General features: G+C 34.4%; 94 protein-coding genes, 2 pseudogenes and 1 riboswitch (2 of these 97 cut by a window edge). Of the genes and pseudogenes, 5 read left to right on the top strand and 91 right to left on the bottom strand.

Translation table 11 applies throughout. From position 1 onward, the window contains the following. From BMY18_RS01995 to BMY18_RS01965, 8 genes are all read right to left on the bottom strand, one after another. Positions 1-612, bottom strand: the 5' portion of a protein-coding gene (locus BMY18_RS01995) for a stage V sporulation protein AA (protein ID WP_092450045.1). Its footprint begins 24 nt before the window's first position; 612 of the gene's 636 nt are visible here — the first part of the coding sequence; it begins with the start codon at positions 610-612; its stop codon lies beyond the left edge, outside the window. An 87-nt stretch (positions 613-699) separates the two neighbouring features. Beyond that, on the bottom strand, positions 700-1413 hold the full coding sequence (gene sigF / locus BMY18_RS01990; RefSeq protein ID WP_092450043.1) for an RNA polymerase sporulation sigma factor SigF: 714 nt from the start codon (positions 1411-1413) through the stop codon (positions 700-702). A 15-nt stretch (positions 1414-1428) separates the two neighbouring features. Beyond that, the gene (gene spoIIAB / locus BMY18_RS01985) at positions 1429-1860 is read right to left on the bottom strand and encodes an anti-sigma F factor (protein WP_092450041.1); all 432 of its coding nucleotides are present in this window, start codon (positions 1858-1860) and stop codon (positions 1429-1431) included. Continuing rightward, on the bottom strand, positions 1860-2207 hold the full coding sequence (locus BMY18_RS01980; RefSeq protein WP_092450039.1) for an STAS domain-containing protein: 348 nt from the start codon (positions 2205-2207) through the stop codon (positions 1860-1862). Before BMY18_RS01980 ends, spoIIAB begins: the two co-directional genes overlap by 1 nt. 122 nt (positions 2208-2329) lie before the next feature. Further along, positions 2330-3721: a tetratricopeptide repeat protein gene (locus BMY18_RS01975; RefSeq protein ID WP_092450037.1), complete on the bottom strand. Its 1392-nt coding sequence runs from the start codon at positions 3719-3721 to the stop codon at positions 2330-2332. A 32-nt stretch (positions 3722-3753) separates the two neighbouring features. Then, complete coding sequence (locus tag BMY18_RS20910) at positions 3754-3906, bottom strand: hypothetical protein (protein ID WP_170841235.1); 153 nt, start codon at positions 3904-3906, stop codon at positions 3754-3756. 97 nt (positions 3907-4003) lie between these two features. Further along, the gene (locus BMY18_RS01970; protein WP_092450035.1) at positions 4004-5311 is read right to left on the bottom strand and encodes a bifunctional folylpolyglutamate synthase/dihydrofolate synthase; all 1308 of its coding nucleotides are present in this window, start codon (positions 5309-5311) and stop codon (positions 4004-4006) included. A gap of 230 nt (positions 5312-5541) precedes the next feature. Further along, positions 5542-7152 (bottom strand): coiled-coil domain-containing protein, encoded by a 1611-nt coding sequence (locus BMY18_RS01965; protein ID WP_092450033.1) that lies wholly within the window; start codon positions 7150-7152, stop codon positions 5542-5544. Positions 7153-7332: 180 nt separating this feature from the next. On the opposite strand from BMY18_RS01965, the gene BMY18_RS01960 reads away from it, so the two are divergent. From BMY18_RS01960 to BMY18_RS01950, 3 genes are all read left to right on the top strand, one after another. Further along, positions 7333-8901, top strand: coding sequence for an LCP family protein (locus BMY18_RS01960; protein WP_092450031.1), 1569 nt, complete (start codon positions 7333-7335; stop codon positions 8899-8901). Positions 8902-9048: 147 nt separating this feature from the next. Continuing rightward, the gene (locus tag BMY18_RS01955; RefSeq protein ID WP_092450029.1) at positions 9049-10650 is read left to right on the top strand and encodes an LCP family protein; all 1602 of its coding nucleotides are present in this window, start codon (positions 9049-9051) and stop codon (positions 10648-10650) included. A 115-nt stretch (positions 10651-10765) separates the two neighbouring features. After that, entirely contained in the window at positions 10766-11254 is a 489-nt protein-coding gene (locus BMY18_RS01950; protein ID WP_092450027.1) for an HD domain-containing protein, read from the top strand. Positions 11255-11384: 130 nt separating this feature from the next. Here the strand turns inward: BMY18_RS01950 and BMY18_RS01945 are convergent, their stop codons facing one another. From BMY18_RS01945 to BMY18_RS01915, 7 genes and pseudogenes are all read right to left on the bottom strand, one after another. Next, positions 11385-13373 carry a methyl-accepting chemotaxis protein gene (locus BMY18_RS01945; RefSeq protein ID WP_092450025.1) on the bottom strand — a complete coding sequence of 663 codons (1989 nt, stop codon included), beginning with the start codon at positions 13371-13373 and terminating at the stop codon, positions 11385-11387. Between the two features lie 234 nt (positions 13374-13607). Then, positions 13608-15350: a sensor domain-containing protein gene (locus BMY18_RS01940; protein WP_092450023.1), complete on the bottom strand. Its 1743-nt coding sequence runs from the start codon at positions 15348-15350 to the stop codon at positions 13608-13610. Positions 15351-15589: 239 nt separating this feature from the next. After that, positions 15590-15676, bottom strand: a riboswitch (cyclic di-GMP riboswitch). Positions 15677-15858: 182 nt separating this feature from the next. Continuing rightward, entirely contained in the window at positions 15859-17175 is a 1317-nt protein-coding gene (locus BMY18_RS01935; protein WP_092450021.1) for an FAD-dependent oxidoreductase, read from the bottom strand. A 167-nt stretch (positions 17176-17342) separates the two neighbouring features. Then, positions 17343-18179 carry an ABC transporter permease gene (locus BMY18_RS01930; protein WP_092450019.1) on the bottom strand — a complete coding sequence of 279 codons (837 nt, stop codon included), beginning with the start codon at positions 18177-18179 and terminating at the stop codon, positions 17343-17345. Between the two features lies 1 nt (position 18180). Next, positions 18181-19101: an ABC transporter ATP-binding protein gene (locus tag BMY18_RS01925; protein WP_092450017.1), complete on the bottom strand. Its 921-nt coding sequence runs from the start codon at positions 19099-19101 to the stop codon at positions 18181-18183. A gap of 403 nt (positions 19102-19504) precedes the next feature. After that, a pseudogene (locus BMY18_RS01920) lies at positions 19505-20660 on the bottom strand (GntP family permease). Positions 20661-20764: 104 nt separating this feature from the next. Next, positions 20765-21910, bottom strand: a complete 1146-nt coding sequence (locus tag BMY18_RS01915) for a glycerate kinase family protein (RefSeq protein WP_092450015.1) — start codon at positions 21908-21910, stop codon at positions 20765-20767. 295 nt (positions 21911-22205) lie between these two features. Between BMY18_RS01915 and BMY18_RS01910 the strand changes: the two genes are divergently transcribed. Beyond that, complete coding sequence (locus tag BMY18_RS01910) at positions 22206-23285, top strand: CdaR family transcriptional regulator (RefSeq protein ID WP_092450013.1); 1080 nt, start codon at positions 22206-22208, stop codon at positions 23283-23285. A 21-nt stretch (positions 23286-23306) separates the two neighbouring features. Here the strand turns inward: BMY18_RS01910 and BMY18_RS01905 are convergent, their stop codons facing one another. From BMY18_RS01905 to BMY18_RS01735, 37 genes are all read right to left on the bottom strand, one after another. Continuing rightward, complete coding sequence (locus tag BMY18_RS01905; protein WP_092450011.1) at positions 23307-23888, bottom strand: DUF6143 family protein; 582 nt, start codon at positions 23886-23888, stop codon at positions 23307-23309. A 29-nt stretch (positions 23889-23917) separates the two neighbouring features. Further along, positions 23918-24364 (bottom strand): staygreen family protein, encoded by a 447-nt coding sequence (locus BMY18_RS01900; RefSeq protein WP_092450009.1) that lies wholly within the window; start codon positions 24362-24364, stop codon positions 23918-23920. Positions 24365-24732: 368 nt separating this feature from the next. Then, positions 24733-25290, bottom strand: a complete 558-nt coding sequence (locus BMY18_RS01895) for an NADPH-dependent FMN reductase (protein ID WP_092450007.1) — start codon at positions 25288-25290, stop codon at positions 24733-24735. 155 nt (positions 25291-25445) lie between these two features. Beyond that, the gene (locus BMY18_RS01890; RefSeq protein WP_092450005.1) at positions 25446-26840 is read right to left on the bottom strand and encodes a dockerin type I domain-containing protein; all 1395 of its coding nucleotides are present in this window, start codon (positions 26838-26840) and stop codon (positions 25446-25448) included. Between the two features lie 59 nt (positions 26841-26899). Then, positions 26900-29356 (bottom strand): dockerin type I domain-containing protein, encoded by a 2457-nt coding sequence (locus BMY18_RS01885; protein ID WP_092450003.1) that lies wholly within the window; start codon positions 29354-29356, stop codon positions 26900-26902. A gap of 89 nt (positions 29357-29445) precedes the next feature. Next, positions 29446-31311, bottom strand: coding sequence for an Ig-like domain-containing protein (locus BMY18_RS01880; protein ID WP_170841253.1), 1866 nt, complete (start codon positions 31309-31311; stop codon positions 29446-29448). Continuing rightward, the gene (locus BMY18_RS01875) at positions 31301-32188 is read right to left on the bottom strand and encodes a hypothetical protein (protein ID WP_092449999.1); all 888 of its coding nucleotides are present in this window, start codon (positions 32186-32188) and stop codon (positions 31301-31303) included. Before BMY18_RS01875 ends, BMY18_RS01880 begins: the two co-directional genes overlap by 11 nt. A gap of 64 nt (positions 32189-32252) precedes the next feature. Then, complete coding sequence (locus BMY18_RS01870; protein ID WP_092449997.1) at positions 32253-35531, bottom strand: beta strand repeat-containing protein; 3279 nt, start codon at positions 35529-35531, stop codon at positions 32253-32255. Positions 35532-35788: 257 nt separating this feature from the next. Continuing rightward, positions 35789-37030 (bottom strand): GH25 family lysozyme, encoded by a 1242-nt coding sequence (locus BMY18_RS01865; RefSeq protein ID WP_092449996.1) that lies wholly within the window; start codon positions 37028-37030, stop codon positions 35789-35791. A gap of 259 nt (positions 37031-37289) precedes the next feature. Continuing rightward, positions 37290-39425, bottom strand: a complete 2136-nt coding sequence (locus tag BMY18_RS01860) for a PTS sugar transporter subunit IIABC (protein ID WP_092449994.1) — start codon at positions 39423-39425, stop codon at positions 37290-37292. A gap of 240 nt (positions 39426-39665) precedes the next feature. Beyond that, positions 39666-40517 (bottom strand): BglG family transcription antiterminator LicT, encoded by an 852-nt coding sequence (licT, locus tag BMY18_RS01855; RefSeq protein WP_092449993.1) that lies wholly within the window; start codon positions 40515-40517, stop codon positions 39666-39668. A gap of 356 nt (positions 40518-40873) precedes the next feature. Further along, complete coding sequence (locus BMY18_RS01850) at positions 40874-41227, bottom strand: TIGR04076 family protein (protein ID WP_092449991.1); 354 nt, start codon at positions 41225-41227, stop codon at positions 40874-40876. 90 nt (positions 41228-41317) lie between these two features. Beyond that, the gene (locus BMY18_RS01840) at positions 41318-42226 is read right to left on the bottom strand and encodes a helix-turn-helix transcriptional regulator (protein ID WP_092449989.1); all 909 of its coding nucleotides are present in this window, start codon (positions 42224-42226) and stop codon (positions 41318-41320) included. A gap of 430 nt (positions 42227-42656) precedes the next feature. Then, positions 42657-42992, bottom strand: coding sequence for a hypothetical protein (locus BMY18_RS01835; RefSeq protein ID WP_139197201.1), 336 nt, complete (start codon positions 42990-42992; stop codon positions 42657-42659). Positions 42993-43042: 50 nt separating this feature from the next. Beyond that, positions 43043-44911: a polysaccharide biosynthesis protein gene (locus BMY18_RS01830; RefSeq protein WP_092449985.1), complete on the bottom strand. Its 1869-nt coding sequence runs from the start codon at positions 44909-44911 to the stop codon at positions 43043-43045. A gap of 988 nt (positions 44912-45899) precedes the next feature. After that, entirely contained in the window at positions 45900-47492 is a 1593-nt protein-coding gene (locus BMY18_RS01825) for a hypothetical protein (RefSeq protein WP_092449983.1), read from the bottom strand. 27 nt (positions 47493-47519) lie between these two features. Next, positions 47520-48032 (bottom strand): RNA polymerase sigma factor, encoded by a 513-nt coding sequence (locus tag BMY18_RS01820; RefSeq protein ID WP_092449981.1) that lies wholly within the window; start codon positions 48030-48032, stop codon positions 47520-47522. Between the two features lie 335 nt (positions 48033-48367). Continuing rightward, positions 48368-48559, bottom strand: a complete 192-nt coding sequence (locus tag BMY18_RS01815; RefSeq protein ID WP_092449978.1) for a hypothetical protein — start codon at positions 48557-48559, stop codon at positions 48368-48370. A gap of 108 nt (positions 48560-48667) precedes the next feature. Continuing rightward, complete coding sequence (locus BMY18_RS01810) at positions 48668-49240, bottom strand: helix-turn-helix domain-containing protein (protein ID WP_092449977.1); 573 nt, start codon at positions 49238-49240, stop codon at positions 48668-48670. Between the two features lie 364 nt (positions 49241-49604). Then, a complete protein-coding gene (locus tag BMY18_RS01805) occupies positions 49605-50924 on the bottom strand; it encodes an MFS transporter (protein WP_092449975.1) in 1320 nt (439 codons plus the stop codon). A 46-nt stretch (positions 50925-50970) separates the two neighbouring features. Next, a complete protein-coding gene (locus BMY18_RS01800; protein ID WP_092449973.1) occupies positions 50971-51369 on the bottom strand; it encodes a PIN domain-containing protein in 399 nt (132 codons plus the stop codon). Positions 51370-51464: 95 nt separating this feature from the next. Then, complete coding sequence (locus tag BMY18_RS01795) at positions 51465-51749, bottom strand: hypothetical protein (protein WP_139197200.1); 285 nt, start codon at positions 51747-51749, stop codon at positions 51465-51467. Positions 51750-52194: 445 nt separating this feature from the next. Further along, positions 52195-52704: a GNAT family N-acetyltransferase gene (locus BMY18_RS01790; protein WP_092449969.1), complete on the bottom strand. Its 510-nt coding sequence runs from the start codon at positions 52702-52704 to the stop codon at positions 52195-52197. Between the two features lie 88 nt (positions 52705-52792). Beyond that, positions 52793-52960, bottom strand: a complete 168-nt coding sequence (locus BMY18_RS20905; protein WP_170841252.1) for a hypothetical protein — start codon at positions 52958-52960, stop codon at positions 52793-52795. Positions 52961-52999: 39 nt separating this feature from the next. After that, a complete protein-coding gene (locus BMY18_RS01785; protein WP_092449967.1) occupies positions 53000-54685 on the bottom strand; it encodes a recombinase family protein in 1686 nt (561 codons plus the stop codon). A 139-nt stretch (positions 54686-54824) separates the two neighbouring features. Next, entirely contained in the window at positions 54825-54968 is a 144-nt protein-coding gene (locus tag BMY18_RS20900; RefSeq protein WP_170841251.1) for a hypothetical protein, read from the bottom strand. Positions 54969-54973: 5 nt separating this feature from the next. Then, positions 54974-55471, bottom strand: coding sequence for a type II toxin-antitoxin system PemK/MazF family toxin (locus tag BMY18_RS01780; RefSeq protein WP_092449965.1), 498 nt, complete (start codon positions 55469-55471; stop codon positions 54974-54976). A 74-nt stretch (positions 55472-55545) separates the two neighbouring features. Beyond that, positions 55546-55926, bottom strand: a complete 381-nt coding sequence (locus BMY18_RS01775; RefSeq protein ID WP_092449963.1) for a hypothetical protein — start codon at positions 55924-55926, stop codon at positions 55546-55548. Continuing rightward, on the bottom strand, positions 55919-56071 hold the full coding sequence (locus BMY18_RS20895) for a hypothetical protein (RefSeq protein WP_170841250.1): 153 nt from the start codon (positions 56069-56071) through the stop codon (positions 55919-55921). Before BMY18_RS20895 ends, BMY18_RS01775 begins: the two co-directional genes overlap by 8 nt. Next, on the bottom strand, positions 56061-56450 hold the full coding sequence (locus BMY18_RS01770) for a recombinase family protein (protein WP_092449960.1): 390 nt from the start codon (positions 56448-56450) through the stop codon (positions 56061-56063). Before BMY18_RS01770 ends, BMY18_RS20895 begins: the two co-directional genes overlap by 11 nt. A gap of 613 nt (positions 56451-57063) precedes the next feature. Further along, the gene (locus tag BMY18_RS01765; RefSeq protein ID WP_092449958.1) at positions 57064-57420 is read right to left on the bottom strand and encodes a helix-turn-helix domain-containing protein; all 357 of its coding nucleotides are present in this window, start codon (positions 57418-57420) and stop codon (positions 57064-57066) included. Positions 57421-57541: 121 nt separating this feature from the next. Further along, complete coding sequence (locus BMY18_RS01760) at positions 57542-57955, bottom strand: sigma factor-like helix-turn-helix DNA-binding protein (protein WP_092449956.1); 414 nt, start codon at positions 57953-57955, stop codon at positions 57542-57544. 461 nt (positions 57956-58416) lie between these two features. Next, positions 58417-58773, bottom strand: coding sequence for a VOC family protein (locus tag BMY18_RS01755; protein ID WP_092449954.1), 357 nt, complete (start codon positions 58771-58773; stop codon positions 58417-58419). An 81-nt stretch (positions 58774-58854) separates the two neighbouring features. Beyond that, complete coding sequence (locus BMY18_RS01750) at positions 58855-60243, bottom strand: MATE family efflux transporter (protein WP_092449952.1); 1389 nt, start codon at positions 60241-60243, stop codon at positions 58855-58857. Positions 60244-60288: 45 nt separating this feature from the next. Further along, the gene (locus BMY18_RS01745; protein WP_092449950.1) at positions 60289-61464 is read right to left on the bottom strand and encodes a cation diffusion facilitator family transporter; all 1176 of its coding nucleotides are present in this window, start codon (positions 61462-61464) and stop codon (positions 60289-60291) included. Next, on the bottom strand, positions 61424-61837 hold the full coding sequence (locus BMY18_RS01740) for a metal-dependent transcriptional regulator (protein WP_139197198.1): 414 nt from the start codon (positions 61835-61837) through the stop codon (positions 61424-61426). Before BMY18_RS01740 ends, BMY18_RS01745 begins: the two co-directional genes overlap by 41 nt. A gap of 172 nt (positions 61838-62009) precedes the next feature. Next, the gene (locus tag BMY18_RS01735; RefSeq protein ID WP_092449946.1) at positions 62010-62651 is read right to left on the bottom strand and encodes a TetR/AcrR family transcriptional regulator; all 642 of its coding nucleotides are present in this window, start codon (positions 62649-62651) and stop codon (positions 62010-62012) included. Positions 62652-62871: 220 nt separating this feature from the next. Between BMY18_RS01735 and BMY18_RS01730 the strand changes: the two genes are divergently transcribed. Next, the gene (locus BMY18_RS01730) at positions 62872-63195 is read left to right on the top strand and encodes a helix-turn-helix domain-containing protein (RefSeq protein ID WP_092449944.1); all 324 of its coding nucleotides are present in this window, start codon (positions 62872-62874) and stop codon (positions 63193-63195) included. Positions 63196-63308: 113 nt separating this feature from the next. Here the strand turns inward: BMY18_RS01730 and BMY18_RS01725 are convergent, their stop codons facing one another. The 39 genes and pseudogenes from BMY18_RS01725 to BMY18_RS01540 form a co-directional block, all read right to left on the bottom strand. Continuing rightward, positions 63309-64262, bottom strand: a complete 954-nt coding sequence (locus BMY18_RS01725; protein WP_330385911.1) for an MFS transporter — start codon at positions 64260-64262, stop codon at positions 63309-63311. Positions 64263-64339: 77 nt separating this feature from the next. Continuing rightward, complete coding sequence (locus BMY18_RS20890; protein WP_170841248.1) at positions 64340-64510, bottom strand: hypothetical protein; 171 nt, start codon at positions 64508-64510, stop codon at positions 64340-64342. 50 nt (positions 64511-64560) lie between these two features. Next, positions 64561-65865, bottom strand: a complete 1305-nt coding sequence (locus BMY18_RS01720) for an SEC-C metal-binding domain-containing protein (protein WP_242940935.1) — start codon at positions 65863-65865, stop codon at positions 64561-64563. Between the two features lie 117 nt (positions 65866-65982). After that, a pseudogene (locus BMY18_RS21680) lies at positions 65983-66243 on the bottom strand (cell filamentation protein Fic); the annotation flags it as partial. A gap of 325 nt (positions 66244-66568) precedes the next feature. After that, positions 66569-66763: a hypothetical protein gene (locus BMY18_RS01710; protein WP_092449937.1), complete on the bottom strand. Its 195-nt coding sequence runs from the start codon at positions 66761-66763 to the stop codon at positions 66569-66571. 77 nt (positions 66764-66840) lie between these two features. Beyond that, positions 66841-69135: a DEAD/DEAH box helicase family protein gene (locus tag BMY18_RS01705; protein ID WP_092449935.1), complete on the bottom strand. Its 2295-nt coding sequence runs from the start codon at positions 69133-69135 to the stop codon at positions 66841-66843. A 3-nt stretch (positions 69136-69138) separates the two neighbouring features. Continuing rightward, positions 69139-71121 (bottom strand): site-specific DNA-methyltransferase, encoded by a 1983-nt coding sequence (locus BMY18_RS01700; RefSeq protein WP_092449933.1) that lies wholly within the window; start codon positions 71119-71121, stop codon positions 69139-69141. A gap of 62 nt (positions 71122-71183) precedes the next feature. Further along, positions 71184-71444: a hypothetical protein gene (locus BMY18_RS01695; RefSeq protein WP_092449931.1), complete on the bottom strand. Its 261-nt coding sequence runs from the start codon at positions 71442-71444 to the stop codon at positions 71184-71186. A gap of 304 nt (positions 71445-71748) precedes the next feature. Next, the gene (locus tag BMY18_RS01690) at positions 71749-72393 is read right to left on the bottom strand and encodes a DUF5710 domain-containing protein (RefSeq protein WP_092449929.1); all 645 of its coding nucleotides are present in this window, start codon (positions 72391-72393) and stop codon (positions 71749-71751) included. A gap of 261 nt (positions 72394-72654) precedes the next feature. After that, positions 72655-76329 (bottom strand): DEAD/DEAH box helicase, encoded by a 3675-nt coding sequence (locus BMY18_RS01685; RefSeq protein ID WP_092449927.1) that lies wholly within the window; start codon positions 76327-76329, stop codon positions 72655-72657. A gap of 236 nt (positions 76330-76565) precedes the next feature. Then, positions 76566-78296 (bottom strand): ATP-dependent helicase, encoded by a 1731-nt coding sequence (locus tag BMY18_RS01680; RefSeq protein WP_092449926.1) that lies wholly within the window; start codon positions 78294-78296, stop codon positions 76566-76568. A 9-nt stretch (positions 78297-78305) separates the two neighbouring features. Next, a complete protein-coding gene (locus BMY18_RS01675; protein WP_170841247.1) occupies positions 78306-80324 on the bottom strand; it encodes an ATP-dependent nuclease in 2019 nt (672 codons plus the stop codon). A gap of 49 nt (positions 80325-80373) precedes the next feature. Further along, entirely contained in the window at positions 80374-80568 is a 195-nt protein-coding gene (locus tag BMY18_RS01670; protein WP_092449922.1) for a hypothetical protein, read from the bottom strand. A 422-nt stretch (positions 80569-80990) separates the two neighbouring features. Next, entirely contained in the window at positions 80991-81881 is an 891-nt protein-coding gene (locus BMY18_RS01665; RefSeq protein WP_092449919.1) for a DUF6674 family protein, read from the bottom strand. A gap of 61 nt (positions 81882-81942) precedes the next feature. Next, positions 81943-82647 carry a SpoVG family protein gene (locus BMY18_RS01660; RefSeq protein WP_092449918.1) on the bottom strand — a complete coding sequence of 235 codons (705 nt, stop codon included), beginning with the start codon at positions 82645-82647 and terminating at the stop codon, positions 81943-81945. A gap of 151 nt (positions 82648-82798) precedes the next feature. Continuing rightward, a complete protein-coding gene (locus BMY18_RS21850) occupies positions 82799-90175 on the bottom strand; it encodes a helicase-related protein (RefSeq protein ID WP_092449916.1) in 7377 nt (2458 codons plus the stop codon). Between the two features lie 33 nt (positions 90176-90208). Then, on the bottom strand, positions 90209-90580 hold the full coding sequence (locus BMY18_RS01650; protein WP_092449914.1) for a hypothetical protein: 372 nt from the start codon (positions 90578-90580) through the stop codon (positions 90209-90211). A gap of 34 nt (positions 90581-90614) precedes the next feature. Continuing rightward, positions 90615-91526 (bottom strand): hypothetical protein, encoded by a 912-nt coding sequence (locus BMY18_RS01645; RefSeq protein ID WP_092449912.1) that lies wholly within the window; start codon positions 91524-91526, stop codon positions 90615-90617. Between the two features lie 98 nt (positions 91527-91624). Next, complete coding sequence (locus BMY18_RS01640) at positions 91625-93541, bottom strand: C40 family peptidase (protein ID WP_330385909.1); 1917 nt, start codon at positions 93539-93541, stop codon at positions 91625-91627. A gap of 146 nt (positions 93542-93687) precedes the next feature. Next, entirely contained in the window at positions 93688-94341 is a 654-nt protein-coding gene (locus BMY18_RS01635) for a DNA alkylation repair protein (RefSeq protein WP_092449910.1), read from the bottom strand. Positions 94342-94431: 90 nt separating this feature from the next. After that, entirely contained in the window at positions 94432-96807 is a 2376-nt protein-coding gene (locus tag BMY18_RS01630) for a VirB4-like conjugal transfer ATPase, CD1110 family (RefSeq protein WP_092449908.1), read from the bottom strand. A 113-nt stretch (positions 96808-96920) separates the two neighbouring features. Then, the gene (locus BMY18_RS01625; protein WP_092449906.1) at positions 96921-97415 is read right to left on the bottom strand and encodes a PrgI family protein; all 495 of its coding nucleotides are present in this window, start codon (positions 97413-97415) and stop codon (positions 96921-96923) included. A gap of 14 nt (positions 97416-97429) precedes the next feature. Then, positions 97430-97825 carry a DUF4313 domain-containing protein gene (locus BMY18_RS01620; RefSeq protein ID WP_092449904.1) on the bottom strand — a complete coding sequence of 132 codons (396 nt, stop codon included), beginning with the start codon at positions 97823-97825 and terminating at the stop codon, positions 97430-97432. 12 nt (positions 97826-97837) lie between these two features. Beyond that, the gene (locus BMY18_RS01615) at positions 97838-98680 is read right to left on the bottom strand and encodes a hypothetical protein (RefSeq protein WP_031420590.1); all 843 of its coding nucleotides are present in this window, start codon (positions 98678-98680) and stop codon (positions 97838-97840) included. A gap of 51 nt (positions 98681-98731) precedes the next feature. Next, positions 98732-99094 (bottom strand): major capsid protein, encoded by a 363-nt coding sequence (locus BMY18_RS01610; protein WP_092449902.1) that lies wholly within the window; start codon positions 99092-99094, stop codon positions 98732-98734. 301 nt (positions 99095-99395) lie between these two features. Continuing rightward, on the bottom strand, positions 99396-100655 hold the full coding sequence (locus tag BMY18_RS01605; RefSeq protein WP_092449900.1) for a hypothetical protein: 1260 nt from the start codon (positions 100653-100655) through the stop codon (positions 99396-99398). Positions 100656-100750: 95 nt separating this feature from the next. Further along, a complete protein-coding gene (locus tag BMY18_RS01600) occupies positions 100751-102952 on the bottom strand; it encodes a VirD4-like conjugal transfer protein, CD1115 family (RefSeq protein ID WP_092449898.1) in 2202 nt (733 codons plus the stop codon). Positions 102953-102957: 5 nt separating this feature from the next. Continuing rightward, positions 102958-104067: a PcfB family protein gene (locus BMY18_RS01595; protein ID WP_092449896.1), complete on the bottom strand. Its 1110-nt coding sequence runs from the start codon at positions 104065-104067 to the stop codon at positions 102958-102960. 12 nt (positions 104068-104079) lie between these two features. Next, complete coding sequence (locus tag BMY18_RS01590; protein WP_092449894.1) at positions 104080-104472, bottom strand: hypothetical protein; 393 nt, start codon at positions 104470-104472, stop codon at positions 104080-104082. 15 nt (positions 104473-104487) lie between these two features. After that, the gene (locus BMY18_RS01585; RefSeq protein WP_092449892.1) at positions 104488-105666 is read right to left on the bottom strand and encodes a hypothetical protein; all 1179 of its coding nucleotides are present in this window, start codon (positions 105664-105666) and stop codon (positions 104488-104490) included. 24 nt (positions 105667-105690) lie between these two features. Continuing rightward, the gene (locus BMY18_RS01580; RefSeq protein ID WP_092449890.1) at positions 105691-107145 is read right to left on the bottom strand and encodes a relaxase/mobilization nuclease domain-containing protein; all 1455 of its coding nucleotides are present in this window, start codon (positions 107143-107145) and stop codon (positions 105691-105693) included. Further along, positions 107135-107464 (bottom strand): MobC family plasmid mobilization relaxosome protein, encoded by a 330-nt coding sequence (locus tag BMY18_RS01575; RefSeq protein ID WP_031420577.1) that lies wholly within the window; start codon positions 107462-107464, stop codon positions 107135-107137. The genes BMY18_RS01580 and BMY18_RS01575 overlap by 11 nt, the downstream gene beginning before the upstream one ends. Next, positions 107464-107991, bottom strand: coding sequence for a hypothetical protein (locus BMY18_RS01570; RefSeq protein WP_092449888.1), 528 nt, complete (start codon positions 107989-107991; stop codon positions 107464-107466). Before BMY18_RS01570 ends, BMY18_RS01575 begins: the two co-directional genes overlap by 1 nt. 372 nt (positions 107992-108363) lie before the next feature. Further along, on the bottom strand, positions 108364-109326 hold the full coding sequence (locus BMY18_RS01565) for a DUF3991 and TOPRIM domain-containing protein (protein ID WP_092449886.1): 963 nt from the start codon (positions 109324-109326) through the stop codon (positions 108364-108366). Between the two features lie 4 nt (positions 109327-109330). Beyond that, complete coding sequence (locus BMY18_RS01560; RefSeq protein WP_092449884.1) at positions 109331-109873, bottom strand: JAB domain-containing protein; 543 nt, start codon at positions 109871-109873, stop codon at positions 109331-109333. Positions 109874-109982: 109 nt separating this feature from the next. Further along, complete coding sequence (locus BMY18_RS01555) at positions 109983-110987, bottom strand: DUF5688 family protein (RefSeq protein WP_092449882.1); 1005 nt, start codon at positions 110985-110987, stop codon at positions 109983-109985. Positions 110988-111300: 313 nt separating this feature from the next. Then, positions 111301-112776, bottom strand: a complete 1476-nt coding sequence (locus tag BMY18_RS01550; RefSeq protein WP_092449880.1) for a hypothetical protein — start codon at positions 112774-112776, stop codon at positions 111301-111303. Between the two features lie 35 nt (positions 112777-112811). Continuing rightward, complete coding sequence (locus tag BMY18_RS01545; protein ID WP_092449878.1) at positions 112812-113849, bottom strand: nucleoid-associated protein; 1038 nt, start codon at positions 113847-113849, stop codon at positions 112812-112814. A 280-nt stretch (positions 113850-114129) separates the two neighbouring features. Next, on the bottom strand, positions 114130-115343 hold the 3' portion of the coding sequence (locus BMY18_RS01540) for an InlB B-repeat-containing protein (protein ID WP_242940933.1). The gene runs 856 nt beyond the window's last position; 1214 of the gene's 2070 nt are visible here — the last part of the coding sequence; its start codon lies off the right edge, out of view; its stop codon occupies positions 114130-114132.

Genomic DNA, 115343 nt, shown 5'->3' with positions numbered 1-115343 from the left:
TCTACTGCTCCTGTTTATTAACGAATCATCTATGTCGGATTCCAACGTATGCATTTCAACCTCAAGCGGTGTTGGATCATTTGTAATCTTTTTACTACCAAAATGATTGTAAAATACAATGATGCCAAGCGTAAGTCCGATAGAATACATAATTTCTATAATCATCAGACCTTTACCTGTATCTCCTAGAAATATAATATATGCTTTTTCAAACACCTCACTAACAGCGACATCATTGTTGTACGCCATAATTGCATACGCACTCCCACACATCGTAATAAAGCAAATTACAACTATCTTAATTATATTTAGAATACTATTTAGTTTGTGATTTTGCTTGTCCTTATTTTCGTAATCAATTATGAAATCAGGTTCCCCAATGTTTTGAACATCAACATTGGGATATTCTTGATTGATAAGTTCTATTATCATCATTACAGAAAACGAGTATCTTCTACGTTTGTCATCTTTAATATTCATCAATTTTATGGTTTTTACCTTGCTTGTAATTGCTTTATCAGTACACCATATTGTCGAAACGTCGCCTAGGCACACATGCTTTTTACTAACTTCATTGTTTTTCTCAAGCTTAAGGTAAAGAGTTGTGCTCATAATAATGTCTTCCTCTCATATATTTTATTTTCTTTGCATTTAAGTTATTATTTACAATGGAAATAAAAATATTCATGAAATAAATAATTATAGAGATTCTCTCATTCTAGCCAATATTTTTTTCTCTAATCTTGATACTTGCACTTGAGATATTCCAAGTTCTTTCGCGATATCTGTTTGTGTTTTTTCATCAAAATAACGCATTTCAATTATCTTTTGTTCTTTTGGTGTGAGTGATTTAATTAAATCACTCAAAACCATTTTATTGATTAGTATCTCATGCGCATTTTTATCCTCCTCTATTTTATCTATAAGAAGAATCGAATTACCGTCTCCTTGGTAAATTGTTTTATACAGCGATTCTATTTCTGAGCCAGCTTCTAATGCCATAACTATTTCTTCACTTATGACTCCAATTTCTTTGGAAATCTCTTCAATAGTAGGTTCGTGTCCATCCATTTTTGTTATCTGTTCTTTAGCTCGCTGCACTTTTACAACTGTTTCTTTAAGAGTTCTGCTTACCTTAATCATTCCATCATCACGCAAAAATCTCTTAATTTCTCCTGTAATCATCGGCACTGCATATGTCGAAAATCTAACATCAAAGCTCGTATCAAACTTGTCTACAGCCTTTATCAATCCGATGCTACCTATCTGAAACAAATCTTCTATCTCATATCCTCTACCTGAAAATCTTCTGACAATACTCCAGATTAGCCCCATATTTTCGGTAATCAGTATATCTCTTGCTTGCTTATCTCCTTTGTGCGCACTTTCAATAAGTTCTTTAGTATGATCCATATAACCACACCCTTCTCACTTATTTATCACACCTATCCTTTTTTTCATTATTATTGTAGTCCCATATCCTTTTTTTGAATTTACTTCTAATTCATCCATAAACGCTTCCATAAATGAAAAACCCATGCCCGAACGTTCAAGTTCTGGTTTTGATGTATATAATGGTTCCATAGCTTTATTAATATTTTCTATTCCAACACCATCATCATGAACCAATACCGTAACCCAGTCCTCTTCTATAGCACATTCTATTGTAATTGTCCCTTCTTTCCCCTCATAACCATGTACTACGCAATTCGTAACTGCTTCAGATACAGCTGTTTTAATATCCGCTATTTCTTCGATAGTAGGATCTAATCTTGTACAAAATGCAGCTACTGCTACCCTTGCAAAACTTTCATTTTCTGACTTACTGTCAAATTCAAGATGCATTTTATTTTTCACCATTATACCTTTGCCCCCTGCATTTTTTTTGCTGCCTGTGCTACATCAGGATATTCTTTTACAATTTTATGTAAACCTGATATTTGTAGTATTCTTTCTATACTTGGGTTAACCCCAACTACTGCGATTCTTCCATTACCTCGTATCTTTTTGAAACGCCCCATTATTAGTCCGATCCCTGCGCTATCCATAAAGCTTATTTTACTAAAATCAAATATAATATTTTTTACCCCCCGTTCATCTATTATCTTGTCAATAACTTCTCTTATTTCATCCGCCAAATGGTGATCTAAATCAGCATTCAAACTAATAATCATTCTATCTTCGGTAATCATATAGATGTAATCCATTCCTTTACAACCTCCATTCTTTTTAAGATTGTGTCCATGCTGGGCACATTAAGAAAACCCAATAGACGTGATTATCATCTACTGGGTTTATCTTTCGTATGTTGCTGTATTTACAGTTTATCTTAATGTTTTGATATATATGTGGTAGCTTCCGCTGCATATCTGTGTGTCGGAAAGTTAGTCAATATATATTGATAGTATTTTTTTGCGTTATCTACTTGTTCTAGTTTTTCATAAGATTTTGCAGCGTAATATGCAGCATCTACTTTAGTACTATCAAGTTTGTATGATCTTGCGAAATAATCTGCTGCTTCTGTGAAGTTATTCTTATAATAACTGGTAGTCCCTAAAGTATATAAATCATTAGCGACTGTCGGCATTGCTACAGCAATAGTATTGTATAAGGCCTTCGCGTTTTCTGATGGAAGTGTACTCACATCAATATTCACCAATGATTCTGCGGCTCTTATTTTATCATTTGCTATATATAAATTGGCAGAATCGATAAGAGCTATTAAAAGCTTATTATTTCCATCTGTTCCAGATATATCTTGAACCTTTTTTGTTAAAATGTCTCTTTCGGCTTGAACATCCTGTAATTGTTTTGTAATTGTATTCAGTTCAACATTACCGGACGATAGTTTCTCACTGTATTCTACTATACTTTTATTATAATCATTTGTAAGGCCTTTGTATCTTGATGGCATAATCAGGAACCAAACCAAAGCTGCTCCTACAAGTACTCCTACCAATATATTAATTACCGTAATCGCGCCATTGCTTGGCTCTTTATACGTAGTGGGCGGTAAATATACATCATTGCCTCTTAACGGGATGGAATTTAAATCTTTAACTTTTCTCCTTGGCAAAAAGCTTTCAGAAACATCTTTTGTGCTAATATCTTCAGCCATGCCGATTTCTCTGAGATACCTTTGAGCAACTGTATTGTTTTTATCAATTTTTAAGATATTATTTAAGCACTTCTTTGCTTTACTATATTCCTTTTCTTTTATATGCAACAAAGCTAATAACTGTTGAGCCTTAATAAACTTTGGATTTAGCGCTACAACTTTTTTTAATTGGATGACAGCCATATCATAATTGCCACCTTTTGCATATTTTAGAGATTGATTATACTTCTTTATCGTTTGTATTACGGATTCAAATTTTCCTTGATTAGACTGAATATTTGTAATATATGAACTTGCGATATTTTTTTCTTGCTTAAAGTTCTTGCTCAAAACCCATTCGCTAAGAGCCTCGACAATATCACCCATTTCGCAATATATAAGACCCAACAAATTACGAGCTTTAATATTATTCTTATTAATTGTAAGACTTGTTCTTAAACTTTCAATTGCACCTGATAAGTCTCTTAGCTGCGCTTTTGCAAGTCCTAAATTGTAATAGGCATTAGAAGCCTTTACAACGGTTTTATATAATGTAACATCAGCTCCGCATTTCAGGCACATATTTTCGTCTGTTAATTGGCTACCACATTTATAACACTTCATAGCTGTTCCCCTTTTCCAAATGATATCAGTAACTATTTATCTGATAACTTATTTATAATTTTGTTAATTATATCAGTAACATCCGGAAAATCATTATTATAAATAGCATCCTCAGCTTCTTCTACTTCTAAACTTGGTTGAAACTTCTTGATTTCATCATCAAAATTAATCATGCTTATCTCCATTCCTGCGCATTTTCTAATGGCTCGCTCTGCGAGACAATGCGCATATTAAAGTTTGTGCCACAGACACAAATCCTGTCTACTTTAGTAGACCTTTGAATCAATTTGATTTGTTATATATTTGTACTATTCGCTTGATTTCTCCAACCAAGTAAAGTGACCCTACACACACAAGAATTCCTTTGCCCTTAATAGCTCGTCCATATTCAAAGCCTTCTTTCACGGTTTTAAAGACTGCTATTTGTTGACTTGTATACTTTCCAAAGCACTTCACGATTTCCATATTATCTGATTTTCTTGTTCCCTCTAGTTGGGCAACAACTAAATGATCAAATATTTTACTTTCACAAAGCGTCTTTATCATCTCATTATAATGCTTGTCTTTTACAACAGAAAATAACAATGTGCATGTTCTTTCACTCTTAATTGAATGTAGCGAATCAATAAATGCATTAATTCCATCTGGGTTATGAGCACCATCTAAATATATGTCGCTCAAGATTTCTTCCATACGACCTTCCCAAAAAGTATTCATAACACCTTTTTGCAAAGATTTACTATGAAAAATACCCATATTATTGTTTTCAATCACCTTAATTGCAGTCAAAGCAATCACACAATTCATCACTTGATACATTGCTGGTGACTTAATAGTAAAGATATCACTTTTATAATACCTATTATGAACTAAAAAATCAATATGTTTTGCATTGTTTTTAATAATTTCCCATTGCGAACACGAAACTTGTATACACTCAGAAGTCATTTCCCTTGCAATTTCCTCAATTACTTCTGCCGATTCGCTATTTTGATTCATATATAATACTGGCACATTCTTTTTGATTATACCAGCTTTTTCGTACGCGATCTGAGCGATCGTATCTCCTAGCACTTCTGTATGATCCAAACTAAGTGACGTAATAATTGATATGATTGGTTGAGCGACTGCATTTGTTGAATCTAGCCTCCCACCAAGTCCTGTTTCCAAAACGACATATTCTACATGCTCTTTTTCAAAAACATACATTGCCATTGCAAATAAATAATCGAAATACATTATCTTGCAAAGTCCCTGTTCAACTAATGATTGTTCAATATCATATATAACCTGAAATGCTTCAACAAACATTTCATCTGATATCATTTCATTATTGATTTGGATTCTTTCGTTTATTGTAACAAGATGCGGCGATATAAACAACCCCACTTTGTATCCGCTTTCATATATTATATTAGACAGATACGCACATACGGAACCTTTCCCATTCGTTCCCGCCACATGAATCACTTTCATCTTCTTCTCAGGATGCCCCAATCTATCCAGCAAATACGCCCCTCGAACCACTCCAGTTTCACTTCCATATTTCGGTATCGCATTTATATAATCCAACACTTCATTATACTTCATATTTTTACCCTATATTTTTCTTTTTTTCATTTTTGTTTATTTGTTTGTTTGTTTGTTCTTTCTTTCTTTCTTTCTTTCTTTCTTTTTCCGCCCTCGCATTTAGTGTCAAATGGATTTCACAAGGTAACCGTGAATGAGAATTTGTAATTATTCATTTTCCGCAGACCGGCTGAAAGTAGCGAAGCTACTTTCAGGAAAGGCAAGGAAAATAAATAATTACAAATTCTCATTCACTCAACCCCCACCCCAACCCATTTCACCACCAAATCCCCCTCACTCGTGTATCGAATCTGAGCATTTTTCAAATCTGAAACCATGCATATTGTACATTTAAGAACTTCCTCTATTGGGGCCTCTTCAGTGGATTCACCTACCACTTCAGACACAATTGTTTTTATGCTAAATGCATCCAAATCATCACTATCATGCATTTCCTTTAGGTATTCCTCTATTTTTAGGATCTCTGCCTTAGTAAAATCAATAACTACCTGTTCAAATACTTGAGTATCAAATCTGAATTTATAAAAATATGCATTCCAAAGCAATTCTAATTTTATGCTATTTTGAATGATAAGCATATTGGCCTTTTCATTCGCAATAGAATATTCACTATTGTATTGTTCAATTTCAAATTTTGCTTGGGATAACTTATTTTTTAGATCACTAATTTGCATCGTATGTTTTTTTAAATACGATTCTGCATAATCATACTCTCTTTTTGCAGATATTACATCGCCATAATATTTTTTGATTTCTTCTTTGGGCTTATCTATGTTATTATCATACTCATTTTTTTTCGATTCTAATTGTTCAAACTTTTCTTTTGACTCATTAAACACCTTATATTCTTCTAAATGTTTCTCTTCAAGCTTCACAAGTTGGGATGCCAACTTTTCTATTTCTAAATTGGTTTTGTTGATTTTATTGTCCAACTCTTTCCTATTTAAAATGAGCATAAAGAATTCTGTTTCTTCATCATTGCGTTCTGCTATCATATTTGCTGGTATATAATTGGGCAGTGCGTCGCGATTCAAAGTGAATTTTTTGCCATATCCATTCACCGATACCCATACCAGTTGTGCAAGTATTGCTCTTGACACCCTATTAATTCCTAACACCGTATCATAGACTGAAGAAATCACTATTTTTAATATATCAAATGCATCTAAACCAATGCATTCAACCACAGCTGTAATATTTTTTATACCTGTTTCTGTTCTTATAAGTCTTCCTATTCCTCTTCCGCTAAGTTCCTTCAAAATAATTTTCTTGCTCATATTTCGTATTAATTCTATTGGCGCCTTATTTAAATACCGTTGTATATTATTGTCTGTTATCTTGGCCTGTTCTGGTGATTCCTTTAACAAATCCTTGTGTAACCTATTTAAAAATTGCTCATAATATTTATCGCTTATACTCTGGGCCAATGTAGCTGGTGACATATACGGATTTAATGAATATACTTTTGCTGCTTCCCTTATCACCAAAATCGAGATTAAGTCCTCACTAGATGACTCATTTACAGAATTCTGATTTAGATCATTACATTTTTCAATTAATATATTTTTAAACATTTCATCAAGTTCCATGCGTGAAGAAATATTTAGAGTTTTTATCTGATTTAGTACAATATCTTCTACGCCTTTTGCCTGATAGTTAATCTTATTCGGACTGCCGTCAGTCTTTCCCGTAAACATATTAGCAAAATCAACAAGTTTTCCTACCGCTTTAAAACTAGTTTCTTTTACCGCATTGCCTATCGTTACAGATTGAAACAAAGCAATCTGCAGACTAATATCATTATCTGATAACTTTTTTAATCCACTAAATATATTTGGCATTGCTTGTCCTTCCAATAATACTAGTTTTTTGTATTACTAGTTTACTATAAAAAATGGCTATTAACAAGGTTTAGTTCCTAAAAATCGCTTAATCAAAATATTATATAAATTTAATAATTGTATTCTATTCTATTTGTAGTATACTATACAGTATTATGTTTAAGAAAGGTTAGAGAATTTATGTCTAATACAAAGTTGCTGTCCACTCGCTCTTCCAAGCTTAACCAAAAGAATATAAAAAAGAAAAAACGGCTTCGTAATAGAAAAATCGGGTTTTCTCTAATCGCAATTCAAATTATTATTACTATTATATTTATGCTGCTATTGTTTCATTTCAATATAGTTCCAGACAAATATATGATTATGATTATTGTGGTGCTTATACTTATCACTGCATATAATGTAATTTCACAATTTACAAAGGCTCATATGATAGGCAAACTTTTATCGGTTATTCTATCGATTGCTTTATTAACTAGTTCCTTTTATATTGCAAAAACCACAAATATGTTAGACTCAATAACAAACACGAACCCAGATAATATTACGGTTTCAGTTATTGTTCTTTCTACAGACCCAGCACAAAACATTACAGATGCCAAAGATTATAAGTTTGGTTGCCATTCAATCATAGATAAGGTAAATACAGATAAGGCGATTACTCAGATTAATGAAAAAGTTGGTTCTACCATCAATACTTCAACTTATTCTGAATGGAAAACACTTGTTAATGCATTAAATAGCAAAGAAGTTAAGGCGATAATATTAAATGAAGCATATCGCTCTGCATTGCAAGAGCTATACCCCGATTTTTCTTCGACTACTAGAATTATAGATACGATTACAATTCAAAACCAGAATGCTCCAAAAGCTGCTGATAAAAATGTCAGTACAGAACCGTTTTCAATATATATTGCTGGTAACGATGAATATGGTAATAAGATTTCTTCCATTGGTCGTAATGATGTTAATATAATTGCAACATTTAATCCTAAAACAAAGCAAGCATTGCTTGTAACAACACCTAGAGACTATTATATTACTTTGGATAATCTAGCCGGCAACACCGGGTTGGACAAACTTACTCATGCAGGTAATTTTGGTATTGAAGGTTCTATTGCTGCATTACAAAATCTATACAACACAGACATTGACTATTATGTTAAAGTTAACTTTACTGGCGCTGTCGGTATTGTTGATGCTCTTGGAGGGATTACAGTTGACTCTGAACTAGCATTTACTACATGTTCTGATACCGCACCTATACCATATAAATTTGTAGTTGGTGCAAATGAATGCAATGGTGAAAAAGCACTCGCTTTTTGTCGAGAACGACAAGTATTGGCAAACGGTGATAATCAGCGTGGGCGTAATCAAATGATTGCTATTAAGGCTATTTTTGCAAAGGCTACTTCTCCTGCTATTATTACTAATTATTCTGCAGTTTTGGATTCTGTTTCCAATATGTTTGCTACGAATATCCCAACGAATGCAATCGCAGCCATGGTTAAGGATACATTAAGCGATTCTACTACTTGGAACATCCAGACCTATAATGTTACTGGTACTGGTGCAACGAAGCAATGTCAATTATTTGGATTTTATGCGGATGTTATGATTCCTGATTACAGTACTGTTAACAATGCAATTGAACTTATGAGTAAAATTAAACAAGGCGAAGCCTTTGATGTGGATCAATATGTGAATAGCCAAAAAGAGGCTGCATCTTCAGCTACAAAGGCGAAATAATATATAACATTGAGAAAAGGTGCGAAGCATGTTATGGAATATTCCATAACGTGCTTTTTTCCCATTTATTTACAAAATTTGTCTTTGTTTTATTTTAATTTTATTGTATAATGTTATTTATCATTCGCATATCAGATAGGAGCAAACATGAAAAATTTATTTTCAAAGATTAGAGATAATATAAAGCTAATTTTTACGCGTTCTTCTTCACTTAGCCCAAAAGAGTTAAAGCGAAAAAAGAAAATTCGAACTCGTGGAATTGGCTACATACTAGTATCACTTCAAGCCATAATAACAATTGTGTTTTTATGTCTGTTGTTTAAATTAAATATCATTCCTGATAAATACATAGTTATTGTAATTATAAGTCTCTTCTTAATTACAATATACAATATCGTTTCTCAGCTTACCAAGGCTCATATCATTGGTAAAACACTTGCTGTTTTTCTAAGCATACTATTATTTACCGGATCCCTATATATTCACCAAACAGATAGCATGATAAGTTCAATATCTGGTACTAATATTCAAACTGATTACTTTTCAATTATTGTTCTAAACACTGATTCTGCTAATTCTTTAAGCAATGCAAAAGATTATACTTTTGGATACAATGCTTTAATTGATTCTGCGAACAGTGAAAAGGTAGTCAAAAAGATCAATGACGAACTTAATACGAATCTTAAAACACAGACTTGTGATGACTGGGAGTCACTTGGGAAAGCTCTATATGATCAAAATGTACAAGCTATTATTTTAAATGAATCTTTCAGATCTGAGATAGAACAAAGATTTAGTGATTTTAATGAAAAGACAAAGATTCTTGAAACCATCAAATTTGAAACCAAAATAACAAAACCTGCAAAAAATGTTGTGACTGAACCATTTACGATCTATATTGGAGGTAATGATTCACGTAACGGTCTTGATTCAGAGTCAACGAAAAACGATGTTAATATTATCGCCACTTTTAACCCTGAAACCAAACAAGTTCTTCTTGTAACTACGCCTCGCGATTATTATTTCAAAATATATTCCTTAGCGGAAGATGGAATAAAGACGGACAAGCTTACTCATGCCGGGAACTTTGGAACAGATGCTGTAATAACGACACTCGATAATCTTTATGGAATAAATATTGATTATTATGCTAGAATTAACTTCTCGGGTACTGTGAAAATAGTTGATGCTTTAGGCCATATCAATATTAACTCTGAGGTAGACTTTTATACAACTTATGAGACATCTATTAATAAGTACCACTTTGTAGTTGGAGTAAATGGTGATTGTGATGGTGAAAAAGTTCTCGCTTTCTGTAGAGAGCGTATGGCATTTGCAGCGCTTGGTGATAACCAACGTGGCCGCGATCAAATGTTTGCACTCCAAGGTCTTATTGCAAAAGCCTCATCCCCTGCAATTCTTACATCTTATGCGGAATTAATGGATTCTTTATCTGGTATGTTTTCTACAAATATGCCTCAAGGAAACATATCATCAATTATCAAAGATATGCTAAATGATCCAACACCATGGAATGTGCAAACATATAATACAACTGGTATTACTGATGATAAGTATTATCCTTCAGGCTTTTATCCACAAACACTTCCAGCCATGTCTGTCATTTTACCAGACAACACTTCAATCAATAAAGCTATTAAACTTATGAGTAAAGTTAGAAATGGGGATGTTTTTGATGTTAATGCGTTCCTTGAAAGCGCCACTGAAAGTGCTACCACTGCTCAGTAAGATTTTATTATGATAAATTCCAAACTAAAATATATGGCAAAGAAATTTGTATGAGAAGGAAATCAAACTTGATATTAAGTCTTGCAAAAGCAAGCCATCGAAAATGAGGGAATCTATGAAATCACAAATCATATTACAACAGAAGATGATGGAATATTACTCTGGTGATCCCAAACGAATCCAACATTTTATAAAGGTTCATAGCTTTGCAAAAATGATTGGTGAGTTGGAAGGATTGAATGCTAGCACACAAAACATTCTGGAGATTGCCGCCATCGTTCATGACATCGGCATCAAAATTTCGGAAGAAAAATATGGTAACTGCAATGGCAAACTGCAAGAGCAGGAGGGCCCTGCAATTGCAAAGCAAATGCTAACAGAACTAAACTATGACGATAATATAATCGAGCGTGTCTGTTATCTGGTTGGCTACCACCACACTTATAATAATATCAATGGGATAGACTATCAGATTTTGGTGGAGGCAGATTTTCTTGTTAATATGTACGAGGATGGATTGACTAAAGAAGCCATTTTATCAGCATATAACAAAATCTTTCGCACAAAATCTGGATCTCAGCTTTGCAAAATTATATTTCTTTAACGAAGTACGTATGTACGATAAAAAAAGAACGTATCGCATTGTAACTTATAATAAAGTTATTTTGCGATGCGTTCTTTCTATTTACTGGATTTACTTTGATTGGAACTATATATATAGTCCAATAATTAGTTTAGATGCTAAACTTCTTAATTACCATTTGTAGATTTTGCGCTAGTGTTGCTAATCCTTCACTAGAATTTGCAATTTCTTCAACTGATGCAGTTTGCTCTTCCATTGATGCAGTTACTTGTTCGGTAGCCGCAGAATTCTCTTCTGCAATAGCAGAAAGGCTTTGTAATGTATCCAGTATATCCATTTTCATTTCGTTCATCTCTTCACCAGATATATTTAATTGTCTAACTGCTTCCTCTGTTTCAATTATTGCTTCCTTAATTTCGAGATAATTATTTTTATTATTTGTTACGCTTTCCGTTTGCTCTTTAATTATCACAGACATTTTTTCAATCGTATTAACCGCCTGTTGTGAATTCATCTGCAACTCCTTGACCATCTCGTCAATATCTCTAGTAGAAATTGCTGACTGCTCGGCAAGTTTTCTAATTTCTTCTGCAACTACTGAAAATCCTCTTCCTGCCTCACCAGCTCGTGCAGCTTCAATCGCAGCATTTAATGATAGCAAATTAGTTTGATCTGCAATTGAAGATATAACATTACTTGCTTCCCCTATTTTATTAGAACTTTCATTGGTTTTTAATATTACATCGTGAATCTCCATTGACGCTTTGTTACTTTCCTCTGTTTTTTCATATAAGAAATCTATCTCCTTCAAACCAACTTTAAGATCTTCAACTACTTTTCCTGTTGCTGCATTTAAAATTCTTAGATGATTTTGGTCTTTTCCAATCACTTCCCCTAGCTTTCCTGCCTTTTCAGAACCAATCTCAGTTTGTTTTGCCTGATCTGAGGCGCCTTTCGCAATTTCCTCAATAGCGGTAGACACTTCATCTGCTGCATTCGCTGATTGCTGAGAGGTTGCTGTCAATTCTTCTGAAGAGGCCGCTAACTGCTCTGAAGAATCACTGATTTCTACTACAATTCCTCTTATGCTCTCGGTAATACTTTGAAGTGCTCGTGATAAGATTCCAATTTCATCTTTTTTATCTAAATACTTTTGTTCAACATTAACTGATATATCTAAATTTGCAATTTTTTCTGAGTGATGAACAGTCTTAATAATTGGTTTTGTTATAGAATTACCAATCAAATAAATAACTATAATACTTAATAATAAAGTAATTGCAATAACAATCATTAACGTATTTTGCAGTGTTGGTATTGCAGCTAATACTTCATTTTGATTAGCTGTAATTACAAATATCCAGTCAGTACCTTCGATTGGAGCATATCCTGCATATAAATTATTACCATCGAACTTATATGTACTTACACCATTCTTTGCAATAATGACTTTTTCAATTAAATCAGATACGGATAATAAACTTGAGTCTTTCTTAGCTGCTTCAATTGGTGAATATTGATTCACTACTTTATCCCTATCTGGATGAGCGATTACGGTGCCTGCACCATTTATAATATAACCATATCCTTCATTACCATATCCAGTATCATCTACAATTTCACTTAAAGCATTTCCATCTCTACGACCAATTAACGCTCCAACTATGATGCCTGATTTATATATAGGCGCCGCTACCATTATTACTGGTTGTTTTGTCACCTGACTGATTAACACATCAGATACAGCCGGTTCTCCGCTTAAAGCTTTTTTAATATAATCTCTATCTGCTAAGTTACTTGTAGTACCATCAGAATAATTAGCAGTACCATTCATTTGTACAATTGCAATATCTAAAAAGTCTGTTTCTTTAACTAACTCTTTCAATATAGGCTGCTGAGATATCCAGTCCATCTTCTGAATATTTTCATTAAGCGCTAACATTTCCAGTGTCCGTTTTTGAATTTCTAATCTGCTAGCTGTTAATTTCGAATCCTCTTGTACTAGTGAAGTTAGAGATTTTTCCGCTTCTTTCGTAATCGAATTACTTGAACTTATTATGGAAATCACCCCTAAAACCACTGATGATAATAATATCAATAACGAAAAATTGATAATTAATTTTGTTTTTATACTTTTCATTTGTATCCTCCATATGTTTTTATTTTGATTATTAGTCTATAAAAAAAGAGAGTCAAAGATGAACCGAATGCAATCTTTGAATCTCTAAAATTTTAAATCGATTATATTGTAAATTTATTGAGTTGCTAGCCATTCTGTTGCTGTGGCCACTTCATTCATTGCTATATTTACTTCCACTACGCTACTAGAAATAACAGTAGCTAACATGAACATAAACATTATTAATTTTCGTAATTACATATTATCTTTATCAAGTAATAATAATTGCTGAACCTCTTCAATTGTAATAGGCTTACTCATCAAATATCCTTGTCCAGTCTCACATTTATATTTTTTTAAATATTCTAATTGCTCTTTTGTTTCTATACCTTCTGCCACAACTTCATAATCAAGATCTAATGCTAAGTAAAGTAATGCCTTAATAATCACGGAAGCCTTGCCTCGCTCTTCTATGCTACTAACAAAATTTCTATCTAATTTCACTATATCAATTGGCAGGTCCTTTAAATGGATAAGAGATGAGTAACCCGTTCCAAAGTCATCTAAAGCTATTTTCATACCTAATCGCCTTAGCCTTTTTAGTCTTTCCACTGCAAATCCCATATCAGAAATGATAGCCGTTTCAGTGATTTCTATAACTATATGCGAATAGTCAATGTCGTAATTTGAAAATATATGCTCTAACTCTGTGAAATTCAATTCACTTGACAATGATTTGCTAGATAAATTAATAGAAATATATAGATCTTTTTTACCTTCTTTTTCAAATATCAATTTACGTTTTAAGGCGGTTTCAATAATCCACCTTTCCAGCTCATATATTTGACCTGTTTCTTCGGCCATTGGAATGAATTTCATCGGTGGAATCAATCCTTTTTGGGGATGATTCCATCGAACCAATGCTTCAAATCCTGATATTTTACCGGAAGTCAGCTCATACTGGGGCTGATAGTAAAGTACTAATTCATTATTTTTTATTGCATATTGTAGTTGATTTGATAATTTAATATTTTCGTTATTTTCCTTCAGAATCTGTTCCATATAAAAGACAGCTCTACCTTTTCCCTGCTTTTTTGCTTTGTTCATTGCAATATTAGCATTTCTAAAAATAGCATTACTATCTGCTCCATCTTTAGGAAACATCGCAATTCCTTTACTGGCTGATATGAAAAATTCATTATGGTTAACTTCCCATGATGGACCTATATATTCATCTAGCGACTTTAATCTATTTTCAATTACATCCTTGTCAATCATATCATAAAATAAAATAGCAAATTCGTCACCGCTAAGTCTTGCTACTTTATCGGGAGCTTTTATGAATTCAGATAGCATAGAAGCGACATATTGCAGAAAGTGATCACCACTTGCGTAGTTCAATGTATCATTTATTTGACTAAAATTATCTATGTTAATATGCACCAAAGTAAATTGTGATTTAACCTCAATTAATTGCTTTACTTCCTTAACAAAAAATGACCGATTTTGAAGACCTGTCAAGTCATCGTAATATGCTATTCTACTAAGTTTTTCTTCTAATAACTTTCTATTTGTGATATCTATTCCAATAGATAAAACCTCTGACTGATTATTGGAATAGTTCATCAAACTATGATTCCACATAATGTCAATCTTTTTGTTTTGTTTTGATATGAATTCAATATCATGATTTGTGATCCGTAGCCCCTTACTGATCTGAATAAAATCATTAACAATCTTAAACCTGTCATCTTTGTTTACAAGTAATAGCTCCCACCTTTTATTGATTATTTCTTCCTCAGAATAGCCAAATACCTTTTGGCCAAATGGATTGATTCTTGTTATTCGCCCCTGCGAATTCCATGTTGCTATAATAACATTTGCATCTGCAAAAAAATTTTCATCATTATTTAGCGCATAATTAAAAACTTGTTCAATTGCTGATTTTTTGCCATATGTTATATCTGAATTTTGAGATATCTGTCTATTTTCTAGCATACTCTCAACCTAAGATTTATCTTGACATTCATAAAAATACTTGTCTCCTTGTCATATAATTTTCCCTTTACTTATATGTAACTTCTTCACTTGATTAGATATATATGTCCTACTTGTTTAATAATATGTTGTAAAAATTATATCTGTAAAATATGTATTCTAATTAAAAAGAACTATGGTAATTGGATCACCACAGCTCAAATAATATTCTATATTTTAATAATATAGTTCTATCTTACTTTGGTAGCTTGACTATCTTAGCGTATTCACACCTTAGACTCATAGCTTTGCGTCGTTATTTTTCAACAAGTTTGCCTTTATCAATTCTTATAATAATACAATAATTATACTTCAAAAGCAATAGTAAAAGCATACAAAAATTTCCATTTTTTTACAAATTATATATTTAAATTGCAATATTATGTCGAAATTTGAAGTCCACTCATCTACATCATTACTCGAATAAATCCAACTAAATTCCATTTTTAAATCAGCATAGCCTAACGTTTCATGACTTTTTTAAGCTCTTACATGATCCCGTCGAAGGATTATCAATTAGTTTACCATTCTCCTCAAATCTTGAACCATGGCAAGGGCAATCCCAAGAAAATTCTGTACCATTCCATTTCAAAGCGCAGCCCATATGTGGGCAACGTTTTGTTGAAACTGTTAGCAAATTCGTAACCGCCTCGAATCCATTCACTAAAAGTTGTAACTTTAGCATGCTTCTGTGTGGTGAAAATACCTCCTGAAATTCATTTGTTTTACCAACCACCATATCAGATAATATCATTGCTGAAACCATAGATGATGAGATCCCCCATTTATTAAAACCTGATGCAACAAATAAGTTTGCTGTGGATTTTGAGTAATGACCTATATAAGGTATTCCATCAAGCGACATACAATCTTGCGTCGCCCAATTATATTTTTCAACTGAATTCGGATAATATTTTTGCACAAACTGTCTTAATTCTGTATAGTTTCCTCCCGATTTACCGGTTCTATGATCCCCGCCACCAACAATTAATAGATTTTCATAATTTCTAAATGACATACCATTCTTAGCTTCATCAACGAACATACCATTTACATTTTGCGCATTTTCAAGGGCTATTGCATATGATCGATGCTGATACATCTTAAGAAAATAACTACCATGTGTATTGATAAATGGAAAATGTGTCGTAACTATAAAATTCTTTGCTGTTATCACTGCATCATTTGTAAATGCTATATGATCATCTAAACCAATATCTTTTATAAAGGAATTTTCATAAATATTAAGGTCTTTTGATATTTCATAAATAAATTTCAGTGGATTAAATTGTGCTTGATTTTGAAATTCAATTGCTCCTTTTATATCAAAAGGCAAATTTGTTTTATCTACGTAATCACAGTTAAATCCAAGAGAATTAACTGCACGAACTTCTTTTTCGATTTTTTTTATATCTGTTAATGTATAGGTATAAGCACATTTATCTTCAAAATTACATTCAATATTCTTACATACCTCTCTGTACTTTGAGATGGCCAATTGATTTGCATCCAAATACATTTTTGCTTTTTCGTGGCCTGCACTTCGTATTAACTTATCATATATCAATCCATGCTGAGATGTTATTTTTGCTGTTGTATTTTTTGTGATACCGGATCCAATTGTATCACCCTCAACTAAAATATAATCAATGCCTTGTTGTTTAAGAAAGAATGCACATAGAATTCCACATATTCCGCCTCCAATTATCAAAACATCGGTATTAATTTGACCTTTTAATTTTTTAAAAGTAGGTGGTTTGACACTATCCGTCCATATTGATTTCAATTTTTTAACCTCCTCCAAATCCTTCTCATATGTAGTATTGTCATTTGTATCAATAATATGATTCAAATTAAGAATGTTTTTAAGGAAATAAAAAAGTGCAGACGATTAGTCATGCACTTTCACAGGATTTGATATTTAAAAATATATTCATAGCATTGTATGTGGATCTAACCCCATAATGCACTAGCATCACTGGAGCTTCTATTAACTCGAGAAAAATCTGTTTTTACAAATGAATTGGTAGATAATATTAAAAATATAAAGCCGATTGTTACTATGATTGCAAATGACATGATTGGCGTTACAACAAAGCCATTGATATCAATTGCCAGCCCTTCTTTCACCAGTTCGGCAGTCGATAAATTCGTTTTTTCCAAAACAATCATTCGAAAAAATGCCGTTGCATAAGTCATTGGATTCAAATATGCAACATATTTTAGTGTATCTGGTAACATCGATATGGGTATATACGCACCTGATACAAATGTTAAAGGCATAGTTACTGCGGTTTTAACTATTTGAAAAGTTTGACCACTACGTACAATCGTTGCTAAAAATAACCCAACTCCAGAAAAAGCAAGTCCAACAAAAATCATTGCGAAAAGGATATAAATCGGTGTTGTCCATGTCGTAAATTTAATGCCAATAAACAATCCAATTATTAAAATTAAAATTCCTTGTACTGTAGCTACAGTAGCTGCTGATAATAGTTGTCCCATTGCAACGGCTATTCGTTTGGCAGGTGACACTAAAACTTCCTTCATAAATCCACTTACCATATCATCTACCGTTGACGATGCTAGATTAAGTGAACTTTCAAAAACCGTCGTTATAATTACTCCAGAAAGCATATATGCAATTGGATTTGCAATAAAGTCATTTTTAAAAATTGCACCAAATACATAAACGAAGAAAAATGGGAATATCAGTGAAAAAATCAAACCTGTTCTATTTCTTATAAAGGCTTTCAATCCCCTTTTCCATAATGCAAATACTGTATTCATATTAGCTCTCCTCCCTAATCTTTTTCCCTGTGATTTCTAGAAAAACGTCATTAAATGTACCTTTTTTAATTTCTATATCCGTGATCACTTCTTTTTGCAGACTTAGAACTTGTAATAATGGATTAATATTTTCAGCATCAACCTTATAATAGCCATCCTTTTTTATATATTTCAGTTCATACTGTGTTAATAACCGTTCAAGTTCGGGTCCATTTTCAGTCGTGATATATGCTTTATCTTTTGTATACTCTTTCTTTAAAGCATATGGTGTATCATGAGCGACTATTACGCCCCCATCCATTATTGCAATCTTATTGCATATTTCTGCTTCTTCCATATAATGAGTGGTAAGAAAAATCGTTATATTTCTTTCTTTTTGAAGTTTCACAATATACTCCCAAATATGAGCGCGTGTTTGTGGATCGAGTCCTGTTGTTGGCTCATCAAGAAACAATACCTTGGGATAGTGGATTAACCCACGAGCGATTTCTACACGGCGTTTCATTCCACCTGACAACGCACCAACCAATTTCTTTCTTTCACCTAATAAGTCCACTAGATTGAGAACAAACTGTATCCGTTCTTCCACTTCTTTTTGAGGAATGTTATAAAAAACGCAGTGCATTTTAAGGTTCTCATCTATCGTCATTTTTGTATCAAGTGTTGAATCCTGAAATACAACGCCAATCGTTGATCTAACTTCGCTTTTTTGTGTAGAAACATCTTTTCCATCTATTATTAATGTACCCGATGTTTTTTCAAATATTGTACACAAGGTATTTATCGTTGTACTCTTTCCTGCTCCATTTGGTCCTAAAAAAGCAAAAAGAGTCCCCTCTTCCACGTTAAAGGAAATATCATTTACAGCAGTAAAATCACCATACTTTTTAGTAAAATTTTTAACTTCTATTATCGAATTCATCTTATCACCCTTTTCATTTATACTTATCTTTTCTTGTTTTATACACTTCTAGTTCTCTTTAAGATCTCTTCTAGTTCTCTACTAGTTCTCTTCAATTTCTCTTCTAGTTCTCTTCTAGTTCTCTTCTAGTTCTCTTCTAGTTCTCTTCTAGTTCTCTTCAATTTCTCTTGTACACCAATTATATGATAATACCACATTCTTTAATCGTTTTTCAAGTATCTCTTTGGGAGCAACCATATCTGTATCAATATAGTAACTATTTTATGACATAAAATCATCCTAAAACATATAAAATACCAGCGGTAATATCATATTATGATACAACCTCTGGCATTGTTGGATTACGATTTTATTGTTATACGCTTTCTACCATTTACAATTTCATCTATCAAGTTTGTGCATTTTACAAACCTACTAAATATAGAATAACAGCTGCTGCAGTACTTGACAATCCAATACAAGCTTCATATGGGATTAACTTTAAACGCTCTTTGATACTTATATTTGCAGCACCACCTGTTGCATGGAAAAATGAACCATGTGGCAGTGAGTCTATTACGGTAGACCCTGTGTGAATCATTGCACCAGCAGAAAGAGCAGGTATACCTGCATTTACTAATGTAGCGGAAAATGTCTGAGAAGCAATTGTAGAGCCTGCAGTAGTTGAAGCTGTCGCACCTGCCATTAGAATACCTGCGATTGGTGCCAGTACGAAGGCCGGCATGTTGAAGGCTTCAAGAAGATTGATTACATCAATTTGCATAGATGAAGCTTTAATGATACCAGCTATGGTTCCTGTACCAATTAAAAGAACCGATACTCCGATCACTTTACTCAATCCAAACTCAGCATATTCTCGAAAGTTCACTATCTGTCCAGTTGCAAGTGCACATACAAGTCCGCCGATAGGCAGGGCAATCAGTGGGTCCACTGCTATATTACAAATTGGACGTAATGCTAATAAAATTACAACAATAACGGGACCGCTGATAGCGGCGATAAATGAAGGAAGTTTTTTTTCATTTTGCTGTTCCAAATCTGCTGCAGTGATTTCAGAGCCTTTCCTTTTTGAGAGTAAATAAGCTAATATAACAGTAACAATGACCGCTACAATAGCAGGAATAATATTTTTCATCATCATAGATGTAAGATCAACCTTAAATGCTTCTGATACAGCAATTGTATTAGGGTTTGGTGAAATTATATTCCCGGCTTTACCTCCACCAATCATAGCTAGCAAGACGGCAGCTTTATTATATTTAGCCTTTTTACCAATGGCTAGTCCAATTGGTGCCACTGTAATTACTGCAATATCTAAATACACCTACGGCGCATATAATCATTGTTGCAAGTGCAATGGAAGCAAGTGCTCGTTTTTCTCCGAGCTTGGTTACGATTACTTCTGCAATTTTTTGTGCAGCGCCGGTTTTAATTAGGGTACCAGCCAAAATTCCAGATGTTATAATTCTGAGAACTGATGACATCATACTTTGTGAACCAGATACCATTGTTGCAACGGTAGTAACTAAACCGCCTCCTCCAATGAGACCTCCAATCAATGCTCCTAGTATTAAGCTATATGCAGGTTGTACTTTTTTATAATAAGGAAAATCGCTACCACGAGTCCTATCACCGCTCCTAATGTTGTAAATTGATATGTCATTTAAATATCCTCCTTCATATGTATTAACCTAAATACCTGTTCTGCGGTATCACTAAGATTTGATTTCGCATTTTCCGGTCTCATTGCTTCTTCTAACGTTACTATCGATCGTAGAATTGGAAAGAATGCATCAATTCCTTGCTGATTACATTCGATTGCTTCTTTTGTTACACTTCCTGCAAATGCAATTACCGCTTTATTGTACCGTTTTGCTAGTCTAGCGACGCCGACAGGTGCCTTTCCCATTGCTGTTTGCCCATCTAAACGCCCCTCTCCTGTAATAACTATATCTGCATCTTTGATGTAATCCTCTAACTTAGTTTCTTCTAATACTAACTTGATACCTGATTCCAGTACTGCATTTGTAAATGTGAGAAAAGCAAATCCCATACCTCCAGCGGCGCCCGTTCCTGCCTGTTTTGGATTAGCATTAGGGAATTTTTCTCTCGACAATGCTGCATACCAAGACAACCATTTATCCATTTGCATAATCATAGATGGAGTTGCACCTTTTTGAGGTCCAAATACCGCGCTACAACCATGATCTCCACAAATAGTATTCGTAACATCGCACGCAACATGAAACTCGCAATCTTTTAATTCTGGCATCACATGTTCATCCGATATGGATTCTAACTCAGAAAGACCTATTGCGCCAAATGAGACCTGTTTCCCCGTGGAATCAAGAAATTCATATCCAAGTGCCTGAAGCATACCAATACCACCATCATTTGTTGCACTGCCACCAATTCCTACGATAAATCTTTTACATTTTTTTGAAATAGCGTCCTTTATAACTTCACCTACACCATAAGTAGTTGTATATAATGGATTTCTCTTTTGTTCAGGCACTAGCGTAATACCCGCAGCTCCTGACATTTCAATGATTGCCGTCTTAGAATGTTCAATAATTCCATAGTTGCATTTTACGGGCGCTCCTAGTGGCCCTGTGACCATAACAGTATGTAATGTGCCATTCATTCCACTAACCAATGCTTCTACGGTTCCTTCTCCACCATCTGCTAAAGGACGTACTGTAATGTTGGATGTTGGATCAGCCTTTTTAATTCCTTCTGCTATGGCATATCCAGCCTCCATGGATGTAAGACTTCCTTTTAGTGAATCAATTGCTATTACTATATTCAAGTTAATACCTCCTATTTTTTCGATTATATATATTGAGTGTTGATTTCATGCTTTTCGCCATTTCTGCACATCTTTCTGCGCACATCAAGCTTGTGCCACTGATACAAAGCTTGTGTCTGAATGATGATTTCGTTCATACTTTTATTATACATTAGTCATCTAGATTTAATATGTTACACATGACATTAAAGTTTTAATATCTCCTTAATTATATGTTACTCATAACATATATCTATAGACTTTTTGAAAAATATATAATAAAATAAAGGTAATAGTTCAAACGAATGGAGCAAAAATGATAACGAAGATTAATAAAAAATTAACACAACAAATTGTAAATACGGTTAAGGATGTGTGTGGACAAGACATTAATTTTATTGCAGAAACCGGAACTATATTTGCAAGTACAAACGAAAATAGAATTGGGGATTTCCATGAAATCGGATTCCAGGTTGCCAAATCGGGGGATACAATAGAAGTTGCCAAGGATAATAGCTTTGAAGGTACGCAGAAAGGAGTGAATCTTCCTATTTTTCATAATGGCTCACTTATTGCTGTCATAGGCATCAGCGGAGAACCAGAAGAAGTTCGCAAATATGCATATTTGGCGATTCGAATCACCAAACTACTCATACGAGAACAGGAAATGGAAGCGTTCAATCGTTCTCAACAAGAAAAGATGAATTATATTGTACGTTCCCTTGTAAAAGGAGAAATTACAAATAGAGATTATCTTTCAGAATGTTTGAAAGAGTTGAAAATTAATGAAGCAGATGATATGCGTGTAATCATAGTCCAGATGAATACACGATACAATGTAATGAATATCTCTTTGATCGAGCAGAAGCTGTTTCAGATGTTTCAGACCATCCATGTAAAGTTATACTCCTATAACTATCCAAATGAATATATTGCTATTATTAGCCAAACGGCCGTATCTACATCTATTCAAATATTAGACAAGTTTGCAAATGAAAATAATAACATTCTAGCAATAGGACTTGGAAGCAGACATGGCTTATACCATTTGGAGCAATCATATGAAGGAGGACAGATTGCATTAAAAAGCTTAGAGGGGACAACGAATAGTTTTTCTGATTTTGATCAACTTGATATTGAGATTGTGTTAGGCAGCCTGGATCAGAACACACGTCAAAAATATTTAAATAAAACGGTATCATCACTAGCTGAAGAAGATAAGGAACTACTCAAAGTATATTATGAGGAAAACATGTCTCTAAGCAAGACATGTTTTCGACTTTTTTTACACAAGAATACATTGCAATATAAACTTGACCGAATTGCAAGAATATCAGGCTATAATCCTAGGAAGTTCAAAGATGCAGTAGTCTTATATATTGCACTCATTCTATAATTATGACCTTTCATGTTGGTATTAACTAATACATGGATTCGTAATTTCTTCTTCCCACCATCCAAATGCTATTCTTCCTGATGCTCTCAGTTCTGGTTTTTCTTGATTTGACAAAAATATCATAAATGAACCACCTGGTGGAAAGATGAATTTTCCATTTTCCGTTTCAACTAAAGTTGTTCCTGGTTGACCTATTCTTATAAATGCTTCAACACCACCATAAGGATCTTCTGTTACATCGGATGCTGATTGTAATTTTATTTTAGGCACCGGAAGCGGATTTATTACAAAATTTGACGTCGTAACTGAATCTGAATCCACTGGTATTCCTGGAGCCACTGCATTAAACCAAAACTCAGCACGATATGGCGATTCCGAAATATCAGACACAGTCCATACGTTCACATGTAAATTCACCCTGGAATTTTTCGGGTTATATAGTCTTCCCCATGCACCCGTGCCTTGACCAAATGTCAAATTATCAGCATACCCAACGAAGTATTTTCCCTGCAACGATTTATAAAGTTCTATAGGAACATCTACCGTTTTCAATAAATTACATTCATCTTTCGATTTAGAATTACAGTTTGTAATTTCAATCATAGCTGCACCACCTTTATGTCATAATTCCATTACTTATAGTCTTCTGGCGTACCCCATTTCTCTACTTTATTATAATATGCATAAGATGAATCAAAATGCACCCAGATAGGAGCGTTATCTAATTCCGGATGTGCAAAAAAGAATTCATTATCTCCATATCTTATTGCCTCTAATGCAAGTGGTAATTCTCGACGAAAAACCGCATCTCTTATTGCTGACGTCATTGGGCCAAACCTTCCATCCACATACACATATGCATACAAAATAACTTCATCATTAAACATTTTCCATTCAGCAAGTACTTCGTCTCTCATTTTGGTCGTTTTGTCATAATCATATTCGAGACCAATCGTCAGAAATAACTCTGCCGTTATATCAGAATGAGTTAATGTATATTTTCGCCCTATAATCGGTTCTGTTGGCGTTACACCTGTTGTAAATTCTACATGTAGCTTATCAGGATTGAGTCTTTCCATTACAATACCTCTGTACTAGATTATAAATGAATAACTTTCAAATAACATCTAGCGTAAAGTTACTAAATCTATACAGTATATGCTTAAAATTGGTATTTGTTTCTAATAATTATTGGTATATGTTTCTAATAGTAATTTATCCAAGATAATATTTATTTTGATATTGATATTACTATTGATATTTATATTGTTATTTATTTTGATATTGATATTGCTATTTATATTGATAAAAGCAATACAAAAAAGAATGCAAGATATCCATATTATCATTAGATATCTTACATTCTATTTTTTTATTGATGAATCAATCATACATCTCTAAAGTACTTTAAAACATTTAAAATTATTGCTTATATATGAAATATAATCTATAAATTTTTCTCTACCCATATTGCATACGAATCCAAGAATTTTTTTAAAAATTCAAGTGTTCTTACGTCCGTCATTACTCCATTATCATCTAGTAACGCTGCAACATCTCCTATATATGCTTCTGGCTGCTGCATTGTTGGTACATTAAGGAATACTAATGACTGTCTAAGATGATGGTTGGCTCCAAATGCACTTAATCTTCCTGGTGAAACGCTTACCACTGCACCTGGTTTTTTATCCCATACACTTTTCCCATATGGTCTTGACCCAATATCTAAGGCATTTTTTAATAGCGCTGGAACAGATCTGTTATATTCCGGTGTAATAAAAAGGATTGCATCATACTTTTTCACAGTGTCACGAAACTTCGTCCAAGAACTTGGGACATTCCCTTCGTCATCAAAATCCTGATTATACATTTCAAGGTTCTCAAGATTCACTTCTTCTAACTGTAATGATGGTGTCGCCAATTCTTCCAACGCCTTGGCGATTTTTCTTGAAAATGATTCTTTACGAAGACTTCCTACCAAAACGCCTACTTTTTTCACTTGCATATTATGTTCCTCCTTATTATGGGTAACCCAGATTTTATTTTTTCTAATATTATAACTATAATATCATGTTTTACTATTATGAAAATCACCTTGCTTTATACATTTACATTAACTTGGCAAAGGCCACCATCTTCATTCAAGATATGGTCTTTACTTTAACCAATAATCTCAACACCTAAAATGTGACGTTGTATTGCGAGTATATCAAAAACATCCACCGTGCTGTTTCCTGATACATCCGCTGCTGTTAATGCTTTTTCGTTAAGTGCTAATGTACCAAGAATATGTCTCTGAATTGCTAAAATATCATATATGTCTATCACGTTATTAAGCGTGGCATCACCTTTTATAATAGGAGCTGCTACCGTTATTTCAAATACTGTAGATAGGCTTCCATAAGCAACAGAAATCACTTGCTTACCAACTTTTGTAGCATCATATCCACTTATTCTGCAATCCAAATCACTGACATTAAAAATGCTTCCATCCTCAGCGTTCAAATTCAAACTCAATCCAGTCAAAACAAGTTCTTCACCTTGGTTATATAAAGACTTTAAAGGCAGAGAATCAACTTCAAGTGCCACCAAATAGATGTGCTTAATTAGGTTGTTCAAGTCATCTTTATCAGTACTTTCAAAATATGATTCACAATCTGAACCTTCTGCAAAATAAATATTAATTTCCTTATTTGGTCCAAAACCATATTTATCGGAAAGATAAAATACATTTATTCCTAATGATACCCCAGTTGGAAGAATTACATTTTTCAAACTCCAATCTGAACTATAATCTTTGCTAAATGTCCAGGTAGGGATAGACATTACTGATGTTGGAACAACATAACACTCTGCACTATTTTTTTCTGGATATGATAATAATTCAGTCATATCTTTCGAATATAATACCCCATCAACTGAAGTATAATATTTGTTATTATCAGATACATATATGTTTTCTAATATGCCATTACCTAAACAATCTCCCGAAAACGGACCAGTTTGGACATTAGCTCCAATATACAACGTTTTCATGCTTTGCACTTTGAATAAATGCACATATACAGAAACACTTACTACGCTATCTGATATCTCGATTTTGCCATCTTTAGCTTGATACATACTTGGCACTTCCAATAATTCAGTTTTATCCTTATTATATAAGAACCCATTTTCACAGCTAAACATCGTATTATTTTCATCAACATATATATATTCTAGTTGGTAAAACACGGATAAGCTCTTAGAAAAATCTATTAGTGTTGACGGAAGCGTTATACGCTTAACTGAAGGCTTTGAGCTAGTAAACATAATACTTACGACTGTATAACCATCTATTTCTTCTGGTATTACTAGACTTTCATCCGCTCCAAAATAATCAACTATTTTAATAGTTCCATCACCATTAATTTGATACTTATATATATCATTTTGCCCATATGTAGCTGCTTCAGCAGTTATTCGAGGGGTAACTTCAATGCTTGCTACTAACACACAACAAATTGTTATAATAACAAATATTGTTTTCTTCAACTTTTTAATTTCTTCTTTCAAAGTTTCTCCTCTAAACGACTTTATAATTTATCGTATTCAACTATTTTCTTATTTATTACTTACTTAATAATCTCAACGCCTAAAATATGACGTTGTATTGCGAGTATATCAAAAACATCTACTTTACTATTCCCTGTTACATCAGCAACTATCATCGATTTTTCGGCAAGCTCTGACGTCCCAAGTATATATCTTTGAATACTTAAAATGTCAAAAATATCTATTGCATTATCAAATGTAACATCACCTGATTTTGGGACTAAAATTTTAACTGTTTTTTGAACACTGGCATTCCCAGAATCCGTAACACCATATGTAATGCTGTATGTACCACTTTTCGTTATATCTAAATTGTTTGATAGAATAGTAATTTTGTCTGTCATACTGCCATCTTCATTATCGTATGCTGTAATGCCATCAAGCAAATCATACTCCTGATTCTTTGTATAAATAATATTCTCAGCCGTAATCACAGGTGCCATATTTAGATTTCCTGATTCATCAATCAAATATTTATTAATGCTGTATGTTTTTAAAATTGTATTTCCAAAAACTGTTGTTAGTTGAACCGTAATGCTGTCTGCATCACCAATATATAAATCATTGATATAGAACTTACCTTCCGCATTAGTCTCAACCGGCTTTCCATTGACATAAACATTGACAACTGGCACTGTTACACCTTTCATATTTAGGTATCCATTTGCCGAATAAATATTCCCAGCTATAATCAGAGGCAGTTCAGTTACAGGATAGGTCAAACATACTATAGAATTTATATAATTTGATCCTGATAGCAAAGCTGTTCCATTATAAAACGTTCCAAAATAACCAAAGCTCATTGACCCACAATATATTCCATCAGCTGTAATACTCACTGCTCTTAGGCCACCCAAAACATAGATATTTCCTGTTACGGTAACATTGTTAAATGTTACAACAGCATTTGGACCAATATACACATCACCTTTTATTACTGATGAACTTACCGTCTGATTGCTTAAGTACCATGTGACTTTATCCAAGGATCCAATTTCACTATAAGCATCTATCACTGTAAAATTCAGTTTTCCTAATAACGAAGTATATTCTTGCTTGTTTCCACAAACATCTGAAATGCAGATGCTTTGAATATTCCATTTTCCCAGTAATTGAGAATCTTCGACTGTTATTATGCCTTCATAAATGTTATCTTCTTTTAAATTCATATTACATGTATATACTTGTCCATCTGGATTAAGATAATTTGCCTTAACAGATTCAATCCCACTCAAATCATCAGTCGCTTTGAGTTGAAAAACAAAGCTACCATTTAAATTAATCTGATTGGAAATCATGGTAATTGAATTAGTTTCAATGATCGGCGCTACAGTGTCTTCAATTGTATTTATGACTTCAAAATCACCTAAACTTAAATCAATAGAATTCTCAACTGTATTCTCACCAGTATATGCTTCACTTGATATGATTTTTGCTGTACTGATAAGATTATCATTTAAAGTAATACTTTTTAGAATCCATTTTCCACTTTGCGTATATTCGGTAACAGGGATTTCCGAGTAATATTGGTCATTTGCTGCATCATATGAACATGGATATGTTTTTTCTTCCTTTGTTTTTGGTGTAATATATGTTACGGAACCATCTTTGATGCCTGATGCATCACTGGCTTTGAAATACAACCTTTCTGTTTCACCAATAGTTGCCTGCTGTAGTGCAACTGCTAAACTAGTTTGAAAAATTATAGGTGCATCCAATTCACTATAGATGGTGAAATTAGCATCAGGATATGCTGATGCTAATGGGAATGCATATGCTTTATTTCCGCTCATGTCCTCAAAATTATAATAGTTTATATAATAACCACCATTTACATAACTGTCAGTTATCGTCAACGTTCCGCTGTATGTTCCATCTCCATTATCGGTCAGATGTATATAATTATAATCATATGCTTGACGTCCCACGCTTATAGTCATTGTCCTAAGCATACTTGCATCACTTATCTCTACAGTTACCTTTATTGCATCTCCTGCAGTAACTTCGGTTTTATCTATACGGATATTCCCTACTACCGGTGCTGCTGTATCATCACTACATCCACTTACCATGAAATTAGTATTAGGATATAATGATGCTGATGGGAATGCATATGCTTTATTTCCGCTCATGTCTTCAAAATTATAATAGTTTATATAATAACCACCATTTACATAACTGTCAGTTATCGTCAACGTTCCACTATATGTTCCATCTCCATTATCGGTCAGATGTATATAATTATAATCATATGCTTGACGTCCCACGCTTATAGTCATTGTCCTAAGCATACTTGCATCACTTATCTCTACAGTTACCTTTATTGCATCTCCTGCAGTAACTTCGGTTTTATCTATACGGATATTCCCTACTACCGGCCCATCTGTATCATCACTTGTTGCATATACATTTAAATTTAAATTCATACTAATACTGATTATTAATAATAATGTGATTATTTTTTTTAACTTTTTCATTTTACCCCCCCCTTTGTAAATAAGTAGTTTAACAATAAATTATTTCCTATTCAATAGGAACTAAGGAAATTATTTTTAGGACTCATCTTCTACTTAATAACCTCAACGCCTAAAATATGACGTTGTATTGCGAGTATATCAAAAATATCTACCTTAATATCTCTTGTTACATCAGCTGCTGTTAACGCTTTTCCTGTAAGCACAGATGTCCCAAGAATACTCCTCTGAATTTCCAATATATCAAATATGTCTACCGCATTATCAAGTGTTACATCTCCTAGTTTAACATCCCCAACAGTGATATTACAGGTTGCTGAAAGTGTCCCACAAGTGGCCGTAATTGTAGCTGTCCCATTCGTCAAGGCACTTACAACGCCATTATCACTTACAGTTGCAACTGTTGCATTATTGCTGCTCCATATGATTGTTTTATCTTCCGTTGTGTCTGTTGGATTATATGTAACATTCAATTGCAAAGTATTCCCGCCAATTAATGTATAGCTAGTCCTATCTAATGAAATGCTAGTTAATGGACCTATACTTACATGTTCAAACGCGTAAGTAGATGTAACCGATGAATATTTATATAAATTCAACTTAAGCTTATTTCTCTTGATTGTAAATTCTCCAATGCTATAACCATTATATGTGCCAGTCTGTGTGCTCATAATCTGGGAAGCGGCAGGATAGACATTAGCATCGGATTTAACAAGTTTATTATTTGTTGCCCAATACATGATAGAACCGTCCATATGGAAATATCTTATAGAATCTGAAATTATTGTATCCTGTAAAACACCTTTATCAATCAACGCCTTATATATGTGAGTACCCGTACCATAATACCAATAACCATTGTAGTAATTCATACTTACATCGACATTTTTAAAACAATAATTATCAAAGCCACCACTAGAAGCAGCGATTGGAATTGTAGAAGCCCACCCATAATGTGAACCGCTTGTGGTATTTTTAATTTCATCATCACTTAAGAGGAAAAAATCATGTCTCACATATCCTTCACAGAGGCTATCTTCATATTGCTTTGAACTACTAAAAACCGGGTCATCCCACGTAGCATCAATATGATACCAATTACCGTTTAAAGAAACCAAGTTCCATGCATGATTCATGCTTGTACTCGTTACAACATAAGAAGAAATTCCAATTTTTTGCATTAACGCGCTATAAGCTAATGCATAACCATTACAAACAGCTGAGCCCTTCATGAATACACCTTTTGCAGAATAAGAATCTGGTGGAATCGTTCCTGCCAAATAATTTGCATAATCATAATCACATTCTCTGACTAACCAATCATGTAAAGCAAGTATTTTTTCCATATCACTCATTGAACTTGTAACAGATTCCATTGCGTAATTGACACCATCATTATACAACTTCACATCGGCATCTATGGCTACTTTATTAGGAATTGTAGATCCTGAAATTACATATTCATTTTTATAAGATAACTCGATACTTATAAGTGTTCCCGAATTATTGCGCCAGATACTATATCCACCACTAACATAAAAGAATTGCGGATTCTCGTTAAAAGTTGCGCTCATAGCCGAACGTAAAGAAGCCAAGTTGTCCGCATTGTATGGAATATCTAGCCCGGAGATATCAACTGTAGTTGAATAGCTTTCAATTGCATTAATAATTAATCCTTTTAAATCGCTTTCCCACGTTGCACTTGCTAAAAATCTCCCATTATTTGCGGGAAAATATACATTTTCCATTGCACCGTCACTTACCAACTGCAACTGTGCATAATCAGTAGACAATTCAATTCCCGTGTCAGTGGAAATACCAGTGTCAGCGCCAATTCCAGTGTCAATCCCAATTCCAGTGTCAATCCCAGTGCCAGCAAATGATGGCAAAATCTGAATTCCAATACAGCTTAAAACAATGCAAAACGAAATAAAAGTTTTAATCACCTTATTTTTCATTCTTTTTCCTCCTTTTATTAAAAACATAATAAGTTATCAATCCGATGATCGCACTACTGATTATAATAACAGCTGCAACACTCCCAGCATTTATAAAATTTCCTGCTTGTGCTATATTTTCATTACTATCTATATTTGTGGCAGAAACATCTGTATCAATCGCATTTGAGACTTCGGCTTCACTTGATTTATTAACAGTAGTACCCGTTTGATTCACAGCATCAGTTTGATTGATTGCCCCACTACCATTCTCACTATTATTGCTACTACTTACTGTATTACTGATTACATTATTTATTATGTTATCTGAATAACTCTCGATTCCTTTAGAATCAGATAGACTTTTTTCAACAACATGAATATTTGACTTCGTGATTTCAGAAGGAATCGTATATATTTGAGCAGATCTTCCGTCTACGCACTTAAAAACATCAGGACCTATCTCAAAATTACTACCATTCAATAAATTATCATTTATCTTCACTTTAAATTGATAAAGATTTTTTGTATTTCTACTCAATATTTTAGTCAAATCACTGAATTGTAATTGTATCTGCTTTTTATCACTTACATAATTCAAACTATAAATCTGTTCATTACCTTTTGCATCAGACAAGTCTTTTAATGAATTCTCAACATATGTATAATAATCTGAATTTAAATTGATAAAAAGTTGCAGTGTAGTAATATCTTTAATATTTGGTGAAGCATAGTTATCCAAATATACTACAACGTCTATGCTTTCTCCAGGATATACATTGGTACTTGATGTTTTACATACCAACTTTAGACTATCTTCAGCTTTTATAGTTTGAGGCAATAGCATAAGTACAAGCATCATACAAATAATGGCAATCAATGTCTTATTAATTTTCATAATTTACTCCTAATAATAAAAAAATAGTGAGCAGTTTAAACTGCTCACCACCTTTATAATAAATTTATTCTTCTTCAGCTACTTTTCTCTTTCTTCTTACCGTTAAAAGAGTTCCACTAGCGCATATCATAACTATCATAATAATATATACATTCGTGGTATCTCCAGTTTTAACACCTGCATTAGTAGCATCGACAGATCCTGTTACAACTTGATCTGTAACTACTGGCTCTGTAACTACTGGTTCTGTAACCTTTACGATAGCATATGTGCTAAAGTGTGTTGTTGTAAAGCTTACTGAACTTGGTGTAAATACTGCGTTCATATCTTCAATTGTTCCATCATCATTGATGAAGAATACCTTGATTTTTTCATTTGATGCTAAAGAACTCATCATTGTCTTGATTGCATCAGATAGACTTACTGTAATTTCTACACTGCCATTAAGTGCAATCTTTTTTGTAATATCATCTTTTTTAACACATGATAAATCAAATGTATTTAATAATTCAATTGTATTTGTAATCTTACTGTTGATTTTTTCTGTAATAGAACTTAATATTTCATTATTTGTAATTCCAGCAATAATTATTTTTGCTTCATAGCTTACTGAGCCTATTGGTGCTATAACTGAAACCTTTTTATCAGTACTCTCAGTTGTGCTTGCTGGATAAAGTAATGCTAACATTGAAGTTTCAATTGCTTTAATCTTTGATTCATTAACTTCTGCCTTTTCTACACTGCTTAATGCGTCATAAGCTGTTCTTAACGCGGTCACAGCTGTTGCATCAGCAACTGTCAATGTCTTTCCTTGAATTGTCGTTATACTGCTGTTAACAGCATTAAGAGCATCTCTTGAAAGTACCTTTACATTAAATGTAGCAGTCATTGTCAAATATTTTACTGTAATTGTCTGAGTGCCAACTTTGCTGTTATCAAATCCTGTAATTCCAGCAACTGGAACTGTTACAAATTCGTTTGTATCATTATCATATACTGCACTAACCTTCATTCCTGTAGTATCAAGACTCTGAGCTGTTAAATAAGTTGTAGTTGTAGGTGCTGTAACTACAATCCCAGTCAATGTCTTAGCTTTAACAGTAACATTTAAAGAAGTTGTTTTTCCACCATAAGTCAATGTTATTGTCTGAGTGCCAACTTTGTTGCTATCAAAACCTGTTACTGTTGCCTGTGTCATATCAACAGTACTAGCATCTGCATTATCATAAGCAAGATTTAAAATTCCACCAGCTAATGATAGTGTTTTACCTTCCAAAACTGTAGTAACTGTTGGATTAGCATTCACGCTGATAGAAGTAAGGCTCTTTGCATTAACTACTATAGCAAATGTAGCAGTTTTTGTTATGCTTCCTTCAATATAAGTTACTGTTACTGTCTGACTTCCAACTGATGCCATATCATAGCCTGTACAATATGATGAAGTCAAATTAATAGTAGCAGAAGTGTTATTATCATAATTGATAGTAATTACACCGCCTGCAGTTGAAAAAGCATTCTTCTCAACATATGCGGTTTTTGTTGGTGCTGTTACAGATATACCGCTTAATTGCTTTGAAGAAACTGTATATTTGTATGTTGTTGTTAAACTACTATTCGTAATTGTAACTGTCTGTTCAACACCATAGTTTGACATTATAGGAGTTGCAGGAGAAATCATTGCGCTAGTAACATCAATTGCAGCACTTGTTGTTCCATTATTATAAGTAACTTTTATCTGTGCTCCACTTAAAGAGAAAGCATCTCCCTCTTTATAATTTGTTTTTGGATATGCAAACATTGCGATAGCAGTTGCTACCTTAGCATTAACTGTAATATTAAATGTATTTGTTACATCTGCAACCGTTACTGTAACTGCCTGTGTACCAACAGCATCTGTATATTTTATCATTGCTGCTGTCACTGGAAGAATTGCTGTTGTGCCATTATCATACACCAAATTAGCTGTTACTCCAGATAAGCCTAATGCCATTCCTTCAGTAACTGACAAACCGGATGTTCCGGCAAGTGTAAAACTTGTTACAACCTTATCATTAACTGTTATTGCATAAGTTGTTGTTTTTCCTGAATATGTTACAGTCACATCTTTGGTACCTGTTGTAGCCATATCTGGTGAAGTTATCATACCAGCTGTCATATCAACTACTTCTGTAGTGCCATTATCATAAGTTACTGTGATCTTGCCCCCAGTAGCACTTACGGTATTGCCCTGTGAATAAACTGTTTTAGTTGGATTTGATGTTACCTTAATTGAAGCTACAGCCTTCTTAGTTACACTAACATTAAAGCTTGTAGTCTTTCCTTCATAGGTAACAGTTACACTCTGCGTTGGTGTTGTGGAAGAATATGATGTTAAATCATAACCAGTACACATTGCTGCAGTCAAATTAACTGTTGAAGTTGAATCATTATTGTAAATAAGATTTATAACGCCGCCTGTTGGATCAATAGCTGTTACTGTTCCCTCAAGATACGATGTCTTTGTTGGTGAAGAAGCAATTGAAATGCTCTTTAAACCAAGACTTATTGAAAATGTTGTTTCAGTTGCTGTATTTCCTACAGCGTCTTTTGCATTCTTAATTGAGTATGAACCATTAGCTGATGCTGTATAAGGATTAGCTGAAGATACATCAGCAACTTTCGTTCCATCCTTATAAACCTCTCCGGTTCCTTTATTAAGGTTTACAGTAACGTTGTTATTATAAGTAGCATTTGTATGAACTGCATCACTACTTGTTAACGCAACAACTGGTGCAGCTGCTAAAATATTTAGATTAGCTGGAACTGAAGTTAAAGGTAATGGATTTGATGCACTTTCTCCAGTATATACAACAGTAGCTCCCGCAGTTGTAAGTTCCATCATAGCATCTGCTGTAATTGTACTCTTAACTTTTAACTGAAATGAATATAAATTTGTTGTTGATTGATTCAAATGATATCTCGCATCAGAAAATGAAAGCTCTACATTATTGTTAATAAAAGCTTCATTATGAACTCCTGATGTTGAATACATCATTGTAAATGATTCTATATTGTTTAATGTTGTATCTGCTGCTGCTCTAACAAATTCGAAATAATTTTGATCGATATTCATTGACAACTTAAACGCATCAATTGTCTTTGCATAATTTGCATAATTTTGCAATGCCACTGTAACGGTGATAGTATCACCCGGTTTTGCTGTTGTTGATGACAATGATGTCACCACTTGTACTTCTGCAGGTGCAGCATTTACAGTCTTATGTGAAACATAAATACCACTAAATACTAATGCAACTGATAGAAGAATTGAAATTAGCTTCTTTTTTCTTAATAATCTGTTCATATATTATTTTTTCCTCCTTATTATTACGCAAAGAATGTGCGTGTACCCTATAACTATTCTTTTTTACACAAAATTAATATGATATATAATGGTTAGTTACCATATATAAGCTTATTTTTTGTGATTTTGCGCTAAACTATCTTATAAGCCTTAACTTATCCTAATTAATTATACGCTAGAAGGATATTATTGTAAATAGAATTTAGTCTTATTTTAAGTGGTTTTAATAGTAATAGTTTGCATTTTCAGCTTTATTATTAGTTAGGTATCAACACATCCATATCCACTCTTCCACCAATTCCAGACACTGTACCATTACTTGTGTATTGCCACATATTCCAGTTACCAAATGGAGATTCTTTTATATCCCAAAATGCAACCCATAATTTATCAGCATTAAGTGTTGGAATATCCAAATTTTCAGCAAAGAAATTAAAGAATGAATATACTCCGGGTGAATAACCATTTTCTTTTAGAGTACTCATAACAATATTACAAAACTCGTTGAGCAAGCTTCTATTTGCTACTATATCAAAACCATGCTTTTCATAATAATCCGTAGCTTCAATATCATAATACACCCCCATTGTTGGGTTTCTTCCAATTAACATTCTAATCAGATGCGCTGCTTCGCTTTTTGCTTCATCTGTCGTCAATGCATAGGAGTATAAATAAACGCCATATGGAATTCCTAGTCTTTCACATTCTTTCATATTGTAAAGCGCCGTACTATCATCTTGTCCTGGTTCTACAGTGCCTGCAATATCATCACCATATCCAATTCTAATGATTGCATAATCTATCCCATCCGCTTTTACTGCTGCCCAGTCAATTGTTCCTTGGTGTGACGATACATCAATGCCTGATTTCGATTGCAATACGCCTTCATTAGAAAAATAATATTTTCTGCCATTGATACTATTCCAACCAGTTTCCTTTACTCCGCTATTGTAATAGTACTTACTATCATTCGTTTCAAACCAACCAGTATACTTTTCAATCAATGTGATTGTTTCATTACATACCGTACATTTTATTACATAATTACCGTCTGCATCTATCTGTGCAACTCCCGGAATATGTCCAGTTGCTTTTGCTGTTACTGCATTATATGTATCTCCACATAAACATGTATACTTAGTAATTTCGTCGTCTGTACATGTACGTTTCTGAATTACTGTCGCCGTATATGAGTGAATAAAATGTGTCGTTTCTCCAAGAATATATCGTTGTACACTTAGAACATCAAAAATATCTACAACATTATTAGAGGTAACATCTGCCGCAACAAAATCATCCCCCGTAAGCACAAGCGTTCCCGAAATATGTCGCTGGATTTGAAGTATATCGAAAATATCAATATTTTTATCATTGGTAACATCTCCCAGCACACGTGAACCATCTTTAAAATTTGCAGCATTTGCATTCAAAGGGACACACAATAATGCAACAATTACGATTACTAAGATATTAATCTTTTTGAAAATATTTTTTTTCATAACCCTCCTGTTCTTACTTTTATTTTTACTCAATCATTCTAACAAAATGTTCCATTTACTATTGTAATAGCTTATCAGAAAAATACAATAGAAATATCAATATTATTTATATTTTTTATTCGCACTATATTTTAACAAAAGGTCATACAGTCGTCCACCTAATGGACGACTGTATGACCTCTTTTAAAAGCTGTAAGTATAACAGCCGAGCGGCAACTATATTGAAATGGTAATCCTGTCGATAATTACTATGACAAATCTACTGCACACTGAGTATTTCTTCTCCTGCTTTTATGGAATCTTTTTTCAGAAGTTTAATTGTTGTAAAATCACTCGTATTCGTAATCGTAACAGGCGTCACCACACGATACCCTAAATCGGTTATTGCCTTAATATCAAAATAACCAATTACATCGCCCTTCTTTAGGACATCACCTTCACGTACTTTAATATCATAGCCTTTTCCGTTTAACTGAACGGTATCTATGCCAATATGAATCAGTATTTCTATATTACCACAACTTAATCCTATGGCATGTTTTGTATCAAAAATTGTTTCCACCTTACAATCACATGGTGCCACAACTTTGCCTTCCGTCGGATCGATTACAAAGCCTTTCCCTAACATTTCTTCGGAAAAAACACCATCTTTGATTTCAGATAGTTCCATTACATTACCACTTAATGGAGCATAGATAATTGTTTCCTGTCCCATTACGATTTCCTGTTTTTCAATCGTTTCCTTATCTGTACTCATTTTTCTTTTAGGTTCAGTAACAACTTTCTCGATAGTAGCATCCTCTGTCTCCAAATAATCTTCCAGATTTGATTTAATAATGGTCACTTTCGGTCCATAAATCACCTGGACACCCGTCCCTTTATGAATAACTCCTGCTGCTCCTGTTGATTTTAAAATGTCCTCTTTTACTTTATTACCGTCAATCACCGTTATTCTTAATCTGGTTGCACAGCAATCAACATCACTGATATTTGCCTTTCCGCCAAGGCCCTGCGTAATGGCTGCTGATAGTTCCTCCGCTTCATTGCCTTTGTTATCTATCGTTGCATTTTTCTTCTTATTATAATCAGCTCGAGTATATAGCTTGGTTTCCTCGCTGTCTTCCTCTCTACCCGGAGTCTTCAAGTTTAATTTTTTAATTAAATAACTAAAGAGGAAATAATATACTGCAAAATAAACAATTCCTACTGGAATGATAAGTAGCCAAGAGGTCTTACTATTTCCCTGTAAAATACCAAACATAAACAGATCAATGAACCCACCTGAAAACGTTAAGCCGACTGCAATATTCAGTGCCTGCGCAATGGCATATGCAAGTCCTGCCAAAATTGCGTTAATTCCAAATAGAAGTGGAGCTACAAAAAGAAACGAAAATTCAAGTGGCTCGGTAATACCAGTCATAATGGAAGTTATTGCTGCTGAAAATAATAGTCCGTATACTGCTTTTTTCTTCTCAGGACGTGCACAGCGATAAATCGCCAATGCGGCGCCCGGCAAACCGAAAATATAAATAATAAATTCACCACTGAAAAATCTGGTTGCTAACGTAGAAAAATGTGTTGTTGTAGGATCAGCCAGTTGTGCGAAGAAGATATTCTGAGCACCAACTACACTATGTCCAGCAATTTCCATTGTTCCTCCGATTGCTGTCTGCCAAAATGGCATATAAAATACATGATGTAGACCAAATGGTATCAATAGTCTCTTAATCATACCATATAAAAATGTTCCAAAAACACCTGAACTTTGTACGACACCACCCAAATTATTGATTCCAACCTGTACCGGTTGCCATATATAAAACATTAAAATTCCTACAAAAAGGAATACTACAGTACTGATAATAGGAACAAATCTAGTTCCCTGGAAAAATGCGAGTGCTGCCGGTAGTTCAATCTTGTAAAACTTGTTATGCAATGCCGCCACACCAAGACCAACAATAATACCACCAAACGCACCCATCTGTAGCGAAACCATACCCAAAACTGTACCTGTGGCTCCAGTTAAAAAGGCTTCTGGCCCACCGTAAATCGTTATCATACCACTGATTGCGGAATGCATAACTAAAAATGCTATCATTGAGGCTAATGCTGCTACTTCTTTTTCTTTCTTAGCCATACCAATCGCAACACCAACTGCAAATATCAGTGGCAGGTTGTCAAATATAACACTACCGCATTTGCTCATAATCGTTAAGATATTGTAAATCATCGTACCCGGTCCCATGATTCCTAATAAGTTATAAGTTGCCAGTGTTGTTTTGTTTGTAAATGAGCTTCCTAGCCCAAGAAGAAGTCCAGCTACCGGCAATACCGCAACCGGCAACATAAAGGAACGTCCAACTCTTTGTAATACACCAAAAATTTTATCTTTCATCTTTTTCCTCCTAAAATATATTTTTTATCTATATAATTCTGCATAATTGCAGATAAGATACTTAATACTACTAAACAAAAAAGACCGCTAGCAGAATTATTGCCTATTATCACAAAAATAAGCATAAATCTGTATGCGGTCTTGCCTCTAAATATGAGTCACAAGCCAAAACATTCACTTTTCTTATATATTCTTACTCATCCCTGCGCATGTGTTCTGCGTGCCATAAGCTGTTATATCCTAATCTTTTCTTTTCATAAGTTTACCCAAATGCGTCATCAGGAAAAACATTTCTGCGTTCGATAACAGATGTCCAAAGTGTCCCTGGATATAACTCTGTATTCTTTTCGCACATAAGAAATCCTTCGGATATTTTTCCTGTATCAGATTACGAATCATTTGCGTAAATTCACTGTCATTCTCCTGCATTATCTGTTTTTTAAAAATCCGTTGTCCTAAAAATTTCAGATGTGTAATAAATCTTCCATAATCCAAAGACTCCTGATCGAGTGTGATTTTATAGTACCTTTCAATGATATCGACAATTCCTTGAATCATCTTTGTAATATTTAACATATCACTCATTCCGGTTTCCAGTTCCGCATTAACAAAGTGTAGTGCAATAAATCCGGCCTCATCTTCTGATAGCTCAACACCCAACTTTTCCTTAACAATGGCAATTGCCAACTCTCCTTGCGCATATTCAGAAGGGTAGAAATTTTTAATTTCCCATAACATCTCATTTTTATATACTAACCCAGTCTTTTTTCTCTCTAATGCAAAACAAATATGATCCGTCAGTGTTATATAGATATTCTGGCTCAGTCTCTTTCCCAAATTCAAATGGGCATTTTCTATGATTTGCGTGCAGACTGTAATATAATCTAAAGGCATATTTTCAACCAGCTGAGTTAAATGATTGATTTGCCTTGGCGTATCCATTCGATATATTTTTTCAACCTTTTCTTTTGGGATGATATCACCTTGGGACTTACTGAAGCCTATGCCAAGTCCTCTTACAATAATTTCTTTATCATCTTCATCTTTCGATATTACAAAGTTATTACTAACAACCCGCACAATCTTATACACAACCGACCTCCTTAGCCGTATCTTTATAACAATAACATATATGTTCCCCTTGAATTACATTCTTAGTAACAAATTTATGTTGTTAAGAAAACACTCCTTATAAGCGATGATATAGTTGGTTGATTTCCCATAGGTAAAAAAAAAGACCTGCATTGCTAATCCATATTGAATGGATTATGTACAATTGAGGTCCTGCCTGTATTACCAGTCGCAGCCATTTATTACTGCTTTTATAATACCATATTATTTTTAATAAAACAATACATAATAATAATTTCGTACATTATAGTTAGTATTCAACGTGTTTATATGTGCAAATCGACGAACTATTTGTGCAATAGCAACCTTTTTACTTCCTAATCTTCCTTGTAAAATTCACCTTTATAAAAATTATCGTTACCGGTTTTTTTCGCCGTCATTCGAAAACATACGCATCCATCCGGGCAGACAAAGTCCTTTACCAGTTTTTCACAACCTCCGATATTCGTAAGATCACCACCACTTCGGACCGCTTCCATTGCAGGGAAAAGGATCATCATTAGCTTAGAACATATTCCCTGACCCTGCTCATTCACTGGGCAGCCATAGGTACAGGTATATTTATCTCCTATTTCTTCCCCATTTCTACAGTAATGCTCTGTATGTTCACCGCGTAAAAAACCTGTTACTTCAATCTCAAATTCATATTCTTCATCATACCATTTTTTCATATCTGCCTCCTATTTTGTAAATGACCCAATTTCGATCAGATTCCCCTCTGGGTCCGCAACATAGCACGTTCTTTGTCCCCAAGATAGCTCCTATCTATCATGATTTTTTTGCATTCCTATTAACATTTCCTTTATTTCTTCTTTTACCTCAATTGGTTCTAAAAGAACGACCTTATCACCAAAAGTAAGTAGCCATGAAATCAAATTATCTTTATCTGTGTAATCAGCGCAAAACAGTAGCTTTTCGTCCTCTATCTCTTCAAAGCAATGCGATCCAAATTCTTCCACGAGTCTCCATTTCATTTCCAGAGCAAATATTGCTTTCACATGAATTTTCCCAGGGAATATCTTTTCTATTGATAAATTTGGAATCGGAACTTCTCGAAGTACAAATCCGTCTTTACTTTTTTTGAGTCCGTCCAGACGATTTAACTTAAAAAGTCTAAAAGCTTCTCTATTATGACACCATCCCCAAACATACCAACTGGACCATTTGAAAATAAGGTAATATGGTTCGATCTTACGAATGCTGTTTCCAGATTGTGAGTAATAATCAAAAGTGATAAGCTTCCTGCTTTCTATGGCTTCTTGTATGAGAGAAATCTTAGGTGCCATTGCATTCTTATACCAAGAAGACAAATCAATTAAAATGGAATCTTTGCCACCAATAAAGTGGGAGGAACCGTGTTTAAGTTTCTCCATAAGTTGTCCATAATAATTACTTCCACTCACACTATCAAGGCTACGCAACCCTGCCATGATCATTTGCATATCCTTAGATGTAAGAAGTGTTCTGTCCATTCGGTAACCATCCATTATCTGGATTCCACCACCATATCCTTGTGCCGTTTGTATTGGAATTCCTGCTTTACAAAGATTTTCTATATCTGTGTTGATTGTCCTTTTAGAAACCTCAAATTTATCTGCAAGTTCAGGGGCTGTAATCTTTTTCTGTTGTAAAAGAACCGAAAGAATCCCGATCAATCTGTCTATCTTCATATGAACTACTGCTTCGTACAGGCTGTTAATGTGCTGAATGCACATATTAGAAACAACAGGTAGATTATGTTTCTCTTTTTTAGCATAGTCGTCTCCTATTAAGTCTATATTCTCTGCGGTAATTATTATAAAGAAAATTATATGAAATAAATTTCACAATATCCCTACAACAAATTTATTGAATGTTTCCCTTAAATATTGAGATTTCAAAGCATATATTAAGTTATATTATATAGTAAGTGGAATTTTTTACAACTTTATGTAGCGATAATAATTGTATTTAATTCAGAAATCAGAATATTATAAAATGAAATATTCTATGTTTCCTATAACGAGAAGTACTTTTACATGCTTGCATACTGGTTTTCCTATCATTTTATACCTCGTTTCAGAATATAAGTATCAATAAATAATCCACATACTTTGTCCTTCAATCTGGATTTTTGAATATACACTCCTCAAAAGCTTCCTTCATCTGATTCTGTTTTTCCCTGGCAAGCATAGTCTCATTTTTATTAACTACATAATGATACTTGCCATCTCCATCATCTACTCTGTCTTTTATAGTTACAGTCTTAAAATTCAACGTATCCTCAAAAATAAAATAAGCATCCTCTCGGCCTGTACCAAATGTCTTGGTAGCTGCGATTGAATGCTTATCCATTGATTTATTCTCTATATACCATTCCATACTAACTTTGTTTACATGAAACTGAATGTCTGAATTGTAATACTGACTTCTAACCGCCCTTCTTTGTTGGTACATTAAAGAATATTATGATTTTTTCTAAATTTATTTATTCTAATTATCTTACTCTATTGTTCTGAATTACCTAATTTATAAGTAGATACAACTTCTTTAATTAAAGTTTTAATGTCCTTTGTTTCACTATAGGACGCATCTTTTAATACATTCAATTGCTCAAAAAACTTTTCTTTATCGAACACAATTGGCTTGCCAATGTGAATAAGCTTATTTTTAGTACTCTGTAATCCTTCTTCACTCATAAGAAGTTCTTCAAATAATTTTTCACCAGGACGAAGTCCGGTATATTTTATCTCCATATCTACACCTAAAATGTAACCTGAGAGGCGAATTAAATTCTTTGCTAAATCATCAATTTTAACTGGTTCTCCCATATCTAAAATGAAGATTTCCCCACCATGGGCATAAGCTCCAGCCTGTAGCACTAAGGATGTAGCTTCTGGGATAGTCATGAAATAGCGGATGATATCGGGATGTGTAACCGTTACCGGGCCACCAGCTTCAATCTGTTTTTTGAAAAGTGGTATCACTGAACCGTTACTCCCTAACACATTTCCAAATCTTACTGCCACATAATCTGTTTTTGAACGTTCGTTATATGCTTGTATAATCATTTCACAGATTCTTTTAGTAGCACCCATAACATTGGTTGGATTCACTGCTTTATCAGTAGATATCATAACAAACTTGCTAACACCATATTTATCTGCAATGGCGGCCAAATTCCAAGTTCCTACTACATTATTCTTTATCGCCTCATTCGGACTTACTTCCATCAATGGTACGTGTTTATGGGCTGCTGCATGATAGACAATATCTGGCCTATACTGATTAAATACATCCTCAAGTCGACTTTTATTACGCACAGAGCCAATAAGCGTTTCCACCTTTACTTCTGGATAACTAATAAGCAGTTCTTGTTGAATTTCATAAGCATTATTTTCATAAATATCAAAGATAATCAAACATTTTGGATTGTATTCAACCAATTGACGGCACAACTCGGCTCCGATAGAGCCACCGCCTCCTGTAACCATTACAATCTTGCCTTGAACATATTTCATAATGGAACCTAAGTCGACGTCAATTGAGTCACGGCCAAGTAAATCCAATACGTCTACATTTCGGATAGCGTTAATATCAATTTCTCCATCCACAAGCTGATATATACCAGGAAGAATCTTTAATTCACAATTTGTCTCTTTGCAGATATTTAATATCGCCTTCCGTGTCTCTATCGAAGCGGAGGGAATAGCGAAAATAATCTGGTTAATATTGTAATAACTGACATATTCTTTAATCTGAAATCTGGAACCTACCACCTTAACACCACGAATAGATTTTCCCACTTTATGATTATCATCATCAATGATACAAAGGACCTTTGAATCATCTAAATATTTGCTAGCCGCAATCTCACGCATTATAATATTAGTAGCTTCACCTGCACCGATTATCATAATTCGGTATATTATATTAGTTTGTCTATAATTCTGAATCGTTGTACGAAGTATTCGATACATAAATCTGCTAATTCCTAATAAATAGATCAAGCACATTGCAGACATAGTATAGCAGCTTATTGGAAGCTTAAGGTTAAATTTTGAAGTCATAATAAAATGTACAACTTCTACTACCACACAAGCCTCTACAATCTTATATACTTCTGTGATACTCGCATACTGCCATAAACTATGATACATCCTAAATACCCAGAATATCACTAATGTAACAAATGTATATGGGATTATAAATGATTTAAAGTGATTAATATAAATTGGCTCGATTGCAGAAACGCTCATACTAAATCGCATAATTAGGGAAATAAATACTGCAATATTAATCAATATAATATCTGATATAAAAAGAAATATTCTTCTCACATATAATTGCATTTTATCTTTTTTTGTCATTTTCATAACTTTGATTTTCTCCATCTGTTAGCTTGTTTATATTCAATTAGTATTCAAAAAATATATAGTTTTTACCTGTATACTAAATCAATTAATTACATACTTATTTTCCATGAATTATTAAAATCTTACTACTTTTTGAATTGATTATAGATACTTTTGAATCATAATAATGCTATTATACTACATATATAACTCTATGCAAAATATTTATCTTTTTAAGATATATGTTATATGTATCGATTCAAGCGTACTTATTCATTTCCATCTCATTAATATACTGCCCATATTTCATTCTAACGTCATTTATTTCTTGAACATTAAAAGGCATTAAAACAACTTCAAAATAATTTCTACACCGGCAACATTAATAGTTTCTATTCTTCCACTTCAAATCTAGTAAAAACTGTTGATGCTAATAAACTACATAAAAGCCATAGAATAATTGTCATCCACATCCAAAAATCAAACTTAAACTTAAAAAAGATAATAATGATCATTCCTGCGATCGATCCAATTTTTCTCCCCCCTAGACTTTAATCCGCTAAAATTTACTATTTTCATATCTGAATAAAAATTCCACATTTCTCTTCTATTATTTTATCCTTTGAAAACAACTTTAAACTATCTTGTAAATAATCTACATCTTGGTTCTAATAGCACATTTCTCTTTCATCAAAATTACGGATACATCACATACCGGAACCGTTGATTGCATTTTCCCTATTGTAATCACAATTTCTTGGCTTGTAACTTCCACAATTTCGCTGAAAGCATATGTCATCCCACCAAAATAAGTTCCCTTGTTCGTATATACTGTACACTTACCGACTGTTGGCTCTTCCGTCCTGACTTCACTATTTCCAATGAAACTATTTAATGAATTATACCATTAATATCACACCAATTAAAGATTTATAATCATTTTATTCAAATTGTGATTTATCAATTAAGCCAAAAATTAGCCCCGTCACATAAAACGGGGCTAAACTATCTATTGCGCCTGATACAACACCGTACCATGCCATATAATCTGGGAAATCTCTTTTGGATTGACTAAAGATGGAAGTACCCAGGAGAATGAGTAATTTCCAGTATATATATTTCCGCCACCACCGCCATTTCCAGCACTTACTACATTTCCATTCTTCATAATAATCTGTGGGGAAAACTGTCTGCTTATCCCGAACATTTTCATATCCGCTGGTATCTGCTGCATGCTCCCATCTATTGTCAGTTTCATACTGTCTAGTTTTAGTGTATGAACTTTGAAAGCTGTCTGATTGTTTTCACTTGTAACAACCAATTCTGGTTGAATACTGATTTCATTTATAGCTGTCTGGTCTTTTTGCGCTAAATCTACATCAAAGGAAAGTTCTGCATCGCTTGTGATTACTCGTTCATCACCTGGATTCTCAAGCTTTTTGAGTCTCAGATTCTGTATATAATCATCTGTTGTATCAATATAGATTCCATCATTGGTGCGCGAATACTTCCGGTCAACATTTACATTATACGTAAACTGAATTCTACCATCTGAAAGAACCTTTTTCTCATAACAAACAGTACTTCCCGTAATTATATTCTGAAACGTCATCTTGGAAAGTGCTTCCCTTGCTTGGTCACTGTCACATACCACAGTCATATAGAAAGTCTGTGTATTGTTATATCCATTAATCTTATGATAACCAAAATTATCAATATAGCATCCTGAATACCTGTCTGAAAAATAAATTTTATTATTACCTGGAAGCAACTCATAACCAATACCTTCATACTTCTTGGCGTTATCTTCTACAACAAATGCGCTTTCATCTGCTGGTGTTCCGCTCTCCAATAAAACAGAAACATTGTCTGCGGTAAATCCAATATCAGAAAACACTTCAAAATCAGCACCAAATTTACTGACCTGGAAGGACAACTTCTTGCCAGATAAATCAATTTCATTATTCGAATATACCAGCTCATACTGCATGCATGAAGGATCGCCCCCATCTCCTACCATTTGTATACGACAATTTTTTCCAGTGGGTTGATTTTGCTCAACATAAAGTATATTTTGAGTTGTTTTTCCTTCTGTTACGTACGCTACATATGGTTCGCCATCAATAGCAACACTGATGTTATCAAATCTACTTCTTGCAAGAACTGCGACTTTATTCTCTGTCTCATCAAATAATGCAGATCCATCAGCGGTCTTAACATACAGCCCAATATAGACGGTGTGATCTTCCGCTTTATATGAGGTACACTCAATACTGATGTCCTTATTAGACACCGTTGTCCCTACCGTTTCTAATGTAACACCGTTATCTGCAGATCCTGAAAGGTGATCCATTGACTTTGCTGTATTAAGTGATTCATAATTATTATTTTTTGTTCTCTGCACATAATTATAACCAAATACGGTTCCTACCGATAAGACTGTAATTGTTGCCGCCGCCACTACAACCCGTATTGACATTTTACTCTTTTTCTTCTTCATGTTTTTCCCCTTTTCCTGTTCCATCTGGTCTACTCTGGACAACGTACTCTCTATCCAGCTGTCTTTCGTATGGATGCGGTCTAGATCTCGTTTTATATTCATTTCACAAATCCTCCTGTATGCTAACTTTTATAAAGATGTAACGATATGAACTGTCTGAGCCTTTTTTATATTTCTTTTCAGCAGTTCTCTACCCCTGACAAGCTGAGTTTTCACAGTGTTCTCTGAAAGTTTCAATTCTGTAGCCATTTCTGATATTTTCTTATCCTCATAATAATGACAATACAAGATTCTACGGTACTTAAATGGCAGCTTCATCAGGTATGGAATTACACTATCATCCTGCTCCTGCGTCATTTCTGTATTATTATCAGGAAACTCATCGGTCAGTATAATTCTTCTTTTCCAAAACTGCCTGTACCAATCCGTACAATCATTAACAGCAACTCGTATCAACCACGCCCTGATATGGGCTTCACTTTCAAAGTCGATATCACTTTGATATAATTTAAGAAATACATTTTGAAAACAGTCTTGTGCATCTGTTTGATTTCCACAGTGAACAATGCATACCCTTGTTACTGTATCTGCATATTTTTTTAGAACCTGTTCAAATGACATCCCTGCATAATCTGCTTTCACTTATGCCTCCTCCTCGCATATATACAGATTTTCACTGTATATAATGTTGCATATTAATTTTAATAATCAAACTCAAAATAGTATGAATAGTCTCCGGATTTTCTACTCTACATGAATTACGATACAAACATCGAAAAAAGTTTCATTTTTTTAAATACTACATAAAAAAGCCATAAACCCATCAGAGTTTATGGCTATATTATTTAATAATTCTCCCCCCGGATAAAAATATTGTAATATAATATTTAAATTTTAGTAAATTATACCATTAACATCGCACCAATTAAAGATTTTAAAAATATTACTTTACCATTTTCTTAATTTCTTCCGCATTTTTATTTTATATTAGACCTATCTGGTGCCTGATGAAATGCTTTTTTGATAGAACCTGCTACTTCTCTTAATACTTCCTCCAGATTATTGTATTCCTTGTAATGCTCATACATGGAATTTACATAGATTGTTGGAGTCTTCTTTGTACTTTTCTCATCTATTGGAACAATATTAAGTCCATCATATATTGTCACCTTTCCTTTTTAAAAATGGGTACAAAAAAAGCCAGTTGTTAGCTGGCTAAATTTATTACTTTACTAAGATTTAAAATTGTAAATGAAAAAATAAAAAACTGTATAATATTATATCGTATAAGAAATCTTTTTAAATAAATTATTTCCGATTACCCTTTTCTTTTCTGTAAACTTGCAGTTTAGTTCTCTGCTCTCAATAAACTCTTTTGTTACATTGACAAGTAATTGTTTTTGTTCTAACTCAACCAAATAATAGGCTGACATATCATTTAACGAGTCTGCTACCTGCAAGACACCTGGTTGAACTATAAAATCGACAATATTTTCAGCCAAACTCAACTTCCTACTTCGTATCAGTGGATATATAATGGTTGCCTTTGGATATTTAGATCTTACGATAGCATCGTATCTGGAACGACATTTACCGGGTTTTCCATAATCATCAATATTAATAGATTCTTTTATCACAGTATTCAATAGCGTTTCTCCGTCATCTAACATGTAATCAATACTCACTCCAAATAACTTGGATATACTTTGCAGATTTCCAATATCAGGCATCCCTCTGTCTGATTCCCATTTGGTAATCGCTTGTCTGGAAACGCATAATTTTTCTGCCAACTGTTCCTGTGACAATCCAGCCTTCTTTCTACTTTCTTTTAATTTTTCTCCTATACTCATTTTATTACCTCCTTGTTTGATGTATGAGACTATTATAAGAATTAGCACCCATAAAAACAAGAAATGATAGGTTACATTGATGATACGATGCGTGGCAAAGTGATATTTAACTTGAAAATAGTAAGTCTTCCGCAAATTCCAAAATACTTTTATTCATCATAGTCTTTATTTACTCAACAATACTATAGTATTGATAAGGTAAAAGCATGAACAGTTAAGTTTGTTCGCTACAGTATTTCAGTGGATAACTAGTTCAAAACCGCAATATTGATGAGAAAAAGAAATATAATTTTCTCTATTTTTCACAAAAATCAATTGAACTTACTTGCTATTAAACAAGGGGTTCTGAACAGTTACAAAAATTTTATATTGTTCTATTATAAATTGCTTCAACTTTTGTTTTATGAGTTCCCATAATCACAATTGCTGATATAAATGTAATACCCATAAAGATTAGAAGTACAATTCTATCATTAATCCAATTTACCATAACTCCTGAAAGTAGCTCACCTAACAAAATACCACTTGTTTCCAAGAAACGAAATGCTCCATTGTAGCGCCCCTTTTTTTGATTTGGAACATAACTCTGTGTGGATGATACTCGAATATTAGCTGAAATCACACCACAAAATCCAATCATAAAACACATAGTCATCATTATACGAAGTGGAAAGAATAAGTATATTCCACCTATTATACTAATAATCATGTAAACCAACACCGCTATTTTAAATTTTTTCTGATTCAGAATATTCATTCGATACTGCAACGCACCACCAATCATTCGTCCAAGTAGTGCAAACCCCCATACATACATATATATATATTCTCCAGAAACGTAATTGGCTTTGAAAAATGGAAGTTCTATAACTTTTGAAGCTCCACCTGAAACACTACTAAAAAAGTAATAAACAGCAATGGCCAACAGTCCTTTTTCCTCTTTTAGATACATTATCCCATCTTTTAAGTCTCTGATATAACGCGCTCTAGTAAATACTTCATGTTTTTCTTCTCTGTACTCTACACTAACTTTTTCTCTTTCTTCTCTATACTCTACTCTATCTACTTCTCTAACTTCTTCTACGTATTCTTCTCTGGCTTTGATCTGAGTTTCAGCTACTGCTACTACAAAAAACGATACTGCATTTATCATAAACAAAGGTGCAATACCAATAATGTTGTAAAGGACTGCTGACACAGGAATCATAAACGCCGTTAACGTCTCAATCGTACTTGCAATTGAATAGGCTTTTTGATAATTTCCCTCTTTAATCAGCAAGGGATAAAAGCTGTCATAAGACACCTTATATATACTATCAATTGATCCTAGCAACAAACAGCCTATAATAAGTATCGGATAACTAAAAAAATTATTCCATAGTAAAAGAGCACTCATTCCAAATAACAAGGCTGATGCAAAATCTAACGTATACATGACCTTTCTTCTTGAAAATCTATCAATAAATGGACCTGCAATTACGGGCATAATAATCATTGGAAATGTATAAGCTACCATATAAATAGCAAATAAAAACACTGATTTTGTATAGTCAAGAACTAACAGCCCCAACGCAAAGCTTATAATCGTGTTACCACACATCGAAATAAAACTACCAATCGATATAATTGTGAAATCTCTAGTCCAAACTGAATTTTTCGTTTTTCTTCTCATATCCTTACTCACAAGTTTTTCTCCCCCTATTTCTGCGATGTGTATTATTATGTTCTATTCACTTTATTCGTTTCTCAATCTCCGATATTGGCAATCTAATATCATCACCATTATGTTGTTTGATTTGTTTCATAAATTCTGTATACTCTTGCTCGGTTACTATTTTCTCATGTAGTAATTCGTCAAATACCCATAATGTTCCGCGAATTTCTACCCCTTCTTCTACTGCTGCTTTGCGTAATCGCTTATCTCCCGTTAGTAATACAAATCCAAGTTTTTTTGCAATTGCTAAAGCCAGTGCATCATAGCTAGAAAGCTGAGGATGTTTTTCCCTAATACCAAATGCATAGAAAAACTCGTCTTCAGTTAATTCTAACGTTAATAATCCATACATTATTAATCGTTTATCTATACCAGGTGGTGAAAGTAACTCGTCTTTTAATGTTTCCTCACTCAAATAAAATTTGTGACTCAGCTTAAATGGGAGTTCTGATGCACCAACAATCTGAAGTCGTCAATCCAGATATTTGTGTCACTGCTTATATACATTTGCTACTCCTCATTATTAAACTTCCTTAGTTCTTCACTAATTTGCTGGTAAGTTACATTGAGTAACTCCGCACCTCTTTGAATGTTTATTTCTTCTTCTGCTATTGCCCTATATACCAACTGTTTAAATAGGTCAGATGATTCTTGCTCAATTCTAGAGGGCTCACTTTTTCTCCATCCACACTGAGATGCCTTGATCATAAAGCTTCGGTATGCATTCTCAGATACAATTTCAAGTTTTTTTGCTCGATATGCTAGACACATCATAGAAATCCCAAATGGCCTCATTGCGAACTTCGTTCGCGTTGGTCTTTTCTAACTATTCAGTTTCTGATTGATTTAAAGAAATTCTGACCTATTCGGTCATTTTTCAAAAAACTCATATACCTCGCAAAGTGCCTAAAACTCAGCATTTCTACTGTCGAATCTTTAGATTCGGCATATTCACCCTCTGTATAGCGCCACAGTTTCGATGTGCCCTAGTCAGGGCAATATGACTATATTTTTCACATGTCACCCTTCTCAAGGGTAAGCTATTTTTCTATGAAGGAGAACAATTTTTTATCCTTCAAAATTCTGCAATTTCAATCTGTCTAGCTTTTATATAGCAGACAGCACGTTAACGGAAACAAATCGCCTTTTTTGTCTGTTGTCTCAAAAGCATCCATAGTTTACCACCCTCTATCCATATCTTCAAATTGGAATTTGTTTAATTCATAACTATTCTCACGATTTACATCTGTTTTTTGAACACAAACATTCCTTCTCCGCCGTCACCGATGAAATCGTCAGGTGTGTCGGCAACAGAATTTTTTTCGTTAATAAATTCAACTATATGAAAGTCACACTTGTTCACATAAAAATGGATGTTACGCCTTTCAAAATAGGGAGTGCAGGTTTCCCATACCTTTGTGTCCGGATAAAGTTTTTCAATAGCTTTCCAAAGTTCAAAGCCGACACCTTTTGTCTGTGTGCCGTATTTCACGTACAACAAATCAAGATGGTTGTACTTTGTTGCTTCATCAATCACCACAACTGCACCGCCCATAAATTCTCCGTCAACAACTGCCTTGTATGCGGCAGACCCTTTTGCATTCAATGAACGGTCAATATCCTTTTCAGGCAGTATCGTACCATCAGTCTTGCCGTAAACATCCTCAAAACCTTTTTGAAAAGCTTCCTGTATGTCCTTTTTGAATTTGGGCATATCTATTTCTGTGATAGGTAAAAGTTCAAAAATCACTTGATTTCTCCTTTAAATTATTATTCCAAATTATTTTTCTACATACTTTTTATCATTCAAAATTCTGCAATTTCAATCTGCCTAGCGTTTATATAGCAGACAGCACGTCTCCACATGCGTCGGGTTCACTATTAGGGAAGTTATTATCTACGTCGTCCTGCCAATTTAGGCACATATCAGATTGCTCTGGTGCCTCACTAGAAAGACGCTCTAGGTTGCTATCATTACCATCCAATAAGTCGTTTTGAGTGCTCATTTTAAACAGCCCCTTCTTCTTATTGAATAATAATTGTTATTAGCTTATTTGCTTATGCAAATTCTTGTATCGCTTCCTTGCATCTGATATTGAAAAATCTGCAAGCCCTTTCAGTACAAAAGTGATTTTGTATGGATCAGATTTCCCATCTTCACCCACCTCACCAATAATAACTTTTTTTACGATACTTTCAAATACAGCACGATCAAATCTATCCATTACCTTAACTTCAGAAATTCGTGCCCTTATTTCCTTCATTCTCTTACCGACATCTTTCTTTGCAGCTTCATTTTCAATCAAAATCTGCTGCTCTTGCTTAGTCTGGCTGATTTTCCGTGTAAATTCATCAAATCTTTCGTCATAAGCCTCTTTTGAAATTTTATCATCAAGCAGCATGTCAGTCAATTTCTTTCGCTTGGTTTCCACTGTTGCCAAGCTCTTATCAACACGTTTTAGTCTCTCACTATTATCTGTACTGGATAACTCAATCTCAATAGATTCTAATACTGACTCTAAGATATCATCAAAATTATCAGCCAATAACTGAAAGGATTCTACGAAAGCATTTTCAAGAATAGATTCATCAATAGCTTTACTATCAGGACAACTAGCCTTTCCCTTATTTGCAGCCGTTCTACATACCCAAACTGGCTTTTTATGTTGTGTATCTTGATGATGTGATCTTCTTGAGAATTTTGTTCCGCAATACGCACATTCACACATGCTGCTAAATGCAAATTTACGCGACTGCTTTTCTCTTGTTCCTTCTATAATACTTGTGTTCTTGCCATATCTACTTTTACGAATTTCTTGAGCCATATTCCACTCTTCCTCAGATACGATTGCTTCATGATGATTTTTAATATAAAACTGATCTTCTTCACCCATATTATCAAGCCTGCGTTTAGTAAGTGGATCTACTGTAAAAGTCTTACCTAGAAGTAAATCTCCTTTGTATTTCTCATTCGAGATAATTCCTCTGATGCCACTGTCAGTCCATTTAACGATACCTTTCTTGTTTTTCTTACCTAATCTGGTCAAATCTTTCGCTATAGTGTAGGCACCATATCCTTGATTATAACGATTGAAAATCCATCGAACAATATCAGCCTCCTCTTCGTTCATGCTAAGTGACTTATCTTCCTGATGATAATCATATCCCAGACAACCATTAAAGCCTAATAATTCACCGCGTTTCATTTTCATCTTAAGTCCCATTTTTGTATTAGCTGATAAAGATTCAACTTCATTCTGTGCCAGTGTGCTCAATAATGCCAATGCCATTTCGCTTTCCATCGAAAGAGTATTAATGTTCTCTTTCTCAAAAATAATCGCCACATTCTTCTCTTTTAGCATACGCACATACTGTAACGTATCAACAAGATTACGTGAAAATCTAGAAATAGATTTTGTTAGAACAACATCTACTAAGCCGTTCATACAGTCATTAATCATATTTAAGAAACCATCTCTTTTTGATGTCTTCGTTCCAGTTATTGCTTCATCTGAATAGATACCAACAAATGCCCAATCCTTATTCTTGGATATTTTATCTGTATAGTATTCCATCTGAGACTGAAAACTCTGTAACTGTTCCTCTCCATCGGTACTTACTCTCACATAGGCTGCAACTCTCTGTCTTTCCAGCGTCAATCCTTTTCCGATAGTATCTCTACGTCTGTTTACCGTACCTTCACTTGCTTTTATTACTTCAACTTCTGCCATATTGACCTCCTCCTCTCTTGAAGTATAGTAAAATCAGAAACCTTTCATATTTGTTTCTGACTTTACTATAATCCAAAAGTTAAATATGAACGAACGTGTGAAAATGCCGATGAATATTTTTCACCGGCATTCTACTATATTATGTATTCATAAAACTGACCACATTATATTCTCTCATAATTCTCTTTTTCACTGCTGTGTACTCGTTTTCACTGAGTAATAACATGCAATAAAGCTTTCCAAGAACAGCTAATTTCTTTGCTAATTCCAATTCTTTTGCCATTTTGTTCACTCCTGACTATCCAGCAGTTCAAGCTGATAGATAAGTGCTATATTAATTTTTTCTATCAATCTCCTATCCGTAATAACTGCAATTTTCTTAATAACCTGCGTACGATCCGCACTGCACAATTGTTCACACATTGCCATTCCTGATTCTCTCAAATTTTCACAGTCATTCTTATCTATAAAGATATGTTCTGGTCTATCAATCTGTCTAAATGATTGTGTCATCGGAATCACAAGAATCACAGGACAGTCTGGAATGAAACGACCACATACAATAGCAGGACGAGAACCAACCATTTTACAATGTTCTGTGTCATCTCCCATATTAATTAGTACAATATCACCTTTTTTAACAGGTTCCATAGCTAATGCTCTTTCAATCGTATTTAGCGCTTTATTGTAATTGTTTCCGCTCCCATCACCGTTGCGGAAGACATTGTTATTTCTTGTTGGTCTAGTTATTTCAGAATAGTCTTCATTAAATTCTCTAATCTTCATTTTCTCTCCAATCTGGTCGGCTAGATTTTTCTAGCCGACCTCCTTTTGATTTACTTAATTATATTAATTACAAATTAATATCTACTTCTATATGCTTCTGTTAACTGAACTTCATAATCATTATCATCCCTATATAAAACAAGTTCATTTCCCTTTTTTACTAGAATGATTGCTCCCAAAGTTATAAGGAATAAGGCAAATTCTTTCGCCTTTTTTTCACTGTTATAAAAGCTTGTCAAACAATCAACAATAATAATATTGCATTTACCAGTACGAATTGATTTAACTAAATTTGCAAGATAATCTCCTTCACCGCTATCGTGTAATTCAACTACCAAGTCAACTTCTAAATCATCAATTCCTGAAACGCATAACATAGTTCCCATTTCTTTTATAAAATTTATACCTTCTGTTTCGGTTCCCTTTGCTCTTATATACATCTGTGCTTTATTCATTTTTCTTAGCCTCCATATTCTCCAATTGTTCAATATATTCTTTAGCCTCATCTTCGGTTGGACAACTAACCAATTTATTACCATTTCCATCAAATACTACCGTCTCACTTTGAAATGTTATGTAGTATGTTTTTTTAGCATCCATCCCCACCATCCCATGGTACATAACAAGGATTACATACATGTTCCATTAAATGAACTGATACTCCTAACGATTCTGCTTTTCTAAGAAATACCTGTAAATCATGCTTATCTGTTGTAATTTCAAATACAGAACGAACTAGCACAACTTTAATGAAATCTTTCTCCATCCATTGAATTAGTTTATCCATTACTGTTCTATCAGCATCAATTCCACTTCCATCATCGTGAACGATATCTACAAGATTAATGGCGTGCTTTTTGCCATAAGCAATCATCTCAGCTCCTATATTCATAAGCTTGTCATCTGACTTTCTGTTTTTCATAAATCCAATTCCTGCATATTCACGCTGACAGTTTATAACATCTATTTGTGTTCTCATTACTATCACCTTTCTTTCTTATAATATAGATTCAATAATGTGCACCTTATCTCCTCACACAAAAGGACTCCATTACAATTGCTGCATTTTTTCTTCAATATCTGTTTATAGGTTCTAAATTGGAATCCACTTGTGTGGGAAGATAAGAAAGTGTAACTACACTTTTACTTCCCTGGTCTTTCGACCAACCTCTCGGTACTCTCCCCCAGCCGGGTAACATATACTAAGTCAGCTTAACTATCACTACATTTCAGCCTTGCCCATCCAGGCATTATCTGTAAGTAGCCACTCTCTGTCCTTGCTTTCTGCAAAGGCAGGTGCCAGTCATATTTCATTACCTCCTGCTGCAACACAGGTAGGCACAACCCTCTGCTCTTATCCTTTATGGGCAACGGTAATAGCCGCAGGATAGTCATCGCACGAAATGGGATTCTGCCACCTTTCTATTTATAGAAAGGCGAAAATATCATCTAGGTATATGCGTGTCCTATTAAGTTTTCAAAGAACAGTCTGGCTCTTTCGAACCTGGCTTAATGATAACTAAAAAACATATGCAACTGTGATAGAAGCAAATTCGTAAAATAGCCATCATGACCTCGAAGCAAATTCGAGGTCATGATGGCTGTTTTTCTAACATCAATTGTATTATTCTAAATATTTTATTCTTTTCAAATTCGTCAACATCCTGTAGAAGATTATCTATCATATTATCCAACTTTAAGTTTGCAATTTTTTCCTCTTGCATCTTTTTTTCATAAAGAAGGTAATCGGCTGATATATTGAATAACTGACACAGAATAAATATATGATCCGTCTTACAAGCACTTTTCCCTTTTTCAATTCTGATAACCATTTCACTTGTAACTCCTAACTCATCCGCAACTTCTCTTTGTGTTAATCCAGATTTTATTCTTGCGTTTTTTATTCTTTCACCCATGATTTTTATTTGTTCTGCGTCAAAATATTTCACATCAACTGTCACCTCCTTTTTTGTAAATTTGCCTCTAATATGAATATTTCGTTTTGAAATAATATAAATATCCCCCTCACTTCTATAAAGGAAAAAGTAAGGGGGCTGGACGGATTTATTTCTAATCTTCTATAACTTTTCTCATCTTTCTGAGAATGCGGTGCTTACGATCACTAAGGGTCATCCGTGGAATACCGAGCTCTCCGGCCAGTATTCGCTCACTTTTACCATTGAAAAATAATTTATGGATCAACAGCCATTCTTCAACCGTTAAAGCATCAAGGGCTATATGTAGTTTCAGAAACTGTTCTTGCTCAATCAGCATGTCCTCTATACTCGGTTGAAAACGAGTGATTGAAAACTCCACATTAACACCGTCATCTTGGAATCGTTCCAAGGAAAGCTCAAATTGATGAATAAGTTTCTTTTGATATCTTTCAGCTTCACGCTCTTTATGATATGCACGGTAGACAGATTCGCTGACTTCCACACGGCTACTTTTAACAACGATTGTATATTTCTTATTTTCTGACATATTCTTGTCCTCCTAATTTTCAAAAATGAGTTGAAAACGAAGGACAAGGGGAGGGGATCTACATCTTGCAGTAATTTTGTATAACAAAAAAAGAGCATACTCACAGACATATTTGTCCGTTTGTACACTCTCATGTTTCAGTTCGCATTCTACATGTTCCGATAGTTCGTGTTGATAGCCATACTTCTCCAATGAAAAGTACAGGCTTTTTTTAAGAAAGTACCTATAAGGCTATTTCTTATGTAAGCGATTCAATGTCGCTGCAGCGAATCCGCAGCAGCGCAGTCATTATTGACCAACACATAAAGCAACCCTCCAAACTTTACGGGTTTGGAGGGTTCAATAATTTCTGCATAGGAAATGCCCCGCCCAAAGTGCCGTTTTTTTCTTTGGCGGGTAACACCTATTTTAAATTTGATTGATAAAAAAACTATTCCTACCTATGGTAGTTTTGTATTGAACTATTTTTGTTGTTCCACATATTCTACAATCATACCGTCAAAATGTTTGACAATCATATTAATCCCTGTAGGAGTTTCCTTTACATCTTTCATTATCGTGGCATCGTTCTCTAATAGAAAATCCTTAAATTCTATTATGGAGTCAACAATAAATGTTGCTTTTGTGTTTTTAAAAGACTCCAGTACTTCGTCCGTACCGCAAATAATTAAAATGCAGCCTACTTGTGCTAATTCCAAATGAAATTGCTTGTGCTCAAATCTCATACTACATTTTTCATCTAACAAGTTTTCATAGAATGCCACTGCCTGATCCATCTCATTTACATAAATCCGATTTAAAATATGCTTAACTTTCATTTTCATTTCTCCTTCAATTTTTATATAAGTTCCTTTATATTCTTAGGTGACATGTTTCATTCTCAAGTGTAAATACCAAGACTATTTGCCCATTACATTCAAATTTGCATTAGATGCCTGCGCCTTTACAGAATGCTTGATTTCTCCATTCAGCTTTACTGCTAAAATTCCCATGATGATAATCGTGATAATGTCGGCAATCGGTTGAGCAGCTATCACTCCGTTTAATCCCATAAATTTGGGCAGCATTAAAATGATAGGAATAAAGAACACGGCCTGACGTCCGGCACAAAGTACCCAGCCACCTAACGGTTTACCAAGTGCCATAAAGAGCATACAGTAAATTGCTTCTATGCCATAGAAAATGAATGTTATGATATTGATACGAAGAGCAAATGAGCCAATTTCTATGACGGATGCATCGTTCGTTGTAAATAAGGAAACGACCGGCTGAGGAAATAAAATCATGAGCAATGTCATTAACACACAAAAAATGGTAGTCCATTTTACTGCGATCTTTGTCGCACTTTGCAACCGGTCATATTGTCCTGCACCATAGTTATATCCGGCAACTGGTTGAAAGCCTTTTGCAAAACCAAATACCGCATAGATGCCCATAGAGATCACACGGGTTACAATCCCCATTGCAGCAATGACGGAATCCCCATATGGCTGCGCTGCCATATTTGTTAAGCTAATAGCTACACTGGTGGAAAGTTGAAAGACGAGGATTCCAATTCCCACTTTAAAAATTTCCTTGAAGATTGTACCCTCCAAACGAATTTCTTTTAGCGAAAAGTTGAAGATGCTTTTTTTCTTCAATATGTAAAACAAATACATGATAGAGGTAACAATTTGAGCAACCGCCGTTGCCAAACCCGCGCCTATTATTCCCATGTGCAGACCGAAAATGAAAGTCGGAGCAAAGATGACATTCAGTCCGGCACCAAGTAACATCGCAGTCATGGAAACCTTAACCGCTCCCTCACTTGAAGCAATATTGTTCATGGTGACATTAAATATGTTGAAAATTGAGCTGGCTACGTAGATAATGGCATATTGTTTTGCATAAGGAAAAATTGTTTCCGTTGCTCCTAAACCCCATAATACTTTATCTAAGAAACACTCTAGCAGAATGATTACAACAACACCGATAATAAGGCTTGAATAAAGAGCAGTTGAAGCTACATGATTTGCTTCTTCATTTTTTCGCTCTCCCAATAGTCTGGATATATACGCCGCTGCACCACCGCCAAACATAACCGCTATACCGACAATCGCTTGTCCAAGAGGGAAGGCTATTGATATTGCCCCCATTTGGCTTGTCCCAAGTCCTCCAACAAAGTAGGCATCAATCAGATTATAAAATCCTGTTACCAGCATACCTATCATTGTCGGCAATCCCATTTTCAATAAAAGCTGAGGGATTGGGGCTTCCCTTAGCATTGTGATACGTTCTTCCTTGTTCATAATAAAAATCTCCTTTAGTTTATAATTTGTATATCAATCGCATACTTACCTTTCTGAATGTAAGGATGCAATTACAAGCTTCGTAATTACTCTGCAATTGCTATTGATTGAAAGAATTGATTGATTTATCGCTTCCTTAATTTGATATTGTTGCTTTTGCAATTTTCTTGACCCTGAAACTATAAAAGACACATTCGTATGCAACCCTGATTTAACAATTCGTAAACTTTTAATTTTTGCACCTAATTCGTATATTTGTATTTCCTGTTCTGCCTTTTGGAATATTTGGTCATACATAACGGGATCAGTATCTAAATAATCAATTTGTATCGTTGTGTCACAGTCCATTTCCAGATAAAGTTTATAGGAAATTTCATTGGCTATATCGTTTAAAATAATACTGTTTTCTTCCTCTCCCTCAAGGTGCATGGAAACCACATAGTGACCAAGACCATAATCGTGAATAATCAGACTATTGATACCTTTCACCTCTGGATACTGCATAACAAGGGTTGTAATTCTGCCAACTAAGTCTTTGTCCGGTGTTTGCCCTAACAATCTTTCTACAATTTCCATCATAGATTTCAAACCTGAAAACATGATAAAAAAGGAAACCAGCAATCCACACCAACCATCAATTTTCCATCTGGTAAAATACTGTACAATAAATGAAATCATAATAGCTGTTGTTGCTGCCATATCACTGATACAGTCAGAAGCAGTCGCTTTCATGGCAGAGGAATTTATTTTACATGCAATATTCTTGTTGTAAAAAAACATATAAAGCTTTACAAGAATGGAACAGATGAGTATCAATAATATGATCCAGCTGAATTCAATGTTTTTAGGGGTGCGTATTGATGTAATTGAACTTTTCGCTAATGTAGTGCCCATTACAAGTACTGCAAGTGCAGATAGAAATCCCATCAGCCATTCATACCGACCGTGCCCGAATAAATGATTTTCACCAGATCCAATTCCTGCTAAGCAAAAGCCAAGAAAAGAAGCTGCGGAAGTAGCTGCATCCGCTAAATTGTTAAAACCATCCGTTACAATAGCCGTTGATCCACTTATAAGCCCTAAAAATAATTTGACTGTAAATAAAATAATATTTAATAAAATTCCAATAACGCTGCAAAGTTTCGCATAGGACTTCTTTACTGATGGGGATGCAATATTCTTATAGTCCTTTATTAATAGTCGAATCAGCAAAGACACCATTTATCATCTCTCCTTTCTTTGTCAATTGGTTTTTCAGTGCTTCAAACGTTTCATCGCTTATCATATGTTCTATACGGCAGGCATCTTTTTCTGCTGTTTGCGGTGAAACTCCCAAATAGATTAACAAATCCCTAATTGTACGGTACCGTACATAAATCTTATTTGCATACTGTAGCCCATCCGCAGTGAGGCATACATTATTTCCGATCACAGTAACATAATGAAGTTGTTTTAAATTCTTTATCATATGGCTTACACTCGGTTTTGCATATCCCATAGCTTCTGCTATGTCCACATTTCTAACCTCATGCGATTGCTTTTGAAGCAGTAAAATTGTTTTGATGTAATCTTCTCCTGACTGATGTAATTTCAAAAAATACACTCGCCTCCTTATGAGTGAATAATTTTATTCACTCATATAGTAAACCTTTATGTTGGAAATGTCAATGAATGAATTTATTCAATGAATTACCAATAAAAAATGCACATGATAGTCAATAGACTTTTCATGTACACTTTCTTTCACATATATTTTAGTATTTACTTTAATCTGCCTTGATGCCTAAAACACGTACTAGCATATCTTGTGTAAAATCAAAAAAGGATTGCATATATTCCTTTGCATTTTCCGTTGGCATTTCTGCGTGGAACGTGTGTATCAGACCGGAAATCAAAAACTGGGCAGTTCTGAGAGCATTGCTGCAACTAAAAGTTTTCTCTTTCATTCCTTGTTCTATAATCGGTATCATTACAGTCATCCATTGATAGGCTACATCATCCAATAGAATTGCCCTAATGCTTGACCCCTCATTATATCTCGATTCAAACTCATGGTGATTAACCGAAAAATCAAACATGCGGTTTATGACAAGATTCAATTTTTCAATTGCCGGGATATCCTGCGATATTGGAATTTTCATTTGTTCTACCGCTTGTATTGCATAATATTCTGAAGTTGCCGCAAAAATTTCCGTTTTAGATTTAAAATAGCGGTAGCATAAACCAGGAGATACGCTCATTCTTTCAGCGATATCTTGAATGGTTGTATTTTCGTATCCTTTTTCAGAAAACAACTGTAATGCTGTTTCAACAATTTCCTGACGGCGTTCATCCGGTTCTTTCGATATACGTATTTTACGAGAACGATCCTTCTCGTCCTCTGGAAATTTATTTTTTGACAATGCCATATTTACCCCTCCGTTCAAAATCATTATGTGAGTGAATGAATATATTCATTATCGTACATTTTTGATTTTTTGTCAAGGCAACGATAGTATATCAAATCTCATTCTTTCTTTTCTACAAAGTAAGCAAAATACAAGCAAGCTAATTCATGTTTACCATCATTGTTAGTTCGTTCTAATTTTCATATCTATGCTGTAAAATGGGATAGGAGGTGAACTGACAGTGAAGGAATTACTGAACGCATTTGGCCAGACCATCAAGAATGCCCGACACGATGCCGGGCTTACGCAGGAAGCTCTTGCCGAACAGGCGGGTGTCACCACACGGTACATAATGGCCATTGAAAATGAAAACAGACAGCCCAGCATGGAAGTGCTGTTTAAGATTATCCGAACATTAAAAATATCCGCAGACTTAATCTTTTTTCCTGAAATTCAACATACAGACAAGAAAAAGGAACACCTCATCCACATGATTCACTTGTGCGATGAAAGAGATTTACAGATTGCTACAGCTACTATTAAAGCATTATTAGATGTCAAATAAACAGAAAACCATCTTCTATCATTATCACAGCGGATGGTTTTTTGATGTATTATTTTTTCTTTAATCTCTACAACATAAGCCAGATGTAACATACCATATGCCACTAAGAAAGTTTAATTGTCATTGCTTTCTCTTAGCGGAATTTCTTTTAAAAACGCTGCTAAAATAATACTTACAAGTGCAACGATTGCAATTACAATGAACACATCTCGCATTGAAGTTGCAAGAGCAATCCTTGATTGTTCTATAAGTTTATTAAAAGAATCCAGAAGATTTTGTGGTACAGTTTGTACTAATTCAGTTAATTTATCTGCATCAAATAGTGACTGAGGGGATGTAAGCATATGTAGTATATTATCCGGCATCGCCTGATTTGTAGCAGATGCTACAATTTCTTTTGATTCAGCTCTGAATTGGTTATTTAAAACAAGTCCTAAAAGTGATACACCAATCACACTTCCAAAGTTTCTAAAAAATTGAAATGAAGCAGTAACTGTTCCAACTTTTGAATATGGGAATGCATTTTGTACAATGATCATTGAAATTGAAAAACTTATTCCTGCACCAATTCCAAACACAAACATTGCCGCAGTTACAATTGCACTTGACGTATTCATGCTTAAGAAAGAGAAAATCAATGTACCGACAAACATTATAATAAATCCTGTAAAGTATAAAACCTTATACTTTTTTGTTCTGCTGATGATTTGCCCTCCAACAATTGTAGCTGCTGCATACCCCAGCATCATTGGAACCATCATAAGTCCTGATGCACTTGCACTTAGTTTCATCGAACCTTGGACAAACAGCGGCATATAATTAATTACCCCGTACATAAGAGCATTCAGTAAAAATACAGTAATCGTGGTAATATTAAAAATTGAATTTTGAAAAAGTGATAATGGAATGACTGCTTCTTTCGCCTGTTTTTCAATAAACAAAAGCACTAATAATGCAATCACCGACAGACTTAACATACCAATTATTTGCCAAGAGCTCCATGCATATTTATCTCCGCCCCATGTAAATGCCAAAAGTAACGGTATAGAAAAAATCGCTATGAACACTGTCCCTGCCCAATCAATACTTCTTGATTTTTGGCTCTTTATAGTTGGTTCGATAGCAAACCATAACACAATGATTGCTATAATACCGATAGGAACATTAATAGTTTTTCTTCACCATCAGTTATTTTATTTTTAAATGGCAACTCATCAAGATGCTTTTTTTCTAATCTATATCCATTCCCCAATTGCAGACCAAGAACACTATCATCACAATGCAAGATAATTCCATTTATTGTTGCATGTACCATTCTTATTCAGTCCTTTCATATGTTTTCAAGTTTTTTCTTAACCCTGTTTTCTAGCTTCTTCCATGACAGAATTTATATTTCTTTCCACTTCCACAAGAACAAGGCTCGTTTCTACCTATCTTTTGGGGCTTACTAATCGGCATTCTGGACATAATAGGAACTTTGCCATCCAATATAAGTTCCAACTCACGCAATCGATATAAGTATTCTGAAATAGCTAAAATACCTTGAAACAGATGCACTGCTTCATTTTCAAATTCCAGTAGATATTCCGTTTCTTTCTTCGTTCTATCTTTAGGATTTGGAATATATGTAATAAGCTGTGACGCCGTATTATAATTCACATCATTATGACCAATTGCATTACGCAGCTTTGGATTAACAGTGATTCCTAAGAAATCTGTATATACTTCATCCTTTAGGCAAAAATGATATCTCTTTGCTTTCGTTAATCCAATAAAATCCTCCATCGACACAGCCTTCGGCTCAATAGGTGTTAGTTTATCAAAATTACTTCTGTATCTGATGTTGTTCAACGCTACCGGAATAATCAGCAGATTACCAAGTGCCTCGTACGCATCTAAGTAAAACTGCTTAACCGTATTATATGTACTTGTCGTGGAGCCTTCGAATTCAAAATCAATGGAGTCATCTTTACAGTACTGTAAAGCCAACACAGGAACAAGTGCCTGATAAACATCAATGAATTCTCCAAGCAATTTGTATACAAGTGATTGTATCTCTTCCAGATGATACCCATCATGCATGTTTAGAAACTCAATCATCTTCTTCATCTGAATTCTATCTAATTTTAAGATATTACTACTGAAAGAGAGATTATCAAGTAGTTCTCTCTTTAGTGAAGAATAGAATCCGTGAACTTCAATCATATGAACAGCTCTAAGCACTTCTGATTCGTCCCTACATTGGAAGTATTCACCTTCAAAAGTTTTCTTTATTTCTTGAACGACATAGTCACTCTTATTTTGAAAAAGGTCTAATATTCTTTTATAGTCCTTCCACTTTTCTGCTGTTTTATTTAACTGAGATACCGACTTACAAAAGATTTCGTATGACTCATCATCTTTCATTCGATTCATCGTCCTAATAAACGGTGTAATTACATCTCTTTCACCATTTTGGACTTTGCACTGTTTTACAACAGGAAATTCTCCAGAACACTCTACTAAGTAATCCTCGTAATCATCATCATTGATAATAGTAGCGTTTTCAAATTCGAAACCCAGTCCCAGGGTATCTTGACCAATTGTCACGTGTCCTGATAAGGAGGTTCCACACTTACCACAAGTAATCACTATGGGGTGTTCATTTTGCCATCCAACTTGTAACCGCACTCTTGTTATGCTGCTACACACTTGGCACTTAATAAAACAGTTATATACCATGCGTATTCTCCCTTCTCGCTATTTTATACGAGCATCTCATCATTCCAACTGAGCTCTATAAGTTCAGCCCATTGCAATAATCATCTGCAGGTTATAATGTTTTGTATTGTATTGCTTACCATCAGCAGCAGTTATAAAGTATTTCTTTATAACTGCCTCTTCCACCAATTCACCATCATCTAATATTTAATTAATATGTTGTCCAATGTTCTGAATTGATACATCATAAAGCTGTGCCATCATTCTTTGCGTCAGCCATATATTTTCATCTTCATAACGCATCTCCATACTATCGGCATTATCACCAACTGCTGCCACATAGGTCAAATATTCAGCTGCTCAACTATGAATAGTTATTTCATCCTTCTTTTTTAGCATAGTAATCCTCCAATCCAATTTTATGCGCAATAAATGGTCCAGAAATACCTTCCAGATGTTAGTCCATAATCAAGTGCATATATTCAAGAACTTTTCTGTGCCAATTGTAGCTTGCTTTTAGCGTTTAATAGCTTTTCTAGTGCTTAAAATACAGAACTTCTACGAGTCTTTCCTTTTTAATAACACAATACTTTCTGTATGCCTTGAGTAGACAAAATGATGTCTTCAGAACCCACTGGCTCCTTGGCGGAAGGATATTTTTCTCTGAAACGAATTATAATGATCCGCTTTTTTCGAGTTCTAACCTCTGCTTTCTTAAGATCGGAAGGGGCATCATTTCTGTTCGCACCTTGTATTTTCTCACGTTTCCTGTTTCATTATAATAAAAAGTCAAATTATCATCTGGGAAATCAAAACCATTTATTTCAGCTTCTGCTATTCTCATCATATTTACATCTATCTCTTCCACTAACTCCTCCACTATGTTTATAATCATTTGAATAACGCAGTATTAAATATCTCTATAATTATGATTATTCTTGCAACTTATTTATCAATGCATATTTTAATCGTTTCATCTAATGCATCGCAGTGAACTGGTTGAACCTTCCCTTGTTTAATCTTCCAAACCGTATATCCATTAATATCTATAACTTGACCTTTATCATTATATTTCTTTTCACTAATAAGCCTAATTTCCAAGTCAGGTCCGTCACATGCTTTATCAATAGAAAACAATTTTCTCTCGCTATCGGTTTGTATCAAATGGTCTCCTTTAGTATCTAGTGCATAAATTACATCATTACCCCATACAATAAAATCAGGATTAAAATTATCGGTACCTTTACCGTCTAATAATGGTATTTCAAAAAAACCACTTTTAGGATTCCTCATCCATTTATAATCGCATTTATCTAATTCTTGGGCAAATTTTAGTTCAAAATCATTAAAATCACTATATTTAGGATGAACAGAATTTGTAAATTCGTATTCCTTCCCATTCACAAATATTTCACCTACTTCAAATGTATCTAAAGGATTTTGAACAATAATTGACTTTTCTCGATATACTTCTGCAATCTTTTTAGCATAATCTTTAATGTGCGCTGTTGCATTACTACTATATTCAATTAAAGCATCAAACTTCGAAAGTGAATAATCGCATAAAGTTGTAGCACCCTTAGCTAATTTACTTAATTCTCTTTTAAAAACCCATCGAACACTTACTTTATTACTGTGTCCTGTATTTACCTCAACTTCTTTAATTTTCTTATTTTCGCCCACGGTAGCTATAGCCTTAATTGTCGTACCTGAACCAACTGTATTAATAGCATCATTACTATAGTCGTTCATTGTATTAATAAGTTTTTCTATATCCATTACCGCATCATGAGAATTTACCGCAACATCGGGCAACTCTTTAATAAGCCTTGGTCCTACTGTTGCTTTTCCATTACTAGCTCCACTACTAATCCTATATGTTATGTTTATCTCCGGCATTTCAATTGATAATGTACTTTTTACTTCTTCTATAATCATTTTAAAAACGTCTTTTTCATCTGTTTTAATGTAGAAATTAGCCATGTTTAGTTTTTCATCTGGATAATGTTTAACGCCCGGTTGTCTCAACACTCTACCAATTACCTGTGTTACTTGTGTAACTGAGCCCATATCCTTATCTATATATGCAAAATAGCATGAGGGATCATCCCAACCTTCTTGTAAAGATTGATTGAAGATAATATGTCTATAATTACCTTCAATAAATGAATCGTAATCATTTTCACCACCAGCAAACAAATTAAAATTTTCAGGTTTAGGAAATTTCTTATCAAACTTCAGATTACAATATACGGCAATTTCGTTTGGATTCACTCCTTTTTCCACTAAGTATTTCCATATTTGAATTGGTCTAGCTTTTCTCTCTCTAAACGGAACCAGTATATCATCCATTTCGGAAGTTTGTGCCAATATATTCGTATTACTTACATAGATAGCTTTTGGTCTAAAATCACATCCGTATTTTTCACATGAAATTTCAACTTCTTTCATATCTGCTAATAATCCATTTAAGGCAATTTCCATAGGCGTCAAATATCCTCCTATAGAAATGTGTTGCTTTATCAACCCACTTTCGACTACTTTTTTGTTACTTATCGCAACAACTAAATCTTTATCTTCCATATTGTTATCTGATTTAAGTCTGTTAATATAATTTTCGAGTTTTTTTGGCACTTTAGTTGTCGCACTTGCTGCTATTAGTCCTTCTGGTTTTAATTCTAGTAATAGATCTAGTTGTTGATCTGATAAATTATGACCTTCATCATACACAATTATCAATTCTCTTTTTTTACCTTGATAGTTTATTCGCTTTTTTAACATATCCCACAACGACTGATTCGCATTATCAAGACCCGTCTTAAATATTTTTCTATCGCCTTCTCCTTTATCTTTTTGATTAAATTTACCTACTGTAGCAACTAAAATAAGCCCTTTGTTATCATCAAGAATATTATGCTCGGTACAATCGAGCAGTGGTTTAACTACATAATTAGGTATATTTTCAGAATATTTTCCATTTGACAAATTCTCAAGTGTTTGTCCTACAACAACCTTCCCTTTTGAAATCCATAAAACAACAGGTTCCAAATTGGTAACAGCTCTTATTTGTTCAATTGCATCTGCAAGAACTATTGTTTTTCCAGCACCTGTTATTGCTGAAAGGTTCTGATAAAATGGTACTATATCTCCCTTTCTTATCAATAATGGTTCTTTCATATAGGTTTCATATCTATTTGCAATACTTTCAGATGCTTCTAATTGAAATGTCTTTAATTCCATTTTCTACTCCTCCTCATTATTAAATCTATCACTGTTTTCATTGAGTCCTAAATGCAGTAATATTTTATCTGGAATTTGGTAGAATTTCACTTTTGTTGTTTGATAAATCTGTGTTCTTGCATAAACGTGATAAGGAGCTTTTGTACCTTCTTTTTTTGCCTCATTTAAAATATCCATATAAGTTTCCTGATCTAATTTTCCAACAGAATCTTTCTCATTCCATACAATAAAAAAGCCTTCACCCAATATATTTTTGCCAACCAAATATTTATAGTCCTTATCTATTCTTTCAATAACACTTGAATTCTTACGTTTATCTTCTTCCCAATGAGAAGCAATAATCATATCAATAAGTTCATCTCGTCTTAATTCAAGTATTGCTTTAGCATCTACCTTCTGATCTAATTCCCAGTATACGTACCCACCTTCTAGTGGCTCTTCAAGAACACTAACAGTTCCTTCTTTATCTACCCGCTCACCTGTTATTGCTCTTTTTATTCTTTCACGCGTTAATGTGCTCGCATACTTGTCTTCTCCTTCACCCTTTTCTATTACAATAAAGCTTCTCTCACTCCCATTATTTTGATTTAATTCAAGCACTGCATGTGCTGTTGTTCCTGAGCCTGCAAAAGGATCTAATACAATCCCTGTGGACGGACACCATAATTGAATTATTTTTTCGATAAGTTTCAAAGGTTTTACAGTATCAAAATTATGGCCTCTACCCATAATATAATTTAATTCATTCATTCCAGTTTGACTATGACCACTTTCACTATGCTCCCAAGATTGACATCCAAGCATAAATAATTCATCATAATCTTCGTCTGCCCAAAATGTTAAAGGCACTTTTCCCTGTTTTACATATTTCAAATATCTCTTACAACGAGGACGTCCATAGCCATCTTTTAGAAAATGTAATATTGGCATAACTTTTTTTCCTTTAATACCAAGTGCTTTTTTCTCAGCCTTTTTTATTATTTCATCCTTTTCAATCAATACTACAACAGGATTATTATCCAGATTCTGACTTTCCATTATTTGAGGTAAGGATGCACCCTTTAATACTAATGCTTTTGGTCTTCCATCTCCCAAGTCCTTCTCTGTGTATTTACTTCCCCAAGCTTCCAAAAATTCTTTCATATTCTTTTTAGTATTTCTCCAAGAACCAGAACCCGGATAATGTAAATCACCAGTAAATGGAGATTGGATGGCATATCTATCTTTATCAGACCTAGTTCTTGCACAGGGGTCACCACTAGTCCAAACTCCTTCCGAATCACCATCAGGATTTGAATAGTTCGCGTTCATCTGCTCTGTTCTTTCCAATAAATTAGTCCTAGCTGAACTCTTATCTTTAGCATATACGAGAACATATTCAGTTGCACTAGATAAATGTACACTATCATTCTTAGGCGAATAGGCCTTTTGCCAGTTAATAATCCCAATCCTATTTTCCTCACCAAACACTTCATTTAGCATCATTCCCAAATGAAACATCTCTCGTTCATCTATACAAATAGCTAATACCCCTTTAGATTTTAACATAGAATGCATCATCTGAATTCGAGGATACATGAACTTTATCCACTTTGTATGTCGTGACCCATCTTCTAATGTTACTAATGATCCTAACTCTGGATCATTAGGATCACTATCCCATTTATCGTTATATCTAAAATCTTTACCTGTATTATATGGAGGATCTGTTACGATTAAATCTATTAACCCTTTATATTTGTACATGGTTACCATTGCTTGTAAATTTTCACCATCGATAATTAAATTTCTAGATTTGCCATTCTCTTCATTAAACGAAAATTCTTTTTTAATTTTAACTATTCTCGGCATAACTTTCCGCTGTATTACTTGCGCAGTCCTTTTTCCATTAAAAGATAATGTTACACCTCCATTCATCATTTTTGTTACCAATTCAATAAGCTCATCTTTATTCATCAATTCTAAATTATTAGTATTATTATCCATTGTTAATCTCCTTTTATGCAAATCTGACCAATACGTACTGTGTTCTCTATATCAATAAATACTTAAATTTTCAGTCTTCTTAAAACCATTTCTCCTTCATCTGTTAAAGAATATCTTCCTTTGCTTCTAACCATTTGTATATAATTTTCATCAATTAATTCATTAATAATCTGATTTGCCTTTTGTTTACTACATGGAACTAATTTAGCTATCTCTATTTGACTAAGCGGACATACGGATTTCCCTTCTATATCAAGAGTATTATCTTTAATAATTCTTAAAACCTTCGTTCTTTCATTTATAAAATATTCTAAATTATTCATTTATATACCCTTTCGTAGGCTAACATGGTCTATATTTTATACCATATTAGCACAATTAAATTATATATACAATCTAATTTATAATTTTAGTTTCTATCTCTATCTCATATGTGCATGGTCATTAATAAACTTTTTCATAAAATAAAACACAATTCAACGTTTTAAATAATGGCTATATTTATATTTCCTAACTCTTGCTCAAATAATATACTGTATATTACATGTATTTATTACAACCCTAAAGCTTAAATAAATCCAATCGAATTGTTGTAGTTTTATCGTGTATCTCATCCTAATATTTTTATCACTTGATCAACAACTCCTGAATCTCTGCATACTTTTTAATAAGACCATCTTCTGATCCCCAACATATATCAGCATCAACAACAATATCGTGTTCCAATCTAACTTTGTATAATTTAAGTGCTTTTACCGATTCAATAGAATCAATAAAAAACGGACTATCCACTTCTTCATATAGGAAAAAATGTCCTTGTAACGCTTTGCAATTTGAGCAGTGATTTGCCGTATATGATACTTTTACTGTATAAGAATAGCCTAAGTGATAATTGTATTTTTGTGATAAATAGTCTTGTAATTCCTTATTTATAGGAGTAATCATTGATGTAATATGTATATCGCCATCACTCCATTCATAATTTTGTTCTTCATCATAAACTTTGCCATCAATCAATGTACAGTATTTTTCTACCCCAAATGCAATTACATCAGTTTGCTTTTTACACTTGTAACATTGCCTGCTACCAACAATAATATAAAAATGATCACATAAAATATAAGCTTCTTCATAATCTTTAAGAATCCATTTACTGAATTTGAAATAATCTTTTCCATCTTTCACATACCACTTCTTTTTTGATGAATCCCACCAAGCACCTAAGCTTTTTACTTCATCCTTTTCATGATATGGAACATCCAAATATAACATTAGAACCCTCCTTAAGGAAATCACACATAGGTAAAATATAACAATTTTATATTTTAACAGTTCCATAGGTATTATTAAGCAAAATTTGTTCGCGCTACTAATTCTACCTATCTTTAACCTATCCTTCACTTTTCAAATGTCCCAAAACCCCCAAAAACAAACCTTTCAAAAACGGATTTTCTTCAAATCCAATCCGTTTGTAAAGGTATATGTTCTACAGAATTTGCTCAGCTCTTATGCACATTTAATAACATAATAATTTTACAAATACTCACTTAATAATCTAACATATCTTGATTTATTCCAAACAGTATAATCACCAATCACATATAACCGATATTTTGCTCTTGTAACTGCTACATTTACGATATTACTCTTAACCCACTTAACAGCTCCCAATGAATTTTCATCACAACCCAGCAGAAATATAACTTCAGCAGCCTCTTTCCCCTGGAATTTATGTACCGTTCCACAATTTTCATTGCACCAATCTTCCAGTTCATCTTTATAATTTTCCATTCCTGGATAGGAATTCAACATATCAATAATACCATCAACTACTGAAGCAAATGGCGATATTACAAATATATCCGGCTTACCAGAATATAATTGAAAACTTTCACTTAGCATCTGGCAAACTAGTTTTCCCTGTAGTTCAACAAAATGATTTTTCCCTTTTGTATCTCTTTCCTTGCCTTTCACATCAAACCATTGCGATTTATCATATAAAAACTTTTTACACAATTCATCTTTAGGATTATTAGTTTTAATTTTCATTGAATTTCCGTATGAAATCGCATTTGATATATTAAACATTGGATTAATACATCGTCTGTGAACAATAAGCGGGCACCCGACCCATGTTCCTTGATCATTTCCTTCGAGATTCTTGATATACGTTCCATAATTATTTATCCGATCTGCAAATTCCTGCACGGAAATAGTTTTCGAAATATACGGTCTTACTATTTCATCTGAAAAAGCTCTCTTAATATGATCTGCATCATCTGTCACTACTGGTTCTACTTGTTTTGGATCTCCAACAATAATTGCTTTTTTACTTCTATAAAGCGCTCCTGCTGCCATCTGAGGTGGTGCCTGACCTGCTTCATCTACAATTAGTAGTCCAATTCTTTCAGGTTCCTTAATATCACTAAGGAATGTTTGCACTGATGCAAAGGTTGTTGATATTACTGGAGTAAACAAAAACAATGTATTTAAAAGTTCCGGAAACGCTTTTTCTCTATCTTTTTTACTATAAATAACCAAATCATCATCCGAATTGTTTCTAGTCTGCCACATCATAGCTAAATTAATAAAATTGTCTCTACAAGAAGTTGATGATAATACAAACTCTTTATGAACTTGAAGCGCTAGAAAAAAGAGTTTTTCTCGGGAACGATTAAATTCGTCGCTCACCCAAGGATTCACTAATTGTGCATTAGTACTTCGATCATTATCCTTACTATCGAAATCACTCCAAAACAACGAATCAAGTACATCAACTTTTTCTTTAACTTTATTTATTTGTTCACAAAATTGCTTCTGTAATTCAACTTTTTTGTTTTCAAAAATAAGTATTTCTACTTGGTATCTTTCACAAGTTTTTTCTTGCGTTTCAATCTCCTTAGTAATATTATCAATTGCATTATTTATTTTTGAAATAAACTTATTTTGGTCCTCGTACTTTTTATTTAAGTCTTCTAAATAATCTAATTCCTGCTCAGCTAGATCCTTTAGGAGATTTTCTCTATTTGCTATCTCTTCCTTTTCTGCCTTTTTTTCTTTAATTCTCGATATTCTTTCAGTTTCTTTATTCAACAGAATACAAATACGATCAAATAATTTAAGTGCATCTTCCATGCTTACTATTTTATTCGAAACTTCCTCTTTTGAATTCTTACATGATTCTATTTCTATTTTTAATTCATCAATTTTTTTCTCTTCAATAATTACTTGACTTTTTATTACCTGATATTCACATTCCGCATTCTTTAAAGTAACTTCATTACTATGTTTATTTTTTATTAGCTGATTTAAAATTTCTTTTTGTTGAAAAATTTGTAACTCTTTCGCCTTTTTTACTTTCTCAAACTCTTCTACCTTTGTGCGGTATGTATCCTCAAGTTCACTATATAGTATAAGTTCTTTTTCCTGTTGCGTAACTTTTTCTAGTTGATTTTCAAACTCTTCTACATATTTTCTAAACTCTGATAATCTTTCTTGTCTTTTATCATTTAATTTCAAGAAATCATCAATTAATGGATTTAAAACATGATAACAATAATTATTTATATTGGAACGTTTGCCCAAAGGTGCTGAAATCATTCCCCATTCTTTAAATTCTTTTTCTTGATATTCATCCTCTGATAATAGCCTATGTGCGAGCCAAGAAAAATAAATATCAGGTAATTCAACTGTTTCTGTTATATATTTCTGATCAGAAATTCTCTTTTTTATCTTATAGCTTTCGATTTTATTTGTTTTTTCCAAGCTAAATAAATTTTCAATTTCCATCAAACCATGTATCTTCTGTTCTGTATCAGTTTTTTTATCACCTTTTAGTGAATCACACAAATCACTCCCATTCGGCAAGTCCTTTGTGATATTCTCGACTGCATTATTATTACATGATGTCACCAACATACCATAATTAGCTAATTCATTATCTTTAAATTTGTAGTATCGATAATAGAACTTATCATACCCATTATTTCTCAATTTCCCATCAGAAAAGCTACACTCTATGAATGCATCATCTGGCGTATTATATTTTGCAAGTAAAATTGCACGTTCAACAATATTGTTTGAAATAATTTCCTTCAGCAATGTCGTTTTCCCAGTACCGGGTGGTCCATTTATAGAAAAGATAGGTCTTAAATATTTTTCTTGTGAAATCTGAATATTGATAGCCACCTGTTGCATTAATGCAGGTACATATTTTGATGGCCACTTTCCCATCGGCAAATTTTCAGGCTTAAGACATCTCTTAATATCTTCTTTGTTATTTTTAATATCTAACCTTGACATAGAATGTAAAGTGCTTTTTTCTTCTTCACATACAGATGTGATATAATTAATAACTGCCTTCTGCATTTTACTGTTATTTCCATACGCATTAGTCTGAACACTTTCTTTGACCATCAATAAATCTTCTGTAAAAAAACCATGTGATAAATCACTCAAATCTTCGCTTTTATTATCCAGCTTTTCAAAAGTTTTTTGATCAAGATATCTGTTATAAACAAAAATTCCTTCGTAAACAGATTCTTTAATTAATAACGGCATGACATAGTCATTATTTATTTCCTTATAAATAGATTTCAAAACTTCATTTGTTAAAGTACTTTCTTTTTGTAATATCTTCTCATACTTTTCTAAATCATCTTTATATCTCTTTGTAGTTATCTCTTTCTGTGCTTGATTTCCATATTGCTGAACAATTTTTATTCCCCACAAGAGCGGTGAAATATTAAAGGACTCAGTTATATATGAACCTGATCCTTCTATTTTAAGTCCAAAGCATGCTAATTTGCTATAATCTTTTTCGATCTCTTCTACATGTATTTCCAGCAACTCGTCAAGTTTTTTGACTAACTCACTTCGTTCTAATTGACCAATACATACATAGCATTCTTTACCCTTCTCTGGATTCCTAACAAATTTATTGTCATCCTCACTAATAAAATGATTGATTTTGCAATCCTCAGTAAGTTTATGAAAAACCGAAAATGTATTATATGGCTTAAACTTGTTCTGTAACCTTAAATTTTCTTCTTCTTTTTTTACCTTCTTTCTGTTTTCTCTACTTTCTCTTGGGAAAACAGGTTGATTTAAAAATTCTATTGTGTGCCAAAATTCAGTGATTATAGATGCTGATTCTTGTTTGTTCAACCACTGCTGTTTTGAATCTCCCCTCACTATTTTGCTGTTCATGCTGTCACATCCTTTATTTTATATTATGATTCTCTTTACTTATTCTACCCCATTATGAATATATTGCTTCAATACATACTTTTGTCATTTCAAAATACACAATATACTCCTACATCAATCTACTTTTATGTGCACTCACTCGTTCTTACATTCACATTGTAATCATTGCACCAAATATACAAAGCTGTAACTAGCACAACTGCCTGTTGCAAAAATGTGTGATCTAGAGACCCTCCTTAATTACTATAGTCCCAATGTTCTTTCGGAAATCTTACTAATGATTTATCTTTGATAGTATCTGGAACCGCCAAAACAAATAACTTTTTGGCTCTTGTCGCTGCTACATAAAATGTTCTTATTTCTTCAGTATCAATTTCTTTTTGATTAATCATATTACTTGTCAACTTACCATTCGTACTAATAATTAGCATCACAGCATCAAAAGTACATCCCTTAACTGCATGTATTGTTGCACTCAAATAATCATTTTTATAAGTATCTGCAAAAAAAACTTCTATCGACTGCTCTAAGAAGTCTTTTAAATTATTATCCTGTACTCTGCTCTTCGTTTTTACCTCAACTTTATTCTTGTATTGTATATTATTTTCCAAAATAAAATTATCGACTACACCAATTATAGCCTGTTTCCAGCTTTTGAGAGTAAGTGATGAATCAGGCAAACGTGTAGACAATTTAAACACTAAATAATTCCACTCCTTAATACTATATATTTTCTGAATTTCCTTAAAATCAGTAACATTAACGTCACTTTCAAAAATAATGTAGTATAAGATTTTTTCAATTACTGATACAGTTTTTTCAACATTTTGTATACCTTTGTAATATGTAGCTTGTGCAAGTAGAAAAGTTATTGGTGTTTGCCATAATTCATTAATTTTTGAATAATCTTTTCCATTTAGTCCAGAACGACCACGTACCAATACTGCTACTTTTTCAGGCGTAATATTTATACTTTTTTCTTTGCATAAATCAAGATATTTTTCAATCAATATGTCTTTATTGCCTTTATTATATTTCATTATTATCGGTTTTATTGAACTATCTTTGGTATCGCCTCTAGCAATAGACGTCTCCGATAATGATGCAAAGATTTTAGTTGCATTACAAATATGTTGAGAACATCGAAAATTTTCATTAAGCTCTTTAGAGTTCCAATTTTTGCCATTATACATATTTAAAAATACAGATGGGTCTGCATCTCTCCACTCATATATTGATTGGTCCGGATCTCCAATAAGCATAGCGTTTTTTACACCATGATCAAAAAGTAAATTTAGGAGTTTCATCTGCTCCTCAGATGTATCTTGTGCTTCATCAACAACAATATAAGGGAATCTTTTAGTAATTAACTTTTGAATGTTGGGATATTTTTGAAGTATATCAATTGCTACAATAAGAGCTTCCTTATATGTCGCATATCCCTTAGAATATGTGCTAACTTTAAACTTTACACATGGTTCATTTGTTGTAAATGGACAATCGATAAAATTTTTCTTACTATCATATACACTACCTTCAGTATCTATATAAAAATTCTTTGGGTCACAACCGTTGCTGTAACACTCACCCTTCCAAAAGAATTTGGAATAACGTTCAATAAAATCATCTTCAATAATTGAGGGTCGAGCTGAGCATTTCATGACAGTTTGTCCAAAAGGCATAAAAATATATTGAGAAATAAATGCATCCAAAGTTCCAATAAAATGTGGATAAGGTAGTGTTTTACGCCCGGATATTTCTTGAATTTTTATATCAAGTTCACGCTTTGCTACATTTGTGAATGAAAGAATAGCCATTCCTTTATTTTTGTCTTTCCACAATTTAAAATCATGGGCAACTTTATGGGCAACAACAAATGTTTTACCACTTCCTGGACAGGCTTTTAAAATATTTTTGCCCTGTAAATCAATAATCTCTTTTTGAGAATCAGTTAATTGTTCAAACATTTTTGCCCCCTATTCTATTATAGAGTCAATAGCATCATTAATATATTTAGGCACTATAAATTTCACATCTGTTCTTTCACCACTAGAAATCTTGCTTATTTCATTTGCTAAACGTTGTGCAAAAACACCTTTGCAATCTTGAATTGCAATCCATATTCTTAACGCAATCATTTCCATTGTTTCGTATTTTTTATCTGGTAGCGGATCTCCATTGGTAGGTTTTATTTTATCTTGAATATCTTTAGCAATTGTTGGATGTTCTTTTTCCAATACCTCCAAAAGCAATCTTACATTTTCATCTACTATAGCCAATTCATATTCTAAAGTTTTTTCAGCCAACTTAACACAAATGTTATCTTGATTAAATGTCAAAAGATTTTGTGCTCTATATGATATCGAACCTTGTTTAAGTTTATTTATTAGAGACTCAATGTTCATATTACTATAAACTCTTTCAGCTTTTGTAATACGATAGACATCATCGTTATTTGTACATTTATCATTATCCGATATAATAGAACAGGGAATATTTATGTAATTTTTAACTTCATTCTTAAGAAACAATTTGGCAAATGGTTCAAATGCAACTCCGTTGATATTTACTATCTCAACAGAATATTTGTCAAAAGGCTTACCAAGCAAATTAGCAAATTCATTTAATAAGATAGCTTCACTTATACCTTCAACAAAAACTACCCTTCTCGCAAAAAACATCTGACTTTTTGTAACATCAAGGTATCTCTTTAAATCTAATTTCTCATTATCGTTTAATGCTGTATCTTTTATAGAAACAATATTGCTACTGTCTTGCTTTGAATTCAATATATGTATACTACTAATATCTGCTTTTGCTACTAACGTTGGTGAGTGAGATGTAATAAATAATTGAATATTCGACTTCTCATTGGCTTTTCTAAAAAAACTAAATAGCAAATCTAATAATTGTGGGTGAAGATGTGCTTCTGGCTCTTCAACTAATAGTATAGATATTTCTTCATCAATAGGTTTTTCTTGTAAATCACCTAAGGAAGTTGCCATATGTAATATATTGTTATATCCCAATCCATTTTGGTTTATTGCAGTATTTTGATTTTTCACTAACAATATTAGCTTATTGTACAGTTCTTTCAATTCTTCATATTTTAAAATATTATCTAAACAAATTTCCAAGTGTTTTCTATCCGGTAGAATACTACATATTTTTTTATCTTTTATATCTTCTTTTGTTAATCCTAATTCACGCAATATGACGAGCATGTCCTTTACTGATATCCTTAATAACTTACTATTAACATAATCTATGCGAATTAAAGATGCGATAGCTTCAAATGTTGGGTCTACCAGAGAAACTTGTACTTTTTCTTGCAACTCATCCTTTTCTATATTAAGCAAATTTTTATTTATTATAGATTCAACTGATTTAATGGAATCGTCACTAGTGACAACTTCATTAGCTTTTTGGAATGCTTTTATAATCCTTTCTTTGTCATCACTCGTTTTGGCCACTGAATATAATATATTTGCAAGTTGACCGTTTCTAGAAGGCTTAAGATCACCCTCTGCGTCTCTTAATGCTGCTAAGTATAATAGATTGATATTATCATACATTTCCCTTGGAACATTATTAAATGCAGTTCCTCCCTTAATATCTTCCCGAACTTTAAAAATCCCTTTTTTATCCAGATACAAAGTGTATTCGATATGTAATTCAGCTTTCTTTAAATCTATACCATTTGTTAACATAAAAAATGAGATTGCCTGATCCTCTGTTAGTTCATTAAAAAATACATCAATGTTTATAGAATTTGACTGCTCACCGTATTTATCTACATGGAAATCTGATGCTTTAATAAATATGTTTTTCCTGTATGCACCTGCAGATAGCGCTAATCTTAAAGCATCAATTACTGCGGATTTTCCGGAGTTATTTTCTCCCAATATAATATTAATACCTTTGTTACAGTTTAAAGTAACACCAGATGGGCCAATTGTTCTAAAATTCTGCACCAATATTTTCTCAATATACATAAAATCACCTCTTTCTAAATGCCTATTCTGCTTCATATATAGGAAGTTTTTATTCCTTAATCGTCTTACGCCCTGGCTTAAGTTTTCCGGTACGCGTAGGCTTAACAGCATTTTCGGGTATTGCCCATGTAGTTCCAAATTTTATTGCACCTTTTACTTTACCAGATTTACACAGTATTTGAACCTGCCGTTCTGTTACATCCCAGCAATTAGCAATTTCACTAGCTTTAAGATAGCCCTTCATAAATACACCTCACTAATTTCCAACGATAAGAGTATTTAATCATTATATTCGTTCAAACGAAATTAATCAATTTATTTAATTGGCACTAATAGTGTTTTATGTGTTACAAGTCCATATTCGACAGCAAAGAACTTTTCTGTTTTAAATTCATATGTTCTTTATGCTTTTATATCCCTAAACCAACTTGCATTTAACACACAGCCCCAAAGATTAAAATAACCGTTTCAAACGCTAATTTTATTCAAATCCAAACCATTTTTTACTCTTTATCTTATTCATTAAATAATGTTTTTGTAAATAAATTATAGCGGTTATCCCTATATTTACTCTTAGCCTATATATTTTTTTCATTTATTTATATATGTATTTTTGCATTCTCCCACATTAAGGGCAGTCTGCTATTACACACACTGCCCTTATGGCTATCTTCTCACATCAGCTTTCTTTTGCACCAAATCAACCTTTTGACTAGCAACCTCCTTGTTTCTCATTTCTTTCTGAAATACATCAAACATTTCACTTCCATATTGAGATTCCATATTTTCTGCTACTATTGGAATTACTTCATATGAAATCACTTCTCCATCTACTTTGTTGAGCATATGCTCCTCCATTTTATTAAGCTCAACATCTCTTGACAGATTATCCAGCTTATCAATGACAGCATCTAATCGTAGTTCCATTCCGGTAAAAAACCTTCTTTTACATTCCAAAGGTTTCTTTATTACCTCCGTTTTTAAAAATGATTTTTCTGTCTTCGAATAATCTACTAATCCTTTATCAGCAAAAGTACGAAAAGCATTAGAAACAGATCTCCTTGCTTCCCTAATATCTGCTCCAAAACGATCAATCTTGACAATTGTCTTATCCGTTTCAATACCTGCTTCTCTTACATTCATGCGGAGCTTTTCAAGTTTTTCTTTAACTCCAAAAAACTCTGATATACGATTTAAGGCTTCTTTTCCCTTTGCCTTGACTTCTGTAACAATAGATGTAGCTTTTTCCTTAAATTCCGTCTTTACTTCGAACAACTGCTCTTTCATGCTATTACATAAAGCTTCCATACGTTCTGATGCTTTTGCTAATTGTGCCTTGATAGATTTCATCATCTGTTGTTCCTGCAAATCAGCAAGTTGCTTTTTCACATCATTTAATTCTACTACAACCTGATCCAGCTTTTTCTCAAGTCCATCAACATACGTTGCTGATTCAAAGATGTCATTTGCTTTATCCTTCATCTGATTTTCTTTCAAAAGCCTAATTAGCTCCATTACAATCTCATCTTGCGTCAATGTAGTATTCATTTTCTCCATATAACTTTCCTCCATTCTATATGAGGCGATGCTTTCACACCGCCTAAATCATAAGTATCTTTTAGCGAAATGGTGTCTCTCTATCCGGTTGTCCAACACTCACTGCCACCTTGTCTTGTGCCTGCACCTGTGTGACAGATTCTATCTTATCTTTCGCCTCCTGATAAGACGATATCAATTCCCCGTACAATTTCTCACGAAATTCCTTTGTTACTGGATAACAAACATCCTGATAGACTGACTTTTGATTCTCATCCACCTGTTTTGTACGATAAGATGGCATTGCAACAAATAAACTCTCTTCTTTTCCTTGAAGAATGGACACATTGTTTACAATAAAGCAATCCTCAAAATAAATGCGTGCTAGTCCTCGAATATTACTTCCTTCTCTTTCAAAGGGAGTTACTGAAACTGAAAAACTTGGCATCTCTGTTCCCGCCTGACTCTTCACCTCTTCAGCTTTATCTGCACACTTTGTCTTTTCAAAAGTCACTAAGATATTGTCATAAAGTTCCTCACGAAATTCTTTTGTAATTGGATTACATACATCCTTATATACATTCGCGCCCTTTTCATCTTTATCACTGGATTTGTAGCGCGGCATTGACACAAAAAGTTTCCCCTCGTTACTTTCCAAAATAGCAATATTGGATATTTTAAAGTCATTTCCAATGATTAATGTTGCAAAACCTCTTAGGTGAGATGCATTCTCACCTTGTTGCCTTTCATTTCCCTTAATCTCACTTGCTCTAATTGAATACTTCATAAAGTCCTCTCTTTCTGTATGCTTCTGGCATACGTAAAAATATATTTTTATTAAAAAGGGACTGTCAAAATGACAATCCCAACTACAATAAATATTCCTGCTATAATCTTTAATTTTCCTAATCTAATCACTAAAACGTGATAGAGCATGACTACCTCCTTATATTATCCTGTCCAGTTAAATAGTCATTTCCTCGTTCTGCCACATTACTGTCTGGTACTTCATTACCCTTTGTTTCCACACCATTTAAATCAACGTCTTCCACCTTACTGTTTTCAAGATCCAGCTCTGCATTTAACGCAAACTGCCTTGCCAGTTTCTCTTTAAACTCTGTTTCGTACGAAAATGGCTTTTCATACTCCTGCTTTGACTGTTCCATGTCCCGTTGGTACTGATCTATTTTCTTAATCAGAAATTCTTCATTTTCAGATAACCCATTAAATGTGTTTTCAAGCTTGACCATATTACCAACAGGGCTCGTACTAAGTTCTGCTTTGTACTCAGTCTTGCCTCGAAGAACCATATAATTTACTCCCATATAATTCTTCTCTACAAGCAAATCAAACCCTTTGAATCTGCCAATTGGATAAACATCACCTGTCTTGCATTTACTGATTGCTTCCAGCATTACCGTTCCTCCATCCACTCGTTCTGTAAATTGTGATTGACCAATGGTTATACTAAACTCTGGACTTGCAATTAACTGTTTGTCTCTAGTCATAATATCCTCACGGACACAGGCAAGTTTCTCTTCTGCTGCCTTAATAAGCTTCGGAAAACGCAGCATGAAATTATCCTGCAAACTATATCTCTGACTATCATAAGATGCTTTTAAGAGTTTGAAACGTTGTACATCATTATCTAACTCCATCTTCTCACGGATAAGTGGATTGCCTGTCGCTACAGCTTTAATCTCTGCATAAGAAAGTGTAGCTTCATCAATGTCCTCGCAGGTTCGGGATACCGATTTACTTGTCATTATCTGACTGATAAATCGCTGCTTATTTTCCACTAATGACCAAGAATATGCATCAAAGGTTCCCTTTGTGACATATCTATATACTGCAATTTCTGTGTTCTCATTTCCCTGCCTGATCCCCCTTCCTTCTCTTTGTTCAATACTAGAAGGTTTCCAAGGACAATCTATATGGTGCATAGCTACTAAATGCGTCTGGACATTGACTCCTGTCCCACACTTATCCGTAGAACCAATCAATATTTTCTTCTTTCCCGTCCTCATATCCTTAAATAGTGCATCTCTTTGTGGATCACTTTTCGCATCATGAATAAATGCTATTTCATTCGCTGGAATACCTCTCCTGACTAATTCTGTTTTTACATAGTTGTAAATATCAAATTCTTCTAGCTGTTCCTCTGGTGACCAAGAAGATTTGGGTGTTCCAATATCGGAAAATACAAGCTGACATCCTATTTTATCTTCTCTAATAGCCCTCCTATACTCAAAAGCAATATTATCGACTACATTATTCAGCTTTCCATCCGGATTATTTGGTGCATCTGAATCTAATAATCTTGCATCAGTTCCTAACAGTCTAGCTTCATGTGTAATTTTCAAAAAATTATCTTCGCTTGGATCTACTCCACCATTACGGATACGCTCTGCTCTTACCACGAAATTTTCCATCACCTGCTTTACGTACCAATCCGGTTCACTCTCTACAATGGTATACTTTTCATCTCGAAGTTTTGGCACCTCTAAATCAAGCATATCTGCGGTCTGCACATCGGCTACTTCTCTAAAAATATTCATAAGCTCTGGTAAATTCGTAAACTTATTAAAGCGGCTCTTAAACCGAAACCCGCTTCCTTCAACAGTAAGCTCTAACGCAGTTGTTACTTCACCAAAGTTAGATGCCCAGGAATCAAAATGATAAATACCCATTCTCTCTAAAGCATTCTTTTGCAAATATGATTGCATAACATACATTTCGCACATTGTATTACTAATCGGAGTTCCTGTTGCAAACACGACGCCTCTGCCATCACTGATTTCACTAATATACTGACATTTGAGCTGCATATCCGTAGACTTCTTAGCCCCTGAACTTGAAATACCAGATACATTGTTCATCTTAGAAAAAATAGCAAGATTCTTATACCCATGTGCTTCATCCACCATGATGGAATCGATTCCTAATTCTTCAAAGGTAATCAGATCATCTTTTCTGCTTTCATCAGTAAGAGTTCGTAGCTGCTCTTCTAATTTCTTCTTCATGGATTCCATCTGTTTCACAGTCCATCGCTCACTATTTGCTCGCTTTGCATCTTCAATCGCATATGACATCTCTTCTATCTGCTCATTTATCATACGCTCTTTCCGTTCCGCTGAAATTGGCACCTTCTCAAATTGAGAATGAGACATAATAATACAATCATAATCTCCCGTTGCTATTCTTGAAATAAACTGCTTTCTCTTACTCTTCTCAAAATCCTTTTCTGTTGCTACCAAAATATTAGCAGACGGATAAAGTCTTAAAAACTCTCCAGCAGTTTGTCCTATTAGAGATTTCGGAACCACCATCACTGTCTTATTGGCAAGTCCAAGTCGTTTTTGTTCCATACATGCTGCCATCATTTCAAATGACTTTCCGGCACCAACACAATGCGCCAGTAAGGTATTTCCACCCATTAAAATTCTTGCTACTGCATTTCTTTGATGTGGTTTTAATACAATCTCTGGATTCATACCAGGAAACTGCAAATGAGAACCATCATATTCACGAAGCCTGCTGTTATTGAAGGTTTCATTATAATACTCCACATACTTTGCTCTGCGCTCAGGATCCTTAAAAATCCAATCCTTAAAAGCTTCTTTAATCTGATTCTGTTTCTCCCTTGCAAGCATTGTCTCATTCTTATTCACAACATAATGATATTTCCCATCCCCATCCTCTACACGATCCTTAACTGTTACCGTCTTAAGATTCAAGGTCTGTTCAAAAATAGAATAAGCATCCATGCGGCCAGTACCATAAGTCTTGGTAGCTGCCACAGAATGCTTATCCATTGATTTATTCTCAACAAACCATTCCATTGTATATTTGTTCAAATGAAGCTGAATTCCAGAATTATAATACTGACTTCTGACCGCCCTCGCTCTCCTTGGAGTGTTTAGCAGTTCATAAATAAATTGTTCGTAATCCTCTGATTCAATCCAGGTACTTCCTATTCTTACATCAATCTCAGAAGCATCCAAATTAACTGGTTGTACCTGCTCTAATGCTTTTGCATTTACTCCAAATAATTCCGCATCATTTTCTGCAAATGCTTTTGCTATTCGAAATTTATCCCTTACATTTCCTGATAAATATTCATCAGCACTCTCCCACCCTACATTCAAGTTATTCTCATTATAAGCCATAGGATTTAGATAGATAATGTCTTTTAATTCTTCTATCATAATTCCTCGTTCAAGCTCTGCTCTTGCGTGCTCTGATAAGCTACTTCCTTCCGGAAGTTCAGCCATCGCTTTTGAAACATCTGGATGATAGATACTAAGCATAAAAGGAATATTTACACTTCCATATTCATTCATGGAAACATTTAATGCTTCCACCGCTGTCTCTACTCTTTCAATCTGCACCTTCGGCTTAATAGTCTGTTTGTAAAACATATCTGCTTTCTTTACAATTCCGCCTTCATCAATTACCTCCAAGGAACAAAGTAGCGGATAATCCGCATCATTACGAAAGGCTCTACTATTTTCTCTTTCCGCAATATAACCGTATTTCTTAGCAAATACATCATACCTTTCATTCAAGACTTTCTGCTTTCCAGATAATTCTTCCTCACTACACCCCTGCGTCTGTATCTCTATTAGTTCTCTGGTTACTGCTCGAATATTATCCATAGCCTTAATACGTTCTTCCACGTTTGCACTCACCTCCTTACGGTACATCTGAGAATTTTCTCTGAAATAAAGTTTCCCATCCATAAAGGTATAAGTGAAATTTCTAACTTCGGGATTTGCCGGAATAATATCTTCCTGTTGGTCATCCATATTTTCTAATAGTTCTAACTCTGGAATCGTGGCAGTAAGTTTTTTCACAGCACGCTGTAACGCCTCATATAGATTAAAGTTATCGTCATGGTTAACACAGGCTGTATACTTACTTCCCTCGCCAAACATGCGGTTATCGTATTCCATTGCTCCAAGCATCATATCAGGATGCTCTACAAAATAAGAATTTATTGCAATCCCATTCTCCGTATAACCCAAATGCACCCAATCCGGTTCTACAGACATTGTTCTTTCTCTCTTTTGAAGGAAAAGAATATCTGCTGTAACATCAGTACCTGCATTATCATGAAATGCTGTATTAGGAAGTCGAATAGCACCGATGAGTTCCGCTCTTTCTGCAAGATATTTTCTAACAGTAGGATTACTTTTATCAAGTGTTCCTTTCGTCGTAATGAATGCAACAATACCGCCGGGTCTTACCTGATCGATTGCCTTTGCTATAAAGTAATCATGAATACGAAAATTATGCTTATTATACTTTGGATCATATAGCTTGTAATCACCAAAAGGTACATTACCAATTGCCACATCAAAGAAGTTTTCAGGATAGGTAGTCTTTTCAAAGCCGTTAATACTAATATTGGCTTTTTGATATAACTGCTTTGCAATTCTACCTGAAATACTATCTACCTCGACTCCATATAAATTGCATCCCTGCAATGGTGTTGGTAGACTTCCAAAGAAATTCCCAATACCCATAGATGGTTCTAAAACATTTCCATTTCGGAATCCAAAATTAATTAAAGCTTGATTCATACAGCTTGCAATCGCAGGTGTTGTATAAAAAGCATTATTAACCGTCGCTCTAGCAGCTATATATTCATCTTCTGAAAGCAGGTTCCTAAGTTCTATAAATTCATGACTCCACGCACTGTCTTCTTTGTTAAATACCTGAGCCAAACCGCCCCACCCAACGAACTTAGCCATTACCTGTTGTTCTTTCGGTGTTGCAAGTCTTCCTTCCTCCTCAACTACACGTAAAGTACGTATTGCATCAATATTCCATTTGTATCTAGTCTTTGCCCCACCAGTTTCAACTTCCCATAAATTAAAATGGAAATTACGTTTCTGTTGCTTTGGTGCATTAACAGTAGCTGTTCTACGTTCAAAATCCTGATATATGGAATTCTTCTTATCATAGGGCGTATCACTCCATAGCTGATTGAATCTATCTTCCTGTTCTTTCCCCACAAAGCTTCCAGTTTTAATTAGATATACACAGACCTCATAAATCTGTTCAAAAGTCACATCTGATTTATGTCGTTCTCCATCACTTCCTTTATAATTAACCATAACACCCATCTGGCTCTGATTGTATTCAATCAATCCGTACGCATTATTAGAATACGCTTGGGAGTATTCTTTTCCACTATGGTTAATTGTTCTGTTAACAAAACTAATCTTATCAGGTGGTAACAAACTACTTTCATATATTACTTTAAGAAAAGGCTGATATGGTTTTATAGAAGAACATTCCGTAACATAAATCTCAATTGCTTGTCGAAGTTCTCCGTCCATAAATTCTACTTGTCTTAATGACTCCAGAAATTCAGATTTAGAATTAATAACACTTCCATCTACATCTATCACTTCTCCATGCAGTAAATCATCATACGCTGTATTTTCTGCTTCTATTTCTGCTCTATATTCAGCCTCTGTAACTAACCTATCTTCCTCTGCAAGTTCTTCATCAGACATCCCTTGCATTTCATCAAGCTCATCTGGTATTGAAAAATCATCAAGCACTTGTTCCGCATCTGACATTTCAATGGCATCCTCATTAATGTTGAGATCTTCTCTATCTCCATCCATCGATATTTCATCAATACTTGTTCGTGTTTGTATATACTCTCCGGTTAGAATTAATACACCAATTTCGATCTCTATTGATGACCAACTAACATAGCCTTCTTTCTCGCCTTCTGTATCTTTCCATTGAAAGCGAAGTCCATTGGATTTGAAAGAATCATAGCCATGAAGACCATAACCATCAATTGGCCATCCGGCACCGCCAAGACCATATTCCTTCTTTATTAGTTTGGTTCGTTCCGATGCTTCCATAACATTCTGATAAATATCACAAACACGTTTCTTGCCACCTTCAAACCCAGTGCCACGTTTTACAACATCAACGATATATTCATGTGGTACTACAAGTTCTTTCTTTGGCTGCATATATGTGAACTTAGAAGCTGATGTTTTTTCCATTGAAACGTCAAAAAAGGAAGCCTGATGATATTCGGCTTCCCTTGATTGTCCTAATGAATTTATTTCATCTAATTCTTTATTCAGTTCATTATCTTGTGCTTCTTCTTGTGGAACTTCAGATGCATTTTCTAATGAAAACGCATTACTATCTGATTCAGAACGATTTCCTCTGCCTGCATCTTCGCCTGTTCCCTTATCTTCCACATCTCCATGGTTGAATTGGGATCTACTGGTTTGTTCTTCTTTAGGTAACTCTCCATCAGTGTATCTAACAACTGGTTCGCTTCCTCGTCCACTTCGTGCATCTTCTGTGCTAGTTTCCCGAAGCGGTAAAGTGTCTTGTATCTGCTTACCTCGTTCTCCTTTAGATAATTCAGTGCCATCATTCCGTATTTGCCTAGATTCAGAAGATTTTTCTCTTCCTCCTGTGGTAATACTAGATTCGGGTACAATAGTCCGTCCACTTCCGTGTACGTTAATGTCACTTCTGCCATATGCTATTCTCCTTTCCGCAGAAATATCCTTCTGCTGTTCAATTGTTTTTAGATTTTTGCTAAACTCTCTAAGAACACTACAGGAGACATCGCATACAAGAGAACCAAGGCGGTAAACCACTTCTTCATCCGAAAAGTTTACAATCTGACTAAAATCCTGTTCTTCGCTGGATAAGTCAAACCCACATCTTGTACCTACTGCATACATGATGCTTTTATACACCATCTGCTCTACAGTAAGCTCTTGCGTTTCTTCATTAAAATCCTTAATCACACTACCTGTTAGTTGCATAATTTCTGTCATTCGTTCATCGAATTCCTCTTTTATTATACCTCGAACGTCAGTTTGTGTAAAGAGTTTTAGCTGTTCTTTCAAATATTCCTGTTCTGTGCCTTCAAGCTGAATAATGCGTCCTTTTGATGCCAGATAATTCATGTAATCTAACAAATTATTCTCATCTAAATTCCATGTTAATTGCCTATTCCTTCCACCCGTATCTGATATATCAAAGACATGTCTCATATATGGTTTCAAGGCTCTTGATGGAAATATTGCTATTCCCTTACTTCCTTGTTTTACGAAACGGTCAACCTTTTTCCAAGTATCAAAATCAGCCACTAAGGTTGCTTGGGGACGTTGTGCATACACCATAAGAATATTATCAAACTCATAACGATATAACTGCCCAATCATATGACATACATCTCGCCATTTTGCTTCATTCGTAGTGACATCTTTTATCATCACATCATAAAGCTGTTGCACTTGATTATCTACTCTCATAAACTGCTCCTTTCCTGATTGTATTTCCAATCACTACACAAGCTTAGGGCTAAACATACTCTTAAAAAGTTTATATTCTTCGTTATCAAGAGGTACAGAAAACTCCATATCAAGACCTTTTTCATTGGTCTTATCTTCCTTTGCTTTAATCTTCTTAACCAATCTGAGCAATATATAATTTTCTCTAGAAAGACCAATGCTTTGCTTAAAAGACAGTTCATCTTTTTCAAGCATTTCCTGCTTTTCCATAATTTTAGCTGCTAAAGTCTGATTAACTTCTGTTGCTTCTTCAATTCCAATAATTACAGTAGCCTTTGTTGCTCCACTTCTATCCCATTCCTTGTGAAGTTCATTTATTAAAAACTCCATATCCTTCATTAAATCATTACCTGCTAATTTACTCATATTAAAATCCTCCATCTTCTTATTGTTAGTTTCTCTATCGTGCCATGTCCCTACTGGTTTCTGGTATCCCAAGGAAATTACGGTCATACATACCAGCATTCATATTTTTCTGAAAGACTTCCTCGCGACCAGTCTGAAACACTTCATAAATACTGTTTTGTGCTGTTTCCTTTACAGCTGTTTCAAGCAAAGGACTATCTATGATCTTTCGATAAAAGTGAAATTTATCTTCCAGTTCATTTCTAAAATCCTGTAAAGAAATCACTTCTTTTACTTCTCCATACTTATCTCTAATCTCTCTAAAATCTATTGTTGACGGTGTTTTACTATAATAAATGCCATGATCCCATTCAATTCCATACACCATGCTATTGGTAGTTGGCATATCGCCTTTAGGATGTCGAACATAAAAATTCACACCTATTGCAACTATAAACTCGCCATTACGCTCATTCATCAACATCAGGTTTCTTGCCGCCAGTTTCTCAAGCACTCTATAATCTGAACCATTAAAATTGTGAAGAATTTCGCCCTGTTCAAAGGTTTTTATTACCGCTTCATAGGTGTATTGAATTCCTGATCCTTTTCCATCCGTTGTTATTCCTATCCCTTTGAGAATCTCTAGACTAGCTGCACTGCATCTTTTTTCATCAAATTCCCAAGTATTGTCTGGATCATTAAAGTATCCATATAGAAATTTACGAAGTTGTTCTTCTCCATTACAATAGCGAGCAGATATTGATTTATTTGAAGTGAAATATAATTCTGCCCAGTGCTCGGCATCTTTCCAACTTTCACATAAATCTATCATTGCATCCACTGTCTCTGATGGTGAAGCATATAACGTTGACACTACGGATTCTTTGTAATCCTCAATTGTTAGAAGAAAATTAATTTCTCTTCCCTTCCAGTTCTCTGTAACTAATATCATATTATTTAGTTCCATACATAGCCTCCAATCTAATAGAGGGCAAAACCTATTGGCTCTGCCCTGTTATTCATATATATTTTATTTACTTGCACATTTGTAATCTGGTTATGTCACTATGGTCTTCCAATCATGACAATACTACCTGTGCTAACATCACGGTAAATTACGCCTACCGTTTCATTTAATGCTTCTACTGCTTTACCATTTCCTACATAAATAGCTACATGACTGATATTCTTATACCGCCCATTACTGCAATAACTGTAAAATATCAAATCACCTGGTCGAATCTCTTCATAACTAACTGTCTTTCCAGCCTCATCCAGCCCTTGACCTTCCGCTGCTGCTGTTGTTGCTCCACCATAGCTAATATCTATACCTGCTGCCTTCCATGAATAATATGCCAGCGAAGAACAATCATAATAGTTTCCACTGTCACGATAATCCTGACTATACGGATATCCCACCTTGTTAAGAGCATAAGTACATGTCTGCTTTGCTTTTGCATCTGTAATTCCACTGACTATTGTAGTAATCTCCGCCTGTGAAAGTTCTGAAACAGCATTGCCACCACCAGTACCACCTGTATATCCAATCAACGCAAGATTTTTCGGATCCATTGTGATTTCAAGTAACTCAACTTCATCCGAATTAAAGTTATAAATAGAAATCATATCTCTATAGGATTTCAAGGTTACATTGACATGCAATACCGTTGTTGAACTTGTCGTTCCATCCTCATTTTCTACTGTTTCTGTTTCAGATGTTGTAGTATAACTGCACATATCATCAAAAACTGATTTAAGCTTTGCTTTCGATGTATCATTCATAATTGTTGCAGTATCACCCACCCCATATTTCACCATGTATACCGCCATGATGTCATAATAGTTTGATGGGCTTGCCGACATACCTTCATAATCCACATATACGACAATTCCATCATCGTATCCAGTATGATTACTTGCTAACGTATTTACGTCACGATTGAATTCTGCTTCATACTGGCTTGTAACAGACATAACCGTGTCTCCGCTTTCCAGTGGTGGAAAAAATATAGCAAGGGGTGAATTGTAGATAATTGCTATAACCAAAATTACCGGAAGAACGGCTACAGCAATTAACAGAAACAATATAAGCAAGGCAATTCCAACATATTTGATAATGTATTTAATTGCTACAGATGCTTGTTTAAAAATCAAATCTTTTACAAGTTTCGCAAAACTTTCTGTCTGATTGTCCTCCGATTTCAACTTATCGAAAAAGAATTTTAACTTTCTATTGCGATTTGTTCGTTTCACATCATTTCTGTCTAGCTTAAATCCAACAGCTTCGCCCACTGCCAATCCAATTAATGGTCCTGCCGGACCTGTTGCCGCAGTCCCTGTTGCTGTTCCAGCTACCTTTGCTCCAACTTTAGCAGATTCTTTAGCCACAAATTTAGCAGAATCTTTGGATGCCTTCTTTGCAGAATCCTTAGCCAATTTTCGTACTGAACCAGCAGCTGTATCCCGAATCTTCTTCCTGCCAAGTTTCTTTCCAGCTTCCACCTTCTTAATCTTAGCTTTGCGCTCATCTAAAACCTTCTTGCGAAAAAGTGCTGCTCCTTTTGAAGCCGAACCAGTTACTGGTCTTGCTATAGTGGAAGCAATCATTGCACTATTTCGTATTTCTTCTCCACCTTCTAACTGATTCACCGTTGTACTAGCACTAATTAATCCTGCATTCTTAATCGTAGAATTCTTAACCTTTACAGAACGGTTAGAATCTTTCAGCTTCTGTCGGTATTGAGAAACTGGATTCAGGTTGCGTAATCTATTTTGATGAATGGTACTCTTGCGAAATGACTTCTTACCTTGATTCACTGACTCGATCTGCTTTGTTGTGCTGCCCTTACTCATGGGCGAATGATCAACCATATATACGTTATGACCTTTAATCTTTGCATCTCTATTTTCATGTATATGGATTTTGGTCTTTTCCTTGGTATGAATAATCATTGATTTATCATCCACCTTTTTAATCTTCACATTGTTCACCTTCCTTCATAAAAAATGCCACTATAGAGTTAATAACTCCATAATGGCTAATTTATTATTATTTAGTTGTATTGCATTTGTTCAAAATGACAAAATTGGAATTTAACGTCCCGACAACTTGGAATTTGCCTTTCGTTCTAAAGATATTTACTTGCTTCCTTAATACTTAAAGTAGATAATTGCTCTTTGTATTTAGCCAAAAAGCCCTTTACCCATTCTGGATTGACTTTACTATAATCCCGCAAACTCCAACCGATTGCTTTGTTTACGAAAAACTCATTACTTCCCAAGTTATTATTAATTATTTTTTCTAACAATTCTGTATTGGTCTTTTCTTCATACTCTTGTTGAAAGTCTATTGAAACACGCTTTAACCATATATTGTCTGAAATCGACCATTCCAACATTGTTTTTTCTAAAGCCTCATACTTTAATACAATACTTCCAACCATTGCATCAAGTGAATCAACAGTTTCCCACCATGACTTATTTATTATCAAGTGCTTTAGTTTTGGTAAATCCTTATCTGTAAACTTTTTTGAGTTCATAGATAAATAGTTAATTGCAATATATTGTGCTTCTCGATAGTCTTTATTCCAACAGATATTAACAAATTCCCAATCGAAATCGTATTTTCTGCTTTCCTTTAAATATGGCTTTGCAATTTCTTTCAATTTAGGTTTTGGTATTCCTAAAAAATCATATTTATTTTGCATATATGCAGACATTTTCTCTGCTTGCTTATTATCTCTTAATTGTTTTAATTCTAGAAACAGGTTATCATACCACATGATATTCTCCCTCACAAATTCAAATTTATAGTTCAGATGCCATATCGACATCTGAACCAATTTTAACATAACAAGCATATATAAACAATTCTATTCTACCATCATCTTCTTCGCCTTCTCCTCAGCAATCTTTTCATGAATATTGGTATTGTAAAGCTTATATAGTTCTGTATCCTTACTTATTGTGTTGTCAAAAGGAATGACCACACTACCACATTTAATTAACCCCATGCCAGCTGAAGTATTTGTTACAAAACGAAGCTGTGCTTCTGAGATTCCAATCACTTCTGCTAACTTAGAGCTATCTGTATTAGCCTGTTTCAGTAATGCAACAAATTCTGAGTTAGCAAGCATTGTAGTTGCCACATAATTCTGTAGCAAATCCACTACATTCTGGGTAATACCAGTACATAATCCGCCCTGCTTTCTTACCTTCTTCCATAACCCTTGAAGATATTTTGCAGAATATTCACGATTTAACAAAACATGAAATTCATCCAGATACAGCCAGGTAGCTTTCCCATTCTTTGCATTTTCAATGATACGATTCTGAATATTTTCCATCATAACCAACATGGTAATCGGAGAAAGTTCTGCTCCCAAATCACGAATACCATATACAATAAAACGATTTTCAATATCTACATTGGTCTGGTGATTAAAGATATTCAAGGAACCATTTACAAATAATTCAAGAGATAATGCAATATCCTTTGCTTCATCCTCTGGCTGTTCAAGCAACACCTGATAGAAATCAGACATAATAGGAATATACTTTTCTTTCGCTTTGGCAATATCGATATATAGTTTTCTTACACATCGATCAATAATTGATTTCTGTCTGGAATTTAAAGTATCTCCCATACACTGTTCACAAAGCCCCAGCATAAATTCACCTTTATCTCGAATCCAACCTTTCGTATCATTCAAATCTAAATTCCATACATCCATATCAAGTGGATTTACGTAGTTATCCGTGTAAGTTGACATATTAACTACAACTCCTTTGAATGTATGAGCAATATCAAAATACTCATTCATAGGATCCACGATAATAATGTCATCATCTGTATTGAGTAATACATTTCCCATCTCCTGCTTTGCAAAGAAGGACTTACCCGAACCAGGTACTCCGAATATAAAACCATTACCATTAATTAATTTCTTACGATTACCAACATTAATATTCTTAGAAACCTGATTGATTCCATAGTAATTACCGCCGACATCATTCAGTTCCTGAACATTAAAAGGCATTAAAACCGCAAGGCTCTGGGTAAGCATGGTTCTCATCGTTTCCACCTGTCTTACTCCAATTGGCAATGCAGTATTTAATGCCTCTCTCTGTTTTAAATAATGTACATCTATGGTACATGAATTACGCTTTCCAATGGTTTGTACTGTTTCGCAGATACTATCAAGTTCCTTCTTAGAATCTGCCATAAGAACAATCGTAACCGCTACGTAAAACAGGCACTGGTCATTCTCTCTAACATCATCCATGATTTCTTCAATTTCCTTCTTCTCCGTTCTCTTTGCATAAGAGATTTCTGTTGCAAAATCATTATTCTTATTTCGTACCCTTTGCTGCTTAATAATATCGCTTTCTATTCCAAGATATTTCTTCTGCAAAGTCTTTGTTGTCAAATCCTTTGGAATTGGCACTACATCAATACTAGTAATAGAATGTACTGGAAGACTTGTGATTTCATTTAAAAAGCGATCAGATAAACTGCTTGGATATTTCTTTATAAATAGTGCCTTACAGAATTTTCTCTCATCCTCAAAGTGCTCCGGAAAGTATTTCACTATTCCATTGCAAAGATCATTTGTAAAATCAGCTCCCACCATTTTTGAATCTTTCAAATCAAATTCAAACTGTTCTTCATTCCCTAAGTGATAATAATCGTAGAGTACCTTTAATCTTTCATTCCCTGTAAGGGGAACAATATCGGCTCCAAGTTCAATAAACGCCTTATGGACTGTTGCTTCCAAAGTTGCAAACTGGGCTTTTGCTTCTTCAAAATTCTTACGTTCAATCGTAAGCGTTAAATATCTCTCCTGCTCTATTCCCTGTCTGCCCTCTCTGATTTTGTCCTCAATAATGTCATTGTAGGTTTTACGGAAATGATCAAATCCATCTTTCTTATATTGTAGAAGCACAAGTTTTCTTAAATCCACCATGTTCTTATTCTTGTTGTTGATTGTAATCTTAAAATTGCAATCAAGAGAATTGAGGAATTTACAGTATCTTTCAAATACATCTATCTGCTCTTCCTCCTTTGTGGTGGTATAATTAATATCCTGAAAGCGGTAACTCTTTGAATAACGGTTCTTTGCCACCTCAAAGATTCCATTTTCCGCCACCGCCATAATTTCAATGGTTTCCTGAATGGACTTTGGCGTTTTGTAAAGCGGTTCGCTTGCTTTTTTAAGTTCCTTAAATCCGTCTGAAAATAAACTCATCTATTTGCCTCTCTTTCTATGCATTTTACATTAAAATGCACTAGCCGGAACTTCCCGGCTAATGCCTGGATTGTCCGACCTCTTGATAAAGGTATAACAATATTTACGTGTTACTAATGAAAAATTTTATATACTACTGTTCCTGCTACTGCAAGCGCAACTGCTGCAATACAGCCAATCATTATGCTCTTCATTTTCTTCTTCATAGCCTCAAATTCCTCCTGTTTTTTATTTTGATTCTGCTCTACTGGCCTTACTGATTTCTTGCATTTCCCCACCTCTACTACCTGATAAGTTTTAATTGATGCTTCGCTCTCAGTGGATACGTAGACCAATGCTTTGTTTCCAAACATCATATGCAGCTTTCTTTGCATCACATTGTAAAAGCTCATTCCGTTATAGGAATAAAATCCTCCAAGTGCAATTGGTGCTACCACTGGTATTGCCACATACGCACTTCCAGTAATTCCGATATAGGGATACAGTAATAAGACAATCCCTGATCCACTAATCAAACTTGCTGCTGAAAATATAAGCTGTTTTGCAGATAATCCAAATGCCACTGACTCCTGATATCTATCAACATCCTTGTTGACTTCAATTACCATAACCTCACCTCCGTTTATCTTGCCTTTTCTTTCATTTCTGGTGCTTTCGTAGCTCCAATACTTCGTTCATAAGCTTCCATCCCATCTGGACATAACTGACGAAGTTTCTCTGGATTAAATAAATAAAGGGGATATTCACAAAAGCCGCTACATTTCGTAAGCCCTGTAAACTCCCCAATATCATTGTCCTCTATGAACTTTGCTAACTCTGGCATATTATTGGTGTCAATATAGCCGCAATAATCTGGTGCTTTGCTATCTAGATTGACTGTCATATCTCCATATGGTTCTGGATAATCCGAGCTAGTCATAATCCCTATATACATACCGTTATTATCCAGGTAATTATTAATTTCAAGTTGTACCTGTTCCGTACTTCCCCATTGTGTCTTTAATGCCAATGTCTCCATAACTGCTCCTTCCTATAATCCTAATGCCCTACTGGTTAAGTTCTGTGCACCTTTCACACTTCCGACTGTCATTGCAATTGTAAATGTCATCTCACATAAATAAATAAGTGTCTGTGCCCAATCTGCATAATTTTCTGTAAATGTCGGTAGTCCTGCACTAATGAATGCATTACAAACAAGAATTGATAATGCCATTGTTACAGCTTCCAATACCACCGATAAAAAGTACTTTGCATACGTTACGGCAGTATGATTGATATTTCTGTTTCCACCTACTGTTGAAAATGCAATAGCTCCTAAAGGTACGATTACTAATATCTTCAAGAATCTAAAGTAAACAGTGTATATCAGAAAAAACCCACAGATAATAATGATTATGGATAACAGTGCCGCTAGTATCAGCATAATCAAACTGGCTCCAAAGCCGAGATTTGATATCACATCTGCCTGTGCACTATCAATAGAAAGTGTCGGAATATTTCCTTGCGTCATTAATCCAACCAAATTGCCTATCGATGTAAAAAATGCCTTCATAATCGTTACGTTATTTACTACCAGCCATTCAGAAATTCCAACTCGAATCATCATTTTTAAAATAACTTCAAATCGCATTTCTTCCCGAATGTCTACGCTTTCCGAACAAAATCCAATGACAAAAAACAGTACTACCAGAGATGAACCTACTCCAACGAAGATAGGTTCTATTCCTTCAATGACTGCCCATGGACCGCCGCCCTTAAAATCCACGGGCGACTGACCGAGCAATGAAAATACAAGTGCTATCTGATTGTTCCAAAAACCAAATACCATCTCCAGAAGGTCAAGGATCTGTTCTCCAAGATTGAAAATATCCATACTTGTGTCTCACCTCTTTCTGTTGATTTGGGAATCTAACCCATTGTTTTTCTAGAATCCTAAGATAGTTAATACGGATGAAATACCCGCCATCATAACACCTGCCACAATACCCTTAAGTGCTGAATTCATAGTAGAAGAATCCTGCTGCTGATACGCTTGTGCAAATTCCATAACATTCTTTGCAAGGATAATGACACCAACTGCACCGATAATTGCGATAACCAATGTTTTCAAGTTATCAAGTGGCTGAGTTACTGAACTTGTATCCGTAGCTGCCATTACTTGTGTAGAAAATAAACTGCAAGCCATAATGGCTCCTGAAAATGCAGGAATTACTTTCTTCTTCATTCCTACAAAAAATCCGTCTTTCTTTGTTTCCTTATTCGTTATATTAATCGCTTTCTTATTCATAAATAATTTCTCCTTCTATAATTTGGGGGACAAAAAAGCCGGATGAAAATGAATCAACTTCACTTCTTCCGGCTTCGTTTATCTTCTATTGTTAGTTACTTCTATCAAAACAGGATTGCTCCTGGGACTAAATTGAGTCGGGCTTTCCCCGATATGTTACTGCGGTAATCACCTCCTTAAAATTGGGTACAAAAATAGCCGGGATTTACCTCGGCTACGTCTCGTTATATTGTTATTTTACTTCTTGTGCAAATTTAAAGTTCCACAGCAAATTAGAATTTGTCGATTTCTATTTTCAACTTCATACTTTATGAAAATACTCCTTTAATAAATCCTTGTGCTTGAAATAACATTCCAAAACATAACATAAAAACTGTTCATACTCCTGTGGTAAATCATTTCCGTTTTCATCTTTTCTCAATACTTTACATTTATAGTCGAAAGGTATTTTTGAATTATCAATTTTGAAGGACTTCATTCTAGTTTTTGCTGTACCTTTTTGTGTTACATTACTCGTTCTATTCTCATATTCATCAATCGTGTAAAAAATATATTCGTGATCCAAATGTGTGATGTACGCACTATCTCCTTCTTTTTCGTACTGTAAATGAACTACCTGAGTCACAATCATATCGTTACAAGCCTCAAAATCATCACACAACTCTTCAAAAGTTATATTTTGTGAATCAATTACCACCCACATACAGTCTTCATATTTCTTCGAATATAGTCTACTTATAGAGTAATCTCCAAGGTTTACAAAATCAAATACTTTTCCTCGCTCCAACGCTTCTGCCAAATGCGCACAATCCAACTTCCCTTTATGTCCTGGTTCGCTGATGAGTCTTACTGAAAAATCTTTTACTATCCCACTAGATATCATCTCAGCAATCTTTTCCAGTAGATTCAAGGGTACATTCTTTGTGAAAAAAGTTTTGTTAATTGATCTGTCATAGATATGAGGTGGATCAATAGGAATCAATTCTCTCTCTCCATCGACTGAGACAATACCATATTTATGGTATTGGCTATGTTTGTCCAGAATGCTGTTATATACTATATCTAACTCATTCAAATCACTACAAAATGGATTTTTTCTCTGGTAATCATAATTATCAAAGGCATAGTACAGGTACAGTAAAACCCTTACCTCCGAATAAGCGTTCCCCTTTACATCCTCTCTTATCCATTCGCAGTTTTTACTAATCCACTTATCAATCGAATACGTGGATAATTCATCTCGCTGCTTTTTATAAGACTCCCGCAGCTTTTGTTGTAAAATAACAGGCTGTTCCAGTTCCTCAATTTTCTTAATTCGACGTTCCAGGTTGACTCTGATTTCACTAAATAAAGCGTTATCAGTTACTCCTTCTTTCAAAACTTTTCTAGTTTTAGCATCTTCTTCTCGAAACTTTCCAAAAACAATTCCATTTGCATAGGCAACTTGTCTCTTTATATTCCATTCCTTTTCCTCTGACATCCAAAACTGATAAGTAAACTCTTGCTGAGTAACCGTGTATTCCTTTAGCAACTCTATTATTTCATTTCTTGAATTAATCACTTCACTTTACCTTCTTTACGCAATCTCTATTAAGCAAATTTAAATTTGTTAATGCAATTATTATAACAAACCTACTTAAATTGTTCTACCAATACTTAGCTGTTGTTATAGGCTTGTTTTAATATATGAAACGTATCTACAATCTCTCTCATCTGCTGCGTACTAGCTTCTGGATAAAAGAACTCCAATATATCTTCTGTTGGCATCTTAACGGCTACAGCTCGCTTAAGTTCAGCAATCTGCTCCTTTGAATACTTCCAATGTAGCATACGATTCGTAATAGTATCTTCTCCGTCCAAAGCTTTTCTTTCCTGATGTTGCTGTGCTGCCTTAGTGTCAGATCTTACGTTTCTCGTTACCGACTCTTCGGAATATTCCAATTCGTTATTCTGTGATGATTGCAGCTTCTCTTTCTGAGCCTTCTCATCCATGCTACTAAATCGTTTACCAAGTTCGGTATCTCCAAGAAGCATAAATTCATCATAGGTAAGGTCATCAATATAGATATTCTCACCCTTTATCTTCAATGCTTCATAATACTCTACAGAGCGTTTTGTTAATATTTCAAATGGCGCTCCTATTACCGAAGATTCAGCTTCAATTACATGCACATACGGCGTACCTTTTCCATCAGCTGTCATATCAAAAGCTGGATGTCCAAAAGGAATATATTTATTGTCCATAATAGGATCAAAACCACGTATAAAGACAAGACATTTCCTGTTATCCAGCTTTCTTACTTCATCCGGTGTAAATAATTCTCTTCCAAGTACATCATAATTCCTACTTGAACTTCCCTGCCTTCCTTTTGTTTCTCCACTAGACTTCTTATCTATGGTACCTTTGCCAAGTAGCTCTGACACATATTTATGCGTACTTTGCTCGTTTCCTCCTAAATAGATAAACGTATCGCAGTTACCGGGGATTGTCTCCCAAGTATCCTTAAAAAGTGCCTTGAGCTGTGCAAAGTTCTGGATAATAATAATGCTACTGATTTCACGACTACGCATTGTTGACAGCAAAGAACAATAATCATCCGGCAACGCAACGTTAGCAAACTCATCCAGCATAAATGTGACATGTATTGGTAATCTTCCCCCACAATTAAAATCAGCCTGATAGTATAACTCCTGAAAAATTTGCGTGTAGAGCATCCCAATAATAAAGTTATAGGATTTATCTGAATCAGGGATAACACAAAATAATGCAGTTTTTGTCTCTCCATCCCCATTTACTCCAATGCCTAGTTCAGCAAGGTTTAGTTCATCTTTCGATAGCATCCTCAATACCTGTTTATTTTCAAGGAATGCCAATCTTGAATTGGCACTGATAATAATGGATCGAACCGTATCGCCTGCACCACGCATACATTTGTTATATTGCTTTACTGCCGGATGATTCACTCCAAGTGTAGAACTTTCTTCTAAAAACTTCATACGCACATCAAGTTTTGAAGGCTTTCCCTGCTCTGCTACTTCAGCTTCTCCCATGAGTTTAAGAACTGTTTCAAAATTGCGCTTTGAAGGTCTTTCTTCTAACCACACATAATAGAAAATTGCCTGTAGAAACAGACCTTCAGCCTTCTCCCAGAATGGATCTGAGGGTGTCGACCCCTTCGGTGTTGTATTAGAAATCAGATTTGTAATTAGTTTTACAACATCTGTTTCTTCTCTAATATAAGAAAATGGATTATAGCAATCAGACTTATTCATCTCCAACAGATTAATAACCTTTACGTTGTAACCATTATCCTTTAACATTTTACCACAACTTCTAAGAATTTCGCCTTTGGGATCCGTACAGATAAAAGAACAATGATGTGGCATTTGCATCAAATTTGGCTTTACTTCATAAAAGGTTTTACCAGCACCGGAACCTCCACAAATCAAGATATTTCCGTTTAGTTTAAGTTTGCGAAAGTTAAGTGACATCCGAACATTCTGACTAAGAATTCTATTAAAGCCCACATCCTTGTCTTCTAGTATCTTATTCACATGCTTTGGTTCCTCAAACTTAGCTGTACCGAATTCTTTGCCTGGCATATAATTTCTTTGACTAGTATAGTACATAATAATAGCGATGGCATAGACAAACATCGCTATTACCACCGCTTTTACGGTTGAATCATTATAATAATTTGCTAACGGCTTATTACATACCTCGGAAAATGCTGCTATGAAATCATTGATATTCATATCTGTTTTCCACGCACCATTTACTAGATATCCAAGATATGCTGCCGCAATTGCTCCTAAAAGAATAAAAACAGGTGATACCTTCTTCTTATTTGTCTGCATTTGCATCACCTCTTTACCGTATCTTTCTTGACGGGTCTAGCTGTTTTAGTCTGACTCTGGGATTTTTCATATCTTTCCCTTATAGTTGCTTCTACCTTGTCATAATTGGTGGAATGAAGTTTTTCACCCCTTACAGTTTCAAGAACACGGTTTTCTTCATCATAAATCTTATAGTCCTTATTTCTATCAAGGAATGTGAGCATTGTTTTGCCATTGTGAATTTCCATAATATTTTCTTTGTTAATCCACATATATTTGCCCCATGCTCCAGGAACTCTCGTCTTAACTGCATGATCATTTTCATCGACAATAAGTTTCTTACTAATGGTAATATCAGAAAGGCTGGTATCTTTAGTAGCCGATATTGCACGCATTCTATCTGCCAGCTCTTGATATCCTTTTACTCGGTTTTGAAACGCTTCTTTATCCATGATAACCTTATGCTCACCATTTAAGTCGCTCTTTTCAAGAACTCCAATTTTCTCAAGCTGACTAATAATATTTTCCGCCTGTTCATTTCCAATACTAAAATTCTCCTTTACAGCATCCACACTGATGCTCTGTTTCTCCATTGCAAACAGACCAACCTTTTCAATCAGACCTTCTATTAGAACTCCTGCTCTACCAGTTTCCTCAGTGTGGATTTTCTCGTTTCCCAATTTCTGTCCCTTTAAGAATTCCATGAGTTTACTTAAATCTTTCTCATTTCCATTTTTCAAATAATCATCAAAGGTTGCAATTCTTCCAAACTTCAACTTTTGAATCATCATATTTGCTCTAGGAACAGCCTCCGAATGAAATATAACCTCCGACAGTCCATCCTTCTTATTGATATCCGGTAAAACCGAATAAAGAATTCCGTACTTCTTAGCCATTTTTTCAACCTTCTTCATATCTTCTGTATTAAACTGTAATACCTGCAAATCGCCGCCCTTCATCAAGAGCTTTTTCATTGAAGTCTTACCAAGGGATTTTTCATAGTCGAGCATTCCCTTTAGAACATCAATTGCTTTTTGCATAGCTCCAATTCCTCCATTTCCTACTTTCATGGCAATTTCAATGCCATCATAGGCTACACGAATAATTTGCACTGCCTCTTGAATTTCTTCTGCCATACCCTGCACCTCCTAAAGTGTTATTTCTCTCTTTACACGCTCTTTTAAATCATTCGTACCAACCGTGCGGATTTCATCAGCTGTCACATCAATGCCATATGCATTTAAAATATCTGCCAAACGATTTATCGCTTTTTCTTCCTCGATACGATACATTTCAAGAGCAATTAACAAATTCTCAATCTGACTGATCCATACTGACTTTTCATCAAGCATTGCTTTGTATTTTGCAATAATACTATCCGAATCCTTATTGGTTACTGCCAGTTCATCAATCAGTTTATTTGTCAGTTCCTTATCGCTTGTCTTAAATGCAAATTCAACAACAAATAATTGTTCCTCCTTACTGATTAATGGTTCCTGTGCTACTGTTTCTGCCATTTCACTTATTACCTGTATACTCATATTTTTTGTTTCCTCCTAATCTACAAGACTATTAATACTAATTGCTATTTCGATAACGCCCTGCATTTGTTCCGCTGATGCTTTACTGTGAATTAGTTCTAATAGTTGATCCTCGCTTAATCCCTTCTCAATGGCATTTCTAATCTGAACAAGCTGAGATGGTTCTAATTCTCCACTTGCAACTAGTTTTACAATATCCTGTCTTGATTTCTTCTTAAAAAGAAGCTTTGATATAGCTGAAAATGCACCATTATTCTTCTTTACAGTTTTATCAATCACTACATTCTGAATAAAATTTCCATTAGCGTCATGAACTGGTGCATAATAAACAGGCGTTCCGTAAATAAACTGCACCGGCGAAGTCTGATTTTTTACTGGTTGATTAACAGTCGCCATTTCCACTGGTTTAGCTGCACTATCCTCTACCACAACCGCATTACTCTTGCTAGCTGCATTTACATTTGAAGACGCGCTAGTCGATATTTCTTCCTCAAGTTCTTTTACCCTACTCTCCATCTTTCTCTTCTCCTCTCTTATTGCATCAATATCATTTCGTAATTTTGCTATTGTTGAATTTGCAAGGTTAATTTTATCTTGCTGTTCCGATATCATCTGATCCTTCTCTCCTAAAGAATTTAGCAAGCCTTCTTTGACTTCTTCATCCTTTTTGGTGCTTTCAAAAATCTTCAATTTCTCATTTAGAGCATCATATCGCTTATCCTGGACATCAATCTTTGAAACGATTCCTTTGATTTCTTCCATTAGTTGCTTTACATATGCTGGCTCTTCTTTCACACTGTCTTGAGCCTTTTTCATTTCATCTAATATCTTTTGAAATGCCTGTTGCATGGCTGCTGCCTGCGAACCTGTGTCTGCAATCTGCCTAATGGTATCTAAGGGCACACCCTTTTGAAAAAACTCCAACGCTATCTGCATTTGATACCCATTTAGTCCGTCACACATAATTACAGCAATAACATCATCTGAATAGCCATTACGAATACATTGTGACTGTACTCTCATTTGGCGGATATCCAGTTTCTTTAACAGATACAGCTGCGTTTGCTCCTGCGAAAGACCAAAATCTAAATCTTCTTTTACAAGATCAACTACCTCTTGGGTATAACCTTTTCTTGTAAGTTCATTTATAATACCGTTCTTGTCGCTTACACTGAGTTGCTTTCTCTCTTCCATATATTCCTCCTAAAAAATAACAGCCTAATGTATTGGCTGCTGTTGTTTGCTCTTACTATTCTGTGTTTGAGTTTTCTTGATTTCTTCCTCTTTCTTACGCTCCTCTGAATCATGAAGTATTTCATTCATAATAGACTTTGCTAGATTGAGTTCCTTAAATGCTGCTTTCTCCTTATCTCTCACAAGTGCAATTTCATTCCTATAATGCTCCTTTAGGACTTCCACCTCTTCTACTTTGTATCCTTCCTTCAGAAGTTTATTAAATAAATTGGTCCACTGTTGATGCTCTTCTTCAAAGAAGTTATCTCCAGACTGATAACTATTCTCACACTCCTTTAATTCCTGCATTTCATCAAGTGTCTGAAATAGGGAGTTACATTTAGCTCTGGCTTTAAATACCCGGCTTTTCTCCTTTGACACCTCTGCCTTCTTTGCTGTCAGGCTTTCAGTCGTCATCGCAAGATCAGCAATATTTCGGATATCATGCCTTGATAGAAATAAATATTGTTCCTGTAACTTATGCATCTTCCGAATATCATCCTTGTACTTCCATGCCTGACTATATGGTTTCTTCTTAAGCTGACCTATGCGATAGAGCTTTGCAAAATATCGTTTCTGCAACGCAGACATTTTAGCTCGTTTTAATCGTTTGATCTTGTACGTAACAATTCTAGGCTGCTCACCCTTTCGTAACGGTCTATAATCAGATAAAGATTCACTAAGGACTCTTTCTCTTATCCGTTCTTCCGTATAATCTTCTCCTAATGACTTGCACCTTTTAAATCGATACATACCGGGTGGTCTGATTGCAAAATATTTTCCTTGCTTAATCTCATACCCTTTATCTGCCAATAATTCTAAAAAGCTATCAAAAGTGGGAGCCTGCATAATACAAGCATCCAAGTCACGCTTAATCATATCGCCCCAGACAAACTTGCCATCTCTAAAATCATTCCATTCCTTATAATGATCATTTGACTTTGCCTTATCCTCCGACAATTCAATCGTTGATAATCCATACGCTTCACATAATCGGTTTGTAATAGGTTGAATATCTCTGGCCCAATCGCCTTTTTCATAGCGATATTTCTTACCCGTCTTGAAGCTAACACTATTGAAACAAATATGACCATGTATATGTTCTGTGTTATCATGAACCGCATATACTGCCTCATACTCTTCGCCAAGATACTCTTTTGCAATCTTGCCTATGATTTCAAATGCGGTATCAGCATCCACTTCCCCTTCCTCAAAGGAAATAATCAAATGATATCCTTGTCTCTTATCAGTTTTGCCAAACTTTATTTTCGTCTGCTTCATCTGTTCATAAGCAGCATCTGGCTGACAGTTAAGTCCTGCGACAAACTTTCCATTCTGCGTTTTGTCGGGCACTGAAATATATTCAATTGCTACCTTCAAATGCTTTCCTGGAAAGTTTCTGCCACAGTCCTTCATATAAAGGATTTTACTAATAGCCAATCTGCACCACCGCCTCTTTGACAGTTACATTCAGTTTTTTCATGTATGCAAAAAGACGTTCCCTATCCTGTTCGCTATATAATCCGGAATTATGATTAAATACCAATTGGTTAATATTAATACCTATTCTGTTAACCTCATTAATCAAATCTTTTAATAATCTGCGTACTTCCGGATAATCATTTGGCTTCTGACTAATTAATAATCTTAGATAATCTGCTTCACACATTCCTGCACTTGCTGATTTTTCAGCTAACATCTTTGCTTCATCAGGCATGAGTCGTAAGGTCTTCTTAATACAGTGAACTGAATCTGCCATTATCTCACCTTACCCTTCTTATCTGTACTGTATTGCTGAATTTCTTCTGTAACTGCAATTGCTACCGAATCCGTTTTCCTACTTGTCTTAATATTTCTAGCGGCTTCTTGTGCAAGTCTCTCAGCAAGTTCATTAATTTCCTTGCCATATCGAGTTTTATAAAACATCTTATCCAGAGTTTTTTCATCTTCTCTCAAAGATTCATATTTACCCTGACTAGAACAAAAATCCAGAAAGTTTTCAGGCGAATCTCTTCTTTCCTTGGCTTCCTGAATAAGCTCATAGTTCCACTCGCAAACAACATCAATAGCATCATCAATGGAATACTCCATAACTTCGCCATGTTCCTCACCGATATCGACTCTGACAAGCTTTCCATCTATTTCACCAAGACTAAATCCATGACCTTCCATATAATTAAGCAGGATTTCTGAATCTTTACTGCTAAGATCTATCAATAAATCATTCTCATCCAGATACTCTATAAGTTTCTCTGGTTTTGTAAATAAAACAGCTTCTTTATCCATTGCGATTAGCACACCTCCTTATCCGTGTTTAGTAAATCTCTTGTTCTTTCCCATGACAATAGCATAGCTACCGACATGGCTAGATACGCATTAGAGACGTCTCCGTCTCAAATGCATCTAGTTAGGGGAGTTAATCCCCTAAAACCCCTGATATTTTATATTCCCCATGGAAATTCCCCATGTTTTGGCACTTATCATTTGGAAATTCCCCATGAAAAGTCCATTTTGGTATGGTATTTCCCCATGTATAAAATGATATATATTGTCAACAAGAAAACCACCAATTTATTCCCTACGACATTTCCCCATGTTTTGGCATCTGTCATTTGGAAATTCCCCACGGAAAGTCCATTTTGGTATGGTATTTCCCCATCAACGCATCATTGGTCTCTCTGTCCTTACAGGCTGAAGCTTAACAGCAACAATCCATTCATTGTAATCCTTGTAGTTTTTTGGTGGTGGACAGTCTTCTACATCATAACCTAAGCTATAATACTTCTCTGTAAGTTCTTCCGTTGCCTTTCTTCCGGGCACATCATTATCCAAACAAAATCTTATGGAGGTAATCTGAGGATGTTCCTCTAAAAATGTCTCCAGTGGTGCATCAGATAACATTCCAAGGGCAAGTTTATTTGTTTCAAAATCCATATGGATATCCATATAGCTCATAAGATCAATGGCTGCTTCAAATACAATTAATTCACTGCTATTATCTTTAAAAATGTTAAAACCATAATTCTTATCATTTCCTGCTACATCACACTTAAAGCTATTACCACCCCTGTCAAACACGCCTCGCATACTGGCAAATCTGGTAACACCTTCCTTGTTATTTCCTTTAAACACCACGTTGTGATAATCTCTGGATTCATAAATAAGTCCATGGTTTATAAAGTATTCGATGACCACCTTGCTGATTGCTCTTTCCTGATTCAAATACGAATAAATATATGCATTGCTCGCAGCTGGTTGGGGTAATACGAATAGTTTACTTTCCACCTGTTTCGCCTCTACTTGATGCTTAAATGGTTTTGATGTTTTAGCTTCTGATATTCCTATGTAGCCCGCAAAATCAAGTAGGCAAAATACTGCTTCCTTAATATCCATTCCTGCAAATACCCTTAGAAAATCTATCTGTGAGCCACCATTCTCGCCTTTTTCATACTGTCTACTCCAGCGAAACCAATGACTTTTATTGTAGATTCGTATGGAATCCATTTCTTTCAAGGTGTAATAATTTCCAACACGCTTGACTGTATATCCAAGTTTTGTTGCAACTGCGGTTAAGTCAATGCTCTTTGCAGCTGCAAGCTCTGCTTCTGTAAATCTATCCATTTTATCACCTACCCTTTCCCTTCTCAGCTACCATTGAAGTAGGCGGAAAATTCAGTGTTTCGTAATTCGTATTTAACACAATAGAAGGATTTTTCATTAATCCCTTTGCCTTAAAACTAAAATATTCACTGTTATCTCCACCCACAATAATATGGTCAAGGAGTGGAATCCCAATTAGTTCTGATAGCTTGAGCATACGATCTGTTAGCATCGTATCCTCTTTGGATGGATGTAAATTTCCCGAGGGGTGGCAATGAAGAAGAATCATATTAGCAGCATTTGAAAGAATGCTTGATTTAAACAATTCTCTTGGATGTGCCATAGCCTGATTCACAGCTCCTATACTTGCAATATGAAAGTTAATTGGTGTATTGTCTCCTTTTAAATTCACAACGCAGACTACCTCTCTATCCATTTCGCATAGAAATTTTCCAACCACATCTACTGCATCCTCTGGAGTCACAATTCTGTGTTCCGATAAAACCTGAGCGTCTTTCACCAGCCTTACTGATACCACTTCCAATTTAAATTCATTCTTCCTTGGCATCGGTATCAGCCTCCTCTCCCATTGAAATGTGAATGATAAAATCCCCTTCTTGGTCTTTTACAAGCTTCACAATTTCTTCCATTGTTACTTCTCGTTCCATAATCCACTCCTATCTGAACGGATCCTTAACTTCATAGATAAGTTTTGGTTCTGCCACTATTCCATCAAGACGTTTATTAGGAGTATCTGTTGCTAATGAAAGCTTTCTAAGGTCTTTGTCATAGTGATATACCTGATTTGATAATCTCTCATCTAATGAAACCTGGTCCATATTGATTTCATTTACCATCTGTGCCAATTCATTTGGATCTCCCATGTTTACTGATACTGCAATAACTTCGTGTAGCGACGAGGGCATAATATACAGATCTGTTTCCAACTTTTCAGCCAACTTGTGAAGATTATCCTCATAAAGCATGGAAGCTGCACCATTTACACCTCTGTCATTGGAAATGACATACATCATGTTTTCCTCTGGAACTTCTCCAACCATCATATCCGCAATTTCACCCGGCATTCCATCTGCCATCATCATATCTCTGATAACATCATTCATGGATTTCACAGTTGGCGGGAATAAACGTACTGTATTTTCTACAGCAGCTTTATAAAGCTGTTCTTCATTCATACCTAATTTTTCTGCAAGACCATTATTTACAATCGTACTAGAAATTCCATCTCTGTCCTTATCTACAACCCAACGATAAATGATTGATAAATCCTGAAACTGTCTACTAGGAATATTCTCAAGCATTCCTTTGTTCTGCTCCGTATTCACTAACACCATAATGATATTGTCTTTGGCTGTATCAAAATCAACCTTTGGACTTACATTTGGTGCTTCCACAAACGCTTTAACCATAGACTCTGCTGCACTCTGTAACACTTCCTGCAAATCTTCGCATTCCTTATAATGCTCGTACATGTTGTTGATATAGATGGTTGGTGAAGTTGATAATCTGTTATCACCTGTTGAAACCAGATTAATTCCATCCATTGTCTGGTTTACCTTTGTTACCGAATGTACATCGACCTTATAATCTTTGTACTCCTCTGGCATAAATTCTTTGAATTTCTCTGCCACTACTTCCTTGAATAATTCGTAATTCATCATAATTTTTCCCTCCTGGAAATAAAAATAAGGAGATACAAAAAAGCTTATATCTCCCGGTGTTATTAGTAACTTATTAATTTATAAAGTACTACTTTATGGTGGAACCTTCTGACGTTTGTATTGAATCATTGCTATCACACTCCTTTCAAAAATGGGTACAAAAAAAGCCAGTGGTTAGCTGGCTTAATCCTATTATCTAATATACTAAATTAGTTATGCAAACCTAGAATGCTAAGGTTTATGCGAAATACACATTTATAAATATATAAATACACTATGATTAATTCTTAACTTTGCAGATTTTTTCGGTATTCTAATGGCTTATTATTGCTGCCAATTTATCAATAATAACTGGATCAGTACTTACCATTTCAATTGCAATTAAAGAACCTACAATAAATACAATCCATAGAATAATGTATAATATTTTCCATTTTTTAACTGTTCCCAACATATCGTTAATCAATTTGTCATTATCAAAAATTTCCTCAATGTCTGATTCAGTCAAAATTGATTTGTAATTATGCTTTAATTTTGAATAGCTATCTTTTGCTTTTTTCATTTGATAATCTGATTCTAAAATACAAATTGTCAAATAGACAGCTGATCCTAATAAGACAGCTTCTAAAATAATAGTAATGTCATGAGTGAAAATATTATCTAAAGGCTGATCCGAAACAATATTAGCTAAAATTACCGTAAATAAAAATCCAAAAACTGCTATGAGATTTGATTTAAACCTATCCAATAATGTAGTTGCATAATCGCCTGTTTTTGAAACTACATCACAGATAAATTCTGCCAGTTTATTTTTCAATTCCAGATATTGGACAACATTACTTTTAAGGTATAAATTAAAATTCGATTGAATGGATGCGAGTGTCTTACCATCGATATCTATTAGTTCAGAATATTTGCAATGTAAACTGATAATGTTACGTGCTAATATTGCTTTATCAATTGCATTACCATCCGTATAAATCCAATGGTAAATTTTGTATAGTTCTGGATTGCTTTTTATTTCCTCATTTTTATAAATAAAATCCACATTCCTCTGTCCCGCTATTTGAACTTTTGTTTGTCCACTGTCAATCGTTCCAGAAGAAGAAATATAGATTAATGAAAGTATTGTTGAAAGACGCCCGAAAAGTTCAGTTAATGGGTTGTTAATAAAATCAATTTCAATCATAAAATCATCTGGAAGCAAAGGATAATCGGTCAAATTATAAAAAAATGATGAATCTTTACAGTCCTGTACTCTTTTATCCCTATTGAATGGAGATAAAATAATGTCTTTTCCATCTGACAAAAATGTCATTGTTTTGGTAGCGAAAAAGCATTCTTGACTAAAAACTTCAAAGTAAAGCTGATTCGAATTTTGAAAAAGCAATGAAAATGCTGCCATAAGTTGCTCTACCGATAAAGACAAAACATCTACCGTAAAACTCTTAAAATCATAAATAGAGAATCGATTATTAAAAACTTCCTTTTCAATACTCACAGTTATAGCTACAAACTCACCCAATTGTGCATTTTGACAAAATTCGATGTATTGTTCTTGGTTAAGTAAATCATTACGCGAAAACATGAAATGCTCATCGCTATCATCAGTCAATATTAGAACAACTTTATCTCTTGATGGTATTTCCATTATAAATTCTTTTATACTATCAAATATGGGGAGTTCCACATCTCTGATTTCAAAATTCATTTCCACAATTTTCATGCGTTCATTAAAAATAATATCCGAGACATTAAATATTGATTTTAATTTTGAAAGATAGTCCATACAAGTGTTCCCCCTCTCTTTGAATACATAAAGTGCTATTCTATTTTGTAAAAGTTCCTGTAAGTTAAATCATTGTTCGTTTTAATTTTGATATATCTTGTTCCATCAGCTTCTCTATAAGCAGATATCGTTTCCTCAATATTCCTAACTTCATCTGTTATTTTGATTTGAATGCCATCATTAACATCAAAAAGACGTTTAATTCTTGCATTAATTACTGATGGAACAGAATTAAACTGACGATCAAAGTGCTTCTGATCTGGTAATGAGGCCAGTTTTGTTTTGAATGATTCCAGTTTATCTTGTGGTAGGTCTGTAGTATGATAACCTCCAATAACAGAACCTATCATCTGATCATAATCAAAGTGCTCATGATTTTTAAAATAAGAAATTATAGCATTTCTGATAATGGTATAGTCTCTGGGTGCAATTCCCCTTATGTTACGATTTAATGAACTCTCAATGGCTTTGAAAGCATTTGATGTATTACTTTCATCGCTAACCATTTCATCTAACTCAAGAAAATTATCACTCCAATACTTAGCAACGGTATTAGAATATATTTTAGCATAGTACTCCGTAGCTTCACCATTAGGTAAGTCAATCAAGCACGATTTCCAAAATGTTTTTTTATCTTTTGAAAAACCACTCTTGAACGTAAAATCAGAATCATCTACAAAATCACTATGCTCAACCTTTGCAAGTAAATATGTAAACATTTCACTTTCTTCATCATACAAAAGTGCTTGAATTAAACTACCTTTTTGAACATTTGTGTCAAGCCTAGCAACCCTGTCTTGTGCTTCTATTTCCTTAGCAAGAAGACGTTGGGCAATAATATCAGTTTTAGTGATGACTAAATCATTATTAGCTCGTTGAGATAAAATTTGACAAATACAACTGATTACTTCAGTTTCTGATGATCGAGTTTTAAATTCCCGCACGGATGTATTGCCACTTACATGCGAGATTAGTTCAGTTATATATTCATCAAAAGACTCTGGCGTTTCTCGGGTATATACATTATTTCCCTCATAATCAATAATACGAATTGATTTAGTAATTGTTTGCATATTTTATCTCCTTTACGATTTACTAATGATTTTTCCTCGGCAGAATTGAGTTCTTATGATTGATATATTTGAACACTTCGAGCCCATAGCAAAATATGTTTTATGTTATGAATTTGTCATTTTGTTCAATCATTATACTGTGTACTATTATATCACCTTCTTTTTCTAATGTCATTGTCAATCATCAATTTCTACATAACCCACAAAATGATGGCTAAAATATTAGAATTGTATAATATCAATAATTTTTCATATTAAGTCTCTTCTCTTATCTAGATATTTAAAAAAGATTAAGGAACTGAATCAAAGCACTTCTTTTCTTTGTATTCCCCATCCCATTATCCTTCACATACTGCTTCACCTGATCAATATCTTCCTTCGAAAATTCCCATGTTTGCACAGTATGCGACCAGTTTCCATCTTCGCCTTTAAAATTGTACATAGCTGCTTCCAGAGTATCTTTGTAAGTCACCTCACTTTTCCACTTTGATGTCGATTCTAACCCATCATCTTCATGAGATTTCAAATAATAGCTTGAATCGATAAATCTTGCATATTGCTTCTTCCCATCAAAGTCCATCGGACCTTCTACAGTTGCATCAGTATCAACTATCGTAACCTTAACCTGCTTCTCTGTCGTATTATTTCTGCTATCAGTCGTGATATAGGTAATTATCAATTCTCCTGAACTTGTGAAGCTTGTAAACATATTCAATGAATAGTTCTTGACCCTGATCTGTGTTGTCCCATCTTCCCTGTCCGTCGATTTTACTGTTCTAAGTAGCTCAGCCTCAGTAATAATGCCCGTTTTTGCCTCATATAAGGTAAAATACCTGTCACTGCATGTCAGATCCGGTGCATAATCCCATATTGCATAAAAATAGAAAGTATATCCATCTATGCTCGTCAAGTTTCGAATCTGCTGACTTTCAGAATAACTTGCAAAATAAGCATTGGCATCCGTATTCCATCCAAGGTAAGTACAAGGATGTGCCGGTGGCATAAAGCTCATTGCCGGTAAAGTATATGTTTGGTCATACTTACAAGTCATTGTTGTCATTGTCCCACTTCCACCGTTTGGATAAAATACAATGTAATACGTATTTGCTTCTGCATTTGCAGTTAACGCTACATTTCCTACCACAGTAAAGGAATACCTTTTACTAATGGAAGTATAAGTACCACTCCAGTTTTTCCACGTATAACCTGTTTTCACAGCTGCATCCACTGTAGAAGTTGCTCCATAATAATAACTGCCCCCACCAGACACACTTTCAATTCCAGTACCAGCACTTACACTTACTGTATACTTCTTCCTCGAAATATAGATATAGTGGTTCTTTGCCTCTGTCACGGTATACTTACTAATTGAACTTGCATTGTAACAATCATTTCCCCCGCATGACCATTCAAAACTAGAACCATAATACAGATTCTGACTTTTTGCCAGTCCCCATTCACCACTATAATTTCCATTTTCATCCTGATATTTCA

The organism is [Clostridium] fimetarium (assembly GCF_900111235.1).
GTDB lineage: Bacteria > Bacillota > Clostridia > Lachnospirales > Lachnospiraceae > Clostridium_N > Clostridium_N fimetarium.
The sequence above is the reverse complement of the archived record's forward strand: the minus strand, read 5'-3'. Positions and strand labels throughout refer to the sequence as shown.

What these genes read in the sequence shown, in the direction of transcription:
- sigF (WP_092450043.1), bottom strand. Translation starts at nt 1,413, where the DNA reads ATGGATCATACTAAAGAACTTATTGAAAGTGCGCACAAAGGAGATAAG.
- spoIIAB (WP_092450041.1), bottom strand. Translation starts at nt 1,860, where the DNA reads ATGGTGAAAAATAAAATGCATCTTGAATTTGACAGTAAGTCAGAAAAT.
- BMY18_RS01980 (WP_092450039.1), bottom strand. Translation starts at nt 2,207, where the DNA reads ATGGATTACATCTATATGATTACCGAAGATAGAATGATTATTAGTTTG.
- BMY18_RS01975 (WP_092450037.1), bottom strand. Translation starts at nt 3,721, where the DNA reads ATGAAGTGTTATAAATGTGGTAGCCAATTAACAGACGAAAATATGTGC.
- BMY18_RS20910 (WP_170841235.1), bottom strand. Translation starts at nt 3,906, where the DNA reads ATGGAGATAAGCATGATTAATTTTGATGATGAAATCAAGAAGTTTCAA.
- BMY18_RS01970 (WP_092450035.1), bottom strand. Translation starts at nt 5,311, where the DNA reads ATGAAGTATAATGAAGTGTTGGATTATATAAATGCGATACCGAAATAT.
- BMY18_RS01965 (WP_092450033.1), bottom strand. Translation starts at nt 7,152, where the DNA reads ATGCCAAATATATTTAGTGGATTAAAAAAGTTATCAGATAATGATATT.
- BMY18_RS01960 (WP_092450031.1), top strand. Translation starts at nt 7,333, where the DNA reads ATGTCTAATACAAAGTTGCTGTCCACTCGCTCTTCCAAGCTTAACCAA.
- BMY18_RS01955 (WP_092450029.1), top strand. Translation starts at nt 9,049, where the DNA reads ATGAAAAATTTATTTTCAAAGATTAGAGATAATATAAAGCTAATTTTT.
- BMY18_RS01950 (WP_092450027.1), top strand. Translation starts at nt 10,766, where the DNA reads ATGAAATCACAAATCATATTACAACAGAAGATGATGGAATATTACTCT.
- BMY18_RS01945 (WP_092450025.1), bottom strand. Translation starts at nt 13,373, where the DNA reads ATGAAAAGTATAAAAACAAAATTAATTATCAATTTTTCGTTATTGATA.
- BMY18_RS01940 (WP_092450023.1), bottom strand. Translation starts at nt 15,350, where the DNA reads ATGCTAGAAAATAGACAGATATCTCAAAATTCAGATATAACATATGGC.
- BMY18_RS01930 (WP_092450019.1), bottom strand. Translation starts at nt 18,179, where the DNA reads ATGAATACAGTATTTGCATTATGGAAAAGGGGATTGAAAGCCTTTATA.
- BMY18_RS01925 (WP_092450017.1), bottom strand. Translation starts at nt 19,101, where the DNA reads ATGAATTCGATAATAGAAGTTAAAAATTTTACTAAAAAGTATGGTGAT.
- BMY18_RS01910 (WP_092450013.1), top strand. Translation starts at nt 22,206, where the DNA reads ATGATAACGAAGATTAATAAAAAATTAACACAACAAATTGTAAATACG.
- BMY18_RS01905 (WP_092450011.1), bottom strand. Translation starts at nt 23,888, where the DNA reads ATGATTGAAATTACAAACTGTAATTCTAAATCGAAAGATGAATGTAAT.
- BMY18_RS01900 (WP_092450009.1), bottom strand. Translation starts at nt 24,364, where the DNA reads ATGGAAAGACTCAATCCTGATAAGCTACATGTAGAATTTACAACAGGT.
- BMY18_RS01895 (WP_092450007.1), bottom strand. Translation starts at nt 25,290, where the DNA reads ATGCAAGTGAAAAAAGTAGGCGTTTTGGTAGGAAGTCTTCGTAAAGAA.
- BMY18_RS01885 (WP_092450003.1), bottom strand. Translation starts at nt 29,356, where the DNA reads ATGAAAAAGTTAAAAAAAATAATCACATTATTATTAATAATCAGTATT.
- BMY18_RS01880 (WP_170841253.1), bottom strand. Translation starts at nt 31,311, where the DNA reads ATGAAAAATAAGGTGATTAAAACTTTTATTTCGTTTTGCATTGTTTTA.
- BMY18_RS01875 (WP_092449999.1), bottom strand. Translation starts at nt 32,188, where the DNA reads ATGAAAATTAATAAGACATTGATTGCCATTATTTGTATGATGCTTGTA.
- BMY18_RS01870 (WP_092449997.1), bottom strand. Translation starts at nt 35,531, where the DNA reads ATGAACAGATTATTAAGAAAAAAGAAGCTAATTTCAATTCTTCTATCA.
- BMY18_RS01865 (WP_092449996.1), bottom strand. Translation starts at nt 37,030, where the DNA reads ATGAAAAAAAATATTTTCAAAAAGATTAATATCTTAGTAATCGTAATT.
- BMY18_RS01860 (WP_092449994.1), bottom strand. Translation starts at nt 39,425, where the DNA reads ATGAAAGATAAAATTTTTGGTGTATTACAAAGAGTTGGACGTTCCTTT.
- BMY18_RS01850 (WP_092449991.1), bottom strand. Translation starts at nt 41,227, where the DNA reads ATGAAAAAATGGTATGATGAAGAATATGAATTTGAGATTGAAGTAACA.
- BMY18_RS01840 (WP_092449989.1), bottom strand. Translation starts at nt 42,226, where the DNA reads ATGAAGATAGACAGATTGATCGGGATTCTTTCGGTTCTTTTACAACAG.
- BMY18_RS01835 (WP_139197201.1), bottom strand. Translation starts at nt 42,992, where the DNA reads ATGTACCAACAAAGAAGGGCGGTTAGAAGTCAGTATTACAATTCAGAC.
- BMY18_RS01830 (WP_092449985.1), bottom strand. Translation starts at nt 44,911, where the DNA reads ATGAAAATGACAAAAAAAGATAAAATGCAATTATATGTGAGAAGAATA.
- BMY18_RS01825 (WP_092449983.1), bottom strand. Translation starts at nt 47,492, where the DNA reads ATGAATATAAAACGAGATCTAGACCGCATCCATACGAAAGACAGCTGG.
- BMY18_RS01810 (WP_092449977.1), bottom strand. Translation starts at nt 49,240, where the DNA reads ATGAGTATAGGAGAAAAATTAAAAGAAAGTAGAAAGAAGGCTGGATTG.
- BMY18_RS01795 (WP_139197200.1), bottom strand. Translation starts at nt 51,749, where the DNA reads ATGAGGCCATTTGGGATTTCTATGATGTGTCTAGCATATCGAGCAAAA.
- BMY18_RS20905 (WP_170841252.1), bottom strand. Translation starts at nt 52,960, where the DNA reads ATGAGCACTCAAAACGACTTATTGGATGGTAATGATAGCAACCTAGAG.
- BMY18_RS01785 (WP_092449967.1), bottom strand. Translation starts at nt 54,685, where the DNA reads ATGGCAGAAGTTGAAGTAATAAAAGCAAGTGAAGGTACGGTAAACAGA.
- BMY18_RS20900 (WP_170841251.1), bottom strand. Translation starts at nt 54,968, where the DNA reads ATGGCAAAAGAATTGGAATTAGCAAAGAAATTAGCTGTTCTTGGAAAG.
- BMY18_RS01780 (WP_092449965.1), bottom strand. Translation starts at nt 55,471, where the DNA reads ATGAAGATTAGAGAATTTAATGAAGACTATTCTGAAATAACTAGACCA.
- BMY18_RS01775 (WP_092449963.1), bottom strand. Translation starts at nt 55,926, where the DNA reads ATGAATAAAGCACAGATGTATATAAGAGCAAAGGGAACCGAAACAGAA.
- BMY18_RS20895 (WP_170841250.1), bottom strand. Translation starts at nt 56,071, where the DNA reads ATGGATGCTAAAAAAACATACTACATAACATTTCAAAGTGAGACGGTA.
- BMY18_RS01770 (WP_092449960.1), bottom strand. Translation starts at nt 56,450, where the DNA reads ATGAGAACACAAATAGATGTTATAAACTGTCAGCGTGAATATGCAGGA.
- BMY18_RS01760 (WP_092449956.1), bottom strand. Translation starts at nt 57,955, where the DNA reads ATGTCAGAAAATAAGAAATATACAATCGTTGTTAAAAGTAGCCGTGTG.
- BMY18_RS01755 (WP_092449954.1), bottom strand. Translation starts at nt 58,773, where the DNA reads ATGAAAGTTAAGCATATTTTAAATCGGATTTATGTAAATGAGATGGAT.
- BMY18_RS01750 (WP_092449952.1), bottom strand. Translation starts at nt 60,243, where the DNA reads ATGAACAAGGAAGAACGTATCACAATGCTAAGGGAAGCCCCAATCCCT.
- BMY18_RS01745 (WP_092449950.1), bottom strand. Translation starts at nt 61,464, where the DNA reads ATGGTGTCTTTGCTGATTCGACTATTAATAAAGGACTATAAGAATATT.
- BMY18_RS01735 (WP_092449946.1), bottom strand. Translation starts at nt 62,651, where the DNA reads ATGGCATTGTCAAAAAATAAATTTCCAGAGGACGAGAAGGATCGTTCT.
- BMY18_RS20890 (WP_170841248.1), bottom strand. Translation starts at nt 64,510, where the DNA reads ATGGTACATGCAACAATAAATGGAATTATCTTGCATTGTGATGATAGT.
- BMY18_RS01705 (WP_092449935.1), bottom strand. Translation starts at nt 69,135, where the DNA reads ATGGAATTAAAGACATTTCAATTAGAAGCATCTGAAAGTATTGCAAAT.
- BMY18_RS01700 (WP_092449933.1), bottom strand. Translation starts at nt 71,121, where the DNA reads ATGGATAATAATACTAATAATTTAGAATTGATGAATAAAGATGAGCTT.
- BMY18_RS01695 (WP_092449931.1), bottom strand. Translation starts at nt 71,444, where the DNA reads ATGAATAATTTAGAATATTTTATAAATGAAAGAACGAAGGTTTTAAGA.
- BMY18_RS01690 (WP_092449929.1), bottom strand. Translation starts at nt 72,393, where the DNA reads ATGTTATATTTGGATGTTCCATATCATGAAAAGGATGAAGTAAAAAGC.
- BMY18_RS01685 (WP_092449927.1), bottom strand. Translation starts at nt 76,329, where the DNA reads ATGAACAGCAAAATAGTGAGGGGAGATTCAAAACAGCAGTGGTTGAAC.
- BMY18_RS01680 (WP_092449926.1), bottom strand. Translation starts at nt 78,296, where the DNA reads ATGTTTGAACAATTAACTGATTCTCAAAAAGAGATTATTGATTTACAG.
- BMY18_RS01675 (WP_170841247.1), bottom strand. Translation starts at nt 80,324, where the DNA reads ATGTATATTGAGAAAATATTGGTGCAGAATTTTAGAACAATTGGCCCA.
- BMY18_RS01670 (WP_092449922.1), bottom strand. Translation starts at nt 80,568, where the DNA reads ATGAAGGGCTATCTTAAAGCTAGTGAAATTGCTAATTGCTGGGATGTA.
- BMY18_RS01665 (WP_092449919.1), bottom strand. Translation starts at nt 81,881, where the DNA reads ATGGAGAAAATGAATACTACATTGACGCAAGATGAGATTGTAATGGAG.
- BMY18_RS01660 (WP_092449918.1), bottom strand. Translation starts at nt 82,647, where the DNA reads ATGAAGTATTCAATTAGAGCAAGTGAGATTAAGGGAAATGAAAGGCAA.
- BMY18_RS21850 (WP_092449916.1), bottom strand. Translation starts at nt 90,175, where the DNA reads ATGAGAGTAGATAATCAAGTGCAACAGCTTTATGATGTGATGATAAAA.
- BMY18_RS01650 (WP_092449914.1), bottom strand. Translation starts at nt 90,580, where the DNA reads ATGAGTAAATTAGCAGGTAATGATTTAATGAAGGATATGGAGTTTTTA.
- BMY18_RS01645 (WP_092449912.1), bottom strand. Translation starts at nt 91,526, where the DNA reads ATGGAACTAAATAATATGATATTAGTTACAGAGAACTGGAAGGGAAGA.
- BMY18_RS01635 (WP_092449910.1), bottom strand. Translation starts at nt 94,341, where the DNA reads ATGTGGTATGATAACCTGTTTCTAGAATTAAAACAATTAAGAGATAAT.
- BMY18_RS01630 (WP_092449908.1), bottom strand. Translation starts at nt 96,807, where the DNA reads ATGAGTTTATTTTCAGACGGATTTAAGGAACTTAAAAAAGCAAGCGAA.
- BMY18_RS01625 (WP_092449906.1), bottom strand. Translation starts at nt 97,415, where the DNA reads ATGGTAATTGAAGTCAACAAGGATGTTGATAGATATCAGGAGTCAGTG.
- BMY18_RS01620 (WP_092449904.1), bottom strand. Translation starts at nt 97,825, where the DNA reads ATGGAGACATTGGCATTAAAGACACAATGGGGAAGTACGGAACAGGTA.
- BMY18_RS01615 (WP_031420590.1), bottom strand. Translation starts at nt 98,680, where the DNA reads ATGGATATTTTCAATCTTGGAGAACAGATCCTTGACCTTCTGGAGATG.
- BMY18_RS01610 (WP_092449902.1), bottom strand. Translation starts at nt 99,094, where the DNA reads ATGAATAAGAAAGCGATTAATATAACGAATAAGGAAACAAAGAAAGAC.
- BMY18_RS01600 (WP_092449898.1), bottom strand. Translation starts at nt 102,952, where the DNA reads ATGCAGACAAATAAGAAGAAGGTATCACCTGTTTTTATTCTTTTAGGA.
- BMY18_RS01595 (WP_092449896.1), bottom strand. Translation starts at nt 104,067, where the DNA reads ATGGCAGAAGAAATTCAAGAGGCAGTGCAAATTATTCGTGTAGCCTAT.
- BMY18_RS01590 (WP_092449894.1), bottom strand. Translation starts at nt 104,472, where the DNA reads ATGAGTATACAGGTAATAAGTGAAATGGCAGAAACAGTAGCACAGGAA.
- BMY18_RS01585 (WP_092449892.1), bottom strand. Translation starts at nt 105,666, where the DNA reads ATGGAAGAGAGAAAGCAACTCAGTGTAAGCGACAAGAACGGTATTATA.
- BMY18_RS01575 (WP_031420577.1), bottom strand. Translation starts at nt 107,464, where the DNA reads ATGGCAGATTCAGTTCACTGTATTAAGAAGACCTTACGACTCATGCCT.
- BMY18_RS01570 (WP_092449888.1), bottom strand. Translation starts at nt 107,991, where the DNA reads ATGGATAAAGAAGCTGTTTTATTTACAAAACCAGAGAAACTTATAGAG.
- BMY18_RS01565 (WP_092449886.1), bottom strand. Translation starts at nt 109,326, where the DNA reads ATGGATAGATTTACAGAAGCAGAGCTTGCAGCTGCAAAGAGCATTGAC.
- BMY18_RS01560 (WP_092449884.1), bottom strand. Translation starts at nt 109,873, where the DNA reads ATGCCAAGGAAGAATGAATTTAAATTGGAAGTGGTATCAGTAAGGCTG.
- BMY18_RS01555 (WP_092449882.1), bottom strand. Translation starts at nt 110,987, where the DNA reads ATGATGAATTACGAATTATTCAAGGAAGTAGTGGCAGAGAAATTCAAA.
- BMY18_RS01550 (WP_092449880.1), bottom strand. Translation starts at nt 112,776, where the DNA reads ATGGACTATCTTTCAAAATTAAAATCAATATTTAATGTCTCGGATATT.
- BMY18_RS01545 (WP_092449878.1), bottom strand. Translation starts at nt 113,849, where the DNA reads ATGCAAACAATTACTAAATCAATTCGTATTATTGATTATGAGGGAAAT.